Genomic DNA, 115,343 nt, shown 5'->3' with positions numbered 1-115,343 from the left:
ATAAAAAATGCCATTAGTATTCATTAATACTAACAGCATTTTTATAATTAATTTCCTTATTTATAAGTACTATATCTTTTGTCTTATTCTACCTCATTCATTATACCTAATTTATCAAATATCATAAAACTTATACTTAACACCATAGCAACTACTGTTGCTAATCCCATTCCTTTAAGTTCAATAGTTCCTAAGGTTAATTTTATACCACTCAATCCTACTATAAATATTACCGAAGTTAATATTAAGTTTCTCGATTTAGAAAAATCAACTTTTTCTTCAATAAAAGTTCTTAACCCTGAAGTTGCAATAGTTCCAAATAACAAGAAGCTTATTCCTCCAATAACAGGTGTTGGAATAGTACTGATAAGTGCTGACATTTTTCCCGAAAATCCTAATAAAATTGATACTAAACCTGCTCCGCATATTACATATACACTATATACTTTAGTTAGAGCTAAAACTCCTATATTTTCACCATAAGTTGTTGTTGGTACAGAACCAAACATTCCCGAAATAATAGTTGATAGCCCGTCTCCAAGTAAAGATCTATGAAGTCCAGGATCTTTCGCTAAATCTCTCCCAACAATGCTACTAGTAACTTTTAAATGGCCAACATGTTCTGCAATTACTACAAATGTTGCAGGAAGTATAGTTAAAATTGCATTTAAACTGAAATGTGCAACCTTTATATTAGGTAATACAAAATAATTTGCATTATTTATAGTACTAAAATCTACTAATCCCATAAAAAATGCTGTAGTATATCCAACTACCACCCCTATTAATATAGGTATAACTTTCAAGAATCCTTTCAATAGGATATTACATAAAATTACTGTAACTAGAGTCACCATCGAAACAATTACCCAAGTTATGTTTAAAGTTTGAGAATTACTTAATCCTACTGGAAAACCTGCTTGATCAGCCGCATTGCTGGCTAATTCTAAACCTATAATTGTTATTATTGATCCCATAGCAGCTGGCGGGAATAATTTATTTATCCATCCCATACCTGTGTATCCCACAATAATTGCTATTATTGAAAATGATATACCAACAAATACAAATCCACCTTGTATTGTCTGAAAATCATATCCTTGACTATATAAAAGTAATACTGGTGATATAAAGGCAAAACTCGATCCTAGGTAAGCTGGAATCTTTTTTTTAGTAATAAAGGCATAAAGTAATGTACCAATACCATTAAAAAAAAGCACTGTTGTTGGATCAATTTTAAAAATAAGTGGTACCAAGACTGAAGCTCCAAACATTGCAAATAAATGTTGGATACTCAATGGAATTGCTCTCTTTAAAGAAACCTTTTCTGCTACATCTATAAAATTTTTTTCATTTTTTAATGACTTATTATTCATCATATGTTCCCCCTTCTTAGTTTCTCTGAACTAAATTAAAAGTATGTTTCTACAAAAATATCATACATTCATGAGTTTTGTCAACAATTCTATATAAATTTCTTTAAATATTCTTATTAAAATTTTAATATCGAGTTTCTTATAGTTGTCATAATCTTGTCACAATATATATTTATAATAGTATTTGAAACAAGATAAAACATTATTTACTCCTATAAAAATACTATAACCGTATAAGAATAGTTCATTTCACCCTAGTGAGCTATTCTTTTTTTATTATGTAAAATATTTTTAACTATATCACTTTATTTAAATTAGTTTTATATTCCTTCCCATAAAACCCCTTTATCAAGCTTGTATTGTGTTATAAATTCTATAGCTGCCACACTATGTTCAAGATCACCATATAATTTTTGTTTTTCTAGTCCCGATATATCATTATTACTTATTAGCAACATCTTATAATTCTTTACTATTGTTGTTATAGCGCTTTTTAGTGCTTCTTCTTGTTGATCCTTTGCAGCTTTCCCTCTTTAACTTCTCTCACACCCTCACACCTTCCATATAAATAAAATATTCTATAGGATTATATCCCCCCCCCTTTTCCAGTGCTAACTTATTTTGCTTACAAATAAAAAAAGACCAAAGAATCTTACCTATCCTTAGTCTAAAACATCATATCTATTTATATACTATCATTCCAGTTATATAACCCAATATTCCCGAAATAGTTATCGCTAATATTTTTAATACTGGAATATTAATTTTTATTTCCATACTCTTTAATCCTCTGTCTTTCTATATCTTAAATTCTAATATTTTAATTATAACATGTACGCTTTAAATTTTCTACTTAAAAAGAATGGTTTGTTTAGGAGACTTTTCATGTCAATAAACATGCAACAAAATTAACTCCATCTATTAATAACCATTTATCTTTCTAATATAATCGATTCCTTTCTTTTTCTAGTATTTTATTAATTATAAAAAATAAAACCACCTAGTCTATCTTGAAGCAAGTGTGTACTTATGTGAACTTTAAAATCATTTTCGGACTAACCCTAAAATATTATCGTGTGTAATATTAAATTAAATATACTAAAATATGAAACCATTTGATTTTACCCACTATCATAATAAATTCAATAAATTAACGTTGAATATCTCGCCAGAATGGATATAATTGTAATAGGAGGTGCGTAAATGGAATTGAATAAAATAAACAATAGGCTTTCTTTAGTAGGAGCATTGCTAGGCTTAACCTTATTCATTGTAGGTGGTTTATTACATACTATCCTAGGTAGTTATATAATAATTATTCCAACTGTTACTATAGTAATTAGTTTCATCCCATTGATTAAATCTAAGATAACTGATATTAAAATTCAAAGTTATTCTGCTGTAGGGTTAATACTTGGAGTATTCTACTTTATTTTATCTTTGTATGAATTGTTAAAATTATAAATTTATAAAACCTTCATATTCTACTATTATCCTAGAAAAAGAAAAGCATGCCTTGCTATTTTCACTTAAGTGTAAATGGCGAGAACATGTTTTTATTATTTTCTGCTCAATATTATTAAACTATTAAACCATTTTTATATTTTTATGAAATAATATGATTTATAGACATTAATCTATGGATGGCCTAAAAAAACATCAATTCTAATTTCTCCAACAATAAAAAATATCTATATACGTTCAATAATAACCATATATTCATTAATTAGCTTGTCTAGTTTTATACTAAGTTCTAATAATTCCTTATCATTAGTAATTATTTCTTTATTTTTAATTAATATATTTAACTCATCTCTAGTGTTTTCAATTTCTCTTCTTATATCCATAGCTTTCGTTCTTCCTTATCCCTTAAATTTATAAACTTTTATCCATATTATACACCAATAACATGTTAATTTCAAACATATGTTCGCACATCTTTTATAATACAAAAGCTTTTTAAGCACTTATCTAAAATTTAGTATAATGATACATTCTATATATCTAACTTAACCTTCTAGTAAGCATCATATTTGTGCATTAATAGTGCTGTTATTATCAGTTTTTTTATATTTACTAGTTGTATATCTTGTATCGATTGCATGTGCAAAATTGTTATAAAATTATCAATTTTAGCTTTTAAACAAATTTTTTAAATTCTTTTCAAAATTCATTACTTTGAAATTCCAACCTCTTTAGCTTGTGAATATATTCTGAGTCAAAGTATCTCTCTTTATAATCAATCCACTTCTTCAAGATACTTTGCATTATTGTACTAAAAAGACGTATCTATCTTTTCTTTCTTTTACAATTTCAGCTGGTATAAATATCGCCTTTTTTTAATTAACATATGATTATTCTTTAAGTTCAATGTTTCTCCTTTTCTCATTCCTGTATCCATAATGAATTGTAGTGCCTATATTCAGCATAAGAGGTCAAATCTAGAGCTTTTATAATCTCATTAAAGTCTAACACCACTAAATCCCCATTAGGCTTCCTACTGTGCTTATAGGCTCTAATTTGTACAGTCGGATTACACTTAAGCACTTAGCTGTCATATAATTATTTACTGTGTACAAAGATACTTGCTTTTCAAAATCTCCTCTTGCTGAAGGATTATGTAACTTTAAAGAATTAATATCTACAGCATATGTATAGTTTCCTTTGTTCTTTGTAAACTCTAAGTAGTTTTTAATATGCCTTGTTGTTACCTTAAGTGGAGTGAAGACATTAACGTCATCAGATAAATATTTTACAAACAACTTTAATGTACCTTAATAGGACTTCGCAGTCTTTTTAGATAAATCTTTGTTCGTGCAATAAATCATAAGGTCATTAATACTTTAATAAAAATCATAAATTCTTTTATCAATTTAGGGTATAAAAATAGACACCTCCCAATCAATTTTTGTTAAAACTGATTAAGTGATGTCTTAATGACATTTTTAATGTTTATAGGTATAAAATTATATTTGTCGTCCTAATTTATAAAGGTTACATAACCTCAAACCTAATAGAATGGTTCTATGATACTTTATTTTTAAGTCTTAATTTATCAGCTATTATAGCTATAAATTCACTATTTGTTGGCTTGCCTTTATCATTATGAACTGTATATCCAAATAATCTGTTTATTGCTTCTATTTGACCTCTACCCCATGCTACTTCTATTGCATGTCTTATTGCTCTTTCAACTCTTGAAGCTGTTGTATTGTACTTTTTAGCAATTGAAGGATATAACTCTTTAGTTACTGCTGATAATAATTCCATATCGTTAACAACCATAGTTATAGCTTCTCTTAAATACATATAGCCTTTAATATGAGCCGGCACTCCAACTTCATGTATTATATTAGTTATTTCTGTCTCCAAATCAATAGGTGCCTTTGTTCTATTTTCACTTGGAGTAGATATCATTGATGATGCATACGAATTTCTCATATTTGTTTCTTGAACTGAAGCAGAGCTATTAAACATTTCTCTGATTCTCTTTGTGAATACTTCCATGTCGAAAGGTTTTACAGTATAATAATCTGCGCCAAGAGTTATTGCCTGTTGAGTAATCTTATCTTGACCTACTGCTGATAATATTATTATTCTTGGAACCTTTTCCAATTGCATTGTATTTAATTTCTCTAAAACACCTAATCCATCTAAATGTGGCATAATTATATCAAGAATAACTAAATCAGGCTTTCTTTCTACTATTAACTCCAAAGCCTCTCTACCATCTTTTGCAATTCCTGTGACAACTATATCTTTTTGATTAAGTAGATAATCATTTAATATACTGCAAAATTCTTTGTTATCATCAGCAATTAGTACAGATATTTTTGAATCTTCCATATTTTTTCTCTCCTTTTGTCCATTCTTTTATTATGTTTGCATTTTAATATATTATTTAACCCCTATAACCATATCATATTAAATAGTTCCATCATTGTACAATATAACACAATATATTACTTCTACAAATTATTGTAAGATCCTTTGACATTAATAGGGTATGTACGTCTACATTTGCAATAGTAATTTTTCTATTAATATATTCCCTTTTACATAAATATCACTTAAGTCTGATTAATATCTCCTTCTCATCTTCCACTATTTGTAAATTATACACTTTTTTGCTCACAAAGTAAATAGGTTCTGACAAAATACTTTTAAAGTATTTTTTTAAGTAAAAATGTAACTATATATTTCCTAAATTCTCAATTATTAAGTGAATACATACTTATTATATAATTATATTTCTTTTTCTACAATCTATATCGAAATTATATATTAATAATTATTTTAAAATTATACAATTTTATATAACGTAAACTCTCAAATCAATACTTTATTTTCCTTTATTCATGTTATATTCCAAAAATTCAAATAATTTTATGTTAATCAAAATAAAAATAAATCTAGGTAGAAATTTTTAAATCTCTACCTAGATTTACTTCTATTTTATTATTCCAGCTTCTTGAAGCATCCATTCTATATAAATTCCATAGCCAGTATCAGGTTTATTTATTAATACGTGAGTAACCGCTCCAACTATCTTTTCATTTTGAATTATTGGACTTCCACTCATTCCTTGAACAATTCCGCCTGTTTTCTGTAATAATCTTGGATCAGTAATTTTTATTACCATGCTTTTTGATCCTGGAATAGATTGATTTAAAGTCTTCTCAATTTCAATATCGAATTCCTGTGGACCACTTTCATCTATTGTTGTAATTATCTTTGCTTTCCCTACACATATTTCATCTCTAAACCCTACTTTAAGAGGTTTAACTTTATTATTTAATGCTTGAGCATTCTTAATTTCACCGAAAATTCCACTTTGAGTATTTTTTTCAATATTTCCAGTTGGTGTTTCCTCATTTAGAAAAATTCCTTTCAATTCACCCGGAGATCCTTTTTCTCCTTTTCTAACACTTATTATGGACGATTCTAACAAGTCACCTTTCTTTACTAAAAATGGTTCATTTGTGTCTGCATCTGTTATTGGATGCCCTAATGCTCCAAATTTTTTCGTACTTGGATCAAAGAAAGTCATTGTTCCAACTCCTGCTGTTGAATCCCTGATCCATAATCCTATTTTATAATCCTTATTATTTTCTTTTTTTAGATGTATTGTTTTTGTAAGATTCTCACCATTTCTTAAAATATCAACTTTTATACTTTCCTCATCACACTCTTTAATTGTTTTTAACAAATCCATTGAATTCTCCATATTTTCACCATTTACTTTTAGTATCACATCACCAATTTCGAGTCCAGCAGCTTTACCTGGGCTTTCTTCTTTCTTATTATTGATTTCAATTTCAGAATATCCAACAATAATCACGCCTTCACTATTCACTCTAACTCCGACTGGATTTCCGCCAGGATATATTTCCAAATCTTTAATTTTTTGTACTTCGACAGCTTTCAGAGGAATCATTCCCAAAAATTTTATCTCATACTCATTATCGTTATCACCAATTTTACTTATCGTATTTCCTATAGGTGCAATTGATTGTACTGTCTTTTCATCTCTTGTATAAATCTTACTTGGTAATTTCCTTATGCTTATTGTGGTAAATAAAATTAGAATAAGGATTGGAGTCATAATTAAACTAGTAGTATATAAAATTTTTCTCTTCATATTTCTCTCCTCCTTTACTTACTAAACTTAATTTTCCCACTGCACGCAAGTCTTATCCTATAGGAACTTTGTTATTGTAGTTAAAAAATTTAGCTTATACTAAATTTTAAAAGTATATATCTTTATTTCTTTTACTTTATATATAAATTTCCAAAATTATAAAAATAAAAAAATAAAACCATGCAATTACATGGTTTTATTTTTACCAATTTTATTTTCTATATGTATTTATTTTTTAATTTCTAACTTTTTTAATTCGCTTAAGTTTATCATTTCCTTAACATTATTTAATGTCGCCTCTGTAACATCATCACCTGCCAGCATTTTGCTTATCTCAAGCTCTTTTTCTTTTTTTTCTAAAACTTTTATCTTTGTAAAAGTCTTATTATCTTTTACTTTTTTCATAACAAAATAGTGATAATCAGACAGTACAGCAATTTGTGGTAAGTGAGTTATGCATAAAACTTGATGCGTATTTGATAATTGGTACATTTTTTCTCCAACCCTTTGTGCAACTGCTCCGCTTATTCCTGTATCTATTTCATCAAAAATCAATGTTGGTATTTCGTCCTTTTCAGCGAAAACACACTTTAAAGCTAGCATTATTCTTGAAAGTTCTCCTCCCGATAATACTTTTTCAAGTGGCATAAGCGGTTCTCCTGGGTTTGTAGATATTAAAAAACTCACCTCATCGAATCCTTTTTCATTGAATTCTTCCTGTCGAATTACACTTATTTCCATTCTTGACTTTTCAAGACCAACAAACGTAAGTTCTCTTAAGATTTTTTCTTCTAAAAATTTACTTTTTCTTATTCTTAGTTCATGAAGAATTAATGCTTCTTTCTCCATTTTAGATAGAATCTCTTTCTCTTTTTCTTTAAGATCTCCTATTATTTGTTCAGAATTCAATATTTCATTATACTCTTTTTTTATTTTTTCATAATAATCTAAAATTTCCGGAATTGTCGGCGCATATTTCTTCTTATAAGTATTTATTTCATAAATTCTAGCATTTACCTTATCTAATGCATCTTGATCAAAAACCACCTCTTCTGCCATATCACGAATCTCACGACTGGCTTCTTCCAAAGTATAAAATGCTTCTTCAATTAATTGCTTATTCTTCTTAATCTTTTCAAAATGATTTTCTACATTAGAAAGCTCATGTATTATCTTTGATATCGAACCAATTACGTTTAACTCTTCGTTTCCACTAAGTATTCCATATGAAATGGATAAACTACTATTAATTTTTTCAGCATTTGCCAAAATATTATATTCATCTTTTAAAATTTCTTCTTCGTCCTTTTTTAATTTAGCTTTCTCAATATCTTCAATTTGAAATTTAAGATAATCTAATAATTTTTCTCTATCCTGATTCCCACAAATCCTATTAATTTCTACTCTTATCTTTATTAAATTTTCTCTTAAATCATTAAATTTATTTATCGGATTTATTATCTCACTTCCTATAAACTCATCTAAATATGATATATGAGTGTTTCTTTGCAGAAGTTCTTGATTTGCGTGTTGACCATGAATATCCAAAAGTTTTGCTCTAATTTTTCTAAGTTGTGAAGTTATTAGACTTTTTCCATTTACCTTTATTAAATTCTTTCCACTCACATGACTTTCCCTTGAAATTATTAACACATCTTCATATTCAATATCTAATTCTTCCAGCACCTCAAAAACTTTTGATTTTTCTAATGAAAATAATGCTTCTACATATGTTCTATCTTCACCAGTTCTTATTAAATTTTTCGAGAATTTTCCACCAAGAACAAAGTCAATTGCATCTATCATAATGGACTTTCCTGCTCCTGTTTCTCCTGAAAGTATATTAAACCCATCACTAAAATTTATCGTTATATCTTCTATCAACGCAAAATTTTTGATATTTAATTGAATTAGCATTTCATCCCACCCTTAATATTTATGATGACATTCTCTTTCTTATTTTATCAACCAAATCTTCAGCACTTTCCAAGCTTCTAACTAAAATAAAAATAGTATTATCTCCTGCTACTGTTCCTGCAATATCCGCACTTTCCAAATTATCAATAGCTTCAGCTGTAATCGGTGCCGACCCTGTTATAGTTTTTATTACAACCATTTTATCTACATTTTCTACTGAAAGTACTGTATTAGCTAAAATATTGCTTAATCTATCGATGATATTTTTTTGTTCTCCTGTAGACACAACATATTTAGACTTACCATTGGTAGATTGCATTTTTATCAACTTCAAATTCTTTATATCTCTAGATACAGTCGCTTGTGTTACATCAAATCCTTCTTTTTTTAATGCATCTGCCAATTCTTCTTGTGTCTCTATTTCTCTTGAGCCTATGATTTCTAATATTTTAGTATGCCTTTTTGATTTCAAAGTTTCTCACCATCACATTCTTTAGAATTATTCAAAATCTTACTTCTTAAGACTTTAAAATAATCATAATCATCAAAGACAAGTAATTTTACACTCTTTTTATTTTTACTTAACTTTACCGAAGTTTCATGATTAATTTTAATAGCCTTCTGACCATCTACAGTCAAATAAATTTTTTCTTCCTCGTGATCCGCATATACCTCTATAACGCTGTCTCCTTTTAATACAATAGTTTGCATACTTTTAGTATGAGGACATATAGGAGTTATTGTTATAAGTTCTAAATCCGGATATATAAATGGTCCTCCTGCTGAAAATGAATATGCTGTAGATCCAGTAGGTGTTGCTATAATAAGCCCATCACCTTTGAATGTCGAATATATTTTTCCATCTACAAATATCGTAAATTTCACCATTCTTGAAAGAGTTCCTCTAGCCAGTACCACATCATTTAAAGCTTTAAGTTCCTCTTTATTTCCAGCTGATTCGACTTTACAATTTAACATCATTCTATCAACAAATTTATATTTTCCATCTTTCAATTTTTCAAGAGCAGTATCAATATCTGATATATCTACACTTGACAAAAAACCTAAGTTGCCTATATTAATTCCTAAGATAGGTGAATTAAAACTCTCGTTTAAGGATCTCGCTATTCCAAGAAGTGTACCATCTCCACCCAATACGATAAGTAAATCAATATCTGCTAAATTCTGCTGTTCTATATCGAATGAATTAAAAATCTCAATCTTTATTAAGTTAAATTTTTCTTTAATTTTTTTTACAACCATATTCAATATTTTATTTTCTGTGTCTTTTGATGGATTAATTGCAATCCCAATATTATTCATAGCCCCTCCAAGGAAGTTAAATTTCTATGTGTGAATTTTCAACAACTTCATCTATATCTTCTTTTTCAAAGTCACTCTTTTCATTTTTATCCTTTGTAAAATACACCAAATATTCTCTATTTCCTTCTGGTCCTTTAATAGGAGAAAAACTCACACCCAAAACATTTAAGTTTTGTTGTACTAGAAAATCTATAATATCATGAACTACCTCTTTATGTGTACTTATCTCCCTTACAACACCTTTTTTACCTACTTTTTCACGCCCAGCTTCAAATTGAGGTTTTATGAGTGCAACAACTTTTCCATCATCTTTTAGTAAATTTATAGTTGCAGGCATTATTTTTTTTAGTGATATAAAAGATACATCTATAGATGCAAAGTCTAAGGGTTCCCCTATATCTTCTAATGTAACATATCTTATGTTAGTTCTTTCCATGCAAACTACTCTTTCATCAGTTCTGAGTTTCCATGCAAACTGTCCATACCCAACATCTACAGAAAACACTTTAGAAGCACCATTTTGAAGCATGCAGTCAGTAAATCCTCCTGTAGATGCACCTATATCCATGCATACTTTATTTTCTAATGAAATATTATAAGTTTTCATTGCTTTTTCTAGTTTAAGTCCACCTCTGCTAACATACTTAAGCTTCTCTCCTCTATATTCAATATTAGCACTAGAACTTACTTTCTCTCCAGCCTTATCTACTTTTTGCCCATCAACATAAACTTTTCCTTCCATTATACAAGCTTTTGCTTTTTCTCTAGAGATAATTATGCCCTTTTCTACTAAAAGTAAATCAAGTCTTTCTTTTTTTTCCGCCATTTGTTTCTCCTTTTAATCATAAAGCTTCATAATAACCTTGCTTATATTCTCGTAATCTAATTTATATGTTTTGTATAAGATTTCCACATTCCCCTGAGGAATAAATTCATCATCATATCCAAGTGATCTAACAGTTCCTTTATAATCTATTTCACTCAAATAATCTTTTACGGCAGAACCTAATCCACCCTTTAAAATGTTGTCCTCTATCGTTAAAATATTATATCCCTCTTTTTTAATATTTTCTAGTAATTTTTTATCAATCGGTTTAACAAATGTTGCATTAATAACTGTTGGATTTAGCCCCTTTTCATATAAGATGTCTTTTGCAAGCATTGCATGTTGAACCATCCTGCCAGTTGAAATAATACATACCTTAGAACCTCTATTTAATATTTCCCATTGTCCTTCTACAACCTCTTTAATTGGTGAAAGAGTATCAATTATGTTTCCTCCCTTTGGATATCTTATTGCAACTGGTGCATTTTTGTTAATTGCCCACTTTAATAAAATATCAACTTCCTCTAAACATTTTGGTACAACTATATGTATATTAGGGATCATAGATAAGTAAGATAAGTCATTGATACCTTGATGAGTTTCACCATCTTCACCAACTATCCCTGCTCTATCTATCGCAAATACTACAGGAAGATTTTGAATACAAACATCATGCAATACTTGATCAAACGCCCTTTGTAGAAACGTCGAATAAACTGCAAAAACTGGTTTTAAACCGTTACTTGCCATTCCTGCCGCAAGAGTAACTGCATGTTCCTCTGCTATTCCTACATCAAAGAACCTATCTCTAAATTTCTGTGAAAAGCACTTAAGTCCTGTACCCTCAGGCATAGCTGCTGTAATTGCAACTATTTTTTCATCTTGTGCACCAAGATTTGTTAGTGCCTTTCCAAATGCCTTTGAATAACTATTCTTCGGTGACACATTTGACTCACCGCTCTCTAAATTGAAAGCACCTACCGCATGGTACTTACTTGGGCTTTCTTCTGCTAGTGCATATCCTTTTCCTTTTTGAGTTAAAATATGTATTATTACGGGTTCGTTTATCTCTTTTGCTTTTATAAACACCTCTGTCATTGCATCTATATCATGACCATCAATTGGGCCAATATATTTTACGCCCATGTTTTCAAAGAACATAGATGGAACTATTAATTGTTTTATGCTATCTTTAACTTTAGATATTTTTCCTGCTATATTTTTACCTAGATTTGAATTATCTAAAGATGCATGAATATCAGTTTTTAACTTATTATATACTGGAGCTATCCTAAGTTTATTTAAATATCGCGATAATCCTCCAACATTTGTTGAAATTGACATTTGGTTATCATTTAATATAATGATTAATTTTGTTTTTCTAAACCCAACATCATTTAGAGCCTCGATTGCCATTCCACCCGTTAGCGCACCATCACCTATAACTGAAATAACATTATATTTTTCTTTCTTTAAATCTCTCGCCCGTGCAATTCCAAGTGCTGCTGATATTGAAGTACTACTATGACCTGTATCAAAATAATCATATTTACTTTCATTTCTCTTCGGAAAGCCACTTATTCCATCGTATTTCCTAAGCTTTTTAAATCCTTCTTTTCTTCCAGTCAAAATTTTGTAAACATAACTTTGATGTCCTACATCCCATACTATTTTATCATTATCAAAGCTAAAAGCTTTAAATAAACTTAATGTTAATTCAACAACTCCTAAATTAGATGCTAAATGACCACCAGTTTTAGAAACACTATCTATCAAAAACTTTCTAATCTCACTACTTAAAACTTCATAATCTTCTTCATTAAGCTTTTTTAAATCTTCTGGAAAATTCAATTTATCCAGTAAGTTCATAACAATCATTCCCTCTATTAATTTTCTCTATTTAAAAGAATATATGTAAGTTCAACTAAACACTCTGAATTAACACTTAAACTTTTAAGAATAAATATGCATTCTTCCGTTAAAGTTTCACATAATTCCCTGCACTTATCTAATCCAAAAACCGATATAAAATTTGTTTTATTATGTTCCTCATCAGTATGTATATTTTTACCTAATACGTTGCTATCTCCAATAACATCTAATATATCATCTTTTATCTGAAAAACGAGTCCTAGCTTTTCTCCATATTCTCTTAATAATTTCAAATCATTCTCTGGAGCTTCAGCTAAAATTGCTCCTGAAACTATTGCTGCTCTAATAAGTGCACCTGTTTTTTTTGCATGCATATATTCCAATTCATCTTTCGATATTTTCTTTCCTTCCGAGATAATATCTACTACTTGACCTCCTATCATGCCTTCTGCACCTGCCGCAATCGCTATCTCATATGCTGCTCTTAAAGCATTGTTTTCATTTTTCAGCGCATAATCCATCATTATTATCATCGCTTCATTTAATAGAGCATCTCCTGCAAGAACTGCAATATTTTCCTGAAACTTAATATGATTTGTAGGTTTTCCTCTTCTTAAATCGTCATTATCCATACAAGGAAGGTCATCGTGAATTAATGAGTATGTATGAATCATTTCCATTGCAACTGCCATTGGCATAACTTTTTTGTAATCTTCTTTATATATATAATAGGTTAACGAAAGCAGTATTGGCCGTATTCTTTTCCCCCCTATATTTAAACTATAACTACACGAATCATATATTATTCTATTAAAACTTCCTTTTTTACTAAAGTAATTTTCCAAATATTCGTTTATATCTTTTTTTAAATTATTTATCTCCATAATCTTCACTAAACTCCAATTCTTTATCATCTTTAATTATAGAAATTTTAGCTTCATAGGAATCTAAAACCTTATAAATCTTATTTACAAGTTTGACGCCTTCTTCATAAGATTTCATTGATTCCTCAAGATTCAATTCATCAGTTTCTAAATTGCTTAATATATCCTGAAGTTTAGTTAACATTTCTTCATAACTTTCTTTTTTAGCCATATCTTAAACTCCTTATTTTGATGGTATAAACTTTCCTTCGATATTCCCATCTTTAAGAATAACTTCTATATTTTTATTTTCATTTAGCTGTTCTTTCGATGTAATAATATTATTTTCATCATCTTTTATTATAGCATATCCTTTTGAAATTACCTTAATTGGATTGTGTGCAAAAAGTAAATTATTTAAATTTTCTACTTTGTTCTTTTCTCCTTTAATTTTGGTTCTTATTACAAAATTCAGCCTATCCTGTAATCTATCTACTTCTAAATATGAATTAGATATTTTAGTTATTGGAGAATGAACGTTTAAAATCCTTTGAGCTCCTGACAAATTATTTCTGCACGCACTTAATTTATCACCTATATGCCTATCTAGATTTTTTGAAATCTCTACTATCCTATCTTTTATATTATCACTAATAGGAACAGCAATCTCAGCCCCTTGGGAAGGCGTTGCAGCTCTAACATCTGCTACAAAATCACAAATCGTAAAATCTATTTCATGTCCTACTGCTGAAATTATAGGTATCTTTGAGTTAAAAATTGCCTTAGCTAATTCCTCTTCATTAAAATTCCACAATTCCTCGATAGAACCTCCGCCTCTGCCTACTATCATTACGTCTACTGATTTCTTTTTGTTAAAATAACTAATTCCAGAAATGATATCCTTGTAAGCACCTGCTCCTTGTACTTTTGCTGGATATAGCACAATATCTACCAAACTACTTCTTCTGGTTGAAACATTTATAATATCTCTTATAGCCGCTCCTGTTGGTGATGTTACTACTCCTATTCTCTGTGGATACTTTGGTAATTTCTTTTTATATGTTTCATCAAAATATCCTTCTCTAGATAGTTTTTCTTTTAGTTTCTCGAATTTAATAAATAAATCGCCCAAACCCTCTTTTCTTATTTCATCACAATAAAGTTGAAAACTTCCAGTCGCAGGGTATATTGACGCCCTCCCCTTAATAACGACCTCCATTCCTTCTTCTAATGAAAAATCTAGCAATACTGCATTACCTTTAAACATAACGCAATTTATCCTGCCATTACTATCTTTAAGTGTAAAGTAAATATGACCACTGCTATGATACTTCAAATTAGAAATCTCCCCTTTTACAGAGAGATTACTTAAGATAAAGTCATTGTCTAACATTCTTTTTATATAATTTGTTACCTCTGAAACAGTTAAAGTCTTAATATTCATTTTCCTTTAAAGCCTCACATACGTTTTTTATTAATAGAGTTGTTGTTAACGATCCAACTCCACCTGGAACTGGAGTTAGGTTTCTACATTTATCTATTACTTTATCAAAATCTACGTCTCCTGTTATTTTGCCTTCAAAAGATGATGTTCCAACATCTATTACAATGGCATTTTCATTTATGTAAGTTTCATCAATAAATTTTGGTCTTCCTATAGCTACTACTAAAATATCTGCACTCTTGCAGACTTCTCTTAGGTTTTTAGTTTTTGAATGACAAATTGTAACTGTTGCATTTTCATTCAATAAAAGCTGAGCTACTGGTTTTCCGACTATATTGCTTCTTCCAAGAACTACAACATTCTTCCCTACAATATCTATGTTTAAACTTTTAATTAGTGTAATTACTGAATTAGGCGTACAAGGTAAAAACTTTGGCTCTCCCATATACAATTTTCCTTGACTCTCAAAAGTAAGACAATCAATATCCTTGTTAGGAGATATTTGTTTAATAATTTTCTTTTCATCAAAATTATTCGGAAGTGGTAATTGTAGAATAATTCCATGAATATCATCGTCTTCATTTAACTTATGTATTTCAGCTATAACCTCTTCTTCATTGCAAGTTTCTGGTAAAGTTAACTTTAAAAACTCAACTCCAAGGGAATTAGCTACTTTCTCTTGACTCCCGATATAATAAATAGATCCACCATCATTTCCAATTAATATTGATGCAATTTTAGGAACTTTAAGATTTTTTTCTTTTCTACTATTAACGTACTTTTTTATTTCTTCTTTCACTTTTAATGCTACTTCTTTACCATTAATAATTTGCCCCATTTTATCATTCTACCTACTTTCACTTTATAATCCATCTGTTTTATATAATTTTAAGTATCTTTATTCCAAATATTCTAAACGTAAGGAAATTATAAACCATGTGTATTTAAAAGGTATTATTATATTAAAATTAGTCCTGTTTAATCTTATCTAGCACTCCGTTGATAAACGATACACTTTTTTCATCTGAATATCTTCTTGTAATTTCTAATGCTTCGTTAATGGCAACTCCTCTTGGTACTTCCTTATCATATAATAACTCGTATGTTGCAATTCTTAAAATACTTAAATTAACTTTTGATATTCTTTCAATTTTCCAATTATGTAAATTATCTTGTATCATTTTGTCAATTACTTCTTTATTGTTATTTACACCAATTAACACTTGTTTTACATATGTTAAGTCAATCTCTTTTATATCCCCTTCATAATTCTCCACAAATGCTTCTACTACCTCTTCCATTGTATCCTTGCTTAAAGTCATTCCAAATAGTAACTCCATAGCCTTTTCTCTTGATAACTTTCTATTCATATATTCCTCCTAAATATGTATCATAGTTAATTATGTACATTTATCATTATACACACTTTTGCTTTCTTTTAAACCTTGGTTAATTTCAGCATAGAAACACCCTCTGAAAGCTTCAGAGGGTGAAAATCAAATTAGTTAGATTCACTTTCTTCCTTTTTTGATAAATAAATATTCTGAACATAGATATTAACCGCTTCAACATATAATCCTGTCATAGCTTCCACAGTTTTCTTAACATTATCTTGCACCTGAGGTACAACTTCCATTATCTTCTTCCCATATTCAACTGATACGTTCATATCTATAATTGCTTTATCCTCTTCTAGCGTAACTTTACTTGCTTTAGCGGTGTTCTTTTTACCTTTAAATATGTTTGTTAAGTTGTTTGCAACACCCATTTGAGCATCTAATATTCCATCAATCTCCTGAGCAGCAATTCCCGCAATAACGCTTACTACCTCATCAGAAATTTTAACTACTCCGATATTTTCTTCTCTAACTAAATCTTCCATGTTACTTTAACCTCCTAGGTTTTGTGATAACAAAACATGATAATCTTGTGTTCATTATATCAAATATAATTTAACATTACAAATATATTATGGTTTTTATACTATTTTTGTACTTGTATTATTACGTCTTTAATTTTTGATATCTCTTGAACTATTTCTTGTATAGCTACAGTTTCACTTTCTTGAAGTTCATTAGGTGATTTAACTATTACAGTTGCTTTATCTGATTGTAACATACATAAAGCATCTTCATAACCTTTATTTTTGATACTTAATTCTATTCTTCCTTCACTATCTTTTGTCATTGTTTTTTGTGTTAACTCTTTTGTTGCTTGATCCTTTTGTTCTTTTGATGTATTTGCATCTGAAATTATTGAATTTAAAGTTTGTATTGTAGTTGAATCCTGTTGATCTCTTTCGCTTCGCGCATCATAAAAATAATTTTGTTGACTTAAAGCCTGTGTATCTTGTTCAGTCTTTGATTGATCCGTAGATAAAACCTGGCTTAAATCTGTCGGATCGTTTAGCCCTCCATTATTAAGTTTTGCTGCTAGCATTCCTACACATAATATTAATGCTAATAATGTAAATATAATCCCACATTGTTTCTTTGTCATAATATTCATCCTCCCATTCTTTTTCTATAAAATTATATGCTACTTCTTCATGCTATATACATTAACCTTATCTAAACTTAAGTTATATAGTTTTGACACAGCCTGTTCTATTCCATATTTTATCTTGCTATTGTCAGCACCTTCTGCAAGTATTATTATCCCAGTGATTTTAGGCTTATAGGTTTTTAAAATAAATGGTTCATTATTCCCATCAGATGTTGTCATTACAGTTTTTGACGCATCTGTGTCTTGATTTGTAACTCTTTTTCCACCCTCGGTATCATTTTCCTCTGTAGTTGACTTTTGATTATTCTTATCATATGCTGGAACTTTTTCTCCTCCATTTTCAAAGGACATCATTACTTCAACATCACCAACTCCATTCATTTTCTTTAATATGTTTTTTAAGTCACTTTTTTGTTTTTCCTCATAATTTTTTTCATCTGTTTCATTATTTATTTTAGTATCATCTACATTCTCCGCATTTGTTTTAGCTGCGGTAGATGATAGTTTATTGCTGTTGAAATTATTATTACCAGACGAAAATACATTCATAGCAATCAGAATAAATACCAGTATTATACATACTGCTATAAGATTCTTCATCTTTTTTTGCTCTAGTATTTTACTAAATTCTTTTTTAAATTTATCTTTATCCATATTTATACCTCCTACTCCTCTAATCCATATACTTCTATTTTCTCCTTTGGAATATTTAATTCATTGCTTATAAAATCAGCTATTTCAGTGTATTCTACATTTTTTTCTCCGTTATTTTCATTCACATCTTTATTTATTGCTATTTTTTTTATTTTGTTTATTTTACTACTACTTACACCTATCCTTAGTTTTTTTACATTTATAGCTACCTTACTAAAGTCCACATCACAATCAACTTCACTCTTAAAATTCATATCATTAAATTTATTTTTTAGAATATTATCACAATTCTTATTAAAATTGGCTACAAATGCTTTTTTTCTCTCATTATCTATATTACTTCTGCTTAATGTATTTACGCTGTCAAAATTAGCTGTATCATTATCTTTTGAAAATACTTGCTCATAATTCTTAATAACATCTGTAAAGTTTTTCTCTCCGCCTTCTATAAACTGCAAAATTGGATTTAATATGATTGTTATTAATATTAATCCCAAGACAAATTTTATATATTTCTTCATTTTGCTTGGAGCAATAATCTCTACAGCGCTCATAAAAATAAGAACAGTCACAAGTGTCATTACAAATTTTTTTAAAGTTTCCATAAACATAATATTTTATCCTCCAACTATAAACCTACCAGTGGATGCCATGATACCTATTAGTATAAAAAACATAAAGCTTACAGTTAGCACACATGAGATTATAAGCATCATAGAACTTCCCGCTGCCTCCAATGACTTAGTTATTCTTGAATCACTTATTGGTTCTATTAATGCCGCTGACAATTTATATATAAACTCAATAAGAACTAACTTAATAATAGGATGCAGAAGAATTAAAATAATTATAACTAACCCTATTGAACTTATAGCGTTTTTTATTATAAGCGAATATCCAGCAACAGAAGTAATTGCATCCGAAAAAGCTTTTCCAACAATAGGAATAAAGTTATCTACAGCGAATTTTGCCGTCTTTAGTGTTACTGCATCAATAGTAGTTGATGTAATTCCTCGAATCGTTAATAATCCTATAAAAATTGTTACTATGATTCCTTGGATCCATATAATAATCTGCTTAAACAACTTACACAGATTATTTATTTTATGTTCCGCTGATATATTATTAGCAAACTCTAGTACAAAACCCATTAAGATCATTGGAATTATTACATTAGAATAAACTTTAGGTATAAATACAACCGCACCAAGTACTATAGGGTCTAATGTAGTAGCTGCTGCTATTCCTCCAGCAAGAGAAATCATCGTCACAAGAATAGGGAGAAGCGCACTCATGAAATCTGAAATATTATTTATTACATCTTTAGCAACTGAAATTGAAATTATAAAACTCTTTGATAACACCATTATTATTAGGGCATAACATGCATAAAATGCAACTTGGGATATGCTTTCATCTGAAAATGCATCTTGTAAATTTTTTAGTAGTGAACATATTATTGCTATTGTAACTATTGATACTACTAAAGATAATACACTTTTCACTTCCTTAAATATTATGCTTAATACTGCCTTTAGAAGTGTGTCAAGTGAAAGATTCCCTTTACCTTCTTTAATATAAGTTTTTACATATTCAACTGGATTTAAATTGTTCATGAGCTCAACATCTGTTTTCATTTTACTTATATACTCATATAGCGAATTAATTTCTTCCTTTGCACTTCCCCCTAACTCATCTATGTTAACTTCATTTTCAGAAGATTGTTTACTTTTGCTCTTATCATAAAAGTTTGTGTTATTGCTTGTCTCCATATTAGTTTTATTATTTATTTCTGCTGCATGAATAGTTGCCGATTTAATAAAAGAACAATCTGGTACAACTGAAATAAATATATTAATCATAAGACTCATTAATAATATAAACGTAACTCTTTTTATCATCTTCATATATAAACACCTACATTATCTGCAATATAGAATTTAATACTGCCATAAGTATCGGAATTGCTAGCACTAAAATCATTATTTTACCTGATAAATCTATTTGAGTTGCAAGACTATCTGCATTAGCATCCTTGCATAATGCGCTTGAAAATGATGCGATATATGCTATTGCCAAAATCTTGAGCACAATTCCAATATAAACCATATCAATATTAGCTTTATCTGCTATTTCTTTTACAAAGTCTATCACTTGTCTAAGTGGTTCTATCATAATAAGAAGGATTAACGCACCCGCAGTTAGAACAAGGAATGTATTTAATTCATTTCTAGATTGCTTGAATAATAGCATAATAAATAATGTTATAAACGCTATACCTACAATTTTTACTATCAACATAATCTGCATACCTACATTACAAACATAGTTTTAACAGTACTAAATAAATCTCCTATGATTGAAACTATCATAAGCAGAATTATTACAACTCCTGCGATATTTGTTATAGCTGCAATCTCACCTTTTCCACTACTAGTAAGCACCTTATCTAATACCACTAAAAGTATCCCAGCTCCTCCAATTTTAAAAAGTATAGTTATATCATGCATTTATCTTCCTCCAATCCTTATTTTATTTAGTATAATTATTTTAGCTGTTATAAATTATTTATAATGACCTCATACCATAAATATGATTATCATTGCTCCTAAACATACTCCAAGATATCTATAAAGCTTTGTGTTTTTCTTTGCACTTTCTTCTGCGTCACTTAGATTTATTTTTATTCCTTCAATCGCTAGTAAAAATATCTTCTCTTGTCCATAAACTCCAGACTCTCCAAGTGATTTAAAAAAATCTGACATTATCTTTCTGTCATCATGTTCTAGATAAAATTCATTTTCCAATAGTTCAAACTCCTCTAATGCTGCTTCATATACGCTTTCTACATCTCCTTTTACCAACCTATTAACTACAGATTCAATAAAATTACTTAGAGGCTTGCATACTTTATGCGAGAGATTTCCTAAGGCTTCTGGCAAAGGCGTTGTTCCATACACTATATCATTCTCAAGAATTGTTAAGGATTTTAATATTTCTTTAAGCTGCTCCTGTCTTTTCTTGAAAGTTTCTCCATATGCAAATCCTATATATGTGCTTATAATGAATATACATACTATAAGAATTAATTTAAGCACATGTTCTCACCTCCTTTTATGCTATACACATTTTCAATTGTTCCAATGCCGTTTCTGTTGCTTAAAATTATTACTCTTTCCAAAATCTCGTTATCTAACAAATCACAAAGAACTCTTCTCTTATATAAGTCTTCTATCGTAAAACCATGGATTGTTGTTATTATATTTACTCCAGAATTAAATGCCATAATAAGAGCTTCTATATCCCCCCTAGTCCCTATTTCATCACAAATTAGTACTTCTGGCGAAAGACTTCTAATTGCCATAATTAACCCTTCCCTTTTCAAACAGTTATCCAAGACATCTGTTCTTATTCCTAAATCGCTTTGAGGAATTCCAAAATAGCAGGCTCCTATTTCACTTCTTTCGTCTATCACCGCAACCTTCTTGCCAGCAATCCCCAAAGATGGCATTCCACTTGATATATTTCTAGCTATGTCTCGTAAAATTGTTGTCTTTCCACATTTAGGTGGAGAAATTATTATGGTATTATAAACTTTATATGCTGATACAATGTATTTCATAACCTTATTTGAACATCCAATTACTTCTCTGCAAATTCTTATATTTACGGATGAAATATTTCGTATAGTCTTTACTTCACCCTTTTCCATTACACATTCACCGGCTATGCCAATCCTATGCCCACCCTTAATTGTTATAAATCCTTGCCTTATATCTTCTTCATACGCATATAATGAGTAATTAGAAATCTTTTGCATAATACTTTTCATATCTTCCTTTGTAGAAATATAATTAATAATACTTTCTCCATGTTTTGAGTAAACCAAAATTGGTTTTCCGATTTTAATTCTAATCTCATATACCTGCTCTTTATTAAGCCTATCCTTAAGTAAACTACCTATTTTACTGGGGAAAATACCTATTATCTCTTCTTCACCAATCAAAATTCCACTTCCTCCTCCATCGTTCTCTTAATTAATTAATATTTAATATATATCAGAAATATTACTGAATTATAATAAAAATATGTAAATTAAAAAAATGGCTATCTTAAATTTAACTTTAAGATAGCCATTTTTATTTATATATCTAATGATTAATTATCCTTTAATATTCTTTTTACAATAAGGACATGGAATTTCTTCGTTATTGCTTAGGGTAGATTGTTCAATAAAAATTGGTTTATTACAATGAATACAGTTTATTTCTGTATATTCATCTTCCATATCATTTAATTCATCTATAGACACCTCTTCAAATAGTTCATCTTGAATATTTGATAAATCATCATCCATAAATCTAATATTTTCTTCCAATGTTTCTTGATTTACAGTTAACTCTTCTATTTTTTGATTCATAACTTCTAAAATAGAGAATACATTATCAAAACATTCTTTATATTCCTTACTTTCTATTTTAGATAAATTCTTTTTTAAAGCTTCAATCTCTTTGCTAAGCTCTTCCATATCTTTTCACTTCCTTCTCTTTATTTGTAAAAAATGTTGCGATTAAATATAAAATAAAGTTGCTAAGCTTCTCGCTTAGCAACTATATAGTTTAAACTCTTTCCATATATTCGCCAGTTCTAGTGTCTACTCTTATAACATCACCTTCATTAACAAACATAGGAACATTAACTATCGCACCTGTTTCAAGTGTTGCTGGTTTCATTGCATTAGTAGTAGTATTTCCTTTAACGCCTGGTTCAGATTGTGTTATTAATAATTCAACAAAGTTTGGAGCTTCTACTGAGAAGGCATCCCCTTTAAAGAATTTTATTGTTGCAAACATATTTTCTTTTAAGAATTTTATTGCATCTTCAACTTTTTCATGATTTAAAGGAATTTGTTCGTATGTTTCTTGATCCATGAAGTAATATAATTCTCCATCTGAATAAAGATATTGCATTTCTTTTCTTTCTATTACTGCTTCTTGTAATTTTGTAGTTGGGTTAAATGTTGTATCTGTAACTCCACCTGAAATTACGTTTCTAAGTTTAGTTCTTACGAATGCTGCTCCTTTACCTGGTTTAACATGTAAAAATTCTACTACTGTAAATACTTGTCCATCCAGTTCAAACGTTGTTCCTTTTCTTATATCTCCTGCTGTTATCATTAAAGATCCCTCCAAATTTATAAAATAAGACATATAATAAATAACACCTCTAAGATGTTCTGTATTCTTTGTATAATTAATAAAGAACATTACATCATAGCAATATACTATTTAGTTAATATATTACTTTAATATGATACAAAACAGATTATCATGATGACTTGTTATTTTTTGAATATGCCTAATTACCGCGTAACTTCTTTCAAATATTAAGCTAATATACTTAATCGTTGACATAACACTCATATTTTATCAAAAGACAATGATAATTGCAATCTTTCTGATTATTTTCCAGAAAATTTTATAATTTTATAACCTTTTAAGCACTTTCCTTAGTACTTATATCTAATATAATAGAGGCTTCGTTCTTATTTTTATCTATAATATAATTATTCACATTATAATTTTTCAATTTAAGCAACTCATTTAATAAATCATCCTTATTTCCGGATATTTTTATTTTCACATGCCATTTACCGTCTTTTTCATTAGCAGAAATAATATTTTTCTCCGTTAGGCAATCTAACTCTCTGTCAATTTGTTTTAAAGTTTTATGATCGTAAAATTTATTTTGAGGATTGTATACTTTAATATTGTTAGCCTTTTTTATATTATTTATACATATTATTTGTGCAAAAGCTAATATTATCATTATGCTTAAAATTATATGTTTAAGTAATTTATTCATATAAACTTACTCCTAGTTTGTATTTTTCATTATCATTTAAATTTATATCATGTATTTCTATAAAATCATTAGAACTCAACTCGTCTATACTGCTTAAATTATTTACTATTATATCCCCACTATTATTTGTTATGTGTGCCTCTTCAATATTATCCTTCATTAAATTTTTGACCCAAATATTAATATCCTCAAACTTAATCTTATCTTCATCTACATTAATACTTCTACTTACTTTATGATCCTCTTTAGCTTCACTTATATTATGAACTACAAATGGAAACGCGATCAAATTAATAATTAAAAATAATAGTATCACCGCATTCTCTTTTCTAATTGTATTTAATTCAGCCTTATTAAAAAACTTCTCTGGAACAAAATTTTTGTTTTTCGTATATATTTTCATCTATAAATTCTCCTATATTTACTTTTTTAGCTTTAAATTTATTATTGTCTGAAATAATATCAAACGTATTGTCATCAACATATATTTCCTCTAAATTATCTTTCTTTAAAAGATTTTTCTCAACAACACATTTATTTTCAGAAATAAATCCATCATAATATGATCCATTTCTGAATGATACATAATAATAATATGTATCATATTTTATTAGCGCTCTGAAATTTCTATCATTATCCTTAACCATCTTCATCAAAACATCTCTTATCACAAACTGAATTGGCTTAATTTCTATATTTATTGCCTTCTCCACTATTTTTTCAACTCTCTTAGAACCCTTTATTGAGTATATTGAAATAATATTCCTCTTTTTCTCAAAATCATATAGTATATCTCCATTTTGAGGAAAATCATTTCTAATTTTAGAATCTACAAAGTTGCATAATTCGTGTCTCCTTACAGAATTCTCAAAATGACTCACAAATAATTCTTCCTGAAGTATTATTACCTTTATCTTTGAACTTAACAAACCACTTACTTCTCTAAATTCATTAAAATCATATTTTTTTCCATCATATGTATAATAATCTTTTTTGATAAATATTATGGATTTTTTCATTAAATACCTCTTTCATAAAATCTTAGTATAAACACTTTGTTAATTATTTACACTCTTATGTGATGCTATTTGTTATAGTCATCAAAATTATATGTTGGAATTAAAATTATTTTTCCCCCTTTAAAACTGTAAATAATTGATCTTTTTCTTATTACATCATCTTCTTTGTAAGTTGTTAATAACATTTTGTTGTTGTCTTTATTGTATTCAATTATATTATCATCTATTTTTTTATTAAAACTTTCCGAAAAGATGTCCTCTTTCCATTCCTCATCATTTAATCTCTCCTTATTCATCTCTATCATAAACTTATTTAGCACTTGTTCCTCACTTGAACTCAAATCATACCTATCCTTATCAAAATTATATAAGCAACCTAAATCATTATTGTTTTTCGTCATTTTAAATATAAAGCACCCTAGAATGCTCATTAAAGATAATACTATCATAGTACTTATTAATACAGTTCCTCTCTTCTTTAAATGCACTTAATAAATTCCTTTCCATCTTTATCACGTATTATAAAATAGATTAATTTTCCTTTTTCCTTAATTTCAAGATCATCTATGTCTTCAAGCATAGTATTTATAGTTTGCGTAACATCATATTTTGTATATTTTATAAAAACTTTTCCTTCATAAGATTTAATTATTTTATCCATATTCTTGAATTCATCATTCTTTGAAAATTTAATTTGGTTATTATTCACTGTTATCTCCTTAATTCCACCTTCGCTTACAATATCATCTAGATTTATAAAAAAATTTTGATAATTGTTATACTTTACGCTTGACTCAATTGATTCCAAATAAGCTTTATACATAGATATAAATAAATTTATTCCAGATGATAAGATCATTGTTGTTAAAAAGATATATGCTAATGATTCAATGATAGTAAACCCGCTCTTTTTTTTACAAATACATCCCATTTTATACTTCATCCATCCACCAACTTTTAGTAAATTTTTTTTCTACATTTATTTCATTCTTTCCTATTTTAATATTAGCTACTATTTCTAAATTTAAGCCAATATCATCCTCGCTTATTTTGTTTAACTTAATATCTTCTCCATCTTCTAATTCATCTAGATTTTTATCTGTTAATTCTCTACTAAAATCCCCATGATATTTGAATCCCATTTTATTTTCTAACATTTCATTTATTACTTCCTTTGATGTATTGTATTTCAATTCATTTTCCAAATTGCTTATTGTTCTATCGATTTCTTCTTGTAAAATTCTTTCTTTTAGAATATCAGTATTTTCTATGCTAGTACTTATAATAAATGTAGCAGTCAAGGTTAAAATCATTGCAGACGCTAATATTTCAATTAATATACTACCTTGTTTTCTCATATAGATTCACCATTCTTTATACTAATTAAATCCACTCCAACACCTATAGTTATATCCCGTCTTACACCACAATTATCTATTATCTTTATCGTATTACCCCTAGATATTTTTCCGTCTGGTGTTACCAATATACTTATATCTCCACTAATAATTTTTATTTCCTTCGGAATAACTACAGTCTTCTCTATACTATCCCATCCTTCTATAAATTTAATTTCATTTTTACTTACCTTTACGGTTATTTTCCCATAATTATTCTTTTCTCTACAAACCGCTTTACTATATGAAAGTAAATTTTGTATCTCATAGATATACTCTGAATTGTCCATATTTTTTGATACATTTCCAGCAAATTTACTTAATGATATTCCTACACTAAATAAAATTATTATTATAAAAATACTTACCATCGTCTCAATTAATGTGAATCCATCCCTTCTCATTTTCTTATGCCACCTTGAAGATTGTTAAATAACGGAAGGACAAATATTAACATAAATATAGTTATAAAACCAGCCATTATGACTACAAAAATCGGATTTATCAATTTTAAATATTTTTGTATTTTCTCATTAAGTCGATACTCTAAAGTATTTGCTAATTCTTTAAACCCCTCCTCTATTGTTCCTCCCTCTTCTCTAATCCTAACAATAGCTAGCGCATATTTTGATAAAACACCACTTTTCTCTAAAGATTCAGTTAGAGTTTCTCCACTTATAATATTTGAATTTATTTCAGTAATTTTGTTTCGTAAATACAAAAAACTCATACTATTCTCGCAATATTTAAGAGCTTGTGAAATATTTATTCCGGTACTTGTTATTATCGAAAAAAGCAATACCATTATATATTCAAAGAAAGATCTTACTATACTTATTTTCGTTAGTTTGGTTATGCTGATTTGATTAGATAAGCACCTTATAAGAATTACTAATATTAGAGCCCAAGAAAAAATTGCCACAGCAGTAACTAGATGATTGTGCTTAAAAGCAATACTCATATCATATATAATCTGGCATCCTTTTGGTAATTTAATATTCATAGATTTATAAATTTCACAAAAGTTCGGAATTACCTCATTTACCAAAAATAAGCTAAGTAATATCATTGAAATAAGGATAAATATCGGATAAATGCATGCATTTTTGATTTCTTTCTTAATAAATAGCCATTTATCATAATAAATACTTAATCCCTTTAACACCTCATATAGTTTTCCAGTATTTTCACCGATCGAAATTATTCCTATAAAAAATTCTGGATATAAGCCTCTAAATTCTGAAAATCCTTGTGATAAACTACTGCCTTGTTTTATTAATGCTAAAACTCCATATACACTATCCTTGTATATTTTATTTGATAATATATCGGCTACTAAATCTAACGCTTCAGTTATTCTTATTCCATCTTTATAAATCTGTGCTAAACTTCCCGATATTAATGCTAGTTGTTCTTCATTTACTTTATGTTTAAACTTTATTACTTTTTTTAAGCTAAGAAATGTTATATTTCTAAATCCTCTATAAGTTGAATTTCTAGCATTATTACCCCTCATTCAATCTTTCTCCTTCTATAAACTCTATATAATCACTATTAGATATCTTTCCTTGAAATAGTAGCTCTTCTAAATCTTTCTTCATGTTTTCATTTGATAGATATCTATTATCTTTATATAAATCACTCATTCTTTTTTCATCATTCTCCTGTAAAAAGTGAACTGAGCTTACTATTTGTCTTCCTGCATACCCTGAATAATTACAGATTTTACAACCACATTTTTTATATAATATATTTCCATTCACCGAATTTTCATCATCCACTTTCTTACAATCATCACATAAAATTTTCACTAATCTTTGCGATATTATTCCAACTAATGCATCACTTAATAGGTATGGCTTAATTCCCATATTCTCTAATCTTATATAAACTTCTCTAGCCGATTTGCAATGAATAGTGCTATACACTTTATGCCCAGTAATAGATGCTCTTACTGCCATATTAGCAGTTTCCTCATCCCTTATCTCACCGATCATAATAACATCTGGGTCCTGTCTTAATATACTTCTAAGACCATTTGAAAAATCTATGTCCAATTTTTTATTTAAACTCATTTGGTTGATATTAGGCATAACTATTTCAACTGGGTCTTCCAACGTTGTTATATTTAGAGACTTGGAATCGATTTCTTTTAATATTGTATAAATTGTAGTAGTTTTGCCTGAACCAGTTGGACCGTTAATTAATATCAGACCATTCTTCAAAGATATTATTTTTCTAATTAACTTAATTTGATCTTCTGAAAAACCTAAATCCTCAAGATTATAGTTAAAGTTATCGCAATACAATATTCTAATTACTAATTTTTCACCGTATACCACTGGTATTGAAGATACTCTTAAATCGTATTTTAGATTATTATAATTAACTATTATTTTCCCATCTTGAGGTCTTCTTTTTTCAGTTATGTCCATATTAGCTTTAAGCTTAATCTTCGATGCAAGAGTTATATATTCATCAGAATCTATTTTATGTACCAAAACTAAACTACCATTAATTCTATAACGTACATAAACGCAGCCGTTTTGAGGTTCTATATGAATGTCACTTGCATTAACCTTTATTGCATTAGATATTAATATCTCTTCTAGTGATTTATCATCTATACCAAATATTATATTTTTTAAATTTTCATAATTACTCTCATCTATTTCTTTGACAACTATGTTTTTGTTATATATAAATCTTAGATATTCTTTTGCTTCTTCAGTTACCCCATATGATAAAACTATTACCTCGTCCAATTTTTCTTTTATCGGAATAACTCTATATTTTTCACAAATTTCTTTTTTTAGATTTTTAGCAGTTCCTAAATCTACATCCTCAATTTCATATTCCTTAATTTTAAACACACCTATCTTATCTCATATTTTTTTCTAGCTTCTATTATAAATTCTGAACTTAAATCTCAGTAATTATTCAATTATATCCAAATAATGTAACTTTTTTATTATCAAAATAATAAAAAATCTTAAATTTTTAAGCAAAAAATCCTAGACATCAATCAAATGCCTAGGATTTTATAATAATTCGATGAACTAAATGTTAATACTATATTCTTCACTTTTTAACATCACTATATTTTCTTGCAGCTTTCCAAGTTTTGCCGTATAGCGATTTATGATTTTCATTTGGCTTAACTCCCCTCATCTCTTCTCTAATAATTGCTCTAGCAATAATCTTAAATTTCCTGAACTCCTCTTCACTGACTTCTTGACCAAGTAAATTCTTTGTTATCAGTTCACTAGTTTTTTTATTAATGGCTTTATCAAATTTATTCATTCTCTATGCTCCCATCTTACAATTTTAAATTCTAAAGATATTATTATCTTTAAAGCTTTAGTTTATCCACAAACTCTTACTTATTCTTTTACTATTCTGTAAAACCTTTCATCTGCATTTTAATTGAATTTCTAAAAAAAGCCATTCCTGTTTTCATCTTTCTAAAATTTAGCTTCTCATAAAATTTTTCTTTTCCAGGTGAAGCATACAATATTGCATTACATGTAGGAACGCACTCTAATATTTTATTAACAATCTTCTTCCCTATACTTTTGCCTTGATATTCAGGTAACACAGCTACATCATAAATTGCAGACTGATAAACTCCATCAGAAATTGCTCGTCCAAAACCAATCAGCTTATCATTATCAAAAGCAAATATAACAGCATAACTATTTTCAAATGCTTTTTTATGTATCTCTCCTTCATAATGACTCATTCCTACTTTTTCTAGTATCCTAGATACCTCTTTCCAATCTATACCACTAAAGTCATCTTGTAATTTTAGATTCATTTTACTATCTCCTTTTCTAATTAACATTCGAAATCAACTACTAATTTAGGTTTCTTTATTTAAATATGTATGTTGTAATAATAAACTTATATTTAAAATTCTATTAAACTAAGTACTCGGTTAAGGCCAAAGTGTAAAAACTCACTTGTAACATATATACTATTATTTTTATGCTAAGAATAGCATATACCCCTACGTAAGGTAAGAGTCAATACATTTTTATATTAATAAAAGAATCCTCTATCATATAAAGTATGATAAAGAATTCTAAATTCAAATTATTGTGTATATGCTAAAAAAACATATTCTGTTGAACTCTTGCCTATTTCACTTATGCTGCCATCTTGAGTATATGTATAAACTTGCTCTTTCTTAAGATCTCCACTGCTAGAACCTATAAATAAGATGTCTCCATTTTCATTTACTTCTAATCCTTTTTCTGTTTTTATAGTACTTGGGAAATCAAAGACTAATCTTTTTACCTTATTATCAGTCAATTCATATAAAGAATTAACATTATTATACGCTTTTCCTGTAAAATATAATTTATCTCTATTTATAATTATATCCGAAATTTCTTCTATGTTATCTGTCAAAAGCTTAACATCCTTTGTTTTTTTGTTTATCATCATTACTTCTTTTTTATTCTCAAGTGTCAATTGGAGAAATACTACATCGTCATCTGTTGATTTTATAAATGCCAAATATCCTTTTTTAATCTTATAAAGCAACTCTTCTTTATCTTCTTTTATATTATAAGTAAATAATCCATTAACGCCATCATTGCTTACCCCATAATAAACTAATGTATTTGAATCATACCAGTCATATAACGTTCCTGATATTGAAACACTAGATTTCATTTGAATTTCCTTATTCCCATTTGTATTAAATATTTTTAGCTTAAGCCCATTATCATCTATAAAGTAAGAAATATAATTTCCACCTTTTGATAACTTTAATCCACTATAATTTGCATCTGAAATTTCATATCTATGTCCACTATTAACTACATAATTTTTACCGTTCTCTACATATATATAATTCGAACTACTTTTATCATAATCTATGATAATCTTATTTTCCTTTGTTTCTACATATTTACCATTGTCATAATTATACAATTTATAATTACCGTCTTCACTTTTTAGTATAGCTCCTATATTTAACTTAATATCCTCTGTTACATTAGGTGTCTCTTCTTTTTTAGACGCGCATCCTAATACAAACAGGGGAATTAAAATGAAGGCAAAAATGCTTAAGCACTTTCTTACTAATGAATTCATTTTTTATTTCCTCGTCTTTTATAATTTTATAAAGAAATTTCACCTTTAAAAACCACTTCTGCAGGGCCTTTCATATAAACATCTTCGCCTAAAACTTCAATGATTAACTCTCCTCCAGGGGCTTTAACAAAAATTTCTTTAACCTTATTAACAAATCCCAATTTCTTAGCAACTACTACTGAAGCACTGCATCCTGTTCCACACGCTAACGTAGCTCCAGCACCTCTTTCCCAAGTATTAACTATTATATGAGTATCATCCACTATCTTCACAAAATTCACATTACTTCCTTCAGTGAATATATCCAGTTTTTCTATCTTAGATCCTTCTTGAATAACATTATACTCTCTATCACTTTCGAAGATTATTGTATGAGGAACCCCAAGAAGCAATGTAGTCATTTTATACTTTTTATCATCTACATTAATTTCTTTTTCTATAAGACTTTCCAAATTATTTAAAGGTATATCACATCCGTTGTAAGATGGATTACCCATATAGACTCTTACATATTTAACATTTTCATTTTCTAATATTATTTCAATTTCTTTAATTCCATCACCAGTCTCAACCGAAAATTTATCACCATTAGCTATTTTATGTTCATAAACATATTTTCCAAAACACCTTATAGCATTTCCGCACATGTTCGCTCTTGAACCATCAGCGTTTATTATAACCATTTTAGCATGGGCTAACTCTGATTTTCGAACAATAACAAGCCCATCGGCACCAATTCCAAAATGTCTATCACAAAGTTTTTTAGCTAATAAGCATTCATCTTTGATCTTATTATTAAAATCCTCAATAAATACAAAATCATTTCCTGCCCCTTGCATTTTATAAAAGTTCATTTAAATTCCTCCTATCGAATAACTATATTTTCTATAATTAATATTTATACATTTTGTAATCATTAGTTACTACACATTAAACTTTTGTTTTTAATCATTAATAATATCACCAAGTTTAAATTATAACTTATTTAAAAATTTTTCTATATACTTTTTTGAAATTTTTTATAATATCTAACACTTTTTTCATTTTATTATTGTTATTTTCATTTGTAATATATAATTTTGTAATAATAAATTTACATTTGCCATTCTAACAATCGAATAGCTCAATTAGGATTAATAATATGGAAACCAAATTACGATATCTAAATATAAAAATATTCATATATCTTTGGTTTACCCTTCTTCTCGTTTTTTGCTATTAATTGATAATTATATACCTATAATGTTATACTATTGATAGTTACACTAAGAAAGGATGACATAAAATGGCATTAGATGGTATCTACCTATATAGTTTAGTAAATAATTTAGAAAAATCAATATTAAATTCCAAAATAGATAAGATAAATCAACCTGAAAAAGACGAAATTATTCTGACACTAAGAAAAGATCGTCAAAATATAAAACTTTTAATTTCAGCCTCTCCTAGATTTGCCAGAATACATTTAACAAACAGTACTAAGGAAAATCCTATTAAAGCTCCTATGTATTTAATGGTTCTCAGAAAATACATACTAGGCGGCAGAATCACAAATCTTATCCAAAAGGATAGTGATAGAATTTTAATAATAGAAATTGAAAATAGAGACGAACTAGGGTTTGATAGTTTATACTCTCTTATAGTTGAAATTATGGGACGACACTCTAATATCACATTGGTTAGAAATAGAGATAATAAAGTTATGGAATCAATAAAGCACATTACTGCTGATATAAATAGTTATAGGGTATTGTATCCTGGAGTTAATTTTATTTATCCACCATCTTCCACTAAATTAAATCCTTTTTCTATTACTTTTGAAGAATTATCTTCTTTTATTACCAAAAATTCTATTACTTTTGATAATAAATTTTATTCTAATTGTTTCACAGGAATAAGTATACTATTGTCTAATGATTTATATTATAACATTACAAATTATAATAATTCACCTACAACAAGTGAAATTTATGAAAATTTTAATAAATTCATTCATAATTTAGATGAGAATATCTCTTACAATATGTATACAAACAAATTAGGAATTGTAAAAGATTTTTATTCTCTAAAATTAGATTCATTAGCTAAAGATTATTTATCAGTTCCATATGATAATCCTAACATATTAATGGATGCCTTTTATGAGAAGAAAGATAAACAAGATAGATTACAAAACAAATCCACTGATTTACAAAAACTTATTCATACAAACATCGATAGATGTAATAAAAAATCAAAAATACTTAATGAAACACTTAATGAGTGCGCTGAAAAAGAATCTTTTAAAATAAAAGGTGATCTTTTAACTTCGTACATTTATACTATAAAAAAAGGCGATAGCGAATGTACTTTGCTAAACTTTTATAACGAAAATCAAGAAGAATATCTTACTATTCCTTTAAATAAAACAAAAACACCTTCTGAAAATGTACAATATTATTATAAAAAATATAATAAGCTAAAGACATCTGAAGAATACGCTAAAGTTCAACTTGACAAAAATGTTCAAGAGATGAAATATTTAAATTCTGTGCTTACTAATATTATCAATGCTGAAAGTTATACTGAAATTGATGAAATAAAGAATGAACTGATTGAAACTGGGTATATAAGATTTAGAAAAAATAGCAAAAGTTCTAAAAAAGCAAAAACTTCCAAACCTCATCATTTTGTTTCAAGTGATGGGATTGATATTTATGTTGGTAAAAACAACCTTCAAAATGATTATCTAAGTTTGAAATTTGCAAATAAAAACTATCTTTGGCTTCATGCAAAAGATATTCCTGGTTCTCATGTTATAGTCTGCTCTTTTGATATACCAGATAAAACTCTTGAGGAAGCAGCTGTAATTGCAGGTTATTATAGCAAAGGAAAAGATTCATTAAAATTACCCATCGATTACACAAAAGTTAAAGAGTTAAAAAAACCTAATGGTGCAAAACCTGGAATGGTGATTTATCATACCAATAAAACTCTAATGGTAAACCCTACTGACTTTAATAAAATATTTAATTCATAGCTTATTAAAAAGAGATATATCTTAACTCTAAGATATATCTCTTTTTAACAAACATATACTAATTTTAGTTTAAATGAATAAATCAAATTTCCTGCATGCTTCTTCTAGTAATTCCACATTACTATTAAAAAACTCTTTCTTTTCTTTTTCAATAGATGTAATCAACGCGTTAATTAAACTTAATGGTGCAGCAAAAGACTCTATAAACTTTGTTCCCTTGCTTACAGCTGTTAATGTTATATCTGAATACGGCACAAGCGGAGACAATATATTATCAGTAATTGATATTGTTGTAGCTCCTTTTCTTTTCAAATGGGCGAAAATTTCTACTGTGCTTCTTGCATATTTCTCAAATGTAATGCCTATAATTACATCTTCATTATTGACTTCACTAATCTGCTTTGGAATTTGTTCTATATGCTCAATTAAATTTACGTTGTTAAACATTAAGTCTAGATAATATTTTAAAAACATTCCAAGTACAAAGGAACTTCTTCTCGCTACTATATATATTCTTTTTGCATTCAGTAGCAAATTAACAGTTCTTCTTAATTCATATATATTTAACTCCTCCATTGTCAGCTTAATATTATTTAGGTCTTCTTCAAATATGTTATAAATATCTCTTTCTTCACTATCACCTGAATCAGAGTCTATCCTTATACGTTCAGCCTTAGATACTTGCTGTTGCATAGATTCTTGAGTATCTTTTAAAAATTCAGGATACCCTTTATATCCTAAAAAAATCACAAATCTCGTGACAGTTGCTATGCTTACTCCTGATAATTTAGCTAATTTTTCTACAGTTAAAAAAGGTGTACTGTTGGGGTGGGCTAGTATATATTTTGCTATTTTTTCTTGTGCTTTGCTCATGTTCGGTATTTTCTCTGCCATTTTTTGATATACCTCTGACATAGTTTAAACTCCTTTCTCTTTGCAATTTAAGAACAGGCCTGCTTCGCAGTCCGTGTATTATTACTACTACTTTCAAAAGTTATCCACAAATTTGGATTAATTATAATTTCCTAAAGAACAAAAAAAGGCACTAACAATTCAAACTGATTGTTAGCGCCCTTGCTATCAAATTTTATTTAAATTTATTTTATCACTTTAAGAAAACTTTGTAAATATGTTTTCAAAGCTTTCTAATACCTTAAACTTTACTTTATTAATTCATTTATTAATATATCTCCAATATTTTTAATTTTATCATTATTAAAATATTGATAATAATAACATTTTATTTTACCATTATATAATTTTCTGTTCTTTGTTGATTTTGATCCAAATGTTTTTTCAAATGGTTCAAAAGAAGTTAATATATTAAAGTCCCAATTTTCCAATCTTTTCTTTGTATTTCCCATATGCTTATATAGAGCAGGTAATATTTCCATCTCACCTATTCTCTCTCCGTATGGAGGATTTGAGATTACAAAGCCATACTTTCTAGAAGTTGAAAATTCCATAAAGTCTCTTTTTTGAAATTGTATATATTTATCAACACCTGCTTTTCTTGCATTTTCCATAGCAACTTTAAGAACTCTATAGTCTATATCGTATCCTATTAGTTTTATATCCTTACTCTTTTCAGATTTCTTTGCACCCTCTCTTACTGATTCAAATGTATCTTTAGTAATTGAAGGCCATGTTTCACATACAAAACTTCTATTTACTCCTGGTGCAATATTTTGAGCTATCATAGCAGCTTCAATTAAGATTGTACCCGAACCACAAAATGGATCTATTAATTCAAACTCTTCATTCCATCTTGAGATTAGAAGCATTGAAGCTGCTAAAGTTTCTTTTAATGGTGCTGCTCCAGCAAGTTCTCTATAGCCTCTTTTATGTAATCCTGGTCCTGTTGTATCTATAGTAAGTGTAACGATGTCTTTTAAAATAGCCACTTCTATTTTATAAATCGGTCCACTTTCACTAAATGTCTCTATTCCATAGTTCTCACTCATACTTTTAACAACAGCTTTTTTAACTATAGATTGACAATCCGGAACACTATGAAGAGTTGATTTAATACTTTTACCAACAACATGCATAACTCCGTCCTCAGGAATTATCTTACTCCACTCTACCTTTTTAGTACCTTGAAATAATTCTTCGAAAGATTTAGCTTCGAATTCTGCCATTTTTATAAGAACTCTATCCGCAGTTCTTAAATGGATATTGCAAATTGCTATATCCATCTCATCTCCCTCGAAAGTTACTCTTCCATTTTCAATTTTCAAATCTTCATAACCAAGTGCCCTTAATTCTTTTGCAGTTATGCTTTCTATTCCGAAAGTACTTGTTGCAATTAACTCATACATATTTTTGCATTCTCCCTTTTTATCTATTTATCAAATATTTTTACTGAATCTTCTCCATCAATTTCTTTTAGAGATACTGCTATAACTTCATTTTTAGAAGTTGGAATATTTTTACCAACATAATCCGCCCTAATTGGTAGTTCTTTATGTCCTCTATCTATAAGAACTGCTAATTGAATACCTCTAGGTCTATTTACATCCATAATTGCATCTATAGCTGCTCTTGCTGTCCTACATGTATATAAAACATCATCAATTATAATTATCTTTTTATCTTTTATTTCAAGACCTAAATCCAAATTTTTAATCTCTAAATCTTCACTTATTTTAGTTAAATCATCCCTGTACAATGTTATATCTACAGATCCAACCGGAACATCTACTCCCTCTATTCCTTTTATATATGTAGAGATTCTTTTTGCAAGCGGGTACCCTCTAGTCTTAATTCCAAGTAGAACTAGTTCATCAATTCCTTTATTTCTTTCAATTATTTCATGAGAAATTCTTATTAATGTTCTATTAACAGCTTTTTCATCTAATAAAACTGATTTTAATTTCATGTTATTCCTCCATAATTATTATTTTGCTTCATTTCTTAATTTTTCTATTATCTCTTGAAAGTATTCTGGCAATTCTGTTGTAAATTCCATATACTCATTTTTGCTTGGATGAACAAAGCCTAACGTTTTTGCATGTAACATTTGACCTTTTAGTTTAAATCTTTGTTTTTTAAATCCATAGAGAGGATCGCCAACGAGCGGGAAGCCAATAGATGCCATATGAACTCTTATTTGATGCGTCCTTCCTGTTTCTAATATACATTTTATTAAAGTGTAACCATTGAATCTTTCTAAAACTTCATAATGTGTTACAGCTCTTTTGCCACCCTCTACGATTCCCATTTTTAATCTATCTTTCTTGTTTCTAGCCAAAGGTTTATCAATTATACCTTTATCATTCTTTAGTCTTCCTTCAACCAAAGCATAATATTCTCTCTTCATTGAATGATCTTTTAATTGCTCTGAAAGCTTATTATGAGCCTCATCATTTTTTGCCACAACTAAAACCCCAGATGTATCTTTATCAATTCTGTGAACTATTCCCGGCCTTATAATTCCGTTTATGCTAGATAAATCTTTACAGTGAAACAGCAAAGCATTAACTAATGTCCCATTATAGTTTCCTGGCGCAGGATGCACAACCATCCCCTGAGTTTTGTTAACAACCACTATATCTTTATCTTCATATAGTGTATTAATAGGTATTTCTTCCGCCTCAACCTTTAACACTTCAGGTTCATTAAATGTCACTTCAATTTCATCAAGAGCTCTTAGTTTATAATTACTCTTAGGAGTTTTATTATTAACCTTGATACTATCCTTTTCAATAAGCCCTTGAATAAAAGATCTTGATTTATCAACAAAAACTTCAGCTAAATATTTATCGATTCGCACCCCACTATCTTTTTCATTAACTATAAAAACATTTTTCTCCATAAATCAATATCCCTTCCTATTTAGCATATTCTTTCAACATTATAATATAATAACTTAGACTTTACAATTACTTAACACCTGAAATTTATTAGATTAATTTGTATTAACCAGTAGTCTTATATAATTTTATCTCCTAAATATATAAGTATTTTACATATTTTTTATAATATGCTATCATTCTTGTATAAGTGTACAAATTCATATATTGTATTAAATTTACATAAACATATATTAAATATTATGAAAAGTACTAAATATCAACTAGAATTTCATATATTCAAGGGGGATAATTTTATGGATATTATGACAATTTTAAGCGTACTATTTGCATTTATTTGTATTATAGTAGGCTTTATCATTGAAGGAGGAAATCCGATAGCTTTGTTACAACCCACTGCTGCAATGATAGTTATTGGAGGAACAATAGGTGCCGTAGGAATTTCATTTCCTTCCTCGACATTAAAAAAATTTCCAAGAGTATTATCAATAGCTTTCAAAAAGAAAGAAATTGATCTTAAGGGATATATAGCCTATTTTAAAGAAGTATCACTTAAAACTAGAAGAGATGGACTTTTAAGTTTAGAATCTGAGCTAACAGGTGATGATTTGGATCCATTTATAAAAAAAGGATTACAAATGGTTGTCGATGGCATAGACCCATCTGCTGTTAAAAGTATCTTAAATACAAAACTGGAGCAGCTTTCTACAAGACATGAAAACTGTATCGAAATGTTTACATCTGCTGGTGGCTATGCTCCTACTATGGGAATAGTTGGGACTATAACTAGTTTAGTTATAATACTAAGTTCTTTAAGTGACGTTGCCGCAATGGGCGAAAAAATCGCTGTTGCATTTGTAGCTACTCTATATGGTCTTGCTACTGCAAATCTTTTTTGGCTTCCTATAGCAAGTAAATTAAGAGAAATCGATAAAGAGGAAATCGCTGAAAAAGAAATGATCATCGAAGCTGTATTACTTATTCAAGAAGGAGTTAACCCAAATACACTAGTAAGCAAACTTGTTAGCTATCTAACTGAAGATGAAGCTAGAGATTTAGAAGAAATTTAAAGAGGTATGATTATGAAAAAGAATACAAAAAAAGAAAAAGATAATACCGAAAGATGGATGTTATCTTATTTAGATTTCATAACATTAATGATGATTTTCTTTTTAATGCTGTATGCTATTTCTAATGTAGATACTAAGAAATCTCAAACCTTAGCAAATTCATTAAAAATTGGATTTAACAGTGGAAATGGAGAAAACGTAATAGCTGTATCTGATAGTTCAAATTCTTCTCCTACTGTAGTAGAACAACAAAATACTCAGGATAGTTCAGAATCTATAACAGAAGAAGAAAAATTATCTGATGTAAAAAAGAAAGTGGATGATCTCGTTAATAATTCCGAGTTAAAAGGAAGTGTTACTACATCCATTCAAGAGAGAGGTCTCATAATAAGCTTCAATGATAGTGTATTCTTTAATAGTGGGCAAGCTACTATTAAACCTGATTGGCAAAGCAAATTAATATCTATTTCAAAGATTCTAAACGATATCGATAACTATATACACGTTGAAGGACATACTGATAATGTTGTTATTAATAATGATTATTTTCATTCTAACTGGCAGCTTTCAGCTGTAAGAGCCGCAAATGTAGTAGAATTTCTAATTTCTAAGGGAAACGTTAAGCCTGAAAGATTATCTTCAGTAGGCTACGGAGAATATAGACCTGTTAAAAATAACAATACTGAAGAAGGCAGAGCTGCAAACAGAAGAGTTGACATAGTAATATTGAATACTAAATTCAATAATTCTGAAACTCCAAAAGAATAAAATTAGTTGAATTTAGAAAGGCTATCCTAAATGTAAATCTTTAGGATAGCCCTCCTATTATTCAAAAAATACATATTCTTCATTTTATTACGTTATGTAAATAAAATATGTATAATTTTTATTTATTATTTTTGTCCCATAATAAATTTATTCACCTTGAACAAAAAAACTTTTAATTTCATTTAGCTCATCATTTAGTGAAGGATCATTTTCCTGAGTTTCTATGTTTTCACTTACCACATTAGGAATACTTGTCACTTCTTTTTCAATTATTCCTTCATTAGTTACCTCATCTTCTTCTATCGGATCAGATACATTATAGTTTTTTATAAAATCCTTCTCTAAATCATCAAAAGTTTCTAATTGTGCATTCATGAAATTTCTATATTTTGCCCTAAATTTAATAAATTCTTGTTTAACTTTTTCATATTCATCATTTATTTGAATAACATCATTATGTGCTTTATCCATGATCTTTTGAGCAGTTTCATTAGCATTTTTCATCATAAATTCCGCTTCTTTTTTTGCCGAATTCTTTGCTTGCTCTGCAGCATTTTGAGCCAATAATAATGTATTTTGTATAGTACTTTCGATTTTAGAATAGTGCTCTACCTTTTCATCCAAATTAGCAAGTTTCTCTTTTAGATTTGCATTTTCTTTATAGAGCTCCTCATAATTATCTACTACTTCATCCAAAAATTCATCAACTTCGTCAGAATTGTATCCTCTTAATCCTTTTTTAAATTCCTTGTTATTTATATCCATTGGTGTCAACTTCATACTTTCACCTCTATTATGTATATTTTTTGATAATAACTTTTATCCTTCCACTTTTGCTATTTCCAATAGAATTACCTAATATAAATTTTCCAGAACCTCTTATAGTAATTCTCTCTTTTCCTTTTAGTTCATAACTTTTATCTTTTATCTTAACGTAATCTATAAGCACTTGACCTTGTTCGATCATTGCTTGAGCCTTAGATCTAGATATATTTATAATTTTAGAAACAATCCCATCAATTCTCAGAGAAGAAACCAAAACTACTTCTTCTTCAAAATTAACTTTTGGTAAAAATTCAAAATCATCCACCACTTTTACATTACAAATAACCTTAGAAATTCTGTTTAAATTATATACAATAAAATCTTCTACTTCTTCGTGAACTGGCACATAACATGTATTATTATTTGCTAATAAATCACCTATTTTATTTCTTTCTATTCCTAGAGATAGAATTCCGCCCAAAAAATCTCTATGAGTAAGATTAGAAAATTTCGAAGTACTTTCAATTTTAATCAATTTCATAGGAAATGGACTTTTATATATGTTATTAAAAGAAATCATCCTTCTTTCAGAATCATCTAAAAGTCCATTACTTTCAATTTTCAAATCATTACTAGAGAGGTTTTTCTCAAACCACATCCATATATTTGGGGTATAAAAATTTTTCCCAAATACAGTTATGTTTTTATCTCTAGCTAGTAAATATTTCTCATATAAATTCAATGCATCATTTCTATCATCATCTGTAAAATACTTTGCTATTTTTTCTTTCATAATTTATTGTATAATCCTTTGTAAAAAATTTATAATAATCAGTGCAAATATAGGTGAAAAATCCAATGGTAATCCAGGGCTTAATCTATACTGTAACCTTCTAATTGGTTCTAGAACAGGATTGACAAAACTATGCAACAACTCAATAAATTTATTTCCCTGGATTTGCGGCATCCACGAAACTATACATTCTATGAATATAGCTAGCTCTAATAAGTTTAGCAACATATCAAGAACTATGTAAACACTATATATCATAATTTATACCTCCTACTTTGACCAATTAAATAGAGCTTTTGAACTTAGTTCATTTTTTAATTCATTTGTTACTTCTACGTTTGATGGTGAAAGAATATATACTCCCTTTTCAATTTGCTGTAATTCTCCGCCTAAAGCATAACATGAACCACTTATGAAATCTAATAATCTTTGTGCAATCTTTATTTCTAGAACTGTTGTATTTACTAATACTATTCTCCTATTCTTAAGTGCTTCACAAATCTCAGTAGCCTCCTCGTAATCGATTGGCTTAGTTATTGTTACCTTTGTAGTTGAAGATGTATGGATATTTACAACCTTACTATTCTTCTTATTTGTAATAACAGGTTCTATTTCGTCTTCATCCTTCCCCTGTTCTTCATATTGTTCTTCCTCATAATCATCATACTCTTCATAGTCCTCAAAACCTAATAAAGATTTAACTTTTGATATAACATTACCCATTATTTTCGCCTCCTAAATTATAATTTCTTTCTCCAAATATTCCTGTTCCTATTCTTACCAAGTTAGAACCTTCTTCTATAGCTGTCATAAAATCATGAGTCATTCCCATTGATAATATGTTCATACTAATATTATTATAATTTTTTTCCTTAAGCTCATCAAATATTTTTTTTGTTTTCTTAAAATATTTTCTATTGCTTTCCTCATTCCCTATTGGAATAATAACCATTATTCCTTTTACAGAAACAAATTTACATTTTTCAATTGCTTCTATAAGTTCATATAAATTTTCTTCCAAAATTCCACTTTTGCTTTTCTCTCTTCCAATATTAATTTGAATTAAAGTATTAGCAACCTTATTAACCTTACTAAACTGCTTTTCAATTTCATTTAGTAAACTAATACTAGATAAAGAATGTATTAAATGTACGCTATCTACTAAATACTTAACTTTGTTACTTTGAAGCTGTCCTATAAAATGCCATCGCACATCCTCATGAAAATTTTCGGATTTTTTTACTAACTCTTGGACCTTATTTTCTCCAAAATCTCTCATTCCTGCCATATATGCGTCTTCCAGATCCTCTAATGGCTTTGTTTTTGAAACAGCTAATAGCGTTACTTGTTCTGGAATTTTGGATTTTAGTTCTTCAATATTTTGCTTAATTCCCATACTATAACACCTTACTAATTATTCCTTTCTTTATCACTTTGTATTATATTCTATATAAACTTAAAATTTCCTCCTTAAATATCAATTAATTTCATTTTTTACTCTCATCCCTACTCATATATTTTACGTTTGAATTTGCTGTTGTTGGTGGCATAATTATCTTATCTACCACTTGAATATCAACATAAAGTTTTCTAAGCATCAATTGTTTAACATGACTTCCATCTTCAAGCAAAGCCGCCTTCAATTTTTCTGGATCTCCTATAGCATATATATTAAAAGGTGCATACTCCATTCCACCATCATCAAATCCTAAAAATGCCCAGTTGCAAATCACTCCAGACCATGGAAGTATTCTATGATTATTAACACTAATTGCCTCAGCTCCAGCAACTCTAAGTTCATTTAAAACAAGTGCCATATCATTATCATGTAAAAGCTTATTATTTATTTCATCTGTATTCTCTTCAAGAGCATTTGTAGTTCCATCATTTATCTTAAGTATAATTCCTGATCCCTCTACATTATTTGATCCAATAAATGTTCTATAATCACTAATTTGAGTTTTCATATCATCAAGAATCTTGTCATTTTTTTTATCATTCTGAACATAGTTCCTAATTTTATCTCTTTTCTCATTATTATCTTCTTGAAGATTTCCAATATCTCTATATAATGCTGCCCTTTCTTCAACCGCATTTTGGTACTCTGCTGCATTTAATTGACTATATGACTGAATACCTTTAAAATTAAAATTCATTGATATTAAAACCCCTAATATTATGGTTGCAATGAAAACAAAGAAAAAACCTTTATTATTTTTCATCACATCACCTCTCTATTTATCATCATGATTTTCTTTATCTATAGAAATATTTTTAGACCTATTCCTTCTTCTTATTTTAAATTCTTCCAATAACAATCTTCTTATTATTGCAAAGTTATCAAATATCCTTCCTCCGAAAACTATTACTGCCGCCATATATATGGGTATTCCAAGCTTATCACCTAAATAAGCAAGTCCTGCTGCAAGTAATGCATTTCCAAAAAAGCCAGATATAAATATATCCGCTTGGAAGTTTTTAGAAAGATTTCCTCTGACTGCTCCAAAAACTGAATCTAAACATGCCAATATGGCTACAGACATATATGGTGACAATTTATCAGATATATTAACATCTAATACAAATCCAAGTATTATTCCGATTAGTAGTCCTATAATTGCTATCAAATTAACTCTCTCCTATTCTTTAACTGATTTAATAAAGTCACTCTTTAATGACTGCTTCGATTTTCCTATAAATATATCATCTTCTGATTTAACTTCATTATTATAGTTAGGAAGAGCAAGATATTCTAATGAACCTGGGAAAGAAATTCCAACATTAAGTCTGCCCTTATCTCCAATTGCCTTAATTGTAATTTTATCTCTCGGATAAACTTTTCCAGTAGAACCTATGGCTATTCCATTTCCTGCAGTCTTTATCCCTGTTTGTGGCGTTATTCTAATATCATTTATAGATATTGCCTCAGCTCCTGAATACCAAAGTAAGTTAACTATATGAACCAATTCATCTTCTCCTAGATCTCTGTTACTATCATTTGTCGTAGAGCCAAAAATAGATGTTTTAGGTGTTATTGTAAGAACGATTCCCTGACCTTTAACATCAATTATGCCTAAATGCATTCTGGCCTCATCAAGTTGATTTTTTATATCTTGCCCCATGTCACCGTTTTTAGCTGCTGTTTCTTCCATTTGCTTTAACTGGTCTGATAATTTTGAATTTGTTGAAGCTAATTCCTCTTTTTCTTTTTTTAGAGATTCAACTTCTGAAATAATATCATTTTTATCATAATTGCTAATTTTCGATTCTATATTCTTATTGGATAATACCTTAAATTGATATGCTAATAAAAAACCTAAAAGTCCACAAACAATTGCTATAAATAATTGTGATCTAGATATCTTCATTAATTACCTACCTTTCTTCCTTATAATATACAGGTGCACCATTAAATCCTACATCTACATATCCTTTAACAATCCCAATATCAGGATTTTGAATTATATGTAATAGTTTATTCATTTTATCCGGTATATTTTCATCATTACCAAGTCTTCCTTCTACTTTGCCAACATATACTTTTATGTTCGTAAAATCACTTATATCAACATAATCTATATTATAGTTTGTCGGATTAAGTTTTATAATTTGATAAAAAATATCTAAAAAATCTAATACTCTAGTATCATCTATCATCTTGTGTCCTAGCTCTACATCTTTTAAGTCTATTCCCTTAACATTCACTAAACTTCTATTTTCAATGTTATCTGTTTTTTCAAGCAAATTTCCGCCATTATCCAAAACATATTTATATCCATCCTTTTCAACATAATATATTCCTTGTTTTTCTGAAATTTTTATGTTAACTTGTTTTGGATACGACTTGCTTATTTCAACATTTTCTACGTATGGATTCTTTTTAGCATTGCTTATTATATTTTGTTTATTTATAAATAGAATATTCTGACCTATTAGATTCTCTGTACTATTCTTAACATCTTCTCCACTCATTATTGGATTTCCTAAAATAGAAACTTTTTTAATGATGAAAAAATTCGATTTTATTGCAAAAATTGTTCCCACTATAATTAAAACTATAATAGTCATAATTATTTTTCTCACCACTCTTCTTCTTTGTGACCTCAAAATTAATTTATTATTATTCGTTTTTACCATACCCATCCCTATTCTTATCTATGACTTATATATTTAAACACTTATTATTTTATAATCTTTAGTATAAATTTCATATATAATAATACCACTTTAATGATATATTTTCATCTAAATTTTAAAACGACTTTAAATAATTACTTAAAAAATACAGGACAAAGACTTTTATAGTAATTCTTTGTCCTGTATTTTTTTATATTTCCTTAAATTCATCTTTTCCTTCAGTTTGCCTTGATATGTTTAAAAGTATTCCTATTGCCGTCATATTTATTACTAACGAAGTTCCTCCATAACTAATAAACGGTAAGGGAACCCCTGTAACTGGCATCGAACCTGTAACAACTGCAATGTTTATTAAAGATTGAACTGCTACAACTCCAGTTATACCTATTGCAAGAAGAGTACCATATGTGTCTCTAGCTTTCATCGCTACACTTATTCCTCTCCAAACAAATATTACAAAAAGTAATATTATACATATGCATCCAATAAGACCCAACTCTTCGCCTATGATGGAGAAAATAAAATCATTATGTGGCTCTGGCATATATAAAGTTTTTTGCCTTGATTGGCCAAGGCCAAGCCCCGTAACTCCACCAGCACCTAATGCATAAAATGATTGTATCAGCTGATATCCATCACCTATTGGATCCTTCCATGGATTTGTAAAACTCATTAATCTTTTCATTCTATACGGTTCTAATACTGTAAATGCAACCGCTGCTGCAACTAATGCTGGTGCAACAATTCCAAATAAATGCTTTATTCTTCCACCTGCTGCAAATAAAACAAGAAATGTAACTATCATTATAACCGAAGCTATACTTAAATTTTTTTCAGCCAATACAATGGCAGCATAAAATCCTGATGTAGCTAGATAAGGTACTATTCCAGTTTTAAAATTTTTTACTCCTTCACCTTTTACCTCAAGGCTTCTTGCTAAAAATAGTACTACAACGTATTTCGCAAGCTCAGATGGTTGAAAGCTTAACGGACCTAAATTAATCCATCTTTGTGCTCCATTAGTTCCTGGAAAAAGAAACACTGCTAATAGTATAGGTATAGTCGCTATCATTATTATAGCTGTATATTTCTTTATCTTATGATAGTCAACACTCATCGCTACTGCCATTGCTATAATTCCAACGACTCCAGCCATTAATTCTTTTTTTAGAAAAAACATACTATCCTTATACATAAACATAGCATAATAAGAACTTGCAGAATATACCATAACTACTCCAATTGTTAAAAGTAATGCTACAGTATAAAATATTCCATAATCTATTTCACCCATTTTTGATTTTCTTTTGGACCCAATGACCTTCATACATAAATCCTCCAAATCTACTACTTAACTAAAGTGCTATAAAGCCAATTATACATAAAATTGCTGTAATACTTGAAAAAATCGTTACTATTTTCACTTCACTCCATCCAACTTGTTCAAAGTGATGATGGATTGGAGACATTCTAAATACTCTTTTACCTGTTAATTTAAATGATGTAACTTGAATTATAACAGATAATGTTTCAATTAAATATATTCCTCCGACTATAATTACGAACAACTCCATCTTTAACATCAATGCTATTGTCCCAATAACTCCCCCTAGAGCTAACGAACCTGTATCCCCCATAAATATCTTTGCAGGAAATGCATTAAATTTTAGGAATCCAAGCAATGCTCCAGCTAATGCTATTGCAAAAACTGCTACTTCAACATTTTGTGTCCTAAAACCAATAATAGCAAAAAAAGTTAATACTATAACTGTAACTGAAGTTGCAAGTCCATCTATACCGTCAGTTAAGTTCACAGCATTAGTTACTGCTGCATAATATATTACTATAAATGGTATGTATAATATTCCCAAATTCAATCTGAAATTTTGATTTATAAATGGAATCAAAATGTCTGTACCCACATTTGTATATCCATACCATGCTAAAGCTACTGAAAATAAGACTAATAAAATCATCTTTTGTGCTGCTCTTAATCCTAGATTATCTTTATGAATTATTTTTAAAATATCATCTAAAAATCCGATAAATCCAAAAGCTAAAAAAGAATAGAGTAATATCATTTCTTTACTCATAGGTTTTTGTCCCATAATTAATATAGCGGTAGCTGTAGCTATAAAGAATATAAGTCCACCCATTGTTGGTGTTCCAGATTTTTTTTGATGACTTTTAGGTCCCTCTTTTCTTATATTTTGACCAAACTTTAGCTTGTGTAATATTGGTATAAATATTGGTCCAAGTACTATTGAAAATGCGAACCCCATAATTAATGGTGCTAAAATCTTTGAGTTGATTAATAAGTTTATTGCTTCCCCCATCCAGTGTTGCCTAAAGCATCCGAAAGAAAATAATCATGCTAAGCAATTATTTCCTTGAAGATCTTAATTAAGGCAAGTCACCTCCTTCGTGTTATTTTAAATTCTATAGATATTTGGTTATTTCCTCAAATTTTGCACTTCTAGATGCTTTAATTAAAATAGTATCATTTACTTTAATCATATCAGTTAATCTCTGTATTAATTCCTGTTTACTCTCAAACACCATTGCATCCTCTCCGAAGCCTTCCTTATAATACTCCTTAAATTCACCAGTAGTTAATAGAATATCTGCTTTATCTTTAGCAAATTTACCAACTTGGATATGTGCTTCTTTCGCATAATCTCCAAGCTCGCCCATAGTTCCAAGTACTGCTATTTTTCTAGTTCCAGAATAGTTTTTTAGCACTTCAAGTGCTGCTTTCATAGAATCTGGATTAGCGTTATAAGAATCATTTATAATAGTAAACTCATCCCTATTTATAACTTCAAGTCTCATAGAAGTAGCATTAAAATTCTCTAACCCCTTTTCCATCTCTTCAAAAGTCAATCCAAAATTTCTTGCTATTTGTATTCCTATAAGTGCATTTAAAACATTATGCTCTCCAACCATATTTAGAGTAAATCTATAATTTTTATTATTATCAGTAACTACATCAAATGAAGTATTTTCAGATGTCAACTTTATATTTTTAGCATAAAGATTATAATTCGAATCATAACCTACTCTTTCTAAATTAAACTTATCACATTCAACTACTGTTTTTAGCATATCATTTTCACAGTTCACTATTAATGAATTTTTATCTTCAAAGAAATCTGATATAGACATCTTCTCTTTAAGTATATTTTCTCTGGTCTTCAAATATTCTATATGAGCTACTCCAATATTAGTTATTGCACCAACATCTGGAAGTGCAATGCTTGCTAGCTTATTTATTTCTCCAAAATTACTCATTCCCATTTCAAGAACAGCTATATCATAATCTTTTGAAAGTTCAAATATCATAAGCGGCAATCCAATTTCATTATTGAAGTTTCCTTGAGTTTTAAAAACATTGTATTTTCCGCTTAAAAATGCAGCTACCAAATCTTTTGTTGAAGTCTTTCCAGTAGATCCTGTTATGCCCACTACCTTTATTCCAATTTTTTTTCTATAAAATCTGGCTAAATCTCCTAAAGCTTCTTTAGTATCTTTAACTTTAATAATGGTTCCTCTATTTTTTAAATCCTCAATTTTAAATTTCACATCATCAATTATTACTATAGATGCCCCTTTTTCAATAGCTTTTAGTGTATAATCATTTCCATTAAAATTCTCTCCTTTTAATGCAATGAATAAATTGTTTTTCTGAATTTTTCTAGTATCAGTTGAAACCTTATTAAAAAGTCCTTCATTATTTTTAACTATTATTTCTCCATCTACCGCCTTAATTATCTCTGCTAAATTTAAATCCAAGTCCATCCACCCCTTAATTTTCAGTTAACTTCATCGATTAAATAACAGTCAACATATTTATGAAAGAAAACCCGAAAATCTTTCTCTAATTTTATAATTACAAAAATTTATATATTATAAAGATTTCTTATGATAATCACAAATATCACTTAAATCCGTCATTGTTACATTATGACTAAAATATTTAATTGTTCATGCTATCTAATATTTCTTTTACAATTTCTCTTTCATCAAAATGTATTGTTTCATCCCTCAATACTTGATAAGTTTCATGACCTTTACCTGCAATAACTATTACATCATCTTTTACAGCTATATCAATAGCTTTTTTTATTGCTTCTTTTCTATTTTCTATTACTATATAATTATCTTTATCAAGACCTTCTTCAATGTCTTTTATTATGCTTAATGGTTCTTCACTTCTAGGATTATCAGATGTTATAATTGTAATATCTGCAATATCCGTTGATATCTTGCCCATTTCAGGTCTTTTTACTTTATCTCTATCTCCTCCACAGCCAAATACTGATATTAACCTTCCTTTTGTAAAGGCCTTCGCTGTCTTTAATATATTTTCCAAACCATCTGGAGTATGCGCATAATCTATGATGATTTCATACCCTAAATTATATTCTTTTGCTACTCTTTCACATCTTCCTAAAACTACTACATTTTCAATACCACTTTTAATATCTTTTACAGGTATATCTAGTTTAAAACAAGCCACTATTGCACCTAACGCATTATATATATTATATTCACCTGGTATATTTAAAATAAATTTTTCATCTTCTTGTAAATTGAGCTTAAATTTAATCTCTCTACTTCCCATTTCTTCATCAAATGCTCTAAAATCCGAAGTACTTTTCACCGAAAATGAATATATATCATTACATGTTAAATTGTTTAAATCACTAATTACTTTTCTCCCGTAATTATCGTCAACATTAACAATTTTTATTCTAGATCTTTCAAACAATTTAAATTTTGCCTTATAATAATTCTCAAAAGTCTTATGAAAATCCAAATGATCTCTAGTCAAATTAGTAAATATTCCAACCTGAAATTCAATACCATAAACTCTATCTAACTCCAACGAATGGGAAGATACTTCCATAACGCAATACTCTACGCCCTTATCAACCATTTCCGAGAATAATTCTTGAAGCTCTAAAGATTCAGGAGTTGTCCTTTCAGTATGAATTTTCTCATTGCCTATAAAATTTGCGATAGTTCCAATCAAACCAACTTTTTTATTGCTTTCTTCTAAAATATGCTTAATCATAAAAGCAGTAGTAGTTTTTCCATTAGTTCCAGTAACTCCAATTATCTTCATTTTAGAACTAGGATTATCATAATAATTTGCCCCCATTAATGCCAATGCTTTTCTTGTATCATTGCATTTAATAATGGTAATATTCTCATCCTTTATTTCTATATCATCTTGGATTACTATAACTTTTGCTCCGTTTTCAATAGCTTTTTCTATATATTTATGGCCATCAGTGGCATATCCTTTTATACAGACAAAAACATCATCAATACCAGCTTTTCTGCTATCATAGTTTATTTTGTTAACTTCAATATCAATATCACCCTGAATTGATTCATAATCTATTCCTTTTAAAATACTTTTCAAATTCATATTGAATTCCTCCTAATTAACTTATCGTATATGAATATTTTAATTTATATTTTATATTAATAATTATTACGTTTAAGAAAATTAAATGCACAATTATTATCTAATCTCAGCGAATATGATTTATTTTGTATGTAATGATCTTATGAACTATGAAATCCATTAATTAGAACTTATATGATAAAAAAATATAGCATGCGAGCACCCCCACATGCTAGTATTTTATCATTCGCCAATTCACTTTAAATTTTCCGCAAAAAGCGATTTTAATTTAAATTCCCTATATATCTACCATTATTCTTAATCTTCATAATACGAACTTAAAATCAACTCGGCAGTTGTTCCTTTAGGTATAACTTCACCTTCTGAAATATTCTGTACTGAAACAACTCCATTTCCTTCAAAAGTTGCTGTTATTCCAAGATTTTTTAATAAAGTAGTCGCGTCCTCTTTTGAATATCCCCTAACATTTGGCATTACAACATTATTATTATAAGTCGCATCCCCACTTGTGTAAAGAGTTATTTTAGAACCTTCCTTTACTGATGAACCTGGATATGGCTTCATACTTAATATTGTTTCTTCATTTCCATCTATATTACAATCTAGGCCTTTATCCTTTAATACTTTCTCAGCATCTGAAACTTTCATGTTTCTAACCTCTGGGATAATAATATCCTTAACAATTTTCTCATTAGAAGATACACTATCTAAATAGTTAAAGATACCTGTAAACAGCATTTTTGCATATGGTACTGCTACTTGTGAAGCATAGTATTCACCGTTACTAGGCTCATCAACAGTTATCATAACTGTAACTTTAGGATCATTAGCTGGAGCCATTCCCACAAATGAAGATATATATTTGCCTTCTCCATACTTACCACCAACAACCTTTTCTGCAGTTCCTGTTTTACCCCCAATGTGATATCCCTCTATAAAAGTTCCAGTTGCTGTTCCCCCAGTTACAACACCTTCAAGATAACTTCTAAGTTCTGCTGATTTTTCTGCACTTGCAACTGTAGCAGTCGTAGGTTTAAAAGTTTCATCAACAATCTTAACACTATTTTCATCATTATGAGTAATTTCTTTCATTACATGAGGTTGAATTAGAGTCCCTCCATTAGCAATAGCATTAAATGCAGCCATATATTGAACCGAATTCACTGTATTAGTCTGTCCAAATGATATTGTTGCAAGATCCGCTTCTGAAACTTTATCGATTGGTTTCACAATTCCAGATGCCTCCCCTGGTAAGTCGATTCCACTTACTTTTCCGAATCCGAACTTATTAATAGATTCATATAATTTGTCTTTACCAATCATTTGCCCTAATTTTACAAAACACACATTTGATGAATTCTGAATAATTTGAAGTAAATTTTGAAGTTTATTTTCTCGTTCCGCATCCTTCACTACAATTCCACCTACAGATATTGATCCATTATCCACAAATTGTGTATCTTTATTTGCAACATTGTTTTCTAAACCAGATATGGTAGTGATTACTTTAAATATTGATCCCGGTTCAAACGTATCACTTACCAACCTATTTCTCCACATTTTCTGTATCTTATCATTGAGATCTGCTCCATCAAATTTACTTGCTCCATCATATGGATTATTAGGATCAAAATCTGGTTTATTTACCATTCCTAAAACTTCTCCAGTCTTAGGATTCATTACTAATATCGAAACTTCTTTAGCTTTATCATCTTTATAGGCCTTTTGTGCTATATTTTCAACTATATTTTGAATATTTTCATCGATAGTTAAAGTAACATCTTTGCCATTTACAGGTTCTGTATATTGAGAAACTGTATAAGGCAAATCTTCATTATTTTTATCAAGCTCCGCAACCTTCATTCCAGGAATTCCCGACAAATATGAATTATATTGAAGTTCTACACCACTTAATCCTTTGCCATCAGGATCAGTAGTTCCTAAAACGTGCGTTAGAAAATTATTATTAGGATAATATCTTTTCGTATCTTGCGAAATTATAATTCCATTTATATTAAGTTCTTTTACTTTATCCGCTATATCTTTTTCTATTTTTCGTGCTACAGTCACAGAAAATGCATCTGCCCCACTTGGAAGCTTCTTTTCTAAATCCGCTTTTATTTCTGACACATCCATATTCAATACTTTCGCAATTACAGGTGCAATATCATCGTTCGTTAAGCCACTTCCTTCTGTAGGGATCGGAATTCCTACACTTTTCATATGGCTAAGTTCTTTACTTGGAATGGATTTTACTGATCTTTTCAAGTAATTCCTTATTGAATTTAAATCAAAATCCACTCTATAGACATTAGCAGATACAGCCAGCTCATTTCCATTCCTATCCAGCACTTCTCCTCTTTTAGCATCTATTTTCACTTCACTTGTCCACTGTTCTTCAGCTCTTGCAGAATAGTCTTTTCCATCAACCATCACTATATAAGAGAGTCTAATTATTAATATAGCAAAAATAGCTGTTAATGAAAAAGCAACACTTCTCGTTCTCTTTCGTATTTTTACTTTACTTACATGTTTTTTCTTTTTCAATGCCTGTTCCTCCATTTATTTTCCTCTGAATAAAGCACTAATTTAGATATTCACCTATTAGCTGAGTATTGGTTTTAACAATTCTAATAGGATACCTAAATATATAACGGATATTATTACTAAAAAATATTAGTATGCGAGAATTCTCACATACTAATATTTTTTCATTTGTATAATTCATACAAAACTCCTTACAAAACATACACGTTTCGTTTTAAAGTTTTAGTATTAATTTATTCTCACTTTTTTAATCCTTATAGTCTGAACTTAATGTCAACTTAACAGTTGTTCCCTTTGTTATAACTTCACCTTGAGAAATGTCTTGTTCTGAGACTGCTCCACTTCCTTCAAAGGCGGGCACTATTCCAAGGTTCTTTAATAGTGTATTAGCATCTTCCTTTGAATATCCCCTAACATCAGGCATTACAACATTATTATTATTTGTTCCATCGCTACTTGTATAAAGATTTATTTTTGACCCTTCTTTTACCGAATATCCTGGATATGGTGTTAAGTTTACTACTGACTCCCCATCGCCGTCTATACTAAAATCTAACTTTGCATTCTTTAATGCTTTTTTAGCGTCATCAATTTTCATTCCTCTAACTTCTGGAATAATAACATCTCTAGTAATTTGTCCCGCATTTTCATCCGAGAATTTATTATTAAGGTAATTAAAAATATCAGTAAATAATGGTTTTGCTGGAGGTACAGCTACTTGAGCCGCATAATAAGCACCATTACTTGGTTCATCAATAGTTACCATCATAGTAATTTTAGGATCATCAACAGGAGCCATTCCTACAAATGAGGATATATATTTTCCCTCTTGATATCTTCCATCAATAACTTTTTGAGCAGTACCTGTCTTACCGCCTATATGGTATCCTTCTATAAAAGTTCCAGTTCCAGATCCTCCAGTAATAACCCTTTCAAGATAACTTCTAAGTTCTGCTGTCTTTTCAGTGCTTGCAACTGTTGTTGTTTTAGCCTTGAAACTCTCATCAACAATATCAACATTATTTTGATCTTCATGAGTGATTTCTTTCATTACATGCGGTTGTATCAAAGTTCCACCATTAGCAATAGCATTAAAAGCAGTCATATATTGAACAGAATTAACTGTATTAGTTTGGCCAAAAGATATTGTTGCAAGATCTGCCTCAGAAACCTTATTAACTGGTTTAACAATTCCCTTTGCTTCCCCAGGCAAATCAATTCCACTCGCTTGTCCAAAACCGAATTTATTAATATATTCACATAATTTTTCTTTTCCAATCATTGCTCCAAGCTCCATAAAGCCTACATTACATGAATTCTGAATTATATCTGGAAATACTTCTGCTCCATGTCCCTGAGTTCTCCAACACTTAGGAGTAATTCCTCCAACTTTTAATGAACCTCCACAATAAAACTTAGTATCTTTATTTACAATGTTTTCTTCGAGACCAGTAATAGCTGTTACTACCTTAAATATTGAACCAGGCTCAAATGTATCATTTACCAGTCTATTTCTCCACATCTTTTGTACTTTATCATCTGAATTTGCTCCATCAAACTTATCTGCTCCATCACGCGGATTGTTAGGATCAAAATCTGGTTTATTTACCATCGCTAAAACTTCACCTGTCTTAGGATCCATAACAAGAATTGAAACTGCTTTAGCTTTTGTATCATTATAAGCTTGTATCGCAGCTTTTTCCGCAAAATTTTGTATATTCTCATCAATTGTAAGTGTAACATCTTTACCATTTACTGGTGCTGTAAACTGAGATATTGTATAAGGTAAATCTCTATTATTTTTATCAAGTTCTGCAATCTTCATTCCAGGAATTCCTGATAAATATGAATTGTATTGAAGTTCTACTCCTGTAAGTCCTTTACCATCAACATTAGTACTTCCAAGTACATGCGCTAAGAAATTATTATTCGGATAATATCTTTTAGTATCTGGTGATACTAAAACTCCGCTTATATTAAGTTCTTTTACTTTATCTGCTTGTTCTTTTTCTATTCTTCTAACTAAAGTAGCCGATCCAGCCTTTGCCCCACTTGGAAGCCTTGTTTCAAGCTTATCTTTTACTTTATCTACATCTAAATCTAATGCCTTTGCAATAACAGGTGCAATATCATCAGTTTTTAATCCATCCTCTCCAGAAGGTATTGGAATTCCTACACTTTTCATATGTTCTATTTCTGTTTTTGATAAATCCTTTAGCCCTCTTGACAAATAAGCTCTTATAGAATTCAAGTCGAAATCCACTCTATAAACATTAGCAGATACCGCTAATTCTTTACCATTTCTATCTAATATCCTTCCTCTTATAGCATCTATTTTTACCTCACTCGTCCATTGCTCTTCTGCTCTTGCTGCATAATCAGCTCTTTTAACTATCATTATATAAGAAAGTCTAAGAGTCAATATCACAAAAACAATAGTCAACGTAAAAGCTGCAATACTCATCCTTTGACGCATTTTTGCCCTATCTTTATAATTCTTCTTTCTCAACTTTTATTTCCCCCATGCACATTTTCTTTTACATAAAACCTGCAAGAACCAAGATAAAGCTTATTAATCTCCTACTATAATTACTTATTTTTTATTATTTTAAGTAACTTGATAATTATTTTATTAAACTTATTAGCTTAGAGAATATATTCTTGCTTTTAGCAGTATTTTCGGAACTTTTAGGTTTTAAATCCTCAAAATAATTCTGTGAAAAATCTACTTTTATAGTTTGCTCTTTTTTCGGAATAGACATTGTCAATTTACTTTCAGCATTTTTTTGAATATTATTCAACGAAGAAAATTTCAATATTTTTACTTTTAGTGCTTCATTATCTTCCTGTGTTTGTTTTATTTGAGTATCCAAGTTTCTCACATTGCTTTCCATATTATAAACCTTGTTATCTCCACTAATAGTAATAAACCCCAAACTAAATATAACAACTGCTACAGTTAGTAAATATTTCCTATCATTTTTTCTTCTGTTTTTTAACAAAATATTTTTGTTTATAATCTGTTTTCTTCTCTGTATTTGCTTATATTTTCTATCCGGTTTACGTACTCTTGTTTTTCTTTCTGGAGCTAATACTGTATTCCCTTTTATATAATCATATTCTCTTCTTCCCAATTTATTCACATCCCAACTCATTTATAACATAATAATAATTATAATTTCTCAATTATTCTAAGCTTAGCGCTTCTACTCCTTGGATTTTCCTCAATTTCTTCTTTTGTTGGTGCAATACCTTTTTTACCTATATTCTTAACTACTGGTAACTTTCCACAGATACACATTGGAAATTCTTTTGGACAAGTACATGGATTTTCTAATTCTCTAAACTTTAATTTTACTATTCTATCTTCTAAAGAATGGAAAGTTATAATAGCCATTCTTCCACCTTTATTTAATCTACTCACTCCATCCTCTATAGTTTTATTAAGTATTTTTAATTCTGAATTAACCTCTATTCTAATAGCCTGAAAAGTTCTTTTAGCCGGATGTGGCCCTTCTCTTCTCATTTTTGCTGGAATTGCAGCTTTGATAATATCTACAAGTTCAAAAGTTGTTTCTATTGGCTTATCTATTCTTCTGTTTACAATAAAATTCGCAATTCTTTTAGCAAATCTTTCTTCACCATAGTCTTTTATTATCTTATATAGGCTTTCTTCATCGTAATTATTTACAATATTGTATGCTGAAAAATCATTTTCCTTATTCATTCTCATATCTAAAGGCGCATCTTTCATATAGCTAAAACCTCTTGAAGCTTCATCAAGTTGATATGATGAAACTCCAAGATCCATTAAAATTCCATCAACCTTTTCGATATCTAGATCATTCAAAATATTATCAATATTATAAAAATTGTTATGGACATACTTTACATTTTCAAAATTCTCAAGTTTCTCTTTTGCAGCCCTTAGCGCATCGTTATCTTGATCTATTCCAATAAGCATTCCATCTGATGACAAATGGCTTAAAATGTGAGATGAGTGTCCTGCTCCTCCTAAAGTACAATCAACATAAATACCATTTTCCTTTATGTTTAATGCCTCTATGCATTCATTTAATAAGACCGAAACGTGTTTAAATTCCATAATAAAAACTCCTTATATTCCTAAATCATTCATTTTTTCTGCAATTGAATCAAAATCTATATTTGATTCGTTATAATCGCTCCACTTTTCTTTGCTCCATATTTCTACCCTAGATAATACTCCAATACTTACTATGTCCTTTTCTATACCTGCATATTCCTTTAAATTTTGTGGAATCAATCCTCTCCCTTGCTTGTCCAATTCGACTTCGCAAGCTCCAGAAAAAAAGAACCTCACAAAGGATCTCGCATCCTTATTTGTCAAAGGTAAAGTTTTTAACTTATTCTCCAATATCTTCCACTCATCAAGTGGATAAGCATATAAACACCCATCAAGCCCCTTTGTAATAACAAATTTATTACCAAGTCCATCTCTTAGCTTTGCTGGAACAATTATTCTATTTTTAGGATCTAACGCATGTTGATATTCCCCAATGAACATTATTCTCAGCTCCCACTTTTATTGATTAGGTAATTCCCCTCTATTTTAAACCACTTAACACCACTTTTAACCACTTTATCTATACTTATTCTATATAAACGTAATATTTCCTCCTTGAAACTTAGATTTTTTTGCATAAATAAAAATAACTGCCTCAAAAATAATAAATTTTATTTCTGAAGCAGCTTTAATCAAGTGAAACTTGATTTAGATTAGGGTTAATCCCCAGATAAACCTTAGCTGAACTTATCTAAAGTCCATGCCACTGTTATCCCCAACTTAAAGAAGTGCGGGTTTCACAGTATCTAGACATCAGATAAGCTATAGTAATTAAATATTTTAAGCTAATATATAATTTTCCTCACTTACCATAAGCCATATAATATATTAATAATTAATATATTTTTAATCTCTTAATGTAGCCCCAAGCTTATATTCTAAGGATTTTAGGATTTTTTCATGAACTTTGCTAACATCTTTATCTGTTAATGTCTTATTTTCATCTCTATACCAAATTGCATAAGCTATACTCTTTTTTCCCTCTGGAATTTGCTTTCCTTTATATATATCAAACAATTCTACTTTTTCAACTAAATTTCCGCCAGCTCTTTTTATTGTATCATCAATTTCTTGAACTAAAAGACTATCATCAACAAGTAATGCAATATCTCTTGTTACTGCAGGGAATTTTGGAAGTGCTTTATATTTTTTATCCGTATCAGCATTTTCATATAAAACATCTAAGTCTAATTCTGCTACATAACAAGGTACATCTAAACCATAATTTTCACATACATCTAAATGAACTTCTCCTAAAATTCCAGCATTAGTTCTACCAATAACTATCTTAGCTGTTTTTCCAGGATGGTAGCTTACATTTTCGCTCTCTCTTTCATATTTAGCACTTTTTATACCTAAACCATCAGTTATGTTTTCAACAACACCTTTAAGATCTAAATAATCACACTCCCCATATATACCTATAGTTAAAATATTCTTTTCTGTTGGGAGCTTTGTTTCATCCTCATTCGGAATATACACTTTACCCATTTCAAATAATCTTACATATGAATTGTTTCTAGAGTAATTTCTTCCTAGTGACTCCATCATTGAAGGAAGTGTTGATGTTCTCATTACACTATAATCTTCCCCTAATGGATTCCTTATCTTAACTACATTTCTAAGCTCACTATCTTCTGGTAGATTAATTTTATCAAACACCTTTGGAGATACAAACGAGTAACTTATAGATTGATTTAATCCACTTCCTGTTGCAAGCATTACTACTCTATTATCTAATAATCCTTTTCTGTATCTAGGTTCTCTTTCTGTAGAAACCTTAAAAATTGTTGTAGGAATTTTTTCATATCCATAAATTCTTGCAATTTCCTCAGCTATATCTTCTCTTATTGCAATATCAACTCTGAAAGTTGGAGCTGTTACAACTAAATTATCACCATTAATTTCTGTGAATAAATCAATACTGTCTAGACATCTCTTCATTTCTTCTTTAGAAATTTCTGTTCCAAGGAATCTGTTTATCCAGTTTGAATCAACATTTACAGTTGATTCTTCTTTTTTATCGTTATAAACATCTATAGTTCCTTCCATAACTTCTCCAGCATTTAATTCACAAATTAAGCTACAGGCTCTATTTAATGCAACTTCAGCCAAGTTAGGATCAATATCCTTTTCGAATCTTCCTGAAGCTTCTGTTCTTAAATTTAATTTCTTTGAGTTTACTCTTATGTTAGTACCATCAAAGTTTGCACATTCGAAAACAACTTCTGTAGTATCCTCTTTTATTTCTGAGTTTAAACCACCCATTATTCCAGCAAGGCCTATAATACCTTCTCCATCTTTAATACAAAGCATTGAATCATCTAATTCTCTTTCTACTTCATCTAAAGTTGCAAACTTTTCTCCTTGCTTTGATCTTTCAATCACTATTTTATTAGTAGTGATTTCTCTTTTATCAAAAGCATGCATTGGTTCACCAGTCTCAAGCATAACAAAGTTTGTTATATCAACTATATTATTTATCGGTCTTACACCAGCTTCAAGAAGTCTTTCCTGCATCCATCCTGGTGATGGCTGAACTTTAACATTTTTAATTCCTCTTACCATGTATCGACGACAAAGAGCATCTTTAACTTCAACAGTTAGCTCTTCATTTATATTTTTTGAATTCTTAATTTGATATTCTAAATTTGGCATTTTATAAGTTGTTCTAAGAGCTGCTGCTGTTTCTCTTGCCATCCCTACCATACTTAGACAGTCAGGTCTGTTTGAAGTAATTTCAAAATCTAAGATTGCTTTATTTAATCCTAAAAGCTCTTTAATATCAGCTCCAAGCTTAGTATCAGTAGGTAAGATCATTAAACCATGAACCGGTTCGTCTCCAGCTGTTCCTAATTCTTCTTCTGAACAGAACATACCATTAGATACTACCCCTCTAAGTTTTCCTTTTTTTATTTTAGTTCCATCAGCAAGTGTAGAACCATGAAGCGCGACTGGTACAACATCTTGCTCTTTCATGTTTGTTGCTGCTGTAACTATTTGTATTTGTTCACTTCCTATATCAACTTGACATATGCTTAATTTATCTGCATCAGGATGTTTTTCAATCTTAGTAATCTTTCCAGTAACTACATTTTGAATTACATCTCCTTGGATAACAAGTTCTTCTAGTTGTGAACCGGTTAAAGTTAATTTATCTCCTAATTCTTTAGGACTAACATTTATATCAACATAATCTTTAAGCCAATTATATGGTACTTTCATTTTGTCTCCTCCTTTTAATTCCAGGGTATATTATTTTATTTTAATCCATTTTTTCCTTACCCCTCATTTTCATAGGTGTAAAAGTTCTTATTTGTACTAAATAAGTTCTTAACTGGACTTATCACGCATTTTCATGAGTGATAAGATCTTAATTTCAGCATAGCTGCCTTTTTTATATGTGCATATTCTTTAGAATATATATGGTAATATTCTAAAATTCTTAAATGAATTTCTTAGAATTGATTTAAGAATCTCATATCACTTTCGTATAATAATCTTATATCATCTATTCCGTATTTTAGCATTACCATTCTATCAACACCAAAACCAAAAGCAAATCCACTATATACTTCTGGATCAAGTCCACAGTTTCTAAGAACATTTGGATGAACCATTCCACATCCTAAAAGCTCTATCCATCCACTGCCTTTACATACTCTACAGCCTTCACCACCGCACACAAAGCATGTTGCATCCATTTCGGCTGATGGCTCTGTAAATGGGAAGTGATGTGGTCTGAATTTAGTTTGAACCTTATCTCCAAACATCTTTTTAGCAAATAATTCTAGAGTTCCTTTTAAATCAGCAAAGGTAACTCCCTTATCTATAACCAACCCTTCCATCTGATAGAATATAGGCGAATGAGTAGCATCTACTGAATCTGATCTATATACTTTACCAGGCGAAATCATCTTTATTGGCGGTTTTTGATTTTCCATAGTTCTAACCTGAATTGGTGAAGTTTGAGTTCTAAGAACTATATTATCATTGATATATAGAGTATCCTGTTCACTTCTCGCTGGGTGATCCTTAGGAATATTTAGAGCTTCAAAATTATAATGATCGTATTCAACTTCTGGTCCATCTTCAATTGTGAAACCCATCGAAACGAAAATTTCTTCCATACTTTGAAGAGTCAAATCTAACGGATGTCTCTTACCTATAACTTTTTTTCTTCCCGGAAGGGAAATATCTATAGTTTCACCTGCAAGTTTTTCTGCTTTTTCTTTATCCTTAATAGTCTTTAATACACTTTCTAGTTTTTCTTCAACAACAGCTTTAGCTTCATTAACTAATTTTCCTACAATCGGTCTTTCCTCTGGAGAAAGATTCCCCATCCCTCTTAATATCGTAGTAAGTTCCCCTTTTTTTCCTAAGAACTTAACTCTAATTTCTTCTAATTCACTGCTATTTTTAACATTTTCAATCTTACTTAATGCAAGTTCTTGTAATTCTTTAAGTTTTTCTTTCATTATTGTTTCTCCTTTCAATAAGACATATAAAAATAATAATAAACCAAATATACGATAAGATGTTCTTGTTGCAGTATAACTGTTATTTTTAATGCATATTTGTGTCAAGTAAGGAAGTACATTCTGCTTATAGCGGGATATTAGTAGAATTTACTAACGTAGTATGACATGAAACTTCTAGCACACTGATCTATTATTTTTTTGATTGTGCCTAAATATCAATTCACAATGCTCAATCCACAATTTACAATGATCCATAAGATAAAGCTACTTATAAAGTTTTATTTTATCTAATGCCTAGCCACTGTAACACTCTCATCTTCTATTAAATCGGAAGACAATAGCGGCACCGCCCTAGATATTGTTGTGTCCCTTGATTGCATAAGTTCAACTAACCTTCGGAGTGAGACTTCCCATCAAGGGGTACCTAAAAACTTCCTTTCAAACCAAGTTTCACTTTATATTATAAACATTTCTTCCAAAATCATTTATTGGCAATCGAAAAGATTTTTTGCATAAAAAAAACGCCACCTCATAAAAAGGGACGAATTATCCGCGTTACCACCCTAATTGGAACTAAAAAAGTACCCAACTCAATTTAATTAACGACTTCTTTTGCCGCTAGCTACTACTATAAATTTCACAGCTAGAACTCCTGAGCGAACTTCAATATTATATTATTTAAGAAGGCTTGCAGTCTACGACCTTCTCTCCCTTAAAACTTTTCTAATATCTACTCTCTCATTCACAGTTTTTTTATGTTCAATTAATACAACTAATTATACAAATAAATACACAAAATATCAATACCATTTTCAAAATTTATATATAAATCCATTCCTTTTCTAATATGACATATTTATAGGCATCCTTCCAAATCAAATTAAATATTTTGTCTTCTTATGATTATTTGTATTTTAACTCTAAAAACTCTGAATAGCAGATGTTTCCTATAAATATTTATATATTTTACTATTTATATAGATAAATATTTTCATACATTCATATATATATTTTAAAATAGGTTCATATTAATATAGATTTCTAGAAATATTTAAAACTATTTTCATTCTTATATAGTTTTAAATTTTCCTAGAAACCTATCAACATACTTACCTATTTTAATATGATTATTACAATTGATTTTGTCTTACTTTTTCATACATAATAACAGATGAAGCTACAGCTACATTTAAAGACTCTGCATTACCCGGCATTGGTATCTTAACTTTAGTATCCGCTATCTCCAATACTTCCGTACTTACTCCATTACCCTCATTTCCAACAGTCAAAAGAACTTTTCCACTTAGATCCGCTTCAAAGAAATTTTTATCTGTATCTAATGATGTCACTACCAAATCAAAACCTTTACCCTTTAATTCTTTTACTAAAGAGAGATTTTCATCATCATAATGAATCGGAATATAAAATATAGATCCCATTGTAGATCTAATTGTCTTTTCATTATATATATCCACAGTTCCTTTAGTTAATATAATCCCTTGTACTCCAGCTGCATGTGCAGTTCTTATTATAGTACCTAAATTTCCCGGATCCTGTAATTTATCACAAAGTAAATAAAAGTCTCCATTTGACTTTAAATCCATTGCATTCATTTTTATAACCGCAAGTATTCCTTGAGGATTTTCTGTAGAAATAAGTTCTTTAAATAAATTATTAGAAATTTTATAAATCTTAATTTTATCATTTATATATTCACCTAAAAATTCATTCACCTTATCCTCTGCATCTTCAGTCACAATTAGATAATCTACATCAACTTTTGCTTTAAATGCCTCTTGAACTAATCTAAACCCTTCAATTATATACTTATTAGTCTTAACTCTATTTTTTCTTTCTTTAAGCTTTTTCGTATTCTTAAATAAATTATTTTCTTTACTTTCTATATATATCAAAGTTTTACACCTCAAAACTATAGGATTATGGAAAAGTAATAAGATTATTATTTAGCAATATATTTTTAACATGCCCAAAATCTAATTATTCCATTAATAACTAAGAAATTCTACACATAATCAAACTTCTAAAAAAACAGCAGATATCTCTGATCTTTTTTAATCATAATTTATATTTAAATATAAAAATAAAATGCGGCATAAGCCGCATTTTATGTACTAAGCATTTAATTGTTTCTTAGCAACTTCTACTAATTCAGTAAATGCCTTTGGATCATTTATAGCTATTTCAGATAACATCTTTCTGTTGATGTCTATTCCAGCTAATTTAATTCCATTCATGAATTTAGAATATGATAAATTGTTAATTCTTGTAGCTGCGTTAATTCTAGCTATCCATAAACTTCTGTAATCTCTCTTCTTGTTCTTTCTTCCAACATAAGAATTTCTTAATGCTCTTATTACTGATTCATTAGCAGTTTTAAATAACTTACTTTTTCCACCGTAGTATCCTTTTGCAAGTTTTAAAACTTTTTTATGATTTTTACGAGAATTCTTCGCTCTCTTTACTCTTGCCATTACTTAAACCTCCTGCATTACCCTATATTATAGGTATGGTAATAATTTCTTCATTACTTTTAATTGTGAATCTGAAACATATCCAGCTTTTCTAAGATGTCTCTTAGTCTTTGAACTCTTCTTTGTTAAGATATGGCTTCTAAATGCCTTACCTCTTTTAAGTTTTCCTGTACCTGTCTTTCTGAATCTTTTTGCTGCTCCTCTATGAGTCTTCATTTTTGGCATGATTAAAATCCTCCTCTCAAGTTATGCCTTTTTAGGCCCTAAAACCATTGTCATATTTCTGCCTTCTCTTTTAGGTCTTTTTTCTACTAGGCAGACATCTTCTAATTTAGCTGCAAAGTTATCAAGAATCTTTTGTCCCATATGGGCAAGTTCCATTTCTCTACCTCTAAATCGTACAGTGATTTTAACTTTATCTCCTTCTAATAGGAACTTCCTGGCATTTTTTGCCTTTATATCAATGTCATGTTCCTCAATAGTTAGACTACATCTTACTTCTTTAATAGATACGATTTTTTGCTTTTTCTTAGCATCTTTTTCTTTTTTAGATTGCTCATATACATACTTACCATAGTCCATAATCCTACAAACTGGTGGTTTCGCAGTAGGAGACATCATAACTAAATCCATATCTTTTTCTTCAGCAAGTTTTTTTGCTTCGATAGTTGGGACAACACCTAACGGTTCCCCGTTACTCCCTATTAGTCTAATCTCTTTTTCTCTAATTTCTTCATTCATAGAAAAATCTTTATTAATATTTTTCACCTCCGAAAAACTATATACATAATAAAAAGACGGCATAACTGCCGTCCCAAATTATCAATACTCAATGTATAGACATTACATAAACCCATACTAGTAGATTTAACACTGCAGGGTGAGAAACGGCTGTTTCTTCTTAACATGTATGAGTATATCATTCTTGTTAATCCATGTCAATATTTTTTTGCTATTATTTCATTGGTTTTATAATCATTATTCGATTCATAAAAATGAACCTTATCTCCAAATACATTTTGAATAGTATCTAAAAATTCTTTATTAGTACAATTTTCTTTTCCATATATATTTACATTTTCAGGAGCACTTGTTATTAGCCCACTAATTAATATATCTTCCATATTTAAATCGGCTTTATTCTGATCAGTCGCAATTTCACTAAAAAAATCGTAATATAAATCCTTGCCTTGCTTATCCCTTACCATATAATTATTATCTTCTATTATTATATTTATTTCTTCTATTTTACACTCTTGTATTTCTACAAAGTATTTTAACAATTTTATAAATTCCTTATATTCTTTTTCTACCATATATCTTTCTACTACTTTATCTATAATTTTTTCTATATCCTCTCTTAATTTTCTCATCCTAAAAGTTATAAATCCATCTATATTAATCTCTTGTTTTTCACTTATGCAGTCTCTAATTTTTTCTACCATAGAATTAATTTTATTTAAACAAAATATAGTATCCTCATTTGCATTTACTTCCTCATACTTTAACACTTTTACTATTTGATCTTCAACCTCTAATATTTCGGATTGCTTTAAGAAAAAATAATTATCTGTTATAAATTCAAACATTTCCTTTTTTCTGTAATTATCAATAACTATTCTATATAAAATATTACTAACATATAAGTTAATAATCTCTTTTACTTTTTCATTATAACAATTTTCTTCACAAATTACCTTAATTATATGAGTTTCTCCTTCTATGCTTTCAACAAATCCAATTAAAATCTCCTTCTTCTTTAGTAGCTCTTTTAGCTCTTGCAAGTCGTGGGAAAAAGTCAAGTCTTCACTATAAGCTAATTTTAAAATAAGCATGGATTTCACTCCCTTCTTAATATTAGTATGTATTAAAAATTTGAGGATATGCAAGATTCATATGATATATTTTTAGTTGATATAATATTGATTTTTTATACATTTAGTAGTTACTTAATTGACATAGTATCTTTTAAAGTGCAAAATATAATTTAAAATAATAATTTTAATACTGATAGTTTTACTTTTAAATATCAGTTACACATTCTTATAAGGAGAATTATATGCACTGTTTTGTCGATTATAGAATTACTAAAGAAGAATTACTTACCCTTTCAAAACTAGACCTTAAACCAATATTAATACCCAAATGTAATGATGTTTATGATGCCATAAATGGCCATCCCGATATCCAATTGAATGTACTAAAAAATAATTCATTTAATAAGATAATTATTCAAAGAAATATTCCTGAAAAATTCAAAGAAATTCTTAAATTAAACGACATAAATTATATTGTTTCAAAAAACACATTGTCCAATACATATCCAAACGATATTATTTTAAATTCTTTAATTTCAGAAAATTATTTTATACATACTTTAAAATATAGCGACGAAAATCTATTGAGTTCTCAAAATTCAAAAATACACATTAATGTTCCTCAAGGTTATACTAAATGTTCCATTCTCCCTGTTAGAGAAAAAGCCTTAATAACAAGTGATAAAGGAATTTTTAGTTCTCTTAAAAATTATGATTTTGATATCCTTCTGCTTCCTCCTGGAGATATACTACTACCTTCACTAAATTATGGTTTTATAGGCGGGGTCGGCGGTATGATCTCTAATAATAAGATGGCTTTCTTTGGTGATTTAGATAGTTACATGTGGGGAGATAAAATAAAAAAATTTCTTTTTAAATATGATATCTTACCCATTGCACTAAGAAAAGGGAAATTAATAGATCGAGGTAGTCTACTTACCCTATAACCATGTCCACTATATAATATGATTTCTACTTTTTTATGTTACTTTTAAATAAATATAAAGAAGATAGCAATCACACTGTTAATGTAATCGCTATCTTCTTTATATTTTATCTTATCATTCTATTCTTTATTTCATTACTCAACTTTTCTGCTTTTGACTTTACTAATTCCCCCATGCTTCTCATTTCATTCCCCATGTCTTCTGCTAACCCTTTCATTTCATAACCCATTTTTTCTGCTCTTTCCTTTATTTCCTTAGTCAAATCTAACATCATAATGTCTCCTTTCATATAATAATTTAAGCAACTTATAATACCAATAACAAAAAATTTTTTTATACTAAAAGTTTGCCCCAAAATAGGAATATTATTATAAAAGTTTGGCTAAGTTAAAATTTTTAATTACTTACAGACAAAAACAATCTTTATACAAACGCAAAAATTAAGCTAACAGATAATTTTTATCCATTAGCTTAATTCAGCACCTTTTCTTCGATTTTTCGAAAGATGTCTATTCATTAATAAATTTTTTTTGCAAAAACTCTTTAGACCTTCGATTGTAAACAAAACTATGTAAATTAATCTTATTTTAGGATATATTTAAGTTACTTTTTATACTCAGTTCTAAAAATACAATAATATAATGTAGTTACTTCTTTATTATTTAGAAGTTTTAAATTTTCAGACTTCTGAAATTTATATTTGAATCCACATTTTTCAATCACTCTTTTTGAGTTATTATTAAAATCAAAATGCGCGCACCAAATCAAATCTAGATTTAATTCATTAAATCCGTAGTCAACTAATGATTTTACCGCTTCAGGAACTATTTCTTTCCCCCAGTATATAGGATTGAGAACATAACCTACTTCTTTTTGATTTAGTTTCAAAAAATTATCATCAGGTTTTCTATCATGAAGACCTATGCTGCCAATAACTTTATTTTCTGATTTTAAAACAATAGCATATGTTTCATTATTTTTAATAAACATTTTTATTATTCTTTTACTCTCATCCTCATTTTTATGTGGCATCCAACCAGCGTTAGGACCTACCAATTTACTTTTAGCATATTCATATAAATCTTTGTAATCCTCCTCTTTCCGTGTTCTCAATATTAATCTATCGGTAACCAAATTTTCCATCTTGCTCCCCCTTATATAAACTGGTTAAATATCTAATTATGTCTCTAGCATATCTTATCTTAATTTTATCAATATAAACTCTCTCGTATCTTTAATAATATTAAATTTAAAGTTGTATTAAACAAACTTTCTAAACAATTATCAGCATCACTTAAATTATTGATATACGAATTTTATTACTAAAATTATAACATGTTATGTAAATAATCAACCATAATTTATAGTATTTTCTAAAATAGCAAATGACAGGTGCATTTATTAATAACGCATCTAATATTGTAATATTAGATGCCAAAATATATTAGTTCTAACCTCCTCAAGTACGTCCATGTTTATCAACTTATACTTAATTATATGCCACCCGTTGATAACACACAGAGTCACCCCCTATAGTTTTTTTATCAACAAACATGATATTTTAATCAAATTTATTTAACAATACTCAAAATCCTAATTTAAGAATATATCATTACAGTTTTAATGTGCTTCTCATTTATATTTTTAATATACAAAAATTTTCGCAAATTTACTTTGACATACTGGCTTTTTATCCTTTAAACTATTAAGGATACGCAACTACAAAAAGTGATTATAAGCTTATTATTTTTCTCTTACTTTAGGAGTCTTTTCACTTAGTTGCAAATTTTATAAGTTTTTTGGAGGTAATTGATGAGCATACTTACTGTTAAAAATATGAATCACGGATTTGGAGATAGAGCTATTTTTGAAGATGTTTCATTTAGATTATTAAAGGGTGAACATGTTGGTCTTATTGGTGCTAATGGAGAAGGTAAATCTACATTTATGAATATAGTAACTGGTAAGCTAATGCCTGATGAAGGGAATGTTATTTGGTCTAATAATGTTAGAGTTGGTTACATGGATCAGCATGCAGCATTAATGAAAGGTCAAAGTATAAGAGATGCCTTAAGAGATGCTTTTAAATATCTTTTTGATTTAGAAGCAGAAATGAATTCTTTATATGAAAAGATGGGCGATTGTACTGAGGATGAGTTAAATAAAATGCTAGAAAGAACTGCTGTAATTCAAGACATGCTTGATCATAACGGATTTTATGTTATTGATCCAAAAGTTGAAGAAGTTGCAAAAGGTCTTGGGCTTTTAGACCTAGGGTTAGACAAAGACGTTGATGATTTATCTGGTGGACAAAGAACAAAAATTCTTCTAGGAAAACTATTATTACAATCTCCTGATATTTTACTTTTAGATGAGCCTACAAACTACTTGGATGAAGAACATATCGAATGGCTTAAAAGATATCTTCAATCATATGAGAATGCGTTTATATTAATATCCCATGATGTTCCATTTATAAATTCAGTAGTTAACTTAATTTATCACGTTGAAGAACGAAGACTTACAAGATACGTAGGAAATTACGATGAATTCCAAAGAATATATGAAGAGAACAAAAAGAAGCTTGAAGCTGCTTACGAAAAACAACAAAAAGAAATCGCAAGACTTGAAGATTTCGTAGCAAGAAATAAAGCTAATGTTGCTACCGCAAATATGGCTAAGTCTAGACAAAAGAAGCTAGATAAGATGGATATAATTGAACTTTCAAAAGAAAAACCAAAGCCAGAATTCAACTTCAAATCTGCTAGAGCTTCAGGCAAAGTTATTTTCGAAACTAAAGATTTAGTTATAGGTTATGACTCTCCTCTTACAAAACCATTAAATTTATATATGGAAAGAGGACAAAAAATAGCATTAGTTGGAGCTAACGGACTTGGTAAATCAACTCTTCTAAAAAGTTTACTTGGTATAATAAAACCAATAAGTGGAGAAGTTCATTTAGGAGATTATCAATACATAGGTTATTTCGAACAAGAAGATAGAGGCAATAATAGCAATACTTGTATAGATGAATTATGGCAGGAATTCCCTGGATATACTCAATACCAAATAAGAGCTGCTCTTGCTAAATGCGGACTTACAACTAAGCAATTAGAATCACAAATAAGAGTTCTATCTGGTGGTGAGGCTGCAAAAGTTAGACTTTGTAAAATTATAAATAATGAAACTAATATATTAATACTTGACGAACCTACTAATCACTTAGATGTTGACGCAAAGGATGAGTTAAAAAGAGCGCTTAAAGAATATAAAGGAACAATTCTGTTAGTTTCGCATGAACCTGAATTTTATAGAGATATAATAACAGAAACTTGGAATTGCGAAGATTGGACAACTAAAATTATTTAGCACATTTTAATTCACAACTACCACTAATTACACATAGCTTTATTTTTATATTACAGTAGGGAGCTTCTTTGTGAGTTCCCTATTTTTATATTTTACTTTAAGTTTTTTCATCTTTGTAATATTATTGAACATATGGATAATACGTGTAAAATATCATTGACAATATCGAGTATCGATATTAATATAAAACTATAGATATCGATACTCGATATTAAAGAGGTGATAATAAATGGCACGAGAACAATTTCAAAATCTGACTGAGCCAATGTATTATATATTAATAGCTTTGCTCATTGAAAGATGCGGGGTAGATATTATGGATGCAGTTTCAGAAATATCAAAAGGACGTATAAGAGTAGGCCCAGGTACCCTATACACCCTTCTTGGAAAATTCGAAAAAGAAACCATCATAAGAGAAACTGAAGTAAAAGGTAGAAAACGTAGTTATATAATAACTGAAAAAGGTAAGCAAATATTGCTTGATGAATATGCGAGACTTAATACCTTGATTAAAGATGGATCTTTATATATGGAGGAAAAATAATGATATTTAATGATACAAAAATAACTTTTTTAATTTACTCACATTATGAATATACTGCCGTAGAGGAATACCTTGAAATCATGGCCAAAAAAGGCTGGTTATTAACTAAAATTAAAGGTCCATTTTTTAGATTTAAAAAAATCGAACCACAAAAAATAAAATACTCTGTAGATGTTATTAGTAAATTTTCTTATTATGATTCCCAAAAATATAGTGAACTTTTAGAATACAGAGAATATTGTAGTGCTGCTGGCTGGGATTTTATATGTCAAGCAAACGAAATCCAAGTATTCTGTTCAAAAGAAAATACTGAGATTGTGCCAATACACACTAATGAAACAGAAAAGTTCGAGCAAGTTTTTAAATCTTCATTACGTGGCAGACTTAGTGAATTATTTATAACTATCATGCTTATCTTCAATGTATATTCACAAACCACATATAGCACAGAATATTTCCTTTCATCAAATTTCTCCATATTCATAGCATTTATAGGAACTCTTTTTATATCTACTAATATAATTAAACTTATTAATTTAATCGTTTGGTCAATAAGAGCAAAATGGAGATTAAAAAAATATGGATTTACACCCTATAATACTTATAGAGTATTAAGAATAAAAAATATATTAATAAGTACTTTATCTTTATTAGCAATATTTTCAATACCATTATTTTTAATTTCAGATAATTTGGACAAAGAAAATTCTATTCTCCCACTTTTTATAACAGTAATTACTTTTATTATAATTATTTTTTTTCTTAAAGAATTTATTAAGAAAAAAAAATATTCTAGAAATACTCGCATAACAATAAACATAGCATGCATATTTGTCTTTGCTTTTTTGCTACTACATCTTACTACAGGTAGAATATTATCAAATACAAATAATGATAAAAATTACAACTCAACTTATTCTGATTTGAATTTAAAAATAAGTGATTTTATTGGTAACGAAATTATAGATAAATCACCGAATATTGACTATAACCAAAGTATATTAGCTGCAAAAACTGAATATTCCTATGGTAGTAAAGATAAATATTTGTCTTACACACTTCTACAAAGTAAATATCCATTAGTTATAAAATTTCTAGAAAATAGATTGTTAAATTCGTCAATCAAAGCTGGGCATAACTTAGTCAAGATTAATACCAATTTACCTAAAAATATTATAGTATATTTAGACAACAAAAATAATCATTTTGTCTTAGTATCTGAAAATAAAGTTGTTGATACGAGAAATTTTTTTAAGGATGTGAGTAATGATGATTTTTTAAATACCGTATATTCAAAACTTTTCAACAATTAATTATGTAGTTATTATATATTTAAAAAATTGGAAATTTAACGCTATGATAGTACAATATCGTAAAAAGATTAGAAACAAAAATAAGCTTCTAGTCTTTTTTTCTTTAATTTTTTCATTTATTGATTCTTGTAAAAATTGTTATTTTTTATAGAAGGCGATATAATAAATGTACAGAGGAGTATATAATCTATAATTTAATACAAGAATTATATACTAAAACACAGTTTCTGTTGGTAGTCAGAACCTATATAAAAACCAAATAAATTTTATATAGCAGTAACCTGCCCTCCTGGGGTTGTCCATTCTCTGTAAATTTATATCATACAGGAGGATTTAATTATGATAACAATAATTAAATTAACAGTTCTTTTTGATGATCCATTCTGGATTGGTGTCTTTGAAAGTTTTGAAAATGGCGAATATAAGGTATGTAAAGTTACCTTTGGCGCAGAACCAAAAGACGAGGAAACTTATGAACTTATACAAAAAAAACTTTATCATTTAAACTTTAGTTCGCCAATATTGTCTGATGAATTTAAATCGGTGAAGGAAAAGCATAATCCTAAAAGGCTTCAAAGAAGTATTAGGAAAGAAGTTAATGCTAAAGGCATAGGAACTAAAGCTCAAATAGCTATGCAATTGCAGCATGAACAGAACAAAATAATACGCAAACAAAACTCAAAAGAACAAAAGGAGCAAGAGGAACAAAGAAAGTTTGAGTTAAGAAAAAAGAAAAAGCTCGAAAAGCATAAAGGGCATTAACAATAAAAGTCCTTTATACAATTCTTTTTTAGTTAGTATTCTTTATTTTGTTACTATCTAAAATGCTCAAAATAACAAGTTAAAAATGCTATCAATATCTTAAACACTAATAATTTTATCTTTTTGATAAATGGTATTTATTTTATTATGATATTACAGCATTATATTAACTTGTTATTTTTTCGTTCTCCTTTATCTTTAAAAGCATTTTTTAATTTCATTTCACAAAGTTTATTGTCTTAAAAACTCTTACTTGACATAAAATGCTAACATGTTATCATAAAACTATTAGCTAAAAGCAATATACATATAAAGGGGATATATAAAAAATGATGACACTAGATAAATTCGAAGAAGCATACGAAATTGTACAAAGAGTAATTTTAAAAACTAAATTAGTGTTTAGTGATTATTATTCAGATATTACAGGAAATAAAGTCTACTTTAAGCCTGAAAATATGCAAAAAACAGGCGCGTATAAAATAAGAGGGGCATACTATAAAATCAGCACACTTTCAGAAGAAGATAGAAATAAAGGTCTTGTAACAGCTTCTGCAGGCAACCATGCTCAAGGGGTCGCCTACGCTGCAAAAGCCTATAATACAAAAGCTATAATTGTTATGCCGACTACTACTCCACTAATGAAAGTCAATCGTACTAAAGCCTATGGCGCAGAAGTTATTTTACATGGAGATGTTTACGATGAGGCTTGCAATTACGCTTTAAAACTTGCTGAAGAAGAATGTTATACTTTTATTCATCCCTTTGATGACTTAGATGTAGCAACTGGTCAGGGCTCAATAGCAATGGAAATCATAAAAGAATTGCCAACTGTTGATATAATCTTAGTTCCAATAGGTGGCGGCGGACTTGCTACAGGTGTTTCTACACTTGCAAAACTTCTAAACCCTAATATAAGAGTTATAGGGGTAGAGCCTGCTGGCGCAAACTGCATGCAAGTTTCTTTAAAGAATGGAGATGTAACTACTCTTCCTTCAGTAGATACAATAGCTGATGGTACTGCCGTTAAAACCCCTGGTTCTAAGATTTTTCCATATATACAGAAAAATCTCGACGATATCATAACTATCGAGGATCACGAACTTATAGGAGCATTCCTAGATATGCTTGAAAATCATAAGATGCTTGCTGAAAACTCAGGTTTACTAACTGTAGCGGCATTAAAGCACTTAGATGTAAAGGACAAAAAAATTGTATCGATTATAAGTGGCGGTAACATGGACGTAATCACTTTTGCATCTTTAGTGCAACATGGTTTAATAGAAAGGGAACGTATTTGCACAGTTTCTGTTTTACTTCCAGATAAACCTGGCGAATTAACAAATGTATCTAAAGTAATTGCAGAAGCTCATGGTAATATAATCAAACTTGATCACAATCAATTTGTAAGTATTAACCGTAATAGTGCGGTTGAGCTTGATATTACAATGGAAACCTTCGGGCATGATCACAAAGAAGCAATTATTAAAGCCCTAAAAGATAGTGGATATGATCCTAAGGTTATTCAACCTAAGATGATTTATCAATAAGATCCATAAAAAATCTTAGCCGATTGTAGTTAAGTTCCGTATTGTGCTTCGCACTCTTTTCATATGTGTAGATTTTTTCACTCATCTGACTCTTCCAACGAATGTGAGAAAATTGAGCAAAAACAAAAAAACATTTAAAGAATACATTTCTTTAAATGTTTTTTGTTATATTAAATATTTCTTTTCCGCTTCAATCACTTCATAAATAACATCTATACTACTTAGTATATCATTACTTATATTTAGCGAATGATCTGCCCCCTCTATTTCAATCATCTCTACACCATTAATCTTTTTTATTTCTTCAATAGTTTTTATATTTATTAAAGGATCATTTGTTCCGCTTATTACTAGTGAATTCTCCTTTATTCCAACTTCCAACGTGTCATCTATAGGAGTTAAGTAAATATGTTTAATTTCATACCCACTAATCTCATTACAAAGCAACGTATGTATCATTGTTCCTATACTTTTAGATATAAAAACTATCTTGTTATAATTGCTGCTTAAAGCTGATTTAAAGATGCATATAGATTCTTTTATTAAATGCTGAAATTCTTTTTCGATAATTAAATTTTTTCTTGCAATTTGAAAACCATATTCTATAGAAAGAACATCATAACCTAACTCTAAAGCTAATTTCTTCGAATAATCTAAAAGAGGCCTATCTAATGTATAGCCAATTCCTGGCATCAAAACCGCTAGAGTTGTACTAGATTGCCTTATCACTTTACTTTCTAAATTAACTCCCCAATAAGAGCATATTAACTCTTTACCCATAATTTTAGTTTTCTCCTTTCTTGCCTTAATAAAAATTTAATTTCCCTTGATTTCTTCTAAAACACTTTTAACTTCAGACAATTCCTTACATATTTTAAACGCTAACTTCTTCGTTTTATCATCTAATATCTTCATATCTGGAACATGAACCCCAGTCATATTCGCTGCGTGAGCTGCTGTTATTCCCGCATCCGAATCTTCAACAACTATGCAGTTATGAGGTTTAACATTTAGCCCTTCTGCTGCTCTTAAAAATATTTCCGGATCAGGTTTAGAATTTTCAACTTGATCTCCGCAAACTATATAATTAACTTTTTCCTTTATTTTTGCTCTTTCTAATAATTCAAGCGCTCTTTGTCTTCTTGTTGAAGTAGCTACTGCAATTTTATAATTTTCATTATTTAGGTAATCTAATAATTCATGAACTCCCGGCTTAATCTTAACGCCATTTTTATCAGTAAATTCCAATGTTAATTTAGATTTTTTCTTATATATCTCATCGAAAGGAAAATCCTTTCCAAATTCTCTTTGTAATACCTCTTTTATCCCATCTACATTTCTTCCTATGAATTTAACATAAATTTTTTCATCTATTTCATATTCATAATCCTTTAAAACTTCTTGATAACATTTAAGAGATATTCTTTCTGAATCTATTAATACACCATCCATATCAAATATTACTGCATCTACTTTTTTCATCGGTATCTTCTCCTTTTTACAAAATACTGCTTACCTGTCTATATTAACATTTTATTTTGATTTTTCCAAATATCTTAAACACATCTCTTTTCTACCATTTGCGTTTACACTGTTATATAGAAAATAAAAAACCACTAGGTCACTCAATGCTATAAACACTAGTAAACATAATCTATGAGGAGTTTCCTATTAATCTCTATACTATATAATTTCTACCTAATTAACTCTCGAAAATGATTACTATCTAAGATCAATATGTATTTTAGTAGCAACTAATAAGTGTCTTTTTAAATTTATCTAAATTTAAAAAGACACTCTTTATTTTATATTACTTAAAAATTATGTATCATTATTCTTTATATATAAAATTCCTTACTCTTTCTAAGAGCATGCTTAAAGCAACTGCATTACAGCCACCCTCGGGAATTATTATGTCTGCCCTTCTCTTGCTCGGATCAACAAATTCCTCATGCATAGGCTTCACTGTACTTAAATATTGATTAATTACAGAATCTAAATCTCTTCCTCTTTCCTTTACATCTCTTAGCAATCTTCTTATTATTCTAACATCACCAGCTGTATCTACAAAAACCTTAATATCCATTAGGTCACAAAGCTCCTCATTTTCAAATATTAATATGCCTTCAACTATTACAACTTTAGCCGGCTTAACTTCAACTGTTTCGTTTAATCTTGTATGTTCAACGAAAGAATATACCGGATGATATATCGTATTCCCCTCTTTTAATTGTCTAAGCTGCTCTATTAATAGATCTGTATCGAAAGAATTTGGATGATCGTAGTTAAGTTTTCTTCTTTCTTCCAAAGGAATCCCTTCATTCGCCTTATAATAGTAATCATGGCAAAGAATTACTATATCATCACTAAAGGCTTCCCTTATATTTTGGGCCAACGTAGTTTTACCTGATCCACTTCCTCCAGCTATGCCTATTATCATTATATCTTGCATTTTTTCCTCCATAAGTAATCTAATTTAATTATACTTATAATTAATTTTAATAAATACACATTACTATACCTATTAGATTTTATTACAAAATAAAAAAAAAGACAACTCCTATTAACTGTAGCACCAAATCATATATTACAGCCAGTAGAAGTTTACCTCATGATGAAGGCAGCACATTACAGCACATTTTTTTGTAGTGATGATGACTTTTTATACAAATATACTGTAAGATTTTTATTTTCTTTATTAACATTTTTTAGAACAACGGCATTTTCATTGCTCGTTTCAGTATCTTTATCATCAAAAAATTCAATTGCTTTATTAACTTTCTTAATCTCTCCATCCCCATTTTTATAAAGCACAGAAAATTTATCATTTAAACTTTTATAATAGTTATTTGTTATCTTACCTTTGTATTGGTTTCCACTGTATATTTCACAATTCATATCGCTATCATTTTCAAAGAAAGTAATTTCATTATTATCTATCGTAAGTTTTTCTTTGCTATCTGCTTTTGTTTTATCGTGGAAAGTTATATTCCTTAAAGCAAATTCAATATTTGTTACTAACGCTTCATACTTATCCAACATACTTGCCAATTGATTATATTCAACAATATTCTCTCCATATTTAACTTTAAAATCATTTAACATATCGTCTACTTTACCTTTATTATATATCCCTTTAAAAGATAGGTCCTTCGCTATTTCATTTACTATATTATTTATGCTTTTATATTTTATAAACTGCAACATTCTAATAATAAAAAACATGGATAATATACAACAAGGTACTGATATTATTGGAAAATCGATTAACAAAGCTCCAAGAAATATTAAAAGCATAAAGTTCCTACTTGCATCTTTATATACTTCAATCCCTTCCAACAATACAGGATTATAAGCTAAAATCTTGTCAGCAAGTAAATTCTTATTTTTTCGTTTTATCTTTCTTTCACTTTTTATAACTTTTTTATTATGCACCCCCACGCCAGCAACCCCCTCTTTTCTGTAATCATTTCCTTAATTTTACATCACATATTATTTATTATCAAGCTGTTGTTTTGCTTATATTTCTATAATTTTTTACATTTTTTACATATATTCTATTTTTTGTATTGTTTTTACTTATCACATTTTCTTTAAATATGTATTTTTTACACTTAATTGTCATATAAATTTTAATGTAATATAGTTATCAAGGAATTATTATATTACATTCCAAAAAACCCAAAATATTATTGACATGAAATATTAGATATGATATATTTAAGTTTTATTTTTTTTCATAATGTGTTATAATTATAATATAACCATTTAAGGAGGTGTGTTTTTTGTTTTTGATAGGAGATAAAGTTGTTTATCCAATGCAAGGCATAGGCACTGTTGAAAGAATAGAAAATAAGATTTTTTCAGGTAATACTAAGGAATACATAATAGTAAAGATCATGTCAAATAATTTAGAAATTATGATTCCAAGTGATAAAGCATCTGGCTCAAGTTTACGAAAAGTTTCTGATAACTCTACCTTAGATCATATATTATTCACTCTTGAAAACAAGTGTAGTGAATTCGAACTTGTGTCATCTAAAGAAAGATATCAAATTAATTCTAAAAAAATTAAATCTGGATTACTTAAAGATAGTGCAGAAGTAGTTTATGATCTAATTCTTATGAATAAGAAAAAATCACTTAGTTCAAGTGAAAAACAATTATTTAATACTGCTTATAAATTTCTAGTTGAAGAAGTTTCAGTTATAAAAAATATTAGTGAAGTAGAAGCTACAAGCTTTTTAAATTTGAACCTTAATTAAAAACTTTTATTTACATTTGCTATTATAAAATAATTTATATACTGAAAATAAATTTGAATAAACCTGCTAAATAATATATTAATTATGCCTATATTATTTAGCAGGTTTATTTCTTTTCTATTTAATTAATAATACAACTAATTATTACTATTATTTTTTCTATAACTAGCGAATAATATTGTGCCGCTTAGCAAAAAATTAGTATGTAAATTTATTGTTTAAGGGAGGTTTTTATTATGCCAAAAGATAGTCAGCCTGATAACAAACATGCTAGAATGGAAAAATGCAACAATCAGACTCCTATAACTCAAGAGAATATGAATCACAATCCAAACAGAAAAAGACATTCAGTTAAAAGAGAAGGAGTCCAAAACGACCACATAAATTAGTGTATATTCTCAATTACTGATATCCTATACATCAAAATATTAATTATATGAATATATAATAAAAAGCTATAAGAATAATATCTTATAGCTTATCTCTGCAAACAGAAACTATCTTCTGTTATTTTGTTGCTTTCTAGCTCTTCTACAATCTCCACATCTTACAGGATCATTTTCAAATCCTTTTTCTTTGTAGAATTCTTGTTCTCCAACTGTGAATATAAATTCTTTTCCACAATCTTTACATACTAATGTTTTATCTTCCATTTTCAATTCCTCCAAATTTAAAGACTTAGTTAAATAATACTTTCTCATAAGGAGAAATTTTAATATAATTAAATCTTTGATATATTTTTTATTCCTTTTGGGAACTATCTTAGTATATCATAGCTCCCTTTTAATTGCAATACTTAATTTTAATTTTTTTCTTATTGTTCCTTTTTCTGTTTCCCGATAGCACCCAATGAAAGATTATTAAATGAATTAGTTATAATGTATCTATTATCTCCAACTTTAATAAATTTCATTTCTACTGAATCATTAACCTGCGTTAATGCTACTTCTCTAGACGTTTCCGTTGAAACAGAGAAAATATTTTCATTGTTTTTCAACTTAATATCATAAATACTCGTGCCTTCTTTAATAACTAAGCCTATTCTCTCTACTTCTCCTTTTATAACTTCTTCTTGGTTTCCGCTTTCGAGAGATATATTTGTATTAGTTAATCCCTCTAAATATTTATTTAGAGTAGCTTGAAGAGTATCCCCAACACCTACAGTGTTATAATTTTTTACATTTACCATGGCATATTGCTTAACTAAGCCATTAGAATCTTTTAATGTCATGAAATATGTCGGCTCATTTTGTATGTTTATTAAATATGGGAAAGTGGCTTTGTACCCATACTGCTGTACCTTTCCTTCAGCCGATCTCATGCTTGCGTCTTCTGTAGCACCAGCAGTTTTATACATTTTAGTTTCTCCCGTTCTTGTGTTTGTCAACATAAATCCTACAAGTGATTCATCACTTCCTACTGAGGTTATACCTGTATAATAATAACATACGCCCTTATTATATATAATATTCATACCATCTGTTGTCGTCTTAAGCTTATCTTTATCTGTAAAATTCAGAACACCATGAACTAATTCTCCCCACTTGTTAATATATCTATTAATGTATTTCATAGGCTGTATTCTGTCTACCCACTCTGGCAAATTATCAATATTATAAATAGTTGATTCACCTGTTTGAGCATCCATTACTAAAGCCCCTGTAGCCTTCTCTTCTGTAATCCCAACTCCAGTATCATATCTTGTAATTACCCAATATGGTCTGCCGCTATCATCTAATTCAAAAGTATAATCTGTGTGCCCTGCTTTCATATCTCTAAAATAAGTTGCTCTATTTAAGTCACTAAGAAAATATGCAGAATTTAAATATTTAAGCCTAATATCTTTTCCATCAATTTGCGTAACCAATTCTACATCATTTTGATTTGTAGCACTTACCTTAATATATCCTATTGTCCCCTCTCTATTACTCATCCACTTAAGAAATGACGAATGCTCAAGAGGTCCAACATAACACAGTTGACCATTTACGCTTTGTAATGTTAATTGGCCGACACTTACTTGACTCCCAAGGCTCGTAATTTCCCCTAGTTTTTTATCAGCAAGCTTGTATGCAAGTTCTTTATCAATAGTCGGCAATTGGTTGATATCAATATACTCTATTTGACTAGAAAAATCCATTTCTTCTATATTTCCTATTAAATTTCTATGAGCATTATAACTAATTAATGGACTGTATACAATAATTGCAGCAATATATATTAATGCAACTACAGCTGCTGTAACTATATATTTTTTATTTCTGATTAGCACGCCATATACTAGTGTACATATCACAAATATTCCCGTTATTGTCAATGCATTAAGACTTAAATCTAAAACCATAGAACTATTTAAAACTAAAATTAGACCTATAATTAAATATGAACTTAATAATATCTTTAAATACCTAATTAAATTTCTATTATTACCCATCACTTTTCCTCCACATTGTATTTTATTTCTTTTGCTTAAATTATAGCATAAAGAATAGAATTAAAAAGCCTCTGTATTTATGAAGCTATATAAATACAGAGGCCCATATATTATTAAAAGGCAATATTTCTAAATAATATAGCATATACAGTGTGGAAACTATATTACTTGAACACTTAGATATGCAATCGCAAATTATTCCTCACATTCTAGAAACATTCCTTTTGGGGGCAAATACTTTAAATTCTTATTTTTAAACTGCCTATAACAAGCAAAAAGAGAGAAATAAAGACTCCATTAATTGTTTGAAACCTCATTATCTCTAACCTATTAAATACATTAATATAGTAACAAATATCAAGTTCATATTCAACATTTGTTTAAAACTCTTAAAAAAAGTAAGTAAAAATATGCTTTCACTATATTATCTTAATTTTTTTCCACAAATACTTCTATTATAAAAGAAGTATTTTATAAGCAATCTATATTTAAATTTATTATTTTAATTATATATATCTGAAAATTCTATATTAATTTTTTCAATAGAATCTCCACCTATAGAGTTACAAAACGAATACTCTTCTTCTACATTTTTTACTAATTTACATGGAATACAGATATCAAATTCAGTACCATAGTTTATTTCACTCTTTACGGATATCATTCCACCGTGCAGCTCAACCAAGCACTTTACAAGAGAAAGTCCGATGCCACTTCCTTCATGATCTCTGGCAAGGGATTTGTCTACTTGTATAAATCTTTCAAATATCGAATTTAATTTATCTTGTGGAATACCTCTTCCTGTATCTTTGATTTTTATACAAATTTTCTCATAACAATCTTCAATACTAACAGTTATTTTCCCACCATTTGAAGTAAATTTTACAGCATTTGATAGTATATTTAAAATAATTCTTTCAATCTTTTCTGGATCACAGGCCATAATTTTCTCTTCCACATTTGTATCAAATATAAGTGATAAGCCTTTGTCCTGAATATAATCAGCTACTGATAAAGTTATATTCTCTACAAGAGCAATAATATCAATATTATATTCATTGATATTAAAATAACCTGAGTCAATTTTTGTTATATCTATAATATTATTTACAAGTCTTAAAATGCGATAGCAGTTCTGTTTCATTATTTTAGTATATTTATATTTATCAATACTTTTATTTTCCAATAAACAATCTTTTAATATAAGTTCATGCATTTGCAATGCTGAAAAAATTACATTAATTGGTGTTCTTAATTCATGAGATATATTTGAAAAAAATTCTGTTCTTATTCTATCATATTCCTTGATCTCATATAACTTTTTTCTTTCTTCTTCAACACTCTTTTGCAATTCTTCCATATGCTTCTTTTCCGTCACATCTACGGCTACTTTCATGAACAATCTATGTCCATCCTCTAATTCACCAATATATGCCGAATAAAAATTGCAAATTTTTATGCTTCCATCATATGTTCTTATAGGAAACTCACCATTATTTTGTCTTTTTTCAGAATTAAATAATTTGTTTATATTTATACTACTCAATTCTTCCTTAAATGCCTCTGAAATATTTGCCCATTCCAAAATCGTTGGAATATCTACAATCTTATATCCAGTAATATCACTCCATGATCTATTAATCTTTTTTACAAGCCCATCTTCCGTATATAGCATTATAGGTACTGGCGCCTCTTCTATCGAATGCCTCAAATGTCTCTCGCTTTCCTTTAGTGCCTCTTCTGTTCTCGTTCTTTCGTTCATTTCTTCTTCTAATATAATATTAAATTCCTTTAGTTCAGAAGTTATATCTTCCAATTGATTATCCTTTTCAATTACTTCATTAACTAAATCGCTATTTCTTTTTAATAGCACCCTATTCCAATCCTTTAATTCAGTATATGTTGTCTCGTAATTGTCCTTATGAATTTTTATCTTATGTTCCATAAATTTAATTTTTAAATTCATCTCAATTCTATTTATAACTTCCTCATATTCAAGCGGAGTGCTTAAATAATCATTTCCTCCAACAATATATATTTTATTTCGATCAATAGCTTCTTCACCTGTGTTTATAAAAATAATTGGAATTTCTATTAAATCCTCCTCTTTTCTTATAATTTCACATAATTCATAACCATTGATATCTCCCAAATTTATATTTATTAATATTATATCAGGTATATTTTCCTTTATTGATTTTATAACCGATTCACTTTTTTTTACATTTTTTACATTCATATATCCTCTATAATTAAGAAATTTTATTAGTATCTTTGAATCTTCAAAGTACTCATGAACAATAAGAATATTAGCTTTATAAAAAAAATTCTCTAAATTCTTCATTACTTATAGCCTCGTTTCAAAAACATTTTAATATTCCACGAAAGATTATATATTTAAATTTCCTATTTAGTTTCTCTTAATCTATTTTCTTGTCTTTAAATTAAAAATTAGCATTGTAGATGTATCATTTGTATGACCTATATACTGTTCTCCATAAGCAGAAAATCCTATAGTAGGAATATCATTAAATATTTTAGCATATTCGTCCGACAAGCTTTTCTTTTTCAATTCCAGTGTTCTATGTATACATTGAAAATTTATAATACCATCAATTTTTCCTAATTCACTTACTTTATTTTCAATTGACCTTCTTGTATCATCAATTATATTCGTAGCTTTTAAAAGTTTAACTTCCATTCCTTCAAGTATATTGCAATAAAACATCATACTTGTCCCTATCGCTCTTTGCGGTGATCTTATAAAGAAATCATTTTCCTCAATCATCAATCCTAATGGGTTACTCATAAAATATTTTGAAATTTCTTTAATATTGTCAGCTTTCACAGCATCTGCATATTCTAACGCAGCGGGTCTATTATTAAATTCAATCACTTGCCTTTTTTCTTCGTCGACTTTATTTGCAACGAAGCTATAATCCAAAGATTCGAAACTTTGCGTTTTTATAAAACTAAACTCAGCATCATCGCTTATCTTTAGTAAAATTAAAGCTACTGAATCTGTAGAAGTATGCCCATTAACCGAAACATATGTCTCTAAAAATTCGTTGTTATCACCAGCTGAACCACCGATAAAGAACACATTAGTCCTATTACCTATTAGGTCCATTATTTTTTCCTCTTTCATACTTAATCCATCTATTAATGTTATACCAACAAACTTTTCTGCGCTCATATTATACAAACTTTCTTTATAGTATTCTTCAAAGGAAGTAAAAGCAGGTTCTAAGTTTAAATTTTTCTTTATATTTTCAACCAATTCAACTTTTATATCAGAAATAATATTAGAGTTAATAGCCATTGCAACAATAGAATTCTCTAATATTTCTCCACTTGCAAGTTCTCCTGCTGTAGAACACCCAACAACAATACACTCCTTAAATGCTTCTTGCATAAGTAAACTTATCTTTTGTTGATTATAATTAGAAGCCACAAAAAATATTACTAACTTTATATCATTAATATTTAATTGACTTTTTATATCCTTTACTGCATCCTCTTCCATTATTTTAGTTGAGAATGAAGATTTTATATTTTTTTCAATATTATCTAAATTTTTTACATTTAATTGTCTAGCAATATCGAAAAGTTTATTAATTATCGTTATATCATCTGGAGAATCTATATCAAATTTATTTGGATTAATTCCCTTTAGGATTAATTTAGCTATAGTCATTTCCGTAATAGCAGGATTTCCTTTTGATCTTTGTTGAATAATCTCATCAATCATCTTCTTTATTTTTCCAGGCAAAAATGACCATCCCTTTCTTTCCACTAAATAAGTAATTTACTATTTATTATGACTCATATATTGTCCAATTTTTCAAATATACAGTAATTATAACATATTTTTTCTATATTTTACTTAATTTTCGTATCATATTTTTTGAACTTTTTCTAAAAAACTTTTAATCAAAACAAAACACCGCTTATTACATGTAATAAGCGGCATTAATCATTATTAAAATACTATATATTGTTTTTATATAAATAAATTGCATGTTTAACATGTAATTTATTTAAAATCTTCTATCCTTATTATGTTATCTATTTTGTAAACAGATTTCAAGCTGGTAATTTTTTCAACTGCACCATTAATTTGAGACTCAGTAGTTTTATGAGTAACCAACACGATGGTTACCTGACCATCTTCTTCATCGCCTTTCTGTATTACAGATCTTATACTTACATTATGTTTTCCAAGTATTGCAGTAATTTCTCCAAGAACTCCTGATTCATCTAAAACAGTTGCCCTAATATAAAATTTACTTTCAACTGAACCCATATCTAAAATTTCTCTTTCCCATAGGTTATTCTTAACTACTGAATTCGGATTTTCTGTTTCGACATTATTTCTTACAATAGAAACAATATCACTTACTACTGCGCTTCCTGTTGGAAGATCTCCTGCGCCTCTTCCGTAAAACATTAAATCTCCTACTGCATTTCCTCTTATAAATACAGCATTGTATGAATCATAAACATTCGAAAGCGGATGTTTCTTCGGAATCATTGTAGGGTGAACTCTAAGTTCAACTTTGCCGTTAGTTTCTTTTGCAATAGCAAGTAATTTAATTCCCATTTTAAATTCCTTAGCATATTTCATATCAACAGCTTCAATTTTAGTAATTCCTTCTCTATATACATTTTTCACATCTATCTTTGATCCAAAAGCTAATGAAGCGAGTATTGCTAATTTATATTGTGCATCATATCCTTCAATATCTGATGTAGGATCAGCTTCAGCATATCCTTTTTCTTGTGCTTCCTTTAATATATCATCGAAATCAGCATCTTCAAGTTCCATCTTGCTTAGAATGTAATTAGTTGTGCCATTTACTATCCCATAAAGAGTTTCTATTTTATTCGCAGTTAAGCTTTCATCTATTCCCTTTATAATTGGAATTCCCCCAGCCACACTAGCTTCGTAACTAAACATAATTCCGTTTTCATCTGCTTTTTCAAAAAGTTCATCTCCACCAGTTGCCAGTAACATTTTATTTGCAGTTACTATATGCTTTTTGTTTTCCATGCATCTTAGCATATACTCTCGTGCTGGTTCCATTCCACCCATAACTTCAACAACAATCTTAATACTACTATCTTCTAATATCTCATTAAAATCAGTTGTTACAAGTTCATCTGATATTTCAATTCCTCTTGGTTTATTTTTATCTCTAACAAGAACTTTTGCTACTTCTACTTCATATCCACATCTTTTCATAATCTCTTCTTTGTTAGAGTTTAAAATCATCCAAACACCACGACCAACATTCCCCAATCCTAGCAGTGCTATTTTTACTTTTTTCATCTTGTGCCCCCCTTAAGTTACGCTATTATAAATAATAGTATACGTATTTATTATAATTCTTATATTAATTTTTGGCTATATTTTTTTGCCTAATATTTTGCACATCAAATAAAAAGTCACACTCTTATAACTTTATTATTCAAAAGTGATTTTCAAATTTAAAGAACTATTTTATTACAGTATTTAACTATAATCCAACTAATAAGTTACTTCTTTATTTCTAAATAAAAATTGGCAAGAGTTACTTGTCGATATGGATATATCCACAATAATCCTATTCCAAAAGTTAAAATTGATATAATCCCCCATCCAACAAAACTTAATTCAAGAAGCAACAAGCGAATCTTGTATCCCCTCATGATTGATACACTTTGCTTTAAACATTCCATAATAGACTTATTATTATCTTCACATAATATGAAGAATGCTTGCGAAAACATAAGCGCAACTATAATTCCGGGAATTACCATACACAATGTTGCGATAGTCATACTTATATTAATTAATATCCATAATCCTAATGTCTTAAAGTAAATATTAACTCCTACAAATAAATCATTGAACTTTTCCTTATTATTGTTAGATGCTAAATTTAATACAAATTTGCATGTCCCTAATGTAGCCATCCCACCTAAAAAAGCGCTCACACATTCACCAATAATAGGAAGAATACCTCCATCTGGTTGAAGAAGCTGCATAACAACATAAAATACACTTATTATTACCAGACTTACAAATAAAGTTGTTATAGCTAGTCCCCATTTTCCTTTCAATTGTTTTTTTGACTTCCTCTTTAGCTCTGATATCTTCATTCTAAATCCTCCAATTAACAATTGTGACAATATTATATTTTATATTTTACTCATAAACCAACTTCCTATTCAGTTAAAATCTAATTTGTAATTTCTACCCTATTAATAATTAAATTTTCTTAAGAAATCTATTATATTTTATTACACTCCAGTCAGCTTATCTAAAAAAACCAAATATAATTGGTAAAAATATTCCCGGTAATAAATTTGCGACTTTAATTTTACTTATTCCAAGCATATTGAAACCAAGTCCTACAATTAAGAGACTTCCGACTGCTGACATATTAGAAATTACATTATCAGTAAGTATTGTTGAAAGTCCTCCTGCAAGTAGAGTTATGCTTCCTTGATATATAAAAATTGCAATTGATGATAACATTACACCTATCCCAAGGGACGATGCAAATATTATTGATGACACTCCATCTAATATTGATTTAGCAAAAAGAGTTGAGTTATTTCCTTGTAGCCCACTTTCAAGAGATCCCACTACTGCCATTGCTCCAACGCAAAATAGTAAACTAGATGTAACAAATCCTTCTGATATGGATATTTTATCATTAGAATTATTTTTTCTTCTACCATTTATTTTTCCCTCAATCATATTTCCCAAATCATTTAATTTTCTATCAATATCTATGATTTCTCCTATGAGTGCACCTAGTGCAATACAAATTATTATTTGCAGTGTATCTTTGCCTTTGAGAGCTCCAGATATACCTATGTATAATACGCATAAAGCTAAACCATTCATTATTGTATTGCTAATTTTCTCAGTTAATCTGCCTTTTACTATTAGCCCAATTAAGCATCCTCCTATTATTGCTAACGAATTAACTATTGTTCCTAACATTTTTTCTCCCCCAAACTTTTTACCATTTTATTTTCCGCTTAATTATAACATATCCGACTCATTATCCCTACTTTACGATTTGTAAAGGATAAATTTAATTTCATAAATTTAGCTAATTAAACTCAATTACCAAAAAATACAACGTGTCAAATAATTTATCTTGTACAAACTAATTTATGAAATCATTCATATAGATTTCTAAATAATATTATTCCGCTGGAATAATAACATTAAGACGATTGTTATTCATATATTATATGTGTTATATTACTTTAGATTGACTTTTAACAAAGCGAGACCTTATAGGAGATGATAATTATGGCAAGAATGAGAGAACCTAGATTCAAGTTATGTAGGCGCTTAGGATTAAACGTTAGTGGACATCCCAAAGCTATGAAAAGAGCCAACAATGGTAGTGCTAGAAACGCAAAAAAACTTTCAGCTTATGGCCTTCAATTACTTGAAAAACAAAGACTTAGAGCATACTATGGTGTGATGGAAAAACAGTTTGCCTCCTATGTACGAAAAGCGTTAAAAGATAAAGAACCTACTGGTTATGCTTTAATAAAAAAGTTAGAACGTAGATTAGATAACTTAGTTTACAGAATCGGCTTTTCGTCTTCTATTGCACAAGCTCGACAGATGGTAGTTCACGGGCATATTTTAGTTAATGGTAAAAAGGTAGATATTCCTTCTTTTGAAGTAAATATAGATGATATAATTTCTTTAAAAGAAAAGTCCAGAAATAATGAGTTATTTAGGGATACTTTTTTATCTAATACTCTTAATACCTATCCGTATCTAGTAAAGGATCAAGATAATTTTTCAGGAACTCTTATAAGATATCCTTTAAGAGAAGAAGTTCCTATTGAAATCAATGATTCATTAATTGTAGAATTTTATTCTAAACTCTAACATAATTAATCATAAATTTAAAATGTATTTTTAAATTATTATGATAACATCGAGAGGAGGAATTTATCATTGGAATTTAATATAAAACAAAATACTCTTGAAAACAGACCTTATAGAAACTTTTCTTTTTGGGAAGAAAAAATTCTAAATGAAGAAAATTTATGGGAAGGTTATTTTGATAATAAGGAGATAATTAACACATCAAAAATAATTTATACTGGGATTTTTGACCTTGAAAAAAATATTCTCCAATGCGGTTGGGCTGTTTATCCTTGCGGTTATAGTCTATTAGGCTTTTTGCAACATGTATTCTTGCCAACATCTTTTTTTACTTGGTTTGATCGTAAATCTGATGGTTTCTTTATACCAGTATCAGATTTTGATACTGCTGTTAACGAAACTTTAAAATATAATGACTCAAATGTAGATTTAAATTCTTTAAATTCAATAAAAAATTCATACGATTTCTTAAATAGTCTTTGGGATTGTGATTCTGAGTTATTAAGCCGGGAATTGAAATCTTTTTCTCAAAAGTTTAATGCTACTTGGAATAATGATCCTAATCAAAAGCTATTTATAGAAATTTTTGATAACCCATGTGATATCTTTGATTTTATAAAAGATTCTGTATCCTGGGAATCAAAAGAATTCATAGAAGAGGATATTTCTATGAGTTTAGATGCTCTAAAATTTGCCTGCGATAATGCAATTGAGGAACCACTATTAAGTAAGAGACTTATTGATATATTAAATACTAATGCGCCAATACTCTTCTAACTAATAAACAATTATAACTTCAAACAATATAATCAAAAGTCCAATCTATCTAAACTAATCCTATATAATAATATAAACTAAAATAAAGACTCTTATACTTAATTCGTATAAGAGTCTTTTATAATTAATTAATTCTATTCTTCATCATTTTTTTCTTCTTTTGATAATATTCCTATGCCAAGTTCAGTTAATTGCTTTTCATCAACTATATTTGGCGCTTCACTTAAGTAGCAGTATGCATTTTGATTTTTAGGGAATGCAATAACATCCTTTATGTTTTCTGTTCCTGCTAAGAACATTATCATTCTATCGAGTCCAAATGCTAAACCGCCGTGTGGTGGTGGTCCAAACTTAAATGCTTGTAATAGGTATCCAAATCTTTCATGAACTGTCTCTTCTGTAAGTCCAAGTGCCCTAAACATTCTTTCTTGAAGAGCTGTATCATGAATTCTTATAGATCCTCCGCCTAGCTCTTCCCCATTTAATACTAAATCATAAGCTTTAGAACGTACATTTCCCGGATCTGATTCAATAAACTCTAAGTCTTCATCCATTGGTGCTGTAAATGGATGGTGACAAGCTTTGTATCTTTCTTCTTCTTCACTATATTCAAATAGTGGGAATTCAGTAATCCATGTGAAATTAAATTCCTTCTTATCTTTAATTAAATCAAATTGCTTAGCAAGTTCTAATCTTAACGCACCTAAACTTTGGAATACCACTGAATTTTTATCTGCTACTATAAGTATAGCATCTCCAGTTTCAGCATTCATAGTTTTTACTATAGAATTCGTTACATCATCAGTTAAGAACTTAGCTATTGATGATTTAACACCATCTTCTTTAATTTGAATCCAAGCAAGACCTTTAGCCTTGTAAGTCTTAACAAACTCTCCTAATTTATCTAAAGGCTTTCTTCCAAGGTCTGCTCCACCTTTTAAACATAAAGCTCTAACAGATCCACCAGCTTCTATTGCTGATTTAAATACAACAAAATCTAAATCCTTAACATCTTCTGTTATATTAGTTATTTCCATTCCAAATCTTAAATCTGGTTTATCAGATCCGTATTTTTCCATAGCATCTTTAAATGTCATTCTTTTTATTGGAAGCTGAACATCTACACCTGCTACCTTTTTAAATACATGAGCAATTAACCCTTCGTTTACTGCCATTATATCTTCTTGTTCTACAAAACTTAATTCCATATCAACTTGAGTAAATTCTGGTTGTCTATTCGCTCTTAGGTCTTCATCTCTAAAGCATTTAGCTATTTGATAATATCTATCAAATCCAGATACCATTAATAACTGCTTAAATATTTGTGGTGACTGTGGAAGCGCATAAAACATTCCAGGATAATTTCTTGAAGGTACTAAGTAATCTCTAGCTCCCTCTGGAGAACTCTTTGATAAAATAGGAGTTTCTACATCTAAGAAGTTATTTTCTTCTAAATAATCACGTATAGCCTTTGTAGTTTTACTTCTAATCTCAAATATTTTGTGCATATCAGGTCTTCTTAAGTCTAAATATCTATATTTTAATCTGATATTTTCTGCAGCGTCTAAATCTTCTTTTATATATATTGGTGGAGTTTCTGATTCTGAAAGTATCTTTATAGATTCACATTTTAATTCAACAAAACCAGTTGGCATATTTTCATTAACGCTTTCTCTTTTAACAACTTCCCCTGTTACTGCTAAGCAGTATTCAGATCTTACTCCTTTTGCCTTTTCAAAAGCTTCTGCATTAATTTCCTCACCAAATACAACTTGCATTATACCTGTTTTATCTCTTAAATCAATAAATTCAAGTGCTCCAAGCTTTCTGTTTCTTTGAACCCATCCCATTAATGTTATTTTTTTGCCTACATGTTCTTCTCTAGGTTCACCGCACATCATTGTACGTTTTAATCCATTTAAAGATTCACCCATTACTAAAATCCTCCCTTAGTTTAACTTATTCTTATTTAACTATTTTAGCTATTTCCATCAAGTCTTCTAATGAAACTTCAAAAATCTCACCATCGCTCATTCTTTTCAAATTAACTTTTCTATTTGTTAATTCATCTTCACCTAAAATAGTAGTAAATGCTGCTCCTAATTTGTTTGCATACTTCATTTCAGCTTTCACGCTTCTACCCATGTGATTTATCTCACACTTCACACCTAAAGCCCTTAAATCACTAGCCAGCTTAAAAGCATACTTACTTTCTGCTTCTCCTCTAGCACCAATATATAAATCAAATAAATTTTCTTTAGGTATTTCTATATTTTCTTTTTCTAAAGTCATAATTAATCTTTCAACACCCATACCAAATCCAACTGCTGGCATATCTGGTCCACCAAGTTCTTCTATAAGCTTATCATACCTTCCTCCTCCACATACAGTAAAATCAGAAGTTAAAATTTCAAATATAGTTTTTGTGTAATAGTCTAATCCCCTTACGATGCCTGGATCTATTGTATATGGAAGTCCTAAGATATCTAAATATTCTTTAACTTTATTAAAATGTGTACTACACTCTTCACAAACATAGTCCAATATTATCGGCGCATTTTTAGTAATTTCATGACATTTCTTCTCTTTGCAATCCAATATTCTCATAGGATTTTTTTCAAATCTATCTTTACAAGTATCGCAAAGTCCATCATAATTATCAGCTAAAAATTTCTTAAGCGCTTCATTATATTTAGGTCTACAACTTGGGCAGCCTAAATTATTTATATTTAAACTTAAACTTTTTAATCCTAATTCCTTTAATGTATCCATAGCGACTGCTATAACTTCTGCATCCATTGAAGCTGCATTTGAACCAAACACCTCTAATCCACATTGATGAAATTGTCTAAGTCTTCCTTTTTGGACATTTTCATATCTAAACGCTGGTGTAATATAGTATAATTTTGTTGGCTGAGCTTCGTTAAATAATCTGTTTTCCACAAACGCTCTTACTGCTGATGCAGTTCCTTCTGGTTTCAATGTTATACTTCTATTTCCCTTGTCATTGAAAGTATACATTTCTTTCTGAACTATATCTGTTGTATCTCCAACACTTCTTAAAAATAATTCTGTGTGTTCGAACATTGGAGTTCTAATTTCTCTAATTCCATATGTTTTAGCAACCTTTCTAAAGGCACTTTCTATATAATGCCACTTATAGGCATCTTCAGGTAACATATCCTTGGTACCTTTTGGTGCTTGCATTTCAATCGCCATTGATCTTTTCCTCCTATTTGACTAAACAAATTTACAATATTCTAATTTATTACAGTTAATTATGTATACAATGTATCAAGCAACGCTTTCTTTTTCTCAATCATTTCATCAATTCTAGATACATATTCATGAAGATCCTTTAAGTTTGGAAATCTCTCAAGTCTATCTTCCTCTAAAAATATCACTTTACTTACAGCTGCTGCTCCTAGTGCAATTACTGTTTGTTTTTCCTCAATCATTTGAATATTGTATATACATTCTTTGCCTTCTTTAGCATAACCTAAATTCTCCATATTTCCAACCATATTTTTTTGCCTATACATATAATATGGTGAAATACCTAAATTTTCTGCCAGATTCCTACTTTCTTCATACATTTTTATAATTTCATCTTGGGACGTAATTTGTATTCCTTTTTTTAAGATAAATTCTTCATACATCCTAGATCCTCTTTTAAGCGCTAGACCATGAACTGTAATGCTATCAGGTTTTAGCTTCATTAACTCATTCTTAGTATGAATAACATCTTCATGAGTCTCACCTGGAAGTCCTATTATTATATCCATATTAATATCATCAAATCCAAGTTCTCTTGCCATTTTAAATTTTTCTTTTATATCTGCTGAAGAATGAGTTCTACCAATTAGATTTAAAGTTTTATCATTCATTGTTTGGGGATTAATACTTATTCTATCTACTCCATAGTCTTTCATTGTCTGAAGTTTATTTCTAGTCAGCGTATCTGGTCTTCCGCATTCAACCGTAAACTCTTTTATATTATCATCCTTAATAAAACAATTATAAATTTCTTTCATAATTATGTTGAACTCTTCATCACTTACTGATGTTGGAGTACCTCCACCAAAATATACTGATTCGATATTAAGTTTTCTTTCCTTCACATATGAACTCATACCTTTTATCTCTTTAATAAGTGCCTCTATATATGGCGTTACCATCTTTTTATGAACACCTATAGGGTTCGAAGTGAATGAGCAATATAAACATTTTGTTGGGCAAAATGCCATGCCTATATATATAGCTATAGTATTTTTATCCTTATTAACTATTTTCTTCTCAGCTTTTGCCACATCTATACAAAGTCTCGCTTTATCCTCATGAGCCAAGTATTTTTCTTTAAATATTTCTACCACTTCATCTTCAGTATTGCCTTCTTCAAGCAATTTTAATGCTATTTTAGATGGCCTGATTCCAATTAATATTCCCCAAGGATAAATGTCATGAGTTACATTTCTCAAGCACAGAAAAAGAAATCTTCTAAGAGAATTTTTAATATCTTCTCCTAAAGATTCTTCTACATAATAATTATTATATTCAAACCTTAAGGTTTTCTCATCAATATAAACAATATAATCTGCATCTTCTGCACCCACAAATTTAATTTCTCTCATTGAGAAATATACATTAAATAATTGGTATACTTCGTATCTAAATTTAAAATCATTTAAACTAACTTTAACTTCCATCGTTTCTCCCCTTAAAAATGTGCAAATTCATGCATATTTTTATTTTTATAAGAATGGATTATTCCTTTTTTCATATCCTATTGTAGATGCTGGCCCGTGCCCTGGATAAACTTTAATATTATCGCCCAAAGGTAATAGCTTTTCTTTTATGCTTTTTATAAGCTGTGCTCCATTCCCTCCTGGAAAATCACTTCTTCCAACAGATCCTTGGAAAAGAGTATCTCCTGTAAATAGTTCATCATTTACTAGGAAACATATACCGCCTGCTGTGTGCCCAGCTGTCTCTATAACTTTTATTATATTATTACCTAAGGATACTGTATCTCCTTCTTTTAAATATTTTGAAGCTTTAGGTAGTGAACCAAATACAAACTCATCATTTTTCATATATTGTTCTTCATTTTCATTTATAAAAAATGGAATATTGAGTTTATTCATTAATTCAATAACTGCTCCCACATGATCCATATGTCCATGTGTCAAAAGAATAAATTTAGGTTTTCCATCTAATTTACTAATCTCTTTTTCTATCAAATTCGGCTGCCCGCCTGGATCTATAATTGCAAGTTCCTTGGTGCCTTCATCCATTATCAAATAACAATTTTCTTCATACATTCCCGCTATTAATGTTTTTATAATCAATTTGAATTCCTCCTAAAAATTTCTCTTACTATCTAATAATATGGTAACAGGCCCATCATTATTAATTTTAACCTTCATGTCTGCTCCAAATTCTCCACATTCAACTTTTAAGTTTGATGTCTTAAGAAGATCTAAGAATTCTTCATATAGCTTTTTAGCCTCTTCTCCACCTTGTGCGTCCATGAAATTTGGCCTTCTTCCTTTTCTACAATCACCATACAATGTAAACTGAGATATCACAAGTATTTCACCTTTAATATCCAATAGTGACAAATTCATTTTATCATTTTCATCATGAAACACTCTCAAATTGATAATCTTATCTTTTATATATTTTAGGTCTTCAAAAGTATCATCCTTAGATATTCCTATTAATACATTAAAGCCTACACCTATTTCACCAATTATATCTCCATCAACACAAACGCTAGATGAGCTCACTCTTTGTACAACTGCTCTCATGTTATCTCACCTTTCTGATATATATAAGATTCTAACTATTTACTCTATATACATCTGTTACACCTTTTAATCTTTTAAGTCGCTTCATTAGATCCTTCAGACTGTCGACAGATGTAATTTTTATTTTTACATTAATTAGTGCCGACCCTTGCTTTGCTAAATTCGCATTTACAGCACTTAACTGTAGTTTAAGCTCTGTTATAACACTCATTATATCTGCTAGCAATCCATCTCTATCATCCGCTACAACTTGAATTTCTGCAAAATAAGATGTACCTTGTGCTGATCCCCAATTAACTTCTACTACTCTATCTTTATCTGTATCTATAAGATTTCGCAAATTACTACAATCGTTTCTATGAACTGATACTCCTCTACCTTTAGTTATATATCCTAAAATTTCATCGCCTGGAACCGGACTGCAGCACTTAGCAAATCTCACCATAAGATTACTTTCACCTTTTACTGTTATTCCATATCCATTAGGTTCTTGTTTTCTTGCTGTTTTTGCAATTTGTTCCTCAATATTTTTATTTAAAATTTCTTTATTTTCTTTTTCCTTGTTTAGCTTATCTACACCTATTCCATTGTCTTCTTTCAATCTTGCAATAAGAGTAGATACAGAAAATCCTCCAATACCAATTAAAGCATATAAATCATCCATAGAATGAATGTTATATCTCTTCACTAATTTTTCATAAAATTCACCTTTAGCAATATCAACATAATTAACACACTGTTTCTTTAATTCCTTTTCAAGAAGTTCCTTGCCCTTTAGCATATTTTCTTCTCTTTTAGCCTTCTTAAACCAAAGTTTTATTTTGCTCTTAGACTGATTACTTTTTGCAATATTTAACCAATCCATGTTGGGTCCTTTAGCATTAGGTGAAGTTAAAATTTCCACAATTTCTCCTGTCTTAAGAGTATAATCTAAAGGAACTATTTTACCATTAACCTTGGCACCTACGCACTTATTTCCAACATCAGTATGTATTCTATATGCAAAGTCTATAGGTGTAGCATTGCTACATAAATTTATTACAACGCCTTTTGGAGTGAATACAAATACTTCATCAGAAAATAGATCTATCTTAAACCCTTCTATAAACTCTTCAGCATCCGATGTTTCTTTCTGCCATTCCAACATATCTCTAAGCCATACCAACTTCTTTTCAAAATCTTTTTGCTTATCTTGTTCTCCTTTGGCATTATCTCCCTCTTTATATTTCCAGTGAGCAGCAATACCATATTCTGCTGTTTTATGCATTTCAAAAGTTCTAATCTGAATTTCAAAAGTTTTGCCTTGTGGTCCAATTACCGTAGTATGCAATGATTGATACATGTTTGGTTTAGGCATTGCAATGTAATCTTTAAACCTTCCTGGAATTGGCCTGTATATAGTGTGTACTATTCCAAGTACTCCATAACAGTCCTTAACAGAATGTACTAAAACTCTAATAGCCGTTAAATCAAAAATTTGTTCTATGCTTTTATTCTTGCTAACCATCTTTTTATAAATGCTATAAAAATGTTTTGGTCTTCCATCAATATCCGATTCAATTCCCGACGTTTCAAGCTTTTGTTTTAAATCATCTACTATGTCTTTTATGTAAGTTTCTCTTTCTACTCTCTTTTCTGCAATATTATCTACTAATTCATAATATTCTTTTTCATGCAAATATCTAAAGCATAAATCTTCTAATTCCCATTTAATTTTAGACATACCCAGCCTATGTGCTAAAGGCGCATAAATATCCAAGGTCTCTTTAGCCTTATTTTTTTGTTTTTTAGCTGGCATAAATTTGAGAGTTCTCATATTATGTAATCTATCTGCCAATTTAATTATTATTACTCTTATATCCTTGGCCATAGCAAGTAACATTTTTCTCACATTATCGGCTTGTTGCTCTTCTTTAGTTTTATACTCCATTTCGCCAAGCTTAGTAAGCTTTGTAACACCTTCTACAAGATTAGCAATTTCTGCATTAAAAAGGCCAACTGTTTCATCATAAGAAAATTCTGTATCTTCTATTACATCATGCAATAACCCAGCTACAATAGTATTTGTATCCATGCCTAACTCTGCTAGAATTTCGGCCACTGCTATTGGATGAATAATATATGGTTCACCTGATTCTCTTTTTTGGTCCTTATGAGCTTTTTCAGCAAAATCGTATGCTTTTTTTACCATTTCAACATCAACATTATTACAATTCTTATCAATCTTTTCCAGTAATTTATCAATCATAAGGATTACGCTCCTTCTATATTAATTCATTTAAAATAAGTGTCTAAACAAAAATTACAGATTAGAAATTACAGTACAATTTTTAGGCAGAAAATTTAGTAAATACTGATTTTTTATTGCTAGTCAATTTATCAGATCATAATATAGTCAAATTAGTAAAATATACTGAACTCCGCTCCGCTTTTTTGAATATACCTAAATTCAAAGGCTGGTTTAATAACCAGCCTAACTTTTTAATAATTATATATTATTTTAGAATTATTTTCAACAATACATTTAAAAGAAATGGAATCCTTACCAATTATAATGTCCAGAAACAACTCTTAAAATACCAAAAACCACAATTTAGATGTCGTATTTAACTAATGATAGTACATCGTATCCTTCTAATTTATCTTTCCCTTTTAGTTCTGTTAGTTCTATTACGAAATCAAGCGAAGCAACTATTCCACCTGCTTGTTCTATCAATTTAGCAACGCCTTCCACAGTACCACCTGTCGCTAATAAGTCATCTACAACAGCAACTCTTTGTCCAGGTTTAATCGCATCTTTGTGGAGTTGAAGCTGATCTTCCCCATATTCTAATCCATAATTGATTGATATAGTTTCTCCTGGTAACTTTCCTGGCTTTCTTACTGGAATAAATCCTACTCCTAAAGCACACGCTACCGGAACTCCAAAAATAAAACCTCTTGCTTCAGGTCCAACAATTAAATCAATTTTCTTATCCTCTAAATGTTTAACTATTCTATTAATAGTTTCCCTTAAAGCCTCCCCATCAGAAATTAATGTTGTTATGTCTTTAAAACTAATTCCTTCTTTAGGAAAATTTTCGATTACCCTTATTTTTTCTTTTAAATCCATTTTAACTCCTCCATAGAATTTAATTTAACATATCACTTATGATTTAATATTAAACAACTAATAATTAATAAATATTGCTTTACTATTTAATTAACTCTCCATATATTTTATGGAACTATTTGTCTTAAGTCTATATAAATATTTAACAATTTGATCTGCTCTATCCTTATCATTTGTGGTTAAGAGCTCTAAAACGATTCTAGCATTATCCATAACCCCTACCGCACCTATAGGAGGAATTATAAATTCTATTATATTATTTATACCATCATTGTTAAACTCTTCTAAACTGTTAAATTCTATTATTGATCTTAATCCATTATTATTAGTATTCATTAGGAACTTATTACCTTCTTTGATTAGTACCCCATTTTCTCCTTTTAACGGGACCTTTGCCCACTGAATTCCTATCAGTATTAAATCTAAATATTTATTTATACTTTTCATATTATAATATATGGCAATAGCTTGCATAAGTTTAAAAGTCAATCCACTTGTCGATAAGTTTTTATATCTATATTGACAACCTTTCTGGTTAGGATTTATGTAAATGTAGTCATTGACAAAATCACTTTCTTCATTTTCAAGCACAATTAAATCAATACCTAGTTTTTTGCATAGTTCAACTTCTTCTTGAGATTTTAATCCTACACCTAAAGTTATTAGTAGTTCAGCTCCTAAAAAATCTACGTTATTTTTTATATCTACCGAATTTATTCTAGCATCACTTTCCTGCCTATCATATATTAAATATTCTACATCAGCATTTAAATATCTTAAAACAAGAATTAACGATGAAACTGCACAAATCCCATCGACATTATATGTACCATAAACAACTATCTTTTGTCTATTATTCACAGCCAAAGCTAATCTCTCTATTGCTTTGTTCATACCCTTAAGTATAAATGGGTTATATCCGCTAATATAATTTGGACAATATATACTTTCCCAGAATTTACGCATGGTTTATTCCTCCATAAAATTAGAAAACACCTTTATTATAAATGATTATAATAAATTTTACAATTATTTTGTTAACAAATGAAAAAACCCCCATTGTGCTGGAGGGTTTTTCATTTCCAGTAATTAAGCTTTTTGTAATTTTCTCTTTTGGCTTCTAACTCTATCTTTTAAGTATACCCAAATCGGTGATGCTATACATATCGATGAATATGCTCCACTTATAATACCTACAATTAAAGGGATCGTAAATGCTTGAACAGATGGTACTAAAAAATTCATTGCTATTATAGTAACTACTGTTGCTGAAGAAGTATATAATGATCTTGCTATAGTTTCAGTTAAGCTCACATCTGCTACTTCAATGGATTTCGCCCTTCTCATTATTTTTGTGTTTTCTCTAATTCTATCAAAAATAACTATCGTATCACACATAGAATATCCCACTATAGTTAGTATTGCTGCTATAAAAGGTGTATTTACCGGAATATAAAATATTGAATAAACAGAAATAGTTACTAATATATCATGAATTGTAGCCGCTATAGCCGCTACTCCAAATTTAAACTCAAATCTAATGGCTATATATACTAACATTACTGCAAAAGCTGCAAGTAATGCATATATTGAATTTTGAGTTAACTCTCTGCCTACTGATGATCCTATTTCATTTTGTGAAACTAGTACTTTTTCATCCAGTTTATATTTAGATTCTAAATCAGACACAATTGATCCTAACTTATCACTATCAAGATCTGCTGACTTTATTTCATATTGATTATTATTAATTGTATTCGTTGAAGCATCAGGTGCATAACTTCGAATGATTGCATCAACATCTTCTTTATTTATATTTTCATCTAGTTGAAGCACTATTTCAGAACCACCTTTAAAATCTATACCAAAGTTTAGACCTCTAACACATAAGAATCCCATTCCGATTATGATAATAATTAGGGATATTGAAAACCATATTTTTGTTTTTTCCATGATTTTAAGCATGTTTTTCATCCCCCTTTTTTATACTAACACCAAAGTGCGATGGTTTGTTTATAATTCCACTTTCAACAGCTAAATTAACAAGTAATTTAGTTACTATTAAACCTGTAAATAAACTTATAACTATACCTATCATAAGCGTAATTGCAAAACCTTTTACTGTTCCAGATCCTATAAAGTATAAAATCAGTGCTGCAAGCAAAGTTGTCATGTTAGAATCTACTATTGAAGATAATGCATGCTCTGATCCTTTTTTTACTGCAGCCTTAACGGTATACCCTTTCTTTAACTCCTCTTTAGTTCTTTCAAAAGTTAGTATATTCGCATCAACTGCCACACCAATAGTAAGCAAGAATGCCGCTATACCTGGAAGAGTCAATGTAACACCTACTTCTATAAAAGCAAAAAGTGTTAGTGTTATATACAAAGTTAACGCAATATTAGCCATTAATCCTTGAATTCTATAATGGAATAGCATAAATAAAAATACTAATCCAACTCCTATAATTCCTGCCTTAACTGAGTTTGGAAATGCTGTAGCTCCTAGTTCTGCTCCAACATTACTAACTGAAACTTCTTTAACTGGAAGTGGAAGTGCACCTGCATTAATCATTCCAGCTAATTCTTTATTCTTTTCTAATGTATCATGTGTTTCAATACTTGCTTTTCCGCCTGTAATTTGTGAATCTACTCGCGCAGTTGATACTTCTTCGTCATCAAGATAGATTGAAATATTTTGCCCAATATATTTTCCTGTTGCATCTGCAAACTTTTGTGCACCTTCATCATTTAACTCTAAACCAACTTCATATCCACCACTTTGTTGATTCATTTGTGCAGTTGCTTTTTTTACATCTGAACCTGTTAAAATTTCAGTTCCATCTGGTCCTTTAAAACTCAAGTTACCAGATTTAACCAAACTATCTACTATTTCTTTAGAATTAGTTAATCCCGGTACATCTACTCTTATTCTCTTCGGACCTTCTGTTGCTACAATTGTTTCTGCAACACCAAGTTTGTTTACTCTTAAAGATAAATGTTCCTTTGCACTTTGTAGTTCTTCTGCAGTTACATCATCTTTTTGAATTTCCATAAGAACAGAAACCCCACCTTGTAAATCTAGTCCTCTAGTTATTACTTTATCAAATGATTTAAATTCCCATCCTCCTAGAACAAATCCTTTAAATCCTGCAAAAGCTAACAGTCCAATTACAGCAATAATTAATATCAACAATGCTGAACTTTTGCTTTTTCTTTTCATCTTAATCCCCCTCTGCATATTATTATGTCTTTCATTAAGTTAGTATTTACTATATATGCCTTACTGAAAATTTTGAATTATAATTTCATTAACAGTTTCTTTTATTATGTAAAATACCTAAATATTTAAAATTAAGAAAATAAAGTCTTTAAATCTGAGTTTTAAAGAATTTATTACTTCTTAATTTTAAATATTATTACATTCTTATGTTGCACATTGTTCATTATAGCACACTATAATTTCTTAATAAAGTTTTTTATTACTGTATGATATAACAATAAAATACTGCCTAACCTTCATTTAAATAAAAATGCTTTCACATATGTATAACTTCTTTTAATCTTTGTAAAGTTAACCATTAAAAAGCTAAAGTATCTTATAAATTTATCCCTAGCATCCCAGCAAGAGTACCTACAACTAGTGCTATAATCAATTTAACGAAGTCGAAAAACTTAAATGCTAATTCCCCGCTAAAGCTACTAGATAGTATAAACAATACTAAATAGTATGATAGAGCTACTCCAAAGCCTACAAGCCATCCCTTTGATTCATTTTTCTTTGCTCCTATCATTGCGCCTAAACTTAAACTGCATAAAGATATTATTACATATATCATGTTAAAAATACCTTTACTAAATACTAGTTTAGTCATCAACAAAGATAAAATTGTAACGCCTATAAAGCTTAAAATCAAAGTTCCAACAGTACCCTTTACTACTGATCTAAAATATTTACTATTTTCCATCAAAAACACCCCCCAACACTTCATTTTATGAAATATTAAAGGGTATTATGATTAATCTACCTTTATTTTATGAGATATTCCACTCTTATCTAATTTGATCTTAGTTTTTGCAGGACCACTTTCAATTGTAACTGACTTTTCATCTATATGTGTAATCTTACCTATGATTCCACCTCTTGTCACAATTTCATCATTTACTTTTAATTCTTCAAGCATACCTTGATATTTCTTCTTTCTTTTCTTTTCAGGTAATATAAGAAGAAAATAAAATATCACAAATACAAGTAAAAAGGGCACTACATTCACAAGTAACGCTGACATATTCTCCATACTCTTCCTCCAATGCGTTTATTATATATTTTTCTATTCATGATATGTAGTTTACATTTTATTAACTTTAATGTCAATATAAACCTATACCTATCATTCATATTTATTGAAAAGTTTGCATAAAAACTATATTTTATAAAAATTCATAAATAATTTTCTTTAATTATCTACCTTCCCATTGTGCTAATTTCTCTTCCTTAAATTGTTTGAAACATCCACCTTCAATTGCATCTCTTATATCTTCCATTAACTTATTATAAAAATACAAGTTATGTAAAACACACAATCTCATAGCAAGCATCTCTTTTGCTTTAAATAAATGTCTTATGTATGCTCTTGTATAATTCTTGCACGTTGGACACTCACAACCTTCGTCAATAGGTCTATTATCAAGCTCATATTTAGCATTCATAAGATTAAGCTTACCTTCACTGAAGAATACATTTCCATGTCTTCCATTTCTGGCTGGAAGTACGCAATCAAAGAAATCCACGCCTCTATCTACCGCTTCCAATATGTTGCTTGGTGTGCCTACTCCCATTAAATATATTGGTTTATCTTCTGGCAAATGTGGTACAACTGCATCTATTACTTTATACATTTCTTCATGGGTTTCTCCAACCGCAAGACCACCTATAGCATATCCATCTAGATCCATCTTAGTTATTTCCTTAGCATGCCTTATCCTTATATCTTCATAAACCCCACCTTGATTTATTCCAAACAACATCTGTTCTTTATTTATTGTATCTGGCATAGAATTTAATCTGTCCATTTCAGTTTTACATCTTTCAAGCCATCTTGTAGTTCTTTCTACTGATCTTTCAACATATTCTCTAGGTGCTGGATTTTCAATACATTCATCAAAAGCCATTGCAATTGTAGATGCCAAATTACTTTGAATTTGCATTGATTCTTCTGGTCCCATAAATATTTTCTTTCCATCTATATGTGAATTAAAATACACACCTTCCTCTTTTATTTTCCTCATTTTAGCTAATGAAAATACTTGAAAACCGCCTGAATCTGTAAGGATCGGCCTATCCCAATTCATAAATTGATGTAATCCTCCAAGTTTTTTAACAACTTTATCACTTGGTCTTAAATGGAGATGATATGTATTAGAAAGTTCAACTTGGCATCTAATTTCCTTTAGATCCATGCTAGAAACCGCACCTTTTATGGCCGCTAATGTTCCAACATTCATGAATACTGGAGTTTGTATAGTTCCGTGAGGAGTTTCAAACTGCCCTCTCCTTGCTTTTCCATCCTTTTTTAATAAAGTATACTTTTTACTCACAAGCGTTCACCTCTTAATTATATTTTTGCGAAACTCAACTTACCTTTATTCGCTGAGTAACTCTGGGATTCTTAAAAAAACTAACTCTCATTTAGTTGTTAGTTGAATTAAAAAAATAAATATTTTACTCTTCTAATTCATCCCATTTATATTGAAACACTTGACTATGTCACCTCATCAATGTAATCAAAACCTTTATTTAATAAACATAGCATCTCCAAATGAGAAAAATCTATATTTTTCATTTACTGCTTCTTCATATGCCTTCATAACATTTTCTCTTCCTGCTAAGGTTGAAACAAGCATTATCAACGTAGATTCTGGTAAATGAAAGTTTGTAATTAACTTATCCACTACTTTAAATTTATATCCAGGATAAATAAATATATTAGTCCATCCACTTTGCTCTTTAACAAATCCATTTTCATCACCAATAGTTTCTAAAGTTCTTGTTGAAGTTGTCCCAACTGATATAACCGCATTTCCTCTTTTTTTAGTTTCATTTATTATATCTGCACTTTCCTTTGAAAGCATATAAAACTCTGAATGCATTTCATGCTCCTCTAGAGACTCAACTTTTACAGGTCTAAAAGTTCCAAGTCCAACATGTAATGTTAAATATACTATGTTAATACCTTTATCCTTTATTTCTTGCAATAACTCTTTTGTAAAATGTAATCCTGCAGTAGGTGCCGCAGCAGAACCATTTTCTTTAGAGTACACTGTTTGATATCTTTCTCTATCTTCTAATCTCTCATGAATATATGGAGGCAAAGGCATCTCGCCAAGTGAATCTAGAACTTCCTCGAATATTCCATCATAGAAAAATTCAACTATTCTATTTCCGTTCTCTTTCACTTCAACTACTTCAGCTCTTAACTTACCTTCTCCAAATATAAATTTTCTACCAACTCTTGCCGATTTACCTGGCTTCGCTAGGCATTCCCATCTATCTTTTTCAATTCTCTTAAGTAGAAGAAACTCAATTTTTCCGCCAGTACCTTCCTTTTCTCCAATTAATCTTGCTGGCATTACCCTTGTATTGTTTAATACTAAAGTATCTCCTTTAGTTAAGTATTCTATAATATCATGAAATCTCTTATGCTTAATTTCACCAGTTTTCTTATCTAAAACCATAAGTCTTGATGAATCTCTTTGTTCTAAAGGATGTTGAGCTATCAACTCTTCTGGTAAGTAAAAATCAAAATCTTTTACGTTCATTTATTTATCTTCTCCTAACTAACAGCTTATTCTTATTCTTGACACTTCTAACGAAGTTAAACTTTGAAAAACCATATTATATATTAATTGTTCAAAACTCAATTTTAAAGCGCTTACTAATAAATTACTAATTATCTATTTATCAAAAAAACTGCCTTGTACTTTCCCATTAGTACTTTTGTTTTTTGAATTATTTACTCTTCCAAGATGTTTATATGCCTTATCACTTGCTATTCTTCCTCTTGGTGTTCTTATTATAAAACCTTTTTGAAGCAAGTAAGGTTCATATACATCTTCTATAGTACCTAATTCTTCTCCTATAAAATAAGAAAGTGTTTCAATTCCAACCGGTCCCCCGTTGAAATTATCAATAATAGCTTCAAGTATTTTATTATCAACTTTATCAAATCCCTGATTATCCACTTCCAATAGTTCCAAAGCCTCTCTAGCCTCTTTTAATGATACTAGTTTATTGGATTTTACTTCAGAATAATCTCTAACTCTTTTTAATAGTCTATTAGCAATTCTAGGCGTTCCTCTAGATCTCTTAGCAATTTCAAAAGCACCATCTTCAGTAATTGCACATCCAAAAACGCAAGCACTTCTACTTACTATCTCCTTAAGTTCTTTATCTGTATAATATTCCATCGCACAAAGCACACCAAATCTATCTCTAAGTGGTGATGTAAGCATTCCAATCCTTGTTGTTGCCCCAATTAGTGTGAATTTAGGAAGATCAATTCTTATAGATTTTGCTGCAGCACCTTTTCCTATAACTATATCTAATGCATAATCCTCCATAGCGGGATATAATATTTCTTCGACTGTTCTATTCAACCTATGTATTTCATCTATAAATAAAACATCATAATCTTTTAATGTAGTTAGGATAGCTGCTAAATCTCCTGCTCTTTCTATGGCTGGTCCTGAAGTAATTTTTAAATCTCCACCCATTTCTCTTGCTATAATATTAGCTAAAGTAGTTTTTCCAAGTCCAGGTGGTCCATATAAAAGTGTATGATCCAATGCTTCTTTTCTATTTTTTGCAGCTTTTATAAATATATCTAATCTCTCTTTTACTTTATCTTGTCCTATATATTCATTTATTTTTTGAGGTCTTAAACTAAGTTCAGAATTAAAATCTTCTTGCATCTCAGATGGATTAACTATTCTTTCCAAAAAACCTCCCCCTTTTCTTGTGAGTCATTTATGTATAAATTTTTGTTATTTATGTATTGTTAGTTTTACCCTACTAACGACTTTAACGCATTTTTAATAATATTTTCTACACTATCATTCTTATCTATCTTTTTCAACACTGCTTCTGCTTCCTTCTCGCTATAACCTAGTGCAATTAATGCACTTAAAGCTTCTGATAAGGCCATAATATTTTCATTATCTTTAGCACTAATTTCCACACTGCTATCCAACAATTCATCTGGCTTTAGTTTATCTTTAATCTCTAAAATAATTCTGGCTGCTGTTTTCTTCCCTATTCCCACACCTCTACAGATGTGTTTCTCATCACCAATCATTATCGCATATTTTAAATTATTAACTCTACTTATAGATAGCAAAGATAATGCAGCTTTAGGCCCGACTCCACTTACTGTTAAAAGAAGCTTAAACATCTCGAGTTCTTCCCTTGAACCAAATCCATATAACCCAAGAAAATCTTCCCTTACTATTTGCTCAAGATAAAGCATAATTTCCTCTCCACACTTTGGCATAGAGGACATAGTAGCACCTGATGTAAATATTTTATAACCAATCCCGCCATTCTCTACTATTACATAATCTTTATTTATTCCAATATATTTTCCTTTTATATATTCGTACATTTATTTTACACCAACTTTTCTATATCTATAACTCTTTTTACATAAAGACTTAGAATTTATATAACAACTAATTTCCACATTATTAAAACCTAACTTATACTTTATCATTTTCAGCTAAATCTTTCAACAATGTATTTTTTAATTAACAAAAGGCACGCAAGTATTAAATTGCTAACATGCCTTTTATTAATTAAAATTTACTTATCTAAATTTCATATTACGATAGAAATTCAGATAAGCTTTCTTCTGCATCGTCCTTTGAATTATATTCAAGCTCAAAATTCTTAATTTTATCTTTATCTATCTCACTCAACTTATCCACTTTTTTACTGTTGGTATATACATCTTCGCTATTTTCAATTGACAAAGTCCCATTATCATCAGTTTTATATATAGCTAAGAAACCATCTTTTTCTCCAATATAATATTTATTAGGTTTTACGGCTTTAGACGCATCTCTTTTATATGTCATTTCCCCGTTAGATTCCACCTCTAAAACATATCCCTTATCTTTTAGTGCTTTTGATAACTCTGTTTCTGTTAAGTTTTTATCTATATTTAACTCTTTCTTTAACTCTGACAATGTTAATTCTTTTTCTTTCTTTTCACCTGCATATAAGTAAATCTTTATATTATCATTTAATTTATTATTTATCTCACTTGATGATACAGGATTATTTTTAGCATTCCTATTAGTTATATACTTCTCCGAAAAATAATATGTTATCGAAAATATAAGTCCTAATGCTAATGTCATACCTATGAATAATTTCTTTTTATTTACCATAATAATCACTCCTTATCAAGGAGTATCGCCATTTTTTCTATATTTATACAATAAAAATGTTATTTCAAAGTATTATATATGTTACGATAATAAATTTACATTTAAAGCCTTAATAAGCCAAAGGCTAAATTAAGACTAGAATATAGAGCCTTAATTTCAGAATACATATATTATGTATTTTAATTCACTTATTAATTAAGTACATAATATTATAAATCATCTTCATTAAATGCAGTAAAATATCCTTGTGGATGTCCTCAAACCGGACAATTTTTTAGCGCTTCCATTTCATTATGATTTGCTGCTTTAAGTAATCTTAAAGTGGAATCATAATAGTCGACAGGATATGCACCATCAATATGTATATTTTCTCCTGCAAATTCCTTTGCTGCTTATAAAAGACTTCTGCATGCTCCTTTTCCTCATTAGCTGTATAATCAAATACTGATTAAATTTCATAAAGTCCATCTTTTTTCGCTTGAGATGCTGCTATGTTATATATATTTCTAGCTTGACTCTCTCCCGCAAATGATCTTAATAAATTTTCTTTTGTTTTGCTATCTTTTACTTCCATAATTGTTCATACTGTATTACGTATCTTTGCAAAGTACTTACTATTTAGGAGCAATTATTCATCAGCTCTTTCTAAAAGCATGTTTTATAGCACTTATTAATATAATCCATGTTATTTTAAAACAATTCCTATAATGCATAATAGCATTTATTATCAACACGAATAGTATTACTTCACTATAATATAATAATACTGTTAAGATTGGCTTTGCGTTTACCCACTTCATATCTAAAAACATTGAAGTTAAAAATGATAATCCAAATATAACTATACTAAAAATTATAAGCCCTTTTATCATCCCCTTAAAGTCTTCATGACTTGGAGCTATTCCACTTATTAGTACTAAAAATAGAAATATAGTTATTATACCTTCTTTACTTATTAGGATTCTCGGATCTAGGATTCTCGATATATCAGCCACTCTATCTTTTAACACAAATTTACTCTCTATGAATATGAATAATGGTATATTTATTATGACAGGTGCTATAGCAATAAGAAATTCCTTGATACTAATTAAAAATGGCATGCTACTTCCAACTCTTGATCTTATAAATCCAGGCCTGTTTCCTTTTGGGAAAAGTTGTACTTGCTCTATTTTAGCAAGACATAAAACAGCTACCAATAAATGTGCAAGTTCATGAGCCGGAGTACCCAACGCATATATAAACTTGGCCATCCCTGCATTTATACTGCTCACAGCCCCTTGAAACACCGATTGTATAAATCTCAGCAAATAATAATAGGAAAAATACACTAACAAAAAAACACCTACTGACTTAATTGCTATTTCCATTTTAACAATTCACCTCTATCTCACTCTATTTATAAATCCACATTTTTTACACAATTCTTCTACTGCTTTTCTTCCAGAAAAACCATTATATATATCTTTAGCTCTTTTTGAATTTAAAATTTCTTCTAATGTATTTTCAAAAATATTTCCAAGTGCTATGCTGCCATCACTATCCAAACAACACGGCACTACTGTTCCATCTACTAATATCCCCACTTGATCCCTAAGCCCATAGCAAAAAACTCTTTCTCCTAATTCTTCAACTTGCAACGATGGCCATTTAAATTTTTCCCCCATACTAAGATATACATTATTTTTTAGTTTAAAACTATTTTTTTCCTTTAAATTTTCTCTCAAACTGGATTTTATTTCAAATCTTTGCTCAAGAAATTCAAAAATATCAACATTTCTACTATTACTAGCACTATACTTTGTATCTAAATTCCACAGCCTTAAAGAAGTGATTATATTAGTTTTTTCACTTGCATCTTTAACAAATTCAACTATATTATCTATATATTCATTAAACTTAACATGTCCATCATTGGCTTCAAAACTATGCAGCGAAATATTAACTTGCCTTAAGGCCTGTGAATCAAGTAATATATCTTTAACTTCACTTATTAAAGTTCCATTAGTAGTTATATTAACCTTCAATGAACTTTCATCGCTTATATCCAGAAAACCCTTTAGATTTTGATTCAAAAATGGTTCTCCCATTAGATGAAAATATATATGATCAGTGTGTAATTTTACACTATTTACAATATGTTGAAAACTCTTCTTATCCATAAACCTGAGTCTCCTAGATGTTTTAGGACAAAAATCACAACTTAAATTACACACGTTTGTTATCTCTATATAAACTTTTTTAAATTTCTTCATTAATTATTACTCCAATCAATACATTTAGATAAAAATACAATATATTTCATATCTCAAACTAGTATATATTTTAATCCTCATCATTGCAATAAAATCACTAATTTGTTAAAACTAATTTTACAATAAAAATTCCACCTAAATCTAGTATAAAATTTAGATGGAAATATGACTCAGCTTATATTAAGCATGTTAATTGTAATAACCAATTAGCATATTTACATAAGACAAAGAGCAAGTGAATCTTACTAACTCCACTTGCTCTTTCTTAGTTACTGATTTTTACGTTGTCCGCCAACTGGGTACGACCGTCTGTCGTACATTGCTTCCGGGATTTTTTCGTTGCCCGTCACCAACTGTATATCTCTTGAGATATACTCTTCTGCCGGATTGAAGTGTCAGTACACTAAGATAAATTAAATCTTTATCTTGAATTAAGTATATCCCATTTCATAATTAATTGCAATAGTTTTTTGAATTTTCTGACTAATTGTAATTTTTATAGTAATATCTATATATTAGCTTTAATGTAAATCTGTTTTACTTTAAATTATACTTAATTACAAATATAACTTTATATGATTATTCTCTTAACTTTGAAGGACTTTATTTATTATACCTAATATTGCTAATAAAATATTATCAAAAGATTTTTTGGATATTAAAGATATTATAATTAGATATTATTCTTTCTGGTTAAATTAGATTATTAGCAATTGCAAAACTATTATGTTTCAAAACATAATAGTTTTGTACTTCAGATTTAAATGTTAATTATCCTTGCTTCAATTTATAATTACTTTAGTTCCTCTAGGTATATTATCATAAATCCACTTAGCATTTTCCTTAGCTAATCGTATGCATCCATCTGATAGCTTCATTCCTAATCTTCCATCCTTAACTGATCCATTCAAATTATAAATTATTGAATGAAATAAATAATTTCCCTTAAACTGTGTATAGTACCAACATTTATATCCTTTATTTACACCAAAATAAAGACCTTTTATTCCAACAGTATAAGTTCCTTTAGGTGTTGGTGTTGAAGCTTTTCCAACAGTGCACAAATAACTGTGAATTGGGTCCCACTTATTTACGCTTCCTTTAAAAATATTCACTTTAAAACTTTCAACATTTACCCAAATCAAGTAGTTAGTTTCACTCGAAAAATTATTAGAGTTCACATAATCTTTAGCTCTAAAAGGATCATTATCTATATCTGCTCTAGTGTTAAATTTATTAAGCCTAATTCCACTTAATATTCTTGATAAAACTTTCCTCATAATTAAAATCCCAATTTATTAATACATATCAATATATGTATGTTGTATACATTTTGATTTCTATTATTTTAAATGTTCTATTCTATATCCAATTTCCTTATTAGCTAGCCGATAAGCTTCCTTAATCATTTCAGCATCGCTAATTTCATCACCAAGCAAGATATCTATAGTAAGCTGATTTCTATTGCTAAAGTATTTACTCAAAAGATTTTCTTCTATTTTTTCTTGGGATGCTAGAGTACAATCATCTAAAATATGTTTAACATTAAATCCATTTTCTCTTAATGATCGTCCAACTAATATACTCCTGTGACATCTTATAGGATCCTGCATAGCTCCAAGAAGTGCAATTTTATAACCTCTTTCACATCCTAATTTTAATCTCTCAATTCCTCTTAAAAACATCTCTTCAGAAATCACCTTTTCAAAATCAGAATATCCTTCCTTATTATAAGACTTTTTATCTTCTCTTTGAGCTGCAAGTTCTTTAGCCATATATATGTATATAAAACCCTCTTTTTTTAGAGTCTCAGCTATTGTTTCCTTGTTATACTGAACATTATATTTCGAATAAGGAGTCCCTCTTATATCTATAACAGTATTAATATTATATGTCTTTAGCATATCTATTAATTTTTCTACAGGGTAATTAGAATGTCCTATTGTGTATATATCCATTTAATTGAACTCCTTTCTTTATTATATTATTTTTTCTTTATCTGTAATTATGCATTGCCCTTTTCATAAGATTTTTTCACTATTCTGTCTACTATTTTTTAATTTGTCCGTATATTTAGGATCTCATCCAGAAAGATACAGTAATATAAAAACTGACTAAAAAATAGAAGAATATCTATGGTAATGTGGTTCAGAATATATACTCTAATAAAAATATATATCTAAACATAGTTAGTAAAGCTTATACTATATCTTCATTGTGGTAATAATCACATAATGGAGGTGCTTTAATGATCACTTTTTTGAAAAACTATTCTCTTAAAAATACAAAAATAAAATTACTGATTCTATACATTTTAAATGTAACAGATATAATATTTACTATTTTACTTTTAAATACTGGCTTTTACATAGAGGCAAATATTTTGATGTTAGAGGTAGTTCAAAGTCCAATTATCAGCTTTTTATTAAAGATATTAGTTCCTGGAGTTCTTTTTGTGTTCATATATTTTAGGATGCAACAAGCAACAGATATACAACTGAGGTATTGTAGCTATCTCATTAATAGCGCTATCTTATTCTACATTTTAATAAATGCATTGCATATTATCTGGTTTGCTTTATTGCCTGTATTTATTTTCGTATTTTAATTTGTCCAAATCTTTTAAAAATCAGTATTTAATTTTCTATATTGCATTTTGCCACAGTCATCATTGGACGAACATTTCTTATCTTAAACATTTTAACCTCATCATCTATTAATATTAAAATCCGAATGTGGATTACTGCAACTCAATAAGTTTACAAAAAATACAATCAATATATAGTAATATTTTCAATTAATTGAACAACAAGAAAAAGATTTATTCTTTATTTTAAAAAATGAATTTTTTCTAGAGACAAAATTCATTAATTGTGTTATAATTCAAAATGTTGTTAAGATTTTATATTAATTTGCAATTTAAAACAATAAAAGTGTCATATTTATATTGTTTTCATTTAAAATTTTAAACTAAGGAAGGAGAATTCACTATGAAGAAAATTAAATTTGGTCTAGCATTGCAGATTCTTGCAGGACTTATACTTGGAATTATAGTAGGTGGATTTTTTTATGGAAATCCAGCTGTTGAGGCATATTTAAAGCCTATTGGAGATATTTTTATTCGTCTAATCAAAATGATTGTTGTTCCAATTGTCTTTTCATCTCTTATAGTTGGTATTGCTGGAGCAGGAGATATTAAGCAGGTTGGAAGGCTTGGAGGAAAAACTCTTCTCTATTTTGAAGTAGTAACTACTATTGCGATTGTATTAGGGCTTTTAATTGCCAACGTGTTTCATCCTGGTACAGGAATAAATATGAAAGAGCTTGCTACCTCTAGCATCGATGCTTATGTAAGCACTGCGGAAAATGTGGCTCATCATAGCTTTGCCGATACGTTTGTAAACATTGTGCCTACTAACATTTTTGATGCACTTACAAGCGGAAATATGCTTTCAATCATTTTCTTTTCGGTTATGTTTGGTTTAGGAGTTGCTGCGGTTGGTGAAAAAGGAAAACCTGTTATACAGTTTGCTCAAGGCACAGCTGATGCAATGTTTTGGGTAACAAATCAAATAATGAAAACAGCTCCTTTTGGGGTATTTGCTTTAATTGGTGTAACAGTTTCTAAGTTTGGACTTTCATCTTTAATTCCACTTGGAAAATTAATTGTTACTACTTATGGCTCAATGATTTTATTTATACTAGTGATATTTGGATTGATTGCAAGATTTGTTGGGACAAGTATTTTTTCAATCATAAGAATTTTAAAAGACGAACTTATACTTGCTTATAGTA

At 29.1% G+C, this 115,343-nt stretch carries 120 protein-coding genes and 1 other annotated feature (1 of these 121 only partly in view); of the genes, 16 read left to right on the top strand and 104 right to left on the bottom strand.

The window, feature by feature from the left end; all coding sequences use genetic code 11:
• Positions 1-83: 83 nt before the first annotated feature.
• Both uraA and T483_RS28860 read right to left on the bottom strand, forming a co-directional pair.
• Positions 84-1,379 carry a uracil permease gene (gene uraA / locus T483_RS0108620; protein ID WP_026886494.1) on the bottom strand — a complete coding sequence of 432 codons (1,296 nt, stop codon included), beginning with the start codon at positions 1,377-1,379 and terminating at the stop codon, positions 84-86.
• 317 nt (positions 1,380-1,696) lie between these two features.
• Positions 1,697-1,834 carry a hypothetical protein gene (locus T483_RS28860; RefSeq protein ID WP_242841826.1) on the bottom strand — a complete coding sequence of 46 codons (138 nt, stop codon included), beginning with the start codon at positions 1,832-1,834 and terminating at the stop codon, positions 1,697-1,699.
• 745 nt (positions 1,835-2,579) lie between these two features.
• On the opposite strand from T483_RS28860, the gene T483_RS0108605 reads away from it, so the two are divergent.
• Entirely contained in the window at positions 2,580-2,840 is a 261-nt protein-coding gene (locus T483_RS0108605; protein ID WP_026886493.1) for a hypothetical protein, read from the top strand.
• 227 nt (positions 2,841-3,067) lie between these two features.
• Here the strand turns inward: T483_RS0108605 and T483_RS30435 are convergent, their stop codons facing one another.
• From T483_RS30435 to dapF, 38 genes are all read right to left on the bottom strand, one after another.
• On the bottom strand, positions 3,068-3,223 hold the full coding sequence (locus T483_RS30435) for an aspartyl-phosphate phosphatase Spo0E family protein (protein WP_080696947.1): 156 nt from the start codon (positions 3,221-3,223) through the stop codon (positions 3,068-3,070).
• 630 nt (positions 3,224-3,853) lie between these two features.
• On the bottom strand, positions 3,854-4,138 hold the full coding sequence (locus T483_RS28855) for a hypothetical protein (RefSeq protein WP_026886492.1): 285 nt from the start codon (positions 4,136-4,138) through the stop codon (positions 3,854-3,856).
• Between the two features lie 262 nt (positions 4,139-4,400).
• Complete coding sequence (spo0A, locus tag T483_RS0108590) at positions 4,401-5,222, bottom strand: sporulation transcription factor Spo0A (protein ID WP_026886491.1); 822 nt, start codon at positions 5,220-5,222, stop codon at positions 4,401-4,403.
• Between the two features lie 604 nt (positions 5,223-5,826).
• Positions 5,827-7,017: a SpoIVB peptidase gene (gene spoIVB, locus T483_RS0108585; RefSeq protein ID WP_026886490.1), complete on the bottom strand. Its 1,191-nt coding sequence runs from the start codon at positions 7,015-7,017 to the stop codon at positions 5,827-5,829.
• Positions 7,018-7,245: 228 nt separating this feature from the next.
• The gene (recN, locus tag T483_RS0108580; RefSeq protein WP_026886489.1) at positions 7,246-8,934 is read right to left on the bottom strand and encodes a DNA repair protein RecN; all 1,689 of its coding nucleotides are present in this window, start codon (positions 8,932-8,934) and stop codon (positions 7,246-7,248) included.
• A gap of 19 nt (positions 8,935-8,953) precedes the next feature.
• On the bottom strand, positions 8,954-9,406 hold the full coding sequence (locus T483_RS0108575; RefSeq protein WP_026886488.1) for an arginine repressor: 453 nt from the start codon (positions 9,404-9,406) through the stop codon (positions 8,954-8,956).
• Positions 9,403-10,257 (bottom strand): NAD(+)/NADH kinase, encoded by an 855-nt coding sequence (locus tag T483_RS0108570; RefSeq protein ID WP_026886487.1) that lies wholly within the window; start codon positions 10,255-10,257, stop codon positions 9,403-9,405. Before T483_RS0108570 ends, T483_RS0108575 begins: the two co-directional genes overlap by 4 nt.
• Before the next feature lie 16 nt (positions 10,258-10,273).
• Positions 10,274-11,083: a TlyA family RNA methyltransferase gene (locus T483_RS0108565; protein ID WP_026886486.1), complete on the bottom strand. Its 810-nt coding sequence runs from the start codon at positions 11,081-11,083 to the stop codon at positions 10,274-10,276.
• Positions 11,084-11,095: 12 nt separating this feature from the next.
• Entirely contained in the window at positions 11,096-12,952 is a 1,857-nt protein-coding gene (dxs, locus tag T483_RS0108560) for a 1-deoxy-D-xylulose-5-phosphate synthase (protein ID WP_026886485.1), read from the bottom strand.
• Between the two features lie 17 nt (positions 12,953-12,969).
• Positions 12,970-13,839: a polyprenyl synthetase family protein gene (locus T483_RS0108555; RefSeq protein WP_026886484.1), complete on the bottom strand. Its 870-nt coding sequence runs from the start codon at positions 13,837-13,839 to the stop codon at positions 12,970-12,972.
• Complete coding sequence (locus tag T483_RS0108550) at positions 13,826-14,050, bottom strand: exodeoxyribonuclease VII small subunit (protein WP_026886483.1); 225 nt, start codon at positions 14,048-14,050, stop codon at positions 13,826-13,828. Before T483_RS0108550 ends, T483_RS0108555 begins: the two co-directional genes overlap by 14 nt.
• A gap of 12 nt (positions 14,051-14,062) precedes the next feature.
• On the bottom strand, positions 14,063-15,262 hold the full coding sequence (xseA, locus tag T483_RS0108545) for an exodeoxyribonuclease VII large subunit (protein WP_026886482.1): 1,200 nt from the start codon (positions 15,260-15,262) through the stop codon (positions 14,063-14,065).
• Positions 15,252-16,100, bottom strand: coding sequence for a bifunctional methylenetetrahydrofolate dehydrogenase/methenyltetrahydrofolate cyclohydrolase (locus T483_RS0108540; protein WP_026886481.1), 849 nt, complete (start codon positions 16,098-16,100; stop codon positions 15,252-15,254). The genes xseA and T483_RS0108540 overlap by 11 nt, the downstream gene beginning before the upstream one ends.
• Before the next feature lie 130 nt (positions 16,101-16,230).
• Positions 16,231-16,632: a transcription antitermination factor NusB gene (gene nusB / locus T483_RS0108535; RefSeq protein ID WP_026886480.1), complete on the bottom strand. Its 402-nt coding sequence runs from the start codon at positions 16,630-16,632 to the stop codon at positions 16,231-16,233.
• A 131-nt stretch (positions 16,633-16,763) separates the two neighbouring features.
• Positions 16,764-17,144, bottom strand: a complete 381-nt coding sequence (locus T483_RS0108530) for an Asp23/Gls24 family envelope stress response protein (RefSeq protein WP_026886479.1) — start codon at positions 17,142-17,144, stop codon at positions 16,764-16,766.
• Between the two features lie 101 nt (positions 17,145-17,245).
• Entirely contained in the window at positions 17,246-17,761 is a 516-nt protein-coding gene (locus T483_RS0108525; RefSeq protein ID WP_011969023.1) for a SpoIIIAH-like family protein, read from the bottom strand.
• A gap of 39 nt (positions 17,762-17,800) precedes the next feature.
• Positions 17,801-18,421: a stage III sporulation protein AG gene (spoIIIAG, locus tag T483_RS0108520; protein ID WP_026886478.1), complete on the bottom strand. Its 621-nt coding sequence runs from the start codon at positions 18,419-18,421 to the stop codon at positions 17,801-17,803.
• An 11-nt stretch (positions 18,422-18,432) separates the two neighbouring features.
• Entirely contained in the window at positions 18,433-19,032 is a 600-nt protein-coding gene (locus T483_RS0108515; RefSeq protein ID WP_035790075.1) for a stage III sporulation protein AF, read from the bottom strand.
• Positions 19,033-19,038: 6 nt separating this feature from the next.
• The gene (gene spoIIIAE / locus T483_RS0108510; RefSeq protein WP_026886476.1) at positions 19,039-20,328 is read right to left on the bottom strand and encodes a stage III sporulation protein AE; all 1,290 of its coding nucleotides are present in this window, start codon (positions 20,326-20,328) and stop codon (positions 19,039-19,041) included.
• A gap of 10 nt (positions 20,329-20,338) precedes the next feature.
• A complete protein-coding gene (gene spoIIIAD / locus T483_RS0108505; RefSeq protein WP_026886475.1) occupies positions 20,339-20,722 on the bottom strand; it encodes a stage III sporulation protein AD in 384 nt (127 codons plus the stop codon).
• An 11-nt stretch (positions 20,723-20,733) separates the two neighbouring features.
• Entirely contained in the window at positions 20,734-20,931 is a 198-nt protein-coding gene (gene spoIIIAC / locus T483_RS0108500) for a stage III sporulation protein AC (protein WP_011969018.1), read from the bottom strand.
• Between the two features lie 69 nt (positions 20,932-21,000).
• On the bottom strand, positions 21,001-21,519 hold the full coding sequence (gene spoIIIAB / locus T483_RS0108495; RefSeq protein WP_026886474.1) for a stage III sporulation protein SpoIIIAB: 519 nt from the start codon (positions 21,517-21,519) through the stop codon (positions 21,001-21,003).
• Positions 21,507-22,427 carry a stage III sporulation protein AA gene (gene spoIIIAA / locus T483_RS0108490; RefSeq protein WP_026886473.1) on the bottom strand — a complete coding sequence of 307 codons (921 nt, stop codon included), beginning with the start codon at positions 22,425-22,427 and terminating at the stop codon, positions 21,507-21,509. Before spoIIIAA ends, spoIIIAB begins: the two co-directional genes overlap by 13 nt.
• Positions 22,428-22,583: 156 nt before the next feature.
• Entirely contained in the window at positions 22,584-22,949 is a 366-nt protein-coding gene (locus T483_RS0108485) for a CD1247 N-terminal domain-containing protein (protein WP_026886472.1), read from the bottom strand.
• A 91-nt stretch (positions 22,950-23,040) separates the two neighbouring features.
• Positions 23,041-23,598 (bottom strand): elongation factor P, encoded by a 558-nt coding sequence (efp, locus tag T483_RS0108480; protein WP_026886471.1) that lies wholly within the window; start codon positions 23,596-23,598, stop codon positions 23,041-23,043.
• Between the two features lie 319 nt (positions 23,599-23,917).
• The gene (locus tag T483_RS0108475; protein WP_026886470.1) at positions 23,918-24,286 is read right to left on the bottom strand and encodes a hypothetical protein; all 369 of its coding nucleotides are present in this window, start codon (positions 24,284-24,286) and stop codon (positions 23,918-23,920) included.
• Positions 24,279-24,689, bottom strand: a complete 411-nt coding sequence (locus tag T483_RS0108470) for a hypothetical protein (protein WP_026886469.1) — start codon at positions 24,687-24,689, stop codon at positions 24,279-24,281. Before T483_RS0108470 ends, T483_RS0108475 begins: the two co-directional genes overlap by 8 nt.
• Entirely contained in the window at positions 24,640-25,305 is a 666-nt protein-coding gene (locus T483_RS0108465) for a hypothetical protein (RefSeq protein ID WP_026886468.1), read from the bottom strand. Before T483_RS0108465 ends, T483_RS0108470 begins: the two co-directional genes overlap by 50 nt.
• 65 nt (positions 25,306-25,370) lie before the next feature.
• The gene (locus tag T483_RS0108460; RefSeq protein WP_051560307.1) at positions 25,371-25,754 is read right to left on the bottom strand and encodes a hypothetical protein; all 384 of its coding nucleotides are present in this window, start codon (positions 25,752-25,754) and stop codon (positions 25,371-25,373) included.
• A gap of 29 nt (positions 25,755-25,783) precedes the next feature.
• Entirely contained in the window at positions 25,784-26,248 is a 465-nt protein-coding gene (locus T483_RS0108455) for a competence type IV pilus minor pilin ComGF (protein ID WP_026886466.1), read from the bottom strand.
• The gene (locus tag T483_RS0108450) at positions 26,238-26,663 is read right to left on the bottom strand and encodes a hypothetical protein (RefSeq protein ID WP_026886465.1); all 426 of its coding nucleotides are present in this window, start codon (positions 26,661-26,663) and stop codon (positions 26,238-26,240) included. The genes T483_RS0108455 and T483_RS0108450 overlap by 11 nt, the downstream gene beginning before the upstream one ends.
• Positions 26,660-27,106 (bottom strand): prepilin-type N-terminal cleavage/methylation domain-containing protein, encoded by a 447-nt coding sequence (locus tag T483_RS0108445; protein ID WP_026886464.1) that lies wholly within the window; start codon positions 27,104-27,106, stop codon positions 26,660-26,662. Before T483_RS0108445 ends, T483_RS0108450 begins: the two co-directional genes overlap by 4 nt.
• On the bottom strand, positions 27,103-28,218 hold the full coding sequence (locus T483_RS0108440; RefSeq protein WP_026886463.1) for a type II secretion system F family protein: 1,116 nt from the start codon (positions 28,216-28,218) through the stop codon (positions 27,103-27,105). The genes T483_RS0108445 and T483_RS0108440 overlap by 4 nt, the downstream gene beginning before the upstream one ends.
• A complete protein-coding gene (locus T483_RS0108435) occupies positions 28,208-29,575 on the bottom strand; it encodes a GspE/PulE family protein (protein ID WP_196244859.1) in 1,368 nt (455 codons plus the stop codon). The genes T483_RS0108440 and T483_RS0108435 overlap by 11 nt, the downstream gene beginning before the upstream one ends.
• 208 nt (positions 29,576-29,783) lie before the next feature.
• Positions 29,784-30,005: a hypothetical protein gene (locus tag T483_RS0108430; protein ID WP_026886461.1), complete on the bottom strand. Its 222-nt coding sequence runs from the start codon at positions 30,003-30,005 to the stop codon at positions 29,784-29,786.
• A gap of 91 nt (positions 30,006-30,096) precedes the next feature.
• Complete coding sequence (locus T483_RS0108425) at positions 30,097-30,519, bottom strand: GNAT family N-acetyltransferase (protein WP_026886460.1); 423 nt, start codon at positions 30,517-30,519, stop codon at positions 30,097-30,099.
• 278 nt (positions 30,520-30,797) lie between these two features.
• Positions 30,798-31,805: a hypothetical protein gene (locus T483_RS0108420; protein WP_026886459.1), complete on the bottom strand. Its 1,008-nt coding sequence runs from the start codon at positions 31,803-31,805 to the stop codon at positions 30,798-30,800.
• A 26-nt stretch (positions 31,806-31,831) separates the two neighbouring features.
• Positions 31,832-32,659 (bottom strand): diaminopimelate epimerase, encoded by an 828-nt coding sequence (dapF, locus tag T483_RS0108415; protein WP_026886458.1) that lies wholly within the window; start codon positions 32,657-32,659, stop codon positions 31,832-31,834.
• A gap of 431 nt (positions 32,660-33,090) precedes the next feature.
• Here dapF and T483_RS0108410 point away from each other — a divergent pair, with 431 nt between their 5' ends.
• The gene (locus T483_RS0108410) at positions 33,091-34,824 is read left to right on the top strand and encodes an Rqc2 family fibronectin-binding protein (protein ID WP_026886457.1); all 1,734 of its coding nucleotides are present in this window, start codon (positions 33,091-33,093) and stop codon (positions 34,822-34,824) included.
• A gap of 69 nt (positions 34,825-34,893) precedes the next feature.
• Here T483_RS0108410 and T483_RS0108405 read toward each other — a convergent pair whose 3' ends face one another.
• The 4 genes from T483_RS0108405 to T483_RS0108390 all read right to left on the bottom strand — a co-directional run bounded on the left by T483_RS0108405 (position 34,894) and on the right by T483_RS0108390 (position 38,641).
• Positions 34,894-35,739 carry a MurR/RpiR family transcriptional regulator gene (locus T483_RS0108405; protein ID WP_026886456.1) on the bottom strand — a complete coding sequence of 282 codons (846 nt, stop codon included), beginning with the start codon at positions 35,737-35,739 and terminating at the stop codon, positions 34,894-34,896.
• Positions 35,740-35,984: 245 nt separating this feature from the next.
• Entirely contained in the window at positions 35,985-37,145 is a 1,161-nt protein-coding gene (locus T483_RS0108400; protein WP_026886455.1) for a THUMP domain-containing class I SAM-dependent RNA methyltransferase, read from the bottom strand.
• Positions 37,146-37,168: 23 nt separating this feature from the next.
• The gene (gene pyrR, locus T483_RS0108395) at positions 37,169-37,705 is read right to left on the bottom strand and encodes a bifunctional pyr operon transcriptional regulator/uracil phosphoribosyltransferase PyrR (protein WP_026886454.1); all 537 of its coding nucleotides are present in this window, start codon (positions 37,703-37,705) and stop codon (positions 37,169-37,171) included.
• An 18-nt stretch (positions 37,706-37,723) separates the two neighbouring features.
• Positions 37,724-38,641, bottom strand: a complete 918-nt coding sequence (locus T483_RS0108390; RefSeq protein ID WP_026886453.1) for an RluA family pseudouridine synthase — start codon at positions 38,639-38,641, stop codon at positions 37,724-37,726.
• 294 nt (positions 38,642-38,935) lie between these two features.
• Between T483_RS0108390 and T483_RS0108385 the strand changes: the two genes are divergently transcribed.
• Both T483_RS0108385 and T483_RS0108380 read left to right on the top strand, forming a co-directional pair.
• Entirely contained in the window at positions 38,936-39,709 is a 774-nt protein-coding gene (locus T483_RS0108385; RefSeq protein WP_026886452.1) for a motility protein A, read from the top strand.
• A gap of 12 nt (positions 39,710-39,721) precedes the next feature.
• The gene (locus T483_RS0108380; protein WP_026886451.1) at positions 39,722-40,477 is read left to right on the top strand and encodes an OmpA/MotB family protein; all 756 of its coding nucleotides are present in this window, start codon (positions 39,722-39,724) and stop codon (positions 40,475-40,477) included.
• A gap of 147 nt (positions 40,478-40,624) precedes the next feature.
• On the opposite strand, the gene T483_RS0108375 is transcribed toward T483_RS0108380, so the two are convergent.
• The 25 genes from T483_RS0108375 to ytxC form a co-directional block, all read right to left on the bottom strand.
• Complete coding sequence (locus tag T483_RS0108375) at positions 40,625-41,257, bottom strand: DivIVA domain-containing protein (RefSeq protein ID WP_026886450.1); 633 nt, start codon at positions 41,255-41,257, stop codon at positions 40,625-40,627.
• A 13-nt stretch (positions 41,258-41,270) separates the two neighbouring features.
• On the bottom strand, positions 41,271-42,035 hold the full coding sequence (locus tag T483_RS0108370) for an RNA-binding protein (protein ID WP_026886449.1): 765 nt from the start codon (positions 42,033-42,035) through the stop codon (positions 41,271-41,273).
• A 3-nt stretch (positions 42,036-42,038) separates the two neighbouring features.
• Complete coding sequence (locus T483_RS0108365) at positions 42,039-42,293, bottom strand: YggT family protein (RefSeq protein WP_026886448.1); 255 nt, start codon at positions 42,291-42,293, stop codon at positions 42,039-42,041.
• A gap of 12 nt (positions 42,294-42,305) precedes the next feature.
• Positions 42,306-42,758: a cell division protein SepF gene (locus tag T483_RS0108360; RefSeq protein WP_026886447.1), complete on the bottom strand. Its 453-nt coding sequence runs from the start codon at positions 42,756-42,758 to the stop codon at positions 42,306-42,308.
• Complete coding sequence (locus T483_RS0108355; RefSeq protein WP_026886446.1) at positions 42,751-43,431, bottom strand: YggS family pyridoxal phosphate-dependent enzyme; 681 nt, start codon at positions 43,429-43,431, stop codon at positions 42,751-42,753. Before T483_RS0108355 ends, T483_RS0108360 begins: the two co-directional genes overlap by 8 nt.
• Positions 43,432-43,522: 91 nt before the next feature.
• The gene (locus T483_RS0108350; protein ID WP_026886445.1) at positions 43,523-44,257 is read right to left on the bottom strand and encodes a DUF881 domain-containing protein; all 735 of its coding nucleotides are present in this window, start codon (positions 44,255-44,257) and stop codon (positions 43,523-43,525) included.
• Positions 44,258-44,269: 12 nt separating this feature from the next.
• Positions 44,270-44,662 (bottom strand): small basic family protein, encoded by a 393-nt coding sequence (locus T483_RS0108345; protein ID WP_026886444.1) that lies wholly within the window; start codon positions 44,660-44,662, stop codon positions 44,270-44,272.
• A 12-nt stretch (positions 44,663-44,674) separates the two neighbouring features.
• Entirely contained in the window at positions 44,675-45,403 is a 729-nt protein-coding gene (locus T483_RS0108340) for a DUF881 domain-containing protein (RefSeq protein WP_026886443.1), read from the bottom strand.
• 7 nt (positions 45,404-45,410) lie between these two features.
• Positions 45,411-46,172 carry a cell division protein FtsQ/DivIB gene (locus T483_RS0108335; protein WP_051560303.1) on the bottom strand — a complete coding sequence of 254 codons (762 nt, stop codon included), beginning with the start codon at positions 46,170-46,172 and terminating at the stop codon, positions 45,411-45,413.
• A 190-nt stretch (positions 46,173-46,362) separates the two neighbouring features.
• Positions 46,363-47,499, bottom strand: coding sequence for a stage V sporulation protein E (spoVE, locus tag T483_RS0108330; protein ID WP_026886441.1), 1,137 nt, complete (start codon positions 47,497-47,499; stop codon positions 46,363-46,365).
• Positions 47,500-47,527: 28 nt separating this feature from the next.
• Positions 47,528-48,508 (bottom strand): phospho-N-acetylmuramoyl-pentapeptide-transferase, encoded by a 981-nt coding sequence (gene mraY, locus T483_RS0108325; protein WP_026886440.1) that lies wholly within the window; start codon positions 48,506-48,508, stop codon positions 47,528-47,530.
• Positions 48,509-48,611: 103 nt separating this feature from the next.
• Positions 48,612-49,964, bottom strand: coding sequence for a UDP-N-acetylmuramoyl-tripeptide--D-alanyl-D-alanine ligase (locus tag T483_RS0108320; RefSeq protein ID WP_026886439.1), 1,353 nt, complete (start codon positions 49,962-49,964; stop codon positions 48,612-48,614).
• Positions 49,965-50,148: 184 nt separating this feature from the next.
• The gene (locus T483_RS0108315; RefSeq protein ID WP_026886438.1) at positions 50,149-51,609 is read right to left on the bottom strand and encodes a UDP-N-acetylmuramoyl-L-alanyl-D-glutamate--2,6-diaminopimelate ligase; all 1,461 of its coding nucleotides are present in this window, start codon (positions 51,607-51,609) and stop codon (positions 50,149-50,151) included.
• Positions 51,610-51,906: 297 nt separating this feature from the next.
• Positions 51,907-54,171, bottom strand: a complete 2,265-nt coding sequence (locus tag T483_RS0108310) for a stage V sporulation protein D (RefSeq protein ID WP_035790074.1) — start codon at positions 54,169-54,171, stop codon at positions 51,907-51,909.
• A gap of 232 nt (positions 54,172-54,403) precedes the next feature.
• Positions 54,404-56,665, bottom strand: coding sequence for a stage V sporulation protein D (locus T483_RS0108305; RefSeq protein ID WP_026886436.1), 2,262 nt, complete (start codon positions 56,663-56,665; stop codon positions 54,404-54,406).
• Positions 56,666-56,780: 115 nt separating this feature from the next.
• Entirely contained in the window at positions 56,781-57,299 is a 519-nt protein-coding gene (locus T483_RS0108300; protein ID WP_242841825.1) for a cell division protein FtsL, read from the bottom strand.
• A gap of 29 nt (positions 57,300-57,328) precedes the next feature.
• The gene (gene rsmH, locus T483_RS0108295; RefSeq protein ID WP_026886434.1) at positions 57,329-58,261 is read right to left on the bottom strand and encodes a 16S rRNA (cytosine(1402)-N(4))-methyltransferase RsmH; all 933 of its coding nucleotides are present in this window, start codon (positions 58,259-58,261) and stop codon (positions 57,329-57,331) included.
• 12 nt (positions 58,262-58,273) lie between these two features.
• Positions 58,274-58,702 carry a division/cell wall cluster transcriptional repressor MraZ gene (gene mraZ / locus T483_RS0108290; RefSeq protein WP_026886433.1) on the bottom strand — a complete coding sequence of 143 codons (429 nt, stop codon included), beginning with the start codon at positions 58,700-58,702 and terminating at the stop codon, positions 58,274-58,276.
• A gap of 405 nt (positions 58,703-59,107) precedes the next feature.
• Positions 59,108-61,486, bottom strand: coding sequence for a phenylalanine--tRNA ligase subunit beta (gene pheT, locus T483_RS0108285; protein WP_026886432.1), 2,379 nt, complete (start codon positions 61,484-61,486; stop codon positions 59,108-59,110).
• A 233-nt stretch (positions 61,487-61,719) separates the two neighbouring features.
• On the bottom strand, positions 61,720-62,739 hold the full coding sequence (pheS, locus tag T483_RS0108280; RefSeq protein WP_026886431.1) for a phenylalanine--tRNA ligase subunit alpha: 1,020 nt from the start codon (positions 62,737-62,739) through the stop codon (positions 61,720-61,722).
• 537 nt (positions 62,740-63,276) lie between these two features.
• Positions 63,277-63,497: a binding site (T-box leader), on the bottom strand.
• Between the two features lie 375 nt (positions 63,498-63,872).
• A complete protein-coding gene (locus T483_RS0108275) occupies positions 63,873-64,655 on the bottom strand; it encodes a TrmH family RNA methyltransferase (protein ID WP_026886430.1) in 783 nt (260 codons plus the stop codon).
• A gap of 219 nt (positions 64,656-64,874) precedes the next feature.
• A complete protein-coding gene (rplT, locus tag T483_RS0108270; RefSeq protein WP_026886429.1) occupies positions 64,875-65,234 on the bottom strand; it encodes a 50S ribosomal protein L20 in 360 nt (119 codons plus the stop codon).
• Between the two features lie 27 nt (positions 65,235-65,261).
• Positions 65,262-65,459 carry a 50S ribosomal protein L35 gene (gene rpmI, locus T483_RS0108265; RefSeq protein ID WP_011968896.1) on the bottom strand — a complete coding sequence of 66 codons (198 nt, stop codon included), beginning with the start codon at positions 65,457-65,459 and terminating at the stop codon, positions 65,262-65,264.
• A 21-nt stretch (positions 65,460-65,480) separates the two neighbouring features.
• Positions 65,481-66,038, bottom strand: a complete 558-nt coding sequence (gene infC / locus T483_RS0108260; RefSeq protein ID WP_431603146.1) for a translation initiation factor IF-3 — start codon at positions 66,036-66,038, stop codon at positions 65,481-65,483.
• Positions 66,039-66,172: 134 nt separating this feature from the next.
• Positions 66,173-67,069 carry a putative sporulation protein YtxC gene (ytxC, locus tag T483_RS0108255; protein ID WP_026886427.1) on the bottom strand — a complete coding sequence of 299 codons (897 nt, stop codon included), beginning with the start codon at positions 67,067-67,069 and terminating at the stop codon, positions 66,173-66,175.
• A 224-nt stretch (positions 67,070-67,293) separates the two neighbouring features.
• Here ytxC and T483_RS0108250 point away from each other — a divergent pair, with 224 nt between their 5' ends.
• The gene (locus T483_RS0108250) at positions 67,294-67,998 is read left to right on the top strand and encodes a DUF6873 family GME fold protein (RefSeq protein WP_026886426.1); all 705 of its coding nucleotides are present in this window, start codon (positions 67,294-67,296) and stop codon (positions 67,996-67,998) included.
• Between the two features lie 106 nt (positions 67,999-68,104).
• Here the strand turns inward: T483_RS0108250 and T483_RS28850 are convergent, their stop codons facing one another.
• Positions 68,105-68,272 carry a hypothetical protein gene (locus T483_RS28850; RefSeq protein ID WP_242841824.1) on the bottom strand — a complete coding sequence of 56 codons (168 nt, stop codon included), beginning with the start codon at positions 68,270-68,272 and terminating at the stop codon, positions 68,105-68,107.
• 329 nt (positions 68,273-68,601) lie between these two features.
• Entirely contained in the window at positions 68,602-69,141 is a 540-nt protein-coding gene (locus tag T483_RS0108240) for a GNAT family N-acetyltransferase (protein WP_026886425.1), read from the bottom strand.
• A gap of 669 nt (positions 69,142-69,810) precedes the next feature.
• Here T483_RS0108240 and T483_RS0108235 point away from each other — a divergent pair.
• The 5 genes from T483_RS0108235 to ilvA all read left to right on the top strand — a co-directional run bounded on the left by T483_RS0108235 (position 69,811) and on the right by ilvA (position 75,536).
• Positions 69,811-71,367, top strand: a complete 1,557-nt coding sequence (locus T483_RS0108235) for an ABC-F family ATP-binding cassette domain-containing protein (protein ID WP_026886424.1) — start codon at positions 69,811-69,813, stop codon at positions 71,365-71,367.
• A 229-nt stretch (positions 71,368-71,596) separates the two neighbouring features.
• Positions 71,597-71,911: a PadR family transcriptional regulator gene (locus tag T483_RS28845; RefSeq protein WP_035790072.1), complete on the top strand. Its 315-nt coding sequence runs from the start codon at positions 71,597-71,599 to the stop codon at positions 71,909-71,911.
• Positions 71,911-73,224, top strand: coding sequence for a DUF2812 domain-containing protein (locus T483_RS0108225; RefSeq protein WP_026886423.1), 1,314 nt, complete (start codon positions 71,911-71,913; stop codon positions 73,222-73,224). The genes T483_RS28845 and T483_RS0108225 overlap by 1 nt, the downstream gene beginning before the upstream one ends.
• A 339-nt stretch (positions 73,225-73,563) precedes the next feature.
• Positions 73,564-73,986 carry a YjdF family protein gene (locus T483_RS0108220; RefSeq protein ID WP_026886422.1) on the top strand — a complete coding sequence of 141 codons (423 nt, stop codon included), beginning with the start codon at positions 73,564-73,566 and terminating at the stop codon, positions 73,984-73,986.
• A gap of 329 nt (positions 73,987-74,315) precedes the next feature.
• The gene (gene ilvA / locus T483_RS0108215; RefSeq protein WP_026886421.1) at positions 74,316-75,536 is read left to right on the top strand and encodes a threonine ammonia-lyase; all 1,221 of its coding nucleotides are present in this window, start codon (positions 74,316-74,318) and stop codon (positions 75,534-75,536) included.
• A gap of 165 nt (positions 75,537-75,701) precedes the next feature.
• On the opposite strand, the gene T483_RS0108210 is transcribed toward ilvA, so the two are convergent.
• The 4 genes from T483_RS0108210 to T483_RS0108195 form a co-directional block, all read right to left on the bottom strand.
• Positions 75,702-76,316, bottom strand: a complete 615-nt coding sequence (locus tag T483_RS0108210) for an alpha/beta fold hydrolase (protein WP_026886420.1) — start codon at positions 76,314-76,316, stop codon at positions 75,702-75,704.
• A gap of 36 nt (positions 76,317-76,352) precedes the next feature.
• Entirely contained in the window at positions 76,353-77,018 is a 666-nt protein-coding gene (locus T483_RS0108205) for an HAD family hydrolase (RefSeq protein ID WP_026886419.1), read from the bottom strand.
• A gap of 349 nt (positions 77,019-77,367) precedes the next feature.
• Complete coding sequence (gene udk, locus T483_RS0108200; RefSeq protein WP_026886418.1) at positions 77,368-77,988, bottom strand: uridine kinase; 621 nt, start codon at positions 77,986-77,988, stop codon at positions 77,368-77,370.
• A 176-nt stretch (positions 77,989-78,164) separates the two neighbouring features.
• Positions 78,165-78,977, bottom strand: a complete 813-nt coding sequence (locus tag T483_RS0108195; RefSeq protein ID WP_026886417.1) for a hypothetical protein — start codon at positions 78,975-78,977, stop codon at positions 78,165-78,167.
• 344 nt (positions 78,978-79,321) lie between these two features.
• Between T483_RS0108195 and T483_RS0108190 the strand changes: the two genes are divergently transcribed.
• Together T483_RS0108190 and T483_RS31555 are read left to right on the top strand one after the other, a co-directional pair.
• Positions 79,322-79,801 carry a CarD family transcriptional regulator gene (locus T483_RS0108190; protein ID WP_026886416.1) on the top strand — a complete coding sequence of 160 codons (480 nt, stop codon included), beginning with the start codon at positions 79,322-79,324 and terminating at the stop codon, positions 79,799-79,801.
• Between the two features lie 236 nt (positions 79,802-80,037).
• On the top strand, positions 80,038-80,190 hold the full coding sequence (locus T483_RS31555; RefSeq protein ID WP_196244857.1) for a hypothetical protein: 153 nt from the start codon (positions 80,038-80,040) through the stop codon (positions 80,188-80,190).
• A gap of 108 nt (positions 80,191-80,298) precedes the next feature.
• On the opposite strand, the gene T483_RS0108180 is transcribed toward T483_RS31555, so the two are convergent.
• The 7 genes from T483_RS0108180 to T483_RS0108150 all read right to left on the bottom strand — a co-directional run bounded on the left by T483_RS0108180 (position 80,299) and on the right by T483_RS0108150 (position 89,232).
• The gene (locus tag T483_RS0108180) at positions 80,299-80,454 is read right to left on the bottom strand and encodes a zinc-ribbon domain-containing protein (RefSeq protein WP_026886415.1); all 156 of its coding nucleotides are present in this window, start codon (positions 80,452-80,454) and stop codon (positions 80,299-80,301) included.
• Positions 80,455-80,615: 161 nt separating this feature from the next.
• On the bottom strand, positions 80,616-82,235 hold the full coding sequence (locus T483_RS0108175) for a hypothetical protein (RefSeq protein ID WP_026886414.1): 1,620 nt from the start codon (positions 82,233-82,235) through the stop codon (positions 80,616-80,618).
• A 502-nt stretch (positions 82,236-82,737) separates the two neighbouring features.
• A complete protein-coding gene (locus tag T483_RS0108170) occupies positions 82,738-84,579 on the bottom strand; it encodes an ATP-binding protein (protein WP_026886413.1) in 1,842 nt (613 codons plus the stop codon).
• 81 nt (positions 84,580-84,660) lie between these two features.
• Entirely contained in the window at positions 84,661-86,007 is a 1,347-nt protein-coding gene (locus T483_RS0108165) for an FIST signal transduction protein (RefSeq protein WP_026886412.1), read from the bottom strand.
• Positions 86,008-86,271: 264 nt separating this feature from the next.
• Positions 86,272-87,567 carry a homoserine dehydrogenase gene (locus tag T483_RS0108160; RefSeq protein WP_026886411.1) on the bottom strand — a complete coding sequence of 432 codons (1,296 nt, stop codon included), beginning with the start codon at positions 87,565-87,567 and terminating at the stop codon, positions 86,272-86,274.
• 206 nt (positions 87,568-87,773) lie between these two features.
• The gene (locus T483_RS0108155) at positions 87,774-88,379 is read right to left on the bottom strand and encodes a DUF975 family protein (protein WP_026886410.1); all 606 of its coding nucleotides are present in this window, start codon (positions 88,377-88,379) and stop codon (positions 87,774-87,776) included.
• Positions 88,380-88,536: 157 nt separating this feature from the next.
• Positions 88,537-89,232: a DUF554 domain-containing protein gene (locus T483_RS0108150; RefSeq protein WP_026886409.1), complete on the bottom strand. Its 696-nt coding sequence runs from the start codon at positions 89,230-89,232 to the stop codon at positions 88,537-88,539.
• Positions 89,233-89,550: 318 nt separating this feature from the next.
• Here T483_RS0108150 and rpsD point away from each other — a divergent pair, with 318 nt between their 5' ends.
• A complete protein-coding gene (gene rpsD, locus T483_RS0108145; RefSeq protein ID WP_026886408.1) occupies positions 89,551-90,147 on the top strand; it encodes a 30S ribosomal protein S4 in 597 nt (198 codons plus the stop codon).
• Positions 90,148-90,216: 69 nt separating this feature from the next.
• A complete protein-coding gene (locus T483_RS0108140; RefSeq protein WP_026886407.1) occupies positions 90,217-90,924 on the top strand; it encodes a hypothetical protein in 708 nt (235 codons plus the stop codon).
• 134 nt (positions 90,925-91,058) lie between these two features.
• Here the strand turns inward: T483_RS0108140 and aspS are convergent, their stop codons facing one another.
• The 22 genes from aspS to T483_RS0108030 all read right to left on the bottom strand — a co-directional run bounded on the left by aspS (position 91,059) and on the right by T483_RS0108030 (position 113,506).
• Positions 91,059-92,858, bottom strand: coding sequence for an aspartate--tRNA ligase (gene aspS, locus T483_RS0108135; RefSeq protein ID WP_026886406.1), 1,800 nt, complete (start codon positions 92,856-92,858; stop codon positions 91,059-91,061).
• A 31-nt stretch (positions 92,859-92,889) separates the two neighbouring features.
• Entirely contained in the window at positions 92,890-94,143 is a 1,254-nt protein-coding gene (gene hisS / locus T483_RS0108130; protein ID WP_026886405.1) for a histidine--tRNA ligase, read from the bottom strand.
• Positions 94,144-94,202: 59 nt separating this feature from the next.
• Positions 94,203-95,630, bottom strand: coding sequence for a coproporphyrinogen III oxidase (locus T483_RS0108125; RefSeq protein ID WP_026886404.1), 1,428 nt, complete (start codon positions 95,628-95,630; stop codon positions 94,203-94,205).
• A gap of 45 nt (positions 95,631-95,675) precedes the next feature.
• Positions 95,676-96,272 carry an MBL fold metallo-hydrolase gene (locus T483_RS0108120; protein WP_026886403.1) on the bottom strand — a complete coding sequence of 199 codons (597 nt, stop codon included), beginning with the start codon at positions 96,270-96,272 and terminating at the stop codon, positions 95,676-95,678.
• 12 nt (positions 96,273-96,284) lie between these two features.
• Positions 96,285-96,734 carry a D-aminoacyl-tRNA deacylase gene (gene dtd / locus T483_RS0108115; protein WP_026886402.1) on the bottom strand — a complete coding sequence of 150 codons (450 nt, stop codon included), beginning with the start codon at positions 96,732-96,734 and terminating at the stop codon, positions 96,285-96,287.
• 31 nt (positions 96,735-96,765) lie between these two features.
• A complete protein-coding gene (locus T483_RS0108110) occupies positions 96,766-98,982 on the bottom strand; it encodes a RelA/SpoT family protein (RefSeq protein ID WP_026886401.1) in 2,217 nt (738 codons plus the stop codon).
• Positions 98,983-99,327: 345 nt separating this feature from the next.
• Entirely contained in the window at positions 99,328-99,846 is a 519-nt protein-coding gene (locus tag T483_RS0108105) for an adenine phosphoribosyltransferase (protein WP_026886400.1), read from the bottom strand.
• A gap of 90 nt (positions 99,847-99,936) precedes the next feature.
• Positions 99,937-100,812 carry a DHH family phosphoesterase gene (locus T483_RS0108100; RefSeq protein ID WP_026886399.1) on the bottom strand — a complete coding sequence of 292 codons (876 nt, stop codon included), beginning with the start codon at positions 100,810-100,812 and terminating at the stop codon, positions 99,937-99,939.
• A gap of 123 nt (positions 100,813-100,935) precedes the next feature.
• Positions 100,936-101,811, bottom strand: a complete 876-nt coding sequence (gene secF, locus T483_RS0108095) for a protein translocase subunit SecF (RefSeq protein ID WP_026886398.1) — start codon at positions 101,809-101,811, stop codon at positions 100,936-100,938.
• On the bottom strand, positions 101,804-103,069 hold the full coding sequence (secD, locus tag T483_RS0108090) for a protein translocase subunit SecD (RefSeq protein ID WP_026886397.1): 1,266 nt from the start codon (positions 103,067-103,069) through the stop codon (positions 101,804-101,806). The genes secF and secD overlap by 8 nt, the downstream gene beginning before the upstream one ends.
• Positions 103,070-103,445: 376 nt before the next feature.
• Positions 103,446-103,814, bottom strand: coding sequence for a TIGR04086 family membrane protein (locus T483_RS0108085; protein WP_026886396.1), 369 nt, complete (start codon positions 103,812-103,814; stop codon positions 103,446-103,448).
• Positions 103,815-103,865: 51 nt separating this feature from the next.
• Positions 103,866-104,144, bottom strand: coding sequence for a preprotein translocase subunit YajC (gene yajC, locus T483_RS0108080; RefSeq protein WP_026886395.1), 279 nt, complete (start codon positions 104,142-104,144; stop codon positions 103,866-103,868).
• A gap of 163 nt (positions 104,145-104,307) precedes the next feature.
• Complete coding sequence (gene tgt, locus T483_RS0108075; RefSeq protein ID WP_026886394.1) at positions 104,308-105,444, bottom strand: tRNA guanosine(34) transglycosylase Tgt; 1,137 nt, start codon at positions 105,442-105,444, stop codon at positions 104,308-104,310.
• A 195-nt stretch (positions 105,445-105,639) separates the two neighbouring features.
• On the bottom strand, positions 105,640-106,665 hold the full coding sequence (gene queA, locus T483_RS0108070) for a tRNA preQ1(34) S-adenosylmethionine ribosyltransferase-isomerase QueA (RefSeq protein ID WP_026886393.1): 1,026 nt from the start codon (positions 106,663-106,665) through the stop codon (positions 105,640-105,642).
• Positions 106,666-106,800: 135 nt separating this feature from the next.
• On the bottom strand, positions 106,801-107,844 hold the full coding sequence (ruvB, locus tag T483_RS0108065) for a Holliday junction branch migration DNA helicase RuvB (protein WP_026886392.1): 1,044 nt from the start codon (positions 107,842-107,844) through the stop codon (positions 106,801-106,803).
• Between the two features lie 65 nt (positions 107,845-107,909).
• Positions 107,910-108,506 carry a Holliday junction branch migration protein RuvA gene (gene ruvA / locus T483_RS0108060; RefSeq protein ID WP_026886391.1) on the bottom strand — a complete coding sequence of 199 codons (597 nt, stop codon included), beginning with the start codon at positions 108,504-108,506 and terminating at the stop codon, positions 107,910-107,912.
• A 217-nt stretch (positions 108,507-108,723) separates the two neighbouring features.
• Entirely contained in the window at positions 108,724-109,293 is a 570-nt protein-coding gene (locus tag T483_RS0108055) for a hypothetical protein (protein WP_026886390.1), read from the bottom strand.
• Between the two features lie 448 nt (positions 109,294-109,741).
• The gene (locus T483_RS32595) at positions 109,742-109,867 is read right to left on the bottom strand and encodes a ferritin family protein (RefSeq protein ID WP_347460305.1); all 126 of its coding nucleotides are present in this window, start codon (positions 109,865-109,867) and stop codon (positions 109,742-109,744) included.
• Positions 109,868-109,928: 61 nt separating this feature from the next.
• Positions 109,929-110,663 (bottom strand): hypothetical protein, encoded by a 735-nt coding sequence (locus T483_RS0108045; RefSeq protein WP_026886389.1) that lies wholly within the window; start codon positions 110,661-110,663, stop codon positions 109,929-109,931.
• A 15-nt stretch (positions 110,664-110,678) separates the two neighbouring features.
• Positions 110,679-111,548: a radical SAM/SPASM domain-containing protein gene (locus T483_RS0108040; RefSeq protein WP_026886388.1), complete on the bottom strand. Its 870-nt coding sequence runs from the start codon at positions 111,546-111,548 to the stop codon at positions 110,679-110,681.
• Positions 111,549-112,330: 782 nt separating this feature from the next.
• Positions 112,331-112,828, bottom strand: coding sequence for a L,D-transpeptidase (locus T483_RS0108035; protein WP_026886387.1), 498 nt, complete (start codon positions 112,826-112,828; stop codon positions 112,331-112,333).
• 63 nt (positions 112,829-112,891) lie between these two features.
• Positions 112,892-113,506 carry a DUF488 domain-containing protein gene (locus T483_RS0108030; protein ID WP_026886386.1) on the bottom strand — a complete coding sequence of 205 codons (615 nt, stop codon included), beginning with the start codon at positions 113,504-113,506 and terminating at the stop codon, positions 112,892-112,894.
• A 290-nt stretch (positions 113,507-113,796) separates the two neighbouring features.
• On the opposite strand from T483_RS0108030, the gene T483_RS32090 reads away from it, so the two are divergent.
• Positions 113,797-114,156, top strand: a complete 360-nt coding sequence (locus tag T483_RS32090; RefSeq protein WP_026886385.1) for a DUF5658 family protein — start codon at positions 113,797-113,799, stop codon at positions 114,154-114,156.
• 382 nt (positions 114,157-114,538) lie between these two features.
• Positions 114,539-115,343: the 5' portion of a cation:dicarboxylate symporter family transporter gene (locus tag T483_RS0108020; RefSeq protein ID WP_026886384.1), read on the top strand. The gene runs 467 nt beyond the window's last position; only the first 805 of its 1,272 coding nucleotides appear in the window; the start codon lies at positions 114,539-114,541; the stop codon falls past the right edge of the window.

This window comes from Clostridium beijerinckii HUN142, from assembly GCF_000621745.1.
GTDB lineage: Bacteria > Bacillota > Clostridia > Clostridiales > Clostridiaceae > Clostridium > Clostridium beijerinckii_A.
The sequence above is the reverse complement of the archived record's forward strand: the minus strand, read 5'-3'. Positions and strand labels throughout refer to the sequence as shown.

What these genes read in the sequence shown, in the direction of transcription:
- rsmH (WP_026886434.1), bottom strand. Translation starts at nt 58,261, where the DNA reads ATGGAATTTAAACACGTTTCGGTCTTATTAAATGAATGCATAGAGGCA.
- dtd (WP_026886402.1), bottom strand. Translation starts at nt 96,734, where the DNA reads ATGAGAGCAGTTGTACAAAGAGTGAGCTCATCTAGCGTTTGTGTTGAT.
- T483_RS0108420 (WP_026886459.1), bottom strand. Translation starts at nt 31,805, where the DNA reads ATGAATTCATTAGTAAGAAAGTGCTTAAGCATTTTTGCCTTCATTTTA.
- T483_RS0108530 (WP_026886479.1), bottom strand. Translation starts at nt 17,144, where the DNA reads ATGGAAGATTTAGTTAGAGAAGAAAATATCGGAGTAGTTAAAATTTCT.
- T483_RS0108365 (WP_026886448.1), bottom strand. Translation starts at nt 42,293, where the DNA reads ATGATATATAGTGTTTACATAGTTCTTGATATGTTGCTAAACTTATTA.
- T483_RS0108170 (WP_026886413.1), bottom strand. Translation starts at nt 84,579, where the DNA reads ATGAAGAATTTAGAGAATTTTTTTTATAAAGCTAATATTCTTATTGTT.
- spoIIIAE (WP_026886476.1), bottom strand. Translation starts at nt 20,328, where the DNA reads ATGAAGATGATAAAAAGAGTTACGTTTATATTATTAATGAGTCTTATG.
- T483_RS0108045 (WP_026886389.1), bottom strand. Translation starts at nt 110,663, where the DNA reads ATGGAAATAGCAATTAAGTCAGTAGGTGTTTTTTTGTTAGTGTATTTT.
- T483_RS0108155 (WP_026886410.1), bottom strand. Translation starts at nt 88,379, where the DNA reads ATGAAGATATCAGAGCTAAAGAGGAAGTCAAAAAAACAATTGAAAGGA.
- T483_RS0108225 (WP_026886423.1), top strand. Translation starts at nt 71,911, where the DNA reads ATGATATTTAATGATACAAAAATAACTTTTTTAATTTACTCACATTAT.
- T483_RS0108310 (WP_035790074.1), bottom strand. Translation starts at nt 54,171, where the DNA reads ATGGAGGAACAGGCATTGAAAAAGAAAAAACATGTAAGTAAAGTAAAA.
- spoVE (WP_026886441.1), bottom strand. Translation starts at nt 47,499, where the DNA reads ATGAAGGTCATTGGGTCCAAAAGAAAATCAAAAATGGGTGAAATAGAT.
- T483_RS0108375 (WP_026886450.1), bottom strand. Translation starts at nt 41,257, where the DNA reads ATGAAGTTGACACCAATGGATATAAATAACAAGGAATTTAAAAAAGGA.
- T483_RS28860 (WP_242841826.1), bottom strand. Translation starts at nt 1,834, where the DNA reads ATGTTGCTAATAAGTAATAATGATATATCGGGACTAGAAAAACAAAAA.
- T483_RS28845 (WP_035790072.1), top strand. Translation starts at nt 71,597, where the DNA reads ATGGCACGAGAACAATTTCAAAATCTGACTGAGCCAATGTATTATATA.
- T483_RS0108475 (WP_026886470.1), bottom strand. Translation starts at nt 24,286, where the DNA reads ATGAATAAATTACTTAAACATATAATTTTAAGCATAATGATAATATTA.
- spoIVB (WP_026886490.1), bottom strand. Translation starts at nt 7,017, where the DNA reads ATGAAGAGAAAAATTTTATATACTACTAGTTTAATTATGACTCCAATC.
- T483_RS0108205 (WP_026886419.1), bottom strand. Translation starts at nt 77,018, where the DNA reads ATGAAAAAAGTAGATGCAGTAATATTTGATATGGATGGTGTATTAATA.
- T483_RS0108340 (WP_026886443.1), bottom strand. Translation starts at nt 45,403, where the DNA reads ATGAAGATATCTAGATCACAATTATTTATAGCAATTGTTTGTGGACTT.
- yajC (WP_026886395.1), bottom strand. Translation starts at nt 104,144, where the DNA reads ATGGAGAATATGTCAGCGTTACTTGTGAATGTAGTGCCCTTTTTACTT.
- ilvA (WP_026886421.1), top strand. Translation starts at nt 74,316, where the DNA reads ATGATGACACTAGATAAATTCGAAGAAGCATACGAAATTGTACAAAGA.
- recN (WP_026886489.1), bottom strand. Translation starts at nt 8,934, where the DNA reads ATGCTAATTCAATTAAATATCAAAAATTTTGCGTTGATAGAAGATATA.
- T483_RS0108040 (WP_026886388.1), bottom strand. Translation starts at nt 111,548, where the DNA reads ATGAAGAAATTTAAAAAAGTTTATATAGAGATAACAAACGTGTGTAAT.
- T483_RS0108210 (WP_026886420.1), bottom strand. Translation starts at nt 76,316, where the DNA reads ATGGGTAAAGAGTTAATATGCTCTTATTGGGGAGTTAATTTAGAAAGT.
- T483_RS32090 (WP_026886385.1), top strand. Translation starts at nt 113,797, where the DNA reads ATGATCACTTTTTTGAAAAACTATTCTCTTAAAAATACAAAAATAAAA.
- T483_RS0108085 (WP_026886396.1), bottom strand. Translation starts at nt 103,814, where the DNA reads ATGGAAAATAGTAAATATTTTAGATCAGTAGTAAAGGGTACTGTTGGA.
- T483_RS0108550 (WP_026886483.1), bottom strand. Translation starts at nt 14,050, where the DNA reads ATGGCTAAAAAAGAAAGTTATGAAGAAATGTTAACTAAACTTCAGGAT.
- T483_RS0108425 (WP_026886460.1), bottom strand. Translation starts at nt 30,519, where the DNA reads ATGAATCTAAAATTACAAGATGACTTTAGTGGTATAGATTGGAAAGAG.
- T483_RS0108235 (WP_026886424.1), top strand. Translation starts at nt 69,811, where the DNA reads ATGAGCATACTTACTGTTAAAAATATGAATCACGGATTTGGAGATAGA.
- T483_RS0108380 (WP_026886451.1), top strand. Translation starts at nt 39,722, where the DNA reads ATGAAAAAGAATACAAAAAAAGAAAAAGATAATACCGAAAGATGGATG.
- T483_RS0108570 (WP_026886487.1), bottom strand. Translation starts at nt 10,257, where the DNA reads ATGAATAATATTGGGATTGCAATTAATCCATCAAAAGACACAGAAAAT.
- nusB (WP_026886480.1), bottom strand. Translation starts at nt 16,632, where the DNA reads ATGAATAGAAAGTTATCAAGAGAAAAGGCTATGGAGTTACTATTTGGA.
- uraA (WP_026886494.1), bottom strand. Translation starts at nt 1,379, where the DNA reads ATGATGAATAATAAGTCATTAAAAAATGAAAAAAATTTTATAGATGTA.
- dapF (WP_026886458.1), bottom strand. Translation starts at nt 32,659, where the DNA reads ATGAACTTTTATAAAATGCAAGGGGCAGGAAATGATTTTGTATTTATT.
- T483_RS0108515 (WP_035790075.1), bottom strand. Translation starts at nt 19,032, where the DNA reads ATGTTTATGGAAACTTTAAAAAAATTTGTAATGACACTTGTGACTGTT.
- T483_RS0108110 (WP_026886401.1), bottom strand. Translation starts at nt 98,982, where the DNA reads ATGATTGATAAATTACTGGAAAAGATTGATAAGAATTGTAATAATGTT.
- T483_RS0108360 (WP_026886447.1), bottom strand. Translation starts at nt 42,758, where the DNA reads ATGGGTAATGTTATATCAAAAGTTAAATCTTTATTAGGTTTTGAGGAC.
- rpsD (WP_026886408.1), top strand. Translation starts at nt 89,551, where the DNA reads ATGGCAAGAATGAGAGAACCTAGATTCAAGTTATGTAGGCGCTTAGGA.
- pheS (WP_026886431.1), bottom strand. Translation starts at nt 62,739, where the DNA reads ATGAAAGAAAAACTTAAAGAATTACAAGAACTTGCATTAAGTAAGATT.
- spoIIIAG (WP_026886478.1), bottom strand. Translation starts at nt 18,421, where the DNA reads ATGGATAAAGATAAATTTAAAAAAGAATTTAGTAAAATACTAGAGCAA.
- T483_RS0108250 (WP_026886426.1), top strand. Translation starts at nt 67,294, where the DNA reads ATGCACTGTTTTGTCGATTATAGAATTACTAAAGAAGAATTACTTACC.
- xseA (WP_026886482.1), bottom strand. Translation starts at nt 15,262, where the DNA reads ATGAATATTAAGACTTTAACTGTTTCAGAGGTAACAAATTATATAAAA.
- T483_RS0108485 (WP_026886472.1), bottom strand. Translation starts at nt 22,949, where the DNA reads ATGGAAGAGCTTAGCAAAGAGATTGAAGCTTTAAAAAAGAATTTATCT.
- T483_RS0108605 (WP_026886493.1), top strand. Translation starts at nt 2,580, where the DNA reads ATGGAATTGAATAAAATAAACAATAGGCTTTCTTTAGTAGGAGCATTG.
- queA (WP_026886393.1), bottom strand. Translation starts at nt 106,665, where the DNA reads ATGAACGTAAAAGATTTTGATTTTTACTTACCAGAAGAGTTGATAGCT.
- T483_RS0108565 (WP_026886486.1), bottom strand. Translation starts at nt 11,083, where the DNA reads ATGGCGGAAAAAAAAGAAAGACTTGATTTACTTTTAGTAGAAAAGGGC.
- T483_RS0108465 (WP_026886468.1), bottom strand. Translation starts at nt 25,305, where the DNA reads ATGAAAAAATCCATAATATTTATCAAAAAAGATTATTATACATATGAT.
- T483_RS0108150 (WP_026886409.1), bottom strand. Translation starts at nt 89,232, where the DNA reads ATGTTAGGAACAATAGTTAATTCGTTAGCAATAATAGGAGGATGCTTA.
- T483_RS0108460 (WP_051560307.1), bottom strand. Translation starts at nt 25,754, where the DNA reads ATGATAGTATTATCTTTAATGAGCATTCTAGGGTGCTTTATATTTAAA.
- T483_RS0108180 (WP_026886415.1), bottom strand. Translation starts at nt 80,454, where the DNA reads ATGGAAGATAAAACATTAGTATGTAAAGATTGTGGAAAAGAATTTATA.
- secD (WP_026886397.1), bottom strand. Translation starts at nt 103,069, where the DNA reads ATGAAAAGAAAAAGCAAAAGTTCAGCATTGTTGATATTAATTATTGCT.
- T483_RS0108525 (WP_011969023.1), bottom strand. Translation starts at nt 17,761, where the DNA reads ATGACAAAGAAACAATGTGGGATTATATTTACATTATTAGCATTAATA.
- T483_RS0108405 (WP_026886456.1), bottom strand. Translation starts at nt 35,739, where the DNA reads ATGTCAGAGGTATATCAAAAAATGGCAGAGAAAATACCGAACATGAGC.
- T483_RS0108335 (WP_051560303.1), bottom strand. Translation starts at nt 46,172, where the DNA reads ATGGTAAAAACGAATAATAATAAATTAATTTTGAGGTCACAAAGAAGA.
- spoIIIAD (WP_026886475.1), bottom strand. Translation starts at nt 20,722, where the DNA reads ATGTTGATAGTAAAAATTGTAGGTATAGCGTTTATAACATTATTTATT.
- T483_RS0108175 (WP_026886414.1), bottom strand. Translation starts at nt 82,235, where the DNA reads ATGGGTAATAATAGAAATTTAATTAGGTATTTAAAGATATTATTAAGT.
- T483_RS31555 (WP_196244857.1), top strand. Translation starts at nt 80,038, where the DNA reads ATGCCAAAAGATAGTCAGCCTGATAACAAACATGCTAGAATGGAAAAA.
- secF (WP_026886398.1), bottom strand. Translation starts at nt 101,811, where the DNA reads ATGCTTAAAATCATGGAAAAAACAAAAATATGGTTTTCAATATCCCTA.
- T483_RS0108385 (WP_026886452.1), top strand. Translation starts at nt 38,936, where the DNA reads ATGGATATTATGACAATTTTAAGCGTACTATTTGCATTTATTTGTATT.
- T483_RS0108125 (WP_026886404.1), bottom strand. Translation starts at nt 95,630, where the DNA reads ATGGAAGTTAAAGTTAGTTTAAATGATTTTAAATTTAGATACGAAGTA.
- ytxC (WP_026886427.1), bottom strand. Translation starts at nt 67,069, where the DNA reads ATGCTTATTTTAAAATTAGCTTATAGTGAAGACTTGACTTTTTCCCAC.
- ruvA (WP_026886391.1), bottom strand. Translation starts at nt 108,506, where the DNA reads ATGTACGAATATATAAAAGGAAAATATATTGGAATAAATAAAGATTAT.
- T483_RS0108315 (WP_026886438.1), bottom strand. Translation starts at nt 51,609, where the DNA reads ATGAATTTGAAAAGTATTTTAAAAGGAATAGATTATGAATCAATTCAG.
- spoIIIAC (WP_011969018.1), bottom strand. Translation starts at nt 20,931, where the DNA reads ATGCATGATATAACTATACTTTTTAAAATTGGAGGAGCTGGGATACTT.
- T483_RS0108055 (WP_026886390.1), bottom strand. Translation starts at nt 109,293, where the DNA reads ATGGTAAATAAAAAGAAATTATTCATAGGTATGACATTAGCATTAGGA.
- T483_RS0108390 (WP_026886453.1), bottom strand. Translation starts at nt 38,641, where the DNA reads ATGGAGAAAAATGTTTTTATAGTTAATGAAAAAGATAGTGGGGTGCGA.
- rplT (WP_026886429.1), bottom strand. Translation starts at nt 65,234, where the DNA reads ATGGCAAGAGTAAAGAGAGCGAAGAATTCTCGTAAAAATCATAAAAAA.
- T483_RS0108370 (WP_026886449.1), bottom strand. Translation starts at nt 42,035, where the DNA reads ATGAAAGAAAAAATAGCAAAGTATTTTACAGATGATGATAGAAATGAT.
- T483_RS0108540 (WP_026886481.1), bottom strand. Translation starts at nt 16,100, where the DNA reads ATGGGGCAAATTATTAATGGTAAAGAAGTAGCATTAAAAGTGAAAGAA.
- T483_RS0108035 (WP_026886387.1), bottom strand. Translation starts at nt 112,828, where the DNA reads ATGAGGAAAGTTTTATCAAGAATATTAAGTGGAATTAGGCTTAATAAA.
- pyrR (WP_026886454.1), bottom strand. Translation starts at nt 37,705, where the DNA reads ATGAAATTAAAATCAGTTTTATTAGATGAAAAAGCTGTTAATAGAACA.
- spo0A (WP_026886491.1), bottom strand. Translation starts at nt 5,222, where the DNA reads ATGGAAGATTCAAAAATATCTGTACTAATTGCTGATGATAACAAAGAA.
- T483_RS0108240 (WP_026886425.1), bottom strand. Translation starts at nt 69,141, where the DNA reads ATGGAAAATTTGGTTACCGATAGATTAATATTGAGAACACGGAAAGAG.
- T483_RS0108220 (WP_026886422.1), top strand. Translation starts at nt 73,564, where the DNA reads ATGATAACAATAATTAAATTAACAGTTCTTTTTGATGATCCATTCTGG.
- T483_RS28850 (WP_242841824.1), bottom strand. Translation starts at nt 68,272, where the DNA reads ATGATGTTAGATTTGACTAAGGAAATAAAGGAAAGAGCAGAAAAAATG.
- T483_RS0108400 (WP_026886455.1), bottom strand. Translation starts at nt 37,145, where the DNA reads ATGTATGAGTTAATTGCAACAAGTACTTTCGGAATAGAAAGCATAACT.
- T483_RS0108100 (WP_026886399.1), bottom strand. Translation starts at nt 100,812, where the DNA reads ATGCGTAAATTCTGGGAAAGTATATATTGTCCAAATTATATTAGCGGA.
- T483_RS0108470 (WP_026886469.1), bottom strand. Translation starts at nt 24,689, where the DNA reads ATGAAAATATATACGAAAAACAAAAATTTTGTTCCAGAGAAGTTTTTT.
- infC (WP_431603146.1), bottom strand. Translation starts at nt 66,038, where the DNA reads ATGCCGTCTTTTTATTATGTATATAGTTTTTCGGAGGTGAAAAATATT.
- T483_RS0108445 (WP_026886464.1), bottom strand. Translation starts at nt 27,106, where the DNA reads ATGAGAAGGGATGGATTCACATTAATTGAGACGATGGTAAGTATTTTT.
- dxs (WP_026886485.1), bottom strand. Translation starts at nt 12,952, where the DNA reads ATGAACTTACTGGATAAATTGAATTTTCCAGAAGATTTAAAAAAGCTT.
- T483_RS0108555 (WP_026886484.1), bottom strand. Translation starts at nt 13,839, where the DNA reads ATGGAGATAAATAATTTAAAAAAAGATATAAACGAATATTTGGAAAAT.
- mraZ (WP_026886433.1), bottom strand. Translation starts at nt 58,702, where the DNA reads ATGTTCATTGGGGAATATCAACATGCGTTAGATCCTAAAAATAGAATA.
- T483_RS0108455 (WP_026886466.1), bottom strand. Translation starts at nt 26,248, where the DNA reads ATGAAGTATAAAATGGGATGTATTTGTAAAAAAAAGAGCGGGTTTACT.
- udk (WP_026886418.1), bottom strand. Translation starts at nt 77,988, where the DNA reads ATGCAAGATATAATGATAATAGGCATAGCTGGAGGAAGTGGATCAGGT.
- T483_RS0108450 (WP_026886465.1), bottom strand. Translation starts at nt 26,663, where the DNA reads ATGAGAAAACAAGGTAGTATATTAATTGAAATATTAGCGTCTGCAATG.
- aspS (WP_026886406.1), bottom strand. Translation starts at nt 92,858, where the DNA reads ATGGGTGAATCTTTAAATGGATTAAAACGTACAATGATGTGCGGTGAA.
- T483_RS0108030 (WP_026886386.1), bottom strand. Translation starts at nt 113,506, where the DNA reads ATGGATATATACACAATAGGACATTCTAATTACCCTGTAGAAAAATTA.
- rpmI (WP_011968896.1), bottom strand. Translation starts at nt 65,459, where the DNA reads ATGCCAAAAATGAAGACTCATAGAGGAGCAGCAAAAAGATTCAGAAAG.
- mraY (WP_026886440.1), bottom strand. Translation starts at nt 48,508, where the DNA reads ATGGGGGAAGCAATAAACTTATTAATCAACTCAAAGATTTTAGCACCA.
- T483_RS0108410 (WP_026886457.1), top strand. Translation starts at nt 33,091, where the DNA reads ATGGCATTAGATGGTATCTACCTATATAGTTTAGTAAATAATTTAGAA.
- pheT (WP_026886432.1), bottom strand. Translation starts at nt 61,486, where the DNA reads ATGAAAGTACCATATAATTGGCTTAAAGATTATGTTGATATAAATGTT.
- T483_RS0108160 (WP_026886411.1), bottom strand. Translation starts at nt 87,567, where the DNA reads ATGAAAAAAGTAAAAATAGCACTGCTAGGATTGGGGAATGTTGGTCGT.
- hisS (WP_026886405.1), bottom strand. Translation starts at nt 94,143, where the DNA reads ATGGCGATTGAAATGCAAGCACCAAAAGGTACCAAGGATATGTTACCT.
- efp (WP_026886471.1), bottom strand. Translation starts at nt 23,598, where the DNA reads ATGATAACAGCAGGAGATATAAGAAAAGGAACAACGTTTGAACTGGAT.
- T483_RS0108350 (WP_026886445.1), bottom strand. Translation starts at nt 44,257, where the DNA reads ATGAAAAATAATAAAGGTTTTTTCTTTGTTTTCATTGCAACCATAATA.
- T483_RS0108355 (WP_026886446.1), bottom strand. Translation starts at nt 43,431, where the DNA reads ATGGGAATTAAGCAAAATATTGAAGAACTAAAATCCAAAATTCCAGAA.
- T483_RS0108440 (WP_026886463.1), bottom strand. Translation starts at nt 28,218, where the DNA reads ATGAGGGGTAATAATGCTAGAAATTCAACTTATAGAGGATTTAGAAAT.
- T483_RS32595 (WP_347460305.1), bottom strand. Translation starts at nt 109,867, where the DNA reads ATGGAAGTAAAAGATAGCAAAACAAAAGAAAATTTATTAAGATCATTT.
- T483_RS30435 (WP_080696947.1), bottom strand. Translation starts at nt 3,223, where the DNA reads ATGGATATAAGAAGAGAAATTGAAAACACTAGAGATGAGTTAAATATA.
- T483_RS0108430 (WP_026886461.1), bottom strand. Translation starts at nt 30,005, where the DNA reads ATGAATAAATTTGATAAAGCCATTAATAAAAAAACTAGTGAACTGATA.
- T483_RS0108105 (WP_026886400.1), bottom strand. Translation starts at nt 99,846, where the DNA reads ATGGATTTAAAAGAAAAAATAAGGGTAATCGAAAATTTTCCTAAAGAA.